At 72.1% G+C, this 114,726-nt stretch carries 105 protein-coding genes and 1 tRNA gene; 34 read left to right on the forward strand and 72 right to left on the reverse strand.

Going from position 1 to position 114,726, the window contains the following annotated elements; translation table 11 throughout:
* Positions 1-2: 2 nt before the first annotated feature.
* The gene (locus BIU96_RS06370) at positions 3-1,379 is read right to left on the reverse strand and encodes a replication-associated recombination protein A (RefSeq protein WP_083402713.1); all 1,377 of its coding nucleotides are present in this window, start codon (positions 1,377-1,379) and stop codon (positions 3-5) included.
* A gap of 128 nt (positions 1,380-1,507) precedes the next feature.
* Between BIU96_RS06370 and BIU96_RS06375 the strand changes: the two genes are divergently transcribed.
* Positions 1,508-2,320 carry a peptidylprolyl isomerase gene (locus BIU96_RS06375; RefSeq protein ID WP_071291761.1) on the forward strand — a complete coding sequence of 271 codons (813 nt, stop codon included), beginning with the start codon at positions 1,508-1,510 and terminating at the stop codon, positions 2,318-2,320.
* Positions 2,321-2,433: 113 nt separating this feature from the next.
* Positions 2,434-3,666 (forward strand): DUF349 domain-containing protein, encoded by a 1,233-nt coding sequence (locus BIU96_RS06380; protein WP_175477471.1) that lies wholly within the window; start codon positions 2,434-2,436, stop codon positions 3,664-3,666.
* Between the two features lie 122 nt (positions 3,667-3,788).
* Here the strand turns inward: BIU96_RS06380 and BIU96_RS06385 are convergent, their stop codons facing one another.
* Genes BIU96_RS06385 through BIU96_RS06405 form a run of 5 tightly spaced genes read right to left on the reverse strand, consistent with a single transcriptional unit; the run spans position 3,789 to position 7,040 of the window.
* Positions 3,789-4,751, reverse strand: a complete 963-nt coding sequence (locus BIU96_RS06385) for a bifunctional riboflavin kinase/FAD synthetase (RefSeq protein ID WP_071291762.1) — start codon at positions 4,749-4,751, stop codon at positions 3,789-3,791.
* Positions 4,752-4,760: 9 nt separating this feature from the next.
* Entirely contained in the window at positions 4,761-5,207 is a 447-nt protein-coding gene (locus BIU96_RS06390; protein WP_071291763.1) for a hypothetical protein, read from the reverse strand.
* 45 nt (positions 5,208-5,252) lie between these two features.
* A complete protein-coding gene (locus BIU96_RS06395; RefSeq protein ID WP_071291764.1) occupies positions 5,253-5,618 on the reverse strand; it encodes a hypothetical protein in 366 nt (121 codons plus the stop codon).
* The gene (truB, locus tag BIU96_RS06400) at positions 5,615-6,565 is read right to left on the reverse strand and encodes a tRNA pseudouridine(55) synthase TruB (protein WP_071291765.1); all 951 of its coding nucleotides are present in this window, start codon (positions 6,563-6,565) and stop codon (positions 5,615-5,617) included. Before truB ends, BIU96_RS06395 begins: the two co-directional genes overlap by 4 nt.
* 28 nt (positions 6,566-6,593) lie before the next feature.
* Positions 6,594-7,040 (reverse strand): hypothetical protein, encoded by a 447-nt coding sequence (locus BIU96_RS06405; protein WP_139199857.1) that lies wholly within the window; start codon positions 7,038-7,040, stop codon positions 6,594-6,596.
* A 115-nt stretch (positions 7,041-7,155) separates the two neighbouring features.
* Between BIU96_RS06405 and BIU96_RS06410 the strand changes: the two genes are divergently transcribed.
* Positions 7,156-8,010, forward strand: coding sequence for an A/G-specific adenine glycosylase (locus BIU96_RS06410; RefSeq protein ID WP_254786010.1), 855 nt, complete (start codon positions 7,156-7,158; stop codon positions 8,008-8,010).
* 3 nt (positions 8,011-8,013) lie between these two features.
* On the opposite strand, the gene rbfA is transcribed toward BIU96_RS06410, so the two are convergent.
* From rbfA to BIU96_RS06465, 12 genes are all read right to left on the reverse strand, one after another.
* Positions 8,014-8,472, reverse strand: coding sequence for a 30S ribosome-binding factor RbfA (gene rbfA / locus BIU96_RS06415; protein ID WP_071291767.1), 459 nt, complete (start codon positions 8,470-8,472; stop codon positions 8,014-8,016).
* A 93-nt stretch (positions 8,473-8,565) separates the two neighbouring features.
* The gene (gene infB, locus BIU96_RS06420) at positions 8,566-11,457 is read right to left on the reverse strand and encodes a translation initiation factor IF-2 (RefSeq protein WP_071291768.1); all 2,892 of its coding nucleotides are present in this window, start codon (positions 11,455-11,457) and stop codon (positions 8,566-8,568) included.
* 74 nt (positions 11,458-11,531) lie between these two features.
* Entirely contained in the window at positions 11,532-11,846 is a 315-nt protein-coding gene (locus BIU96_RS18960; protein ID WP_083402702.1) for a YlxR family protein, read from the reverse strand.
* A gap of 98 nt (positions 11,847-11,944) precedes the next feature.
* The gene (gene nusA, locus BIU96_RS06425) at positions 11,945-12,940 is read right to left on the reverse strand and encodes a transcription termination factor NusA (protein WP_071291769.1); all 996 of its coding nucleotides are present in this window, start codon (positions 12,938-12,940) and stop codon (positions 11,945-11,947) included.
* Positions 12,941-13,217: 277 nt separating this feature from the next.
* The gene (locus BIU96_RS06430; RefSeq protein ID WP_071291770.1) at positions 13,218-14,969 is read right to left on the reverse strand and encodes a proline--tRNA ligase; all 1,752 of its coding nucleotides are present in this window, start codon (positions 14,967-14,969) and stop codon (positions 13,218-13,220) included.
* A gap of 41 nt (positions 14,970-15,010) precedes the next feature.
* A complete protein-coding gene (ispG, locus tag BIU96_RS06435) occupies positions 15,011-16,165 on the reverse strand; it encodes a flavodoxin-dependent (E)-4-hydroxy-3-methylbut-2-enyl-diphosphate synthase (RefSeq protein ID WP_175477472.1) in 1,155 nt (384 codons plus the stop codon).
* Positions 16,166-16,175: 10 nt separating this feature from the next.
* Complete coding sequence (locus BIU96_RS06440; protein WP_083402703.1) at positions 16,176-16,769, reverse strand: cysteine hydrolase family protein; 594 nt, start codon at positions 16,767-16,769, stop codon at positions 16,176-16,178.
* Positions 16,766-18,220: a cytosine permease gene (locus BIU96_RS06445; protein ID WP_071291771.1), complete on the reverse strand. Its 1,455-nt coding sequence runs from the start codon at positions 18,218-18,220 to the stop codon at positions 16,766-16,768. The genes BIU96_RS06440 and BIU96_RS06445 overlap by 4 nt, the downstream gene beginning before the upstream one ends.
* Positions 18,221-18,244: 24 nt before the next feature.
* The gene (locus BIU96_RS06450; protein ID WP_175477473.1) at positions 18,245-19,579 is read right to left on the reverse strand and encodes an RIP metalloprotease; all 1,335 of its coding nucleotides are present in this window, start codon (positions 19,577-19,579) and stop codon (positions 18,245-18,247) included.
* A gap of 124 nt (positions 19,580-19,703) precedes the next feature.
* On the reverse strand, positions 19,704-20,786 hold the full coding sequence (locus BIU96_RS06455) for a 1-deoxy-D-xylulose-5-phosphate reductoisomerase (protein WP_071291773.1): 1,083 nt from the start codon (positions 20,784-20,786) through the stop codon (positions 19,704-19,706).
* Between the two features lie 2 nt (positions 20,787-20,788).
* Positions 20,789-21,760, reverse strand: a complete 972-nt coding sequence (locus tag BIU96_RS06460; protein WP_071291774.1) for an FKBP-type peptidyl-prolyl cis-trans isomerase — start codon at positions 21,758-21,760, stop codon at positions 20,789-20,791.
* Between the two features lie 6 nt (positions 21,761-21,766).
* Positions 21,767-22,243 carry an OsmC family protein gene (locus BIU96_RS06465; RefSeq protein ID WP_071291775.1) on the reverse strand — a complete coding sequence of 159 codons (477 nt, stop codon included), beginning with the start codon at positions 22,241-22,243 and terminating at the stop codon, positions 21,767-21,769.
* 80 nt (positions 22,244-22,323) lie between these two features.
* Between BIU96_RS06465 and BIU96_RS06470 the strand changes: the two genes are divergently transcribed.
* Positions 22,324-23,316, forward strand: a complete 993-nt coding sequence (locus BIU96_RS06470; RefSeq protein WP_071291776.1) for an asparaginase — start codon at positions 22,324-22,326, stop codon at positions 23,314-23,316.
* 66 nt (positions 23,317-23,382) lie between these two features.
* Here the strand turns inward: BIU96_RS06470 and BIU96_RS06475 are convergent, their stop codons facing one another.
* The 22 genes from BIU96_RS06475 to BIU96_RS06580 form a co-directional block, all read right to left on the reverse strand.
* Positions 23,383-24,210 (reverse strand): hypothetical protein, encoded by an 828-nt coding sequence (locus BIU96_RS06475; protein ID WP_139199859.1) that lies wholly within the window; start codon positions 24,208-24,210, stop codon positions 23,383-23,385.
* Between the two features lie 106 nt (positions 24,211-24,316).
* On the reverse strand, positions 24,317-26,083 hold the full coding sequence (locus BIU96_RS06480; RefSeq protein ID WP_139199861.1) for a zinc-ribbon domain-containing protein: 1,767 nt from the start codon (positions 26,081-26,083) through the stop codon (positions 24,317-24,319).
* The gene (locus tag BIU96_RS06485; protein WP_071291779.1) at positions 26,080-28,578 is read right to left on the reverse strand and encodes a transglutaminaseTgpA domain-containing protein; all 2,499 of its coding nucleotides are present in this window, start codon (positions 28,576-28,578) and stop codon (positions 26,080-26,082) included. The genes BIU96_RS06480 and BIU96_RS06485 overlap by 4 nt, the downstream gene beginning before the upstream one ends.
* Positions 28,575-29,888: a DUF58 domain-containing protein gene (locus BIU96_RS06490; protein WP_071291864.1), complete on the reverse strand. Its 1,314-nt coding sequence runs from the start codon at positions 29,886-29,888 to the stop codon at positions 28,575-28,577. The genes BIU96_RS06485 and BIU96_RS06490 overlap by 4 nt, the downstream gene beginning before the upstream one ends.
* A 98-nt stretch (positions 29,889-29,986) precedes the next feature.
* A complete protein-coding gene (locus tag BIU96_RS06495) occupies positions 29,987-30,958 on the reverse strand; it encodes a MoxR family ATPase (protein ID WP_071291780.1) in 972 nt (323 codons plus the stop codon).
* 69 nt (positions 30,959-31,027) lie between these two features.
* Positions 31,028-36,931: an Ig-like domain-containing protein gene (locus BIU96_RS06500; RefSeq protein WP_071291781.1), complete on the reverse strand. Its 5,904-nt coding sequence runs from the start codon at positions 36,929-36,931 to the stop codon at positions 31,028-31,030.
* Positions 36,904-38,316, reverse strand: a complete 1,413-nt coding sequence (locus BIU96_RS06505) for a serine/threonine-protein kinase (protein WP_071291782.1) — start codon at positions 38,314-38,316, stop codon at positions 36,904-36,906. The genes BIU96_RS06500 and BIU96_RS06505 overlap by 28 nt, the downstream gene beginning before the upstream one ends.
* Before the next feature lie 129 nt (positions 38,317-38,445).
* Complete coding sequence (locus BIU96_RS06510) at positions 38,446-39,267, reverse strand: PP2C family serine/threonine-protein phosphatase (RefSeq protein WP_071291783.1); 822 nt, start codon at positions 39,265-39,267, stop codon at positions 38,446-38,448.
* 3 nt (positions 39,268-39,270) lie between these two features.
* On the reverse strand, positions 39,271-39,999 hold the full coding sequence (locus BIU96_RS06515; protein ID WP_071291784.1) for a hypothetical protein: 729 nt from the start codon (positions 39,997-39,999) through the stop codon (positions 39,271-39,273).
* Between the two features lie 55 nt (positions 40,000-40,054).
* A complete protein-coding gene (locus BIU96_RS06520) occupies positions 40,055-40,612 on the reverse strand; it encodes a hypothetical protein (protein ID WP_071291785.1) in 558 nt (185 codons plus the stop codon).
* A gap of 127 nt (positions 40,613-40,739) precedes the next feature.
* Positions 40,740-41,513, reverse strand: coding sequence for a YaaA family protein (locus tag BIU96_RS06525; RefSeq protein ID WP_368072967.1), 774 nt, complete (start codon positions 41,511-41,513; stop codon positions 40,740-40,742).
* Positions 41,510-41,773: a F0F1 ATP synthase subunit epsilon gene (locus tag BIU96_RS06530; protein WP_027465776.1), complete on the reverse strand. Its 264-nt coding sequence runs from the start codon at positions 41,771-41,773 to the stop codon at positions 41,510-41,512. The genes BIU96_RS06525 and BIU96_RS06530 overlap by 4 nt, the downstream gene beginning before the upstream one ends.
* Position 41,774: 1 nt before the next feature.
* Positions 41,775-43,229 carry a F0F1 ATP synthase subunit beta gene (gene atpD / locus BIU96_RS06535; RefSeq protein WP_065959250.1) on the reverse strand — a complete coding sequence of 485 codons (1,455 nt, stop codon included), beginning with the start codon at positions 43,227-43,229 and terminating at the stop codon, positions 41,775-41,777.
* 47 nt (positions 43,230-43,276) lie between these two features.
* Positions 43,277-44,179 carry a F0F1 ATP synthase subunit gamma gene (locus BIU96_RS06540; RefSeq protein WP_071291787.1) on the reverse strand — a complete coding sequence of 301 codons (903 nt, stop codon included), beginning with the start codon at positions 44,177-44,179 and terminating at the stop codon, positions 43,277-43,279.
* Positions 44,180-45,808: a F0F1 ATP synthase subunit alpha gene (gene atpA, locus BIU96_RS06545; protein ID WP_071291788.1), complete on the reverse strand. Its 1,629-nt coding sequence runs from the start codon at positions 45,806-45,808 to the stop codon at positions 44,180-44,182.
* 107 nt (positions 45,809-45,915) lie between these two features.
* Positions 45,916-46,710, reverse strand: coding sequence for a F0F1 ATP synthase subunit delta (locus BIU96_RS06550; RefSeq protein WP_071291789.1), 795 nt, complete (start codon positions 46,708-46,710; stop codon positions 45,916-45,918).
* 2 nt (positions 46,711-46,712) lie between these two features.
* Positions 46,713-47,267, reverse strand: a complete 555-nt coding sequence (locus BIU96_RS06555) for a F0F1 ATP synthase subunit B (protein ID WP_071291790.1) — start codon at positions 47,265-47,267, stop codon at positions 46,713-46,715.
* A gap of 9 nt (positions 47,268-47,276) precedes the next feature.
* Positions 47,277-47,519, reverse strand: a complete 243-nt coding sequence (gene atpE, locus BIU96_RS06560) for an ATP synthase F0 subunit C (protein ID WP_017885749.1) — start codon at positions 47,517-47,519, stop codon at positions 47,277-47,279.
* Between the two features lie 67 nt (positions 47,520-47,586).
* Complete coding sequence (gene atpB, locus BIU96_RS06565) at positions 47,587-48,399, reverse strand: F0F1 ATP synthase subunit A (protein ID WP_071291865.1); 813 nt, start codon at positions 48,397-48,399, stop codon at positions 47,587-47,589.
* A 152-nt stretch (positions 48,400-48,551) separates the two neighbouring features.
* The gene (locus BIU96_RS06570; RefSeq protein WP_254786002.1) at positions 48,552-49,031 is read right to left on the reverse strand and encodes a hypothetical protein; all 480 of its coding nucleotides are present in this window, start codon (positions 49,029-49,031) and stop codon (positions 48,552-48,554) included.
* Positions 49,028-50,254 carry an MraY family glycosyltransferase gene (locus BIU96_RS06575; RefSeq protein ID WP_071291791.1) on the reverse strand — a complete coding sequence of 409 codons (1,227 nt, stop codon included), beginning with the start codon at positions 50,252-50,254 and terminating at the stop codon, positions 49,028-49,030. Before BIU96_RS06575 ends, BIU96_RS06570 begins: the two co-directional genes overlap by 4 nt.
* Positions 50,251-50,925: an L-threonylcarbamoyladenylate synthase gene (locus tag BIU96_RS06580; protein WP_071291792.1), complete on the reverse strand. Its 675-nt coding sequence runs from the start codon at positions 50,923-50,925 to the stop codon at positions 50,251-50,253. Before BIU96_RS06580 ends, BIU96_RS06575 begins: the two co-directional genes overlap by 4 nt.
* A gap of 37 nt (positions 50,926-50,962) precedes the next feature.
* On the opposite strand from BIU96_RS06580, the gene BIU96_RS06585 reads away from it, so the two are divergent.
* The gene (locus tag BIU96_RS06585; RefSeq protein WP_175477474.1) at positions 50,963-51,616 is read left to right on the forward strand and encodes an HAD family phosphatase; all 654 of its coding nucleotides are present in this window, start codon (positions 50,963-50,965) and stop codon (positions 51,614-51,616) included.
* Between the two features lie 36 nt (positions 51,617-51,652).
* Here the strand turns inward: BIU96_RS06585 and prmC are convergent, their stop codons facing one another.
* The 9 genes from prmC to argS form a co-directional block, all read right to left on the reverse strand.
* Positions 51,653-52,525 carry a peptide chain release factor N(5)-glutamine methyltransferase gene (gene prmC / locus BIU96_RS06590; protein ID WP_071291794.1) on the reverse strand — a complete coding sequence of 291 codons (873 nt, stop codon included), beginning with the start codon at positions 52,523-52,525 and terminating at the stop codon, positions 51,653-51,655.
* A 17-nt stretch (positions 52,526-52,542) separates the two neighbouring features.
* A complete protein-coding gene (gene prfA / locus BIU96_RS06595) occupies positions 52,543-53,625 on the reverse strand; it encodes a peptide chain release factor 1 (protein WP_071291795.1) in 1,083 nt (360 codons plus the stop codon).
* Positions 53,626-53,628: 3 nt separating this feature from the next.
* The gene (gene rho, locus BIU96_RS06600; protein WP_071291796.1) at positions 53,629-55,893 is read right to left on the reverse strand and encodes a transcription termination factor Rho; all 2,265 of its coding nucleotides are present in this window, start codon (positions 55,891-55,893) and stop codon (positions 53,629-53,631) included.
* A gap of 197 nt (positions 55,894-56,090) precedes the next feature.
* Positions 56,091-57,032: a homoserine kinase gene (thrB, locus tag BIU96_RS06605; protein WP_071291867.1), complete on the reverse strand. Its 942-nt coding sequence runs from the start codon at positions 57,030-57,032 to the stop codon at positions 56,091-56,093.
* Positions 57,033-57,133: 101 nt separating this feature from the next.
* A complete protein-coding gene (gene thrC, locus BIU96_RS06610; protein ID WP_071291797.1) occupies positions 57,134-58,213 on the reverse strand; it encodes a threonine synthase in 1,080 nt (359 codons plus the stop codon).
* Positions 58,214-58,265: 52 nt separating this feature from the next.
* Positions 58,266-59,573 carry a homoserine dehydrogenase gene (locus BIU96_RS06615; RefSeq protein ID WP_071291798.1) on the reverse strand — a complete coding sequence of 436 codons (1,308 nt, stop codon included), beginning with the start codon at positions 59,571-59,573 and terminating at the stop codon, positions 58,266-58,268.
* A 45-nt stretch (positions 59,574-59,618) separates the two neighbouring features.
* Positions 59,619-61,022, reverse strand: coding sequence for a diaminopimelate decarboxylase (gene lysA / locus BIU96_RS06620; protein WP_071291799.1), 1,404 nt, complete (start codon positions 61,020-61,022; stop codon positions 59,619-59,621).
* 58 nt (positions 61,023-61,080) lie between these two features.
* On the reverse strand, positions 61,081-61,836 hold the full coding sequence (locus BIU96_RS06625) for a DUF2993 domain-containing protein (RefSeq protein ID WP_071291800.1): 756 nt from the start codon (positions 61,834-61,836) through the stop codon (positions 61,081-61,083).
* 219 nt (positions 61,837-62,055) lie between these two features.
* Entirely contained in the window at positions 62,056-63,726 is a 1,671-nt protein-coding gene (argS, locus tag BIU96_RS06630) for an arginine--tRNA ligase (RefSeq protein ID WP_071291868.1), read from the reverse strand.
* A 60-nt stretch (positions 63,727-63,786) separates the two neighbouring features.
* Here argS and BIU96_RS06635 point away from each other — a divergent pair, with 60 nt between their 5' ends.
* Both BIU96_RS06635 and BIU96_RS06640 read left to right on the forward strand, forming a co-directional pair.
* Entirely contained in the window at positions 63,787-64,356 is a 570-nt protein-coding gene (locus tag BIU96_RS06635) for a hypothetical protein (RefSeq protein WP_071291801.1), read from the forward strand.
* 124 nt (positions 64,357-64,480) lie between these two features.
* Positions 64,481-64,552 (forward strand) — tRNA-Arg (locus BIU96_RS06640).
* A gap of 13 nt (positions 64,553-64,565) precedes the next feature.
* Here BIU96_RS06640 and BIU96_RS06645 read toward each other — a convergent pair.
* From BIU96_RS06645 to BIU96_RS20205, 5 genes are read right to left on the reverse strand one after another with little or no spacing between them, the layout of a single operon-like run.
* The gene (locus BIU96_RS06645) at positions 64,566-64,805 is read right to left on the reverse strand and encodes a hypothetical protein (protein WP_071291802.1); all 240 of its coding nucleotides are present in this window, start codon (positions 64,803-64,805) and stop codon (positions 64,566-64,568) included.
* Positions 64,806-64,857: 52 nt separating this feature from the next.
* Entirely contained in the window at positions 64,858-66,327 is a 1,470-nt protein-coding gene (locus tag BIU96_RS06650; RefSeq protein WP_071291803.1) for an MFS transporter, read from the reverse strand.
* A complete protein-coding gene (locus BIU96_RS19745; RefSeq protein ID WP_071291804.1) occupies positions 66,324-66,704 on the reverse strand; it encodes a VOC family protein in 381 nt (126 codons plus the stop codon). The genes BIU96_RS06650 and BIU96_RS19745 overlap by 4 nt, the downstream gene beginning before the upstream one ends.
* Positions 66,697-68,379 carry an MFS transporter gene (locus BIU96_RS06660; RefSeq protein ID WP_254786004.1) on the reverse strand — a complete coding sequence of 561 codons (1,683 nt, stop codon included), beginning with the start codon at positions 68,377-68,379 and terminating at the stop codon, positions 66,697-66,699. The genes BIU96_RS19745 and BIU96_RS06660 overlap by 8 nt, the downstream gene beginning before the upstream one ends.
* Complete coding sequence (locus tag BIU96_RS20205; protein WP_071291805.1) at positions 68,376-69,200, reverse strand: alpha/beta hydrolase; 825 nt, start codon at positions 69,198-69,200, stop codon at positions 68,376-68,378. The genes BIU96_RS06660 and BIU96_RS20205 overlap by 4 nt, the downstream gene beginning before the upstream one ends.
* 134 nt (positions 69,201-69,334) lie before the next feature.
* Here BIU96_RS20205 and BIU96_RS06670 point away from each other — a divergent pair, with 134 nt between their 5' ends.
* The 3 genes from BIU96_RS06670 to BIU96_RS06680 are packed head-to-tail and all read left to right on the forward strand — an operon-like array spanning position 69,335 to position 75,692.
* Positions 69,335-70,393: a Gfo/Idh/MocA family protein gene (locus tag BIU96_RS06670; protein WP_254786006.1), complete on the forward strand. Its 1,059-nt coding sequence runs from the start codon at positions 69,335-69,337 to the stop codon at positions 70,391-70,393.
* A gap of 41 nt (positions 70,394-70,434) precedes the next feature.
* Entirely contained in the window at positions 70,435-74,349 is a 3,915-nt protein-coding gene (locus BIU96_RS06675) for a Pls/PosA family non-ribosomal peptide synthetase (protein WP_071291806.1), read from the forward strand.
* An 8-nt stretch (positions 74,350-74,357) separates the two neighbouring features.
* Positions 74,358-75,692 carry a M1 family metallopeptidase gene (locus BIU96_RS06680; protein ID WP_071291870.1) on the forward strand — a complete coding sequence of 445 codons (1,335 nt, stop codon included), beginning with the start codon at positions 74,358-74,360 and terminating at the stop codon, positions 75,690-75,692.
* A 34-nt stretch (positions 75,693-75,726) separates the two neighbouring features.
* On the opposite strand, the gene BIU96_RS06685 is transcribed toward BIU96_RS06680, so the two are convergent.
* Positions 75,727-75,993 carry a helix-turn-helix domain-containing protein gene (locus tag BIU96_RS06685; RefSeq protein ID WP_071291807.1) on the reverse strand — a complete coding sequence of 89 codons (267 nt, stop codon included), beginning with the start codon at positions 75,991-75,993 and terminating at the stop codon, positions 75,727-75,729.
* A gap of 60 nt (positions 75,994-76,053) precedes the next feature.
* On the opposite strand from BIU96_RS06685, the gene map reads away from it, so the two are divergent.
* Positions 76,054-76,821, forward strand: a complete 768-nt coding sequence (gene map / locus BIU96_RS06690) for a type I methionyl aminopeptidase (RefSeq protein WP_071291808.1) — start codon at positions 76,054-76,056, stop codon at positions 76,819-76,821.
* Here map and BIU96_RS06695 read toward each other — a convergent pair.
* The gene (locus BIU96_RS06695; protein WP_071291809.1) at positions 76,805-77,428 is read right to left on the reverse strand and encodes a 4'-phosphopantetheinyl transferase superfamily protein; all 624 of its coding nucleotides are present in this window, start codon (positions 77,426-77,428) and stop codon (positions 76,805-76,807) included. The genes map and BIU96_RS06695 overlap by 17 nt on opposite strands.
* Before the next feature lie 37 nt (positions 77,429-77,465).
* On the reverse strand, positions 77,466-77,669 hold the full coding sequence (locus tag BIU96_RS06700; protein ID WP_071291810.1) for a hypothetical protein: 204 nt from the start codon (positions 77,667-77,669) through the stop codon (positions 77,466-77,468).
* Between the two features lie 284 nt (positions 77,670-77,953).
* On the opposite strand from BIU96_RS06700, the gene BIU96_RS20375 reads away from it, so the two are divergent.
* The 5 genes from BIU96_RS20375 to BIU96_RS06725 all read left to right on the forward strand — a co-directional run bounded on the left by BIU96_RS20375 (position 77,954) and on the right by BIU96_RS06725 (position 83,378).
* A complete protein-coding gene (locus BIU96_RS20375) occupies positions 77,954-79,897 on the forward strand; it encodes a YgcG family protein (protein ID WP_071291811.1) in 1,944 nt (647 codons plus the stop codon).
* Between the two features lie 62 nt (positions 79,898-79,959).
* The gene (locus BIU96_RS06710) at positions 79,960-80,685 is read left to right on the forward strand and encodes a PspA/IM30 family protein (protein WP_071291812.1); all 726 of its coding nucleotides are present in this window, start codon (positions 79,960-79,962) and stop codon (positions 80,683-80,685) included.
* A 44-nt stretch (positions 80,686-80,729) separates the two neighbouring features.
* Entirely contained in the window at positions 80,730-81,551 is an 822-nt protein-coding gene (locus tag BIU96_RS06715; RefSeq protein WP_071291813.1) for an arginase family protein, read from the forward strand.
* Positions 81,552-81,618: 67 nt separating this feature from the next.
* Positions 81,619-83,019 carry an NAD(P)/FAD-dependent oxidoreductase gene (locus tag BIU96_RS06720; RefSeq protein WP_071291814.1) on the forward strand — a complete coding sequence of 467 codons (1,401 nt, stop codon included), beginning with the start codon at positions 81,619-81,621 and terminating at the stop codon, positions 83,017-83,019.
* Between the two features lie 2 nt (positions 83,020-83,021).
* On the forward strand, positions 83,022-83,378 hold the full coding sequence (locus BIU96_RS06725) for a Fe-S oxidoreductase (RefSeq protein ID WP_175477475.1): 357 nt from the start codon (positions 83,022-83,024) through the stop codon (positions 83,376-83,378).
* Between the two features lie 176 nt (positions 83,379-83,554).
* Here the strand turns inward: BIU96_RS06725 and BIU96_RS06730 are convergent, their stop codons facing one another.
* Both BIU96_RS06730 and BIU96_RS06735 read right to left on the reverse strand, forming a co-directional pair.
* Positions 83,555-84,313, reverse strand: coding sequence for an ABC transporter ATP-binding protein (locus tag BIU96_RS06730; protein WP_254786012.1), 759 nt, complete (start codon positions 84,311-84,313; stop codon positions 83,555-83,557).
* 44 nt (positions 84,314-84,357) lie between these two features.
* A complete protein-coding gene (locus BIU96_RS06735; RefSeq protein WP_071291815.1) occupies positions 84,358-85,272 on the reverse strand; it encodes a siderophore-interacting protein in 915 nt (304 codons plus the stop codon).
* Positions 85,273-85,320: 48 nt separating this feature from the next.
* Here BIU96_RS06735 and BIU96_RS06740 point away from each other — a divergent pair, with 48 nt between their 5' ends.
* From BIU96_RS06740 to BIU96_RS06765, 6 genes are read left to right on the forward strand one after another with little or no spacing between them, the layout of a single operon-like run.
* On the forward strand, positions 85,321-86,283 hold the full coding sequence (locus tag BIU96_RS06740) for an alpha/beta fold hydrolase (protein ID WP_083402710.1): 963 nt from the start codon (positions 85,321-85,323) through the stop codon (positions 86,281-86,283).
* A 58-nt stretch (positions 86,284-86,341) separates the two neighbouring features.
* Positions 86,342-87,907 (forward strand): ABC transporter substrate-binding protein, encoded by a 1,566-nt coding sequence (locus BIU96_RS06745; RefSeq protein WP_083402711.1) that lies wholly within the window; start codon positions 86,342-86,344, stop codon positions 87,905-87,907.
* A gap of 46 nt (positions 87,908-87,953) precedes the next feature.
* Positions 87,954-88,907, forward strand: coding sequence for an ABC transporter permease (locus BIU96_RS06750; protein WP_071291816.1), 954 nt, complete (start codon positions 87,954-87,956; stop codon positions 88,905-88,907).
* On the forward strand, positions 88,904-89,794 hold the full coding sequence (locus tag BIU96_RS06755; protein WP_071291817.1) for an ABC transporter permease: 891 nt from the start codon (positions 88,904-88,906) through the stop codon (positions 89,792-89,794). The genes BIU96_RS06750 and BIU96_RS06755 overlap by 4 nt, the downstream gene beginning before the upstream one ends.
* Positions 89,791-90,651 (forward strand): ABC transporter ATP-binding protein, encoded by an 861-nt coding sequence (locus BIU96_RS06760; protein WP_254786007.1) that lies wholly within the window; start codon positions 89,791-89,793, stop codon positions 90,649-90,651. The genes BIU96_RS06755 and BIU96_RS06760 overlap by 4 nt, the downstream gene beginning before the upstream one ends.
* The gene (locus tag BIU96_RS06765; RefSeq protein WP_139199865.1) at positions 90,648-91,439 is read left to right on the forward strand and encodes an ABC transporter ATP-binding protein; all 792 of its coding nucleotides are present in this window, start codon (positions 90,648-90,650) and stop codon (positions 91,437-91,439) included. Before BIU96_RS06760 ends, BIU96_RS06765 begins: the two co-directional genes overlap by 4 nt.
* A gap of 388 nt (positions 91,440-91,827) precedes the next feature.
* Here BIU96_RS06765 and BIU96_RS06770 read toward each other — a convergent pair whose 3' ends face one another.
* Positions 91,828-93,267 (reverse strand): amidase, encoded by a 1,440-nt coding sequence (locus BIU96_RS06770; RefSeq protein WP_071291818.1) that lies wholly within the window; start codon positions 93,265-93,267, stop codon positions 91,828-91,830.
* A gap of 114 nt (positions 93,268-93,381) precedes the next feature.
* Here BIU96_RS06770 and BIU96_RS06775 point away from each other — a divergent pair, with 114 nt between their 5' ends.
* From BIU96_RS06775 to BIU96_RS06785, 3 genes are read left to right on the forward strand one after another with little or no spacing between them, the layout of a single operon-like run.
* Positions 93,382-94,326, forward strand: a complete 945-nt coding sequence (locus tag BIU96_RS06775; protein ID WP_071291819.1) for a CPBP family intramembrane glutamic endopeptidase — start codon at positions 93,382-93,384, stop codon at positions 94,324-94,326.
* A complete protein-coding gene (locus BIU96_RS06780; protein ID WP_175477476.1) occupies positions 94,313-95,731 on the forward strand; it encodes a sensor histidine kinase in 1,419 nt (472 codons plus the stop codon). The genes BIU96_RS06775 and BIU96_RS06780 overlap by 14 nt, the downstream gene beginning before the upstream one ends.
* Entirely contained in the window at positions 95,728-96,453 is a 726-nt protein-coding gene (locus BIU96_RS06785; RefSeq protein WP_071291820.1) for a response regulator transcription factor, read from the forward strand. Before BIU96_RS06780 ends, BIU96_RS06785 begins: the two co-directional genes overlap by 4 nt.
* 3 nt (positions 96,454-96,456) lie before the next feature.
* On the opposite strand, the gene BIU96_RS06790 is transcribed toward BIU96_RS06785, so the two are convergent.
* Together BIU96_RS06790 and BIU96_RS06795 are read right to left on the reverse strand one after the other, a co-directional pair.
* The gene (locus BIU96_RS06790; RefSeq protein WP_071291821.1) at positions 96,457-97,071 is read right to left on the reverse strand and encodes a dihydrofolate reductase family protein; all 615 of its coding nucleotides are present in this window, start codon (positions 97,069-97,071) and stop codon (positions 96,457-96,459) included.
* Positions 97,072-97,154: 83 nt separating this feature from the next.
* Entirely contained in the window at positions 97,155-98,057 is a 903-nt protein-coding gene (locus tag BIU96_RS06795; protein WP_071291822.1) for an NmrA family NAD(P)-binding protein, read from the reverse strand.
* 178 nt (positions 98,058-98,235) lie between these two features.
* Between BIU96_RS06795 and BIU96_RS06800 the strand changes: the two genes are divergently transcribed.
* Entirely contained in the window at positions 98,236-99,402 is a 1,167-nt protein-coding gene (locus BIU96_RS06800) for a hypothetical protein (RefSeq protein ID WP_071291823.1), read from the forward strand.
* Positions 99,403-99,529: 127 nt separating this feature from the next.
* Here the strand turns inward: BIU96_RS06800 and BIU96_RS06805 are convergent, their stop codons facing one another.
* Positions 99,530-99,835 (reverse strand): hypothetical protein, encoded by a 306-nt coding sequence (locus tag BIU96_RS06805; protein ID WP_071291824.1) that lies wholly within the window; start codon positions 99,833-99,835, stop codon positions 99,530-99,532.
* 16 nt (positions 99,836-99,851) lie between these two features.
* Positions 99,852-100,256, reverse strand: coding sequence for a hypothetical protein (locus BIU96_RS19750; RefSeq protein WP_175477477.1), 405 nt, complete (start codon positions 100,254-100,256; stop codon positions 99,852-99,854).
* Positions 100,257-100,549: 293 nt separating this feature from the next.
* On the opposite strand from BIU96_RS19750, the gene pxpA reads away from it, so the two are divergent.
* Genes pxpA through BIU96_RS06825 form a run of 3 tightly spaced genes read left to right on the forward strand, consistent with a single transcriptional unit; the run spans position 100,550 to position 102,839 of the window.
* Positions 100,550-101,332: a LamB/YcsF family protein gene (gene pxpA, locus BIU96_RS06815; protein ID WP_083402712.1), complete on the forward strand. Its 783-nt coding sequence runs from the start codon at positions 100,550-100,552 to the stop codon at positions 101,330-101,332.
* A 32-nt stretch (positions 101,333-101,364) separates the two neighbouring features.
* On the forward strand, positions 101,365-101,958 hold the full coding sequence (locus tag BIU96_RS06820) for an allophanate hydrolase subunit 1 (RefSeq protein WP_254786008.1): 594 nt from the start codon (positions 101,365-101,367) through the stop codon (positions 101,956-101,958).
* Positions 101,955-102,839 carry a biotin-dependent carboxyltransferase family protein gene (locus BIU96_RS06825; protein ID WP_071291827.1) on the forward strand — a complete coding sequence of 295 codons (885 nt, stop codon included), beginning with the start codon at positions 101,955-101,957 and terminating at the stop codon, positions 102,837-102,839. The genes BIU96_RS06820 and BIU96_RS06825 overlap by 4 nt, the downstream gene beginning before the upstream one ends.
* 12 nt (positions 102,840-102,851) lie before the next feature.
* On the opposite strand, the gene BIU96_RS06830 is transcribed toward BIU96_RS06825, so the two are convergent.
* A complete protein-coding gene (locus tag BIU96_RS06830) occupies positions 102,852-103,268 on the reverse strand; it encodes an HIT family protein (RefSeq protein ID WP_071291828.1) in 417 nt (138 codons plus the stop codon).
* 91 nt (positions 103,269-103,359) lie between these two features.
* On the opposite strand from BIU96_RS06830, the gene BIU96_RS06835 reads away from it, so the two are divergent.
* The gene (locus tag BIU96_RS06835) at positions 103,360-103,662 is read left to right on the forward strand and encodes a putative quinol monooxygenase (RefSeq protein ID WP_071291829.1); all 303 of its coding nucleotides are present in this window, start codon (positions 103,360-103,362) and stop codon (positions 103,660-103,662) included.
* A 67-nt stretch (positions 103,663-103,729) separates the two neighbouring features.
* The gene (locus BIU96_RS06840) at positions 103,730-105,394 is read left to right on the forward strand and encodes an ABC-F family ATP-binding cassette domain-containing protein (RefSeq protein ID WP_071291830.1); all 1,665 of its coding nucleotides are present in this window, start codon (positions 103,730-103,732) and stop codon (positions 105,392-105,394) included.
* Here the strand turns inward: BIU96_RS06840 and BIU96_RS06845 are convergent.
* Both BIU96_RS06845 and BIU96_RS06850 read right to left on the reverse strand, forming a co-directional pair.
* Entirely contained in the window at positions 105,381-105,914 is a 534-nt protein-coding gene (locus BIU96_RS06845) for a gluconokinase (protein WP_071291831.1), read from the reverse strand. The two genes, BIU96_RS06840 and BIU96_RS06845, sit on opposite strands and share 14 nt — an antisense overlap.
* A complete protein-coding gene (locus BIU96_RS06850) occupies positions 105,911-107,455 on the reverse strand; it encodes a GntP family permease (protein WP_071291832.1) in 1,545 nt (514 codons plus the stop codon). The genes BIU96_RS06845 and BIU96_RS06850 overlap by 4 nt, the downstream gene beginning before the upstream one ends.
* A gap of 206 nt (positions 107,456-107,661) precedes the next feature.
* On the opposite strand from BIU96_RS06850, the gene BIU96_RS06855 reads away from it, so the two are divergent.
* Positions 107,662-108,396: a FadR/GntR family transcriptional regulator gene (locus BIU96_RS06855; protein ID WP_071291833.1), complete on the forward strand. Its 735-nt coding sequence runs from the start codon at positions 107,662-107,664 to the stop codon at positions 108,394-108,396.
* Between the two features lie 113 nt (positions 108,397-108,509).
* Here the strand turns inward: BIU96_RS06855 and BIU96_RS06860 are convergent, their stop codons facing one another.
* The 5 genes from BIU96_RS06860 to BIU96_RS06880 form a co-directional block, all read right to left on the reverse strand.
* Positions 108,510-109,124 (reverse strand): GNAT family N-acetyltransferase, encoded by a 615-nt coding sequence (locus BIU96_RS06860; RefSeq protein ID WP_071291834.1) that lies wholly within the window; start codon positions 109,122-109,124, stop codon positions 108,510-108,512.
* A gap of 9 nt (positions 109,125-109,133) precedes the next feature.
* Positions 109,134-109,829, reverse strand: a complete 696-nt coding sequence (locus tag BIU96_RS06865) for a uracil-DNA glycosylase (RefSeq protein ID WP_071291835.1) — start codon at positions 109,827-109,829, stop codon at positions 109,134-109,136.
* A 12-nt stretch (positions 109,830-109,841) separates the two neighbouring features.
* Positions 109,842-110,561 (reverse strand): Type 1 glutamine amidotransferase-like domain-containing protein, encoded by a 720-nt coding sequence (locus tag BIU96_RS06870; RefSeq protein WP_071291836.1) that lies wholly within the window; start codon positions 110,559-110,561, stop codon positions 109,842-109,844.
* On the reverse strand, positions 110,558-111,091 hold the full coding sequence (locus BIU96_RS06875; RefSeq protein WP_175477478.1) for a phosphoribosyltransferase: 534 nt from the start codon (positions 111,089-111,091) through the stop codon (positions 110,558-110,560). The genes BIU96_RS06870 and BIU96_RS06875 overlap by 4 nt, the downstream gene beginning before the upstream one ends.
* An 85-nt stretch (positions 111,092-111,176) precedes the next feature.
* Entirely contained in the window at positions 111,177-111,953 is a 777-nt protein-coding gene (locus tag BIU96_RS06880) for an SDR family oxidoreductase (RefSeq protein ID WP_071291837.1), read from the reverse strand.
* Positions 111,954-112,035: 82 nt separating this feature from the next.
* Here BIU96_RS06880 and BIU96_RS06885 point away from each other — a divergent pair, with 82 nt between their 5' ends.
* Both BIU96_RS06885 and BIU96_RS06890 read left to right on the forward strand, forming a co-directional pair.
* The gene (locus tag BIU96_RS06885; RefSeq protein ID WP_071291838.1) at positions 112,036-113,127 is read left to right on the forward strand and encodes an acyltransferase family protein; all 1,092 of its coding nucleotides are present in this window, start codon (positions 112,036-112,038) and stop codon (positions 113,125-113,127) included.
* 204 nt (positions 113,128-113,331) lie between these two features.
* Positions 113,332-114,663 carry a bifunctional o-acetylhomoserine/o-acetylserine sulfhydrylase gene (locus tag BIU96_RS06890; protein WP_071291839.1) on the forward strand — a complete coding sequence of 444 codons (1,332 nt, stop codon included), beginning with the start codon at positions 113,332-113,334 and terminating at the stop codon, positions 114,661-114,663.
* The last annotated feature ends 63 nt before the right edge of the window (positions 114,664-114,726 follow it).

Below are 114,726 nucleotides of genomic sequence, written 5' to 3' on the forward strand. Positions count from 1 at the left end.
CGCTACTCGCCGCGGGTGATCTTCCGGAGCCGTTCGAGGCGCGGGCCCACCTCGCGCTCGTAGCCGTTGGCGGTCGGCGTGTAGTACTCGGTGCCCTCGAGTGCGTCCGGCAGGTACTGCTGTTCGGCGACCCCGTGCTCGGCGTCGTGCGAGTACACGTACCCCTTGCCGTGGCCGAGCCGCTTCGCACCGGGGTAGTGGGCGTCGCGGAGGTGCATCGGAACGACCCCGAGTCGGCCGGCCTTCACGTCGGCGACCGCGGCGTTCACCCCGTTGTACGCGGCGTTCGACTTCGGCGCGGTCGCCAGGTAGACCACCGCCTCGGCCAGCGGGATCCGACCCTCGGGCATGCCGATGAGCTGCACCGCCTGCGCCGCGGCGACCGCGATCGGCAGCGCCTGCGGATCGGCCATGCCGATGTCCTCTGACGCGGAGATGATGATGCGGCGTGCGATGAACCGGGGGTCCTCGCCCGCCTCGATCATGCGTGCCAGGTAGTGGAGCGCCGCGTCGACGTCGCTCCCCCGCACGGACTTGATGAACGCACTGATGACGTCGTAGTGCTCGTCGCCCTGCCGGTCGTAGCGGAGCAGCGCACGGTCGACGGCCGCGGCGACGGTGTCGGCGTCGATCACCGGGACCGTCTCGACGCCGTCGAGCGCGTCGCCCTCGTCGTCGGGGTCCTGCGCGGCGACCGCGGAGGACGCAGCCGCCTCGAGCGCGGTGAGGGCGCGGCGGGCGTCGCCGGAGGACAGCCGGACGATGGCGCTGCGGGCTTCGTCCCCGAGGACGACCGACCCGCCGAGTCCACGAGGGTCCTCCACCGCGCGGTCGACGAGCATGCCGAGGTCCTCGTCGGTGAGGGGCTTCAGCGTGAGGAGCAGGGAGCGGGACAGCAGGGGGGAGATGACCGAGAACGAGGGGTTCTCGGTGGTGGCCGCGATGAGGATGACCCACCCGTTCTCGACCCCGGGCAGCAGCGCGTCCTGCTGCGCCTTGCTGAACCGGTGGATCTCGTCGAGGAACAGCACGGTCGTGGCGCCGTAGAGGTCGCGGTGCGTCAGTGCCTTCTCCATCACCTCGCGCACGTCCTTGACGCCGGCCGTGACCGCCGAGAGCTCGACGAACTCGCGCCCGGACTGGCGGGCGATCGCCTGCGCGAGCGTGGTCTTGCCGGTGCCGGGCGGACCCCAGAGGATCACGGAGACGCCACCGGGGTTCTCGCGCGTGCCGGTCGCGAGCTGCACGAGCGGACTGCCGCGGCCCAGTAGGTGCTGCTGCCCGGCGACCTCGTCGAGGCTGGTGGGGCGCATCCGGACCGCGAGCGGGACGGAACCCTGCGCGAGTCCGGCGTGACCGCCCGTCGTGGGCGCACGCATGCCCGAACGGTCCGCTGCCATGCACCCAATCGTAGGCGGCCCCACCGACAGGGGCGCGCCTCCAGGCAGGTGGAAGGGTCGGTTCCGCTACGCTCGTCGCACACTCGACGAGAGGTCAGAAGAGCACCGTGGCACCGAAGAACCAGGCGCGTGACAGCAAGGAGGCGCGTGAGCGCCTCCGCCTCTACGAGGCGCGACAGGGCCTCCACGACCGGCAGCGGCGCCGGCGCCTGCGGGACAACCTCGTCGCACCGGCGGTCCTCGTGCTCGTCGCCGCCCTGGCGACCGGATCCCAGATCGCGTTCGCCGGCTCGCAGGACGGCGGGAAGGCCGACGCCAGCGCGACCGCCACGCCCACGCCGACCCCGTCGGCCAGTGCCACCGCCGCGAACACCGGGGACGTCCCGAGCAAGTCGATCGCGAAGGACTCCACCTGGACCGGGTCGCTGACCCTGAACAAGGACGTTCGGCTCGGCATCGAGCTCGACGGGAAGAAGGCCCCGCAGGCCACGAGCGTCGAGGTCAAGCTCATCCAGGACCAGTTCTACAACGGCACCACGTGCCACCGGCTCGCCGACAGCAAGGGCTTCGCGTTCCTGCAGTGCGGTTCGGCGAACGGCGACGGCACCGGGGACGCCGGCTTCGAGTACGGCCCGCTCGAGAACGTCCCGAGCGACGGGGTCTACGAGAAGGGCACCCTCGCGATCGCCCGCGGCGCCACGGCCTACTCGCAGAGCACGCAGTTCTTCATCGTCTTCGGCGACACGACGCTCGACGGGTCGACCGGCGGCTACACCGTGGTGGGCAAGGTCACGAGCGGCCTCGACGACCTCGTCTCGGAGATCACGTCCAAGGGCGTCTCGTCGGCCGGCGACGACGGCAGCGGGACGCCGAAGGTCGCGACGAAGATCACCGGCGCGACGATCGAACGCGAGAAGTAGTCCACAGGCGCGCCGTCCCGGCCAGTCGCAGACGCCGTCCGTGCAATAGGCTGACGATCTGACCGTGCCGACGGCGACGTCGGTGATGCACGACCACGATCGAGGCGAGACCTGTGGGACCTGACGAAGCAACGACCTGGGGCCGGGTCGACGAGAACGGGACGGTGTACGTCCGGTACGAGGACACCGAGAAAGCCGTCGGTGAGTACCCGGACGCGACGCCCGAAGAAGCGCTCGCCTACTTCTCGCGGAAGTACGCCGACCTCGAGGGGCAGGTGAAGATCGCCGAGCAGCGCGTCCAGCGCGGTGCCTCGGCGAACGACGTCGCCCGGACGGTCGAGCACTTGCAGGCCCTGGTGGCCGAAGCCCGCGTCGTCGGCGACCTCAAGGCGCTCGAGACCCGCGTCGGCGCGCTGACGGAGCAGCTCGGCTCGCTCACCAAGGAACAGGCGGAGCAGGCCCAGCAGGCCCTCGCCGACGCCCTCGCGCACCGCACCGCCCTGGTCGAGGAAGCCGAGGCGCTGGCCGCCGTCGACCCCGCTCGGGCGCAGTGGAAGCAGATCACCGCGCAGCTCGACGACGTCTTCGCGCGGTGGCAGCAGCACCAGCACGACGGCCCGCGCATCCCCAAGAACGAGGCCAACGAGCTCTGGAAGCGCTTCCGCGCCGCCCGCTCGACGGTCGACCAGCACCGTCGCGCGTTCTACTCCGAGCTCGACGCCCAGCACCGCGACGCCCGGAACCGCAAGCAGGAGCTCGTGCAGCAGGCCGAGGCCCTCGCGCCGCGCGGTGCGGACGCGATCGGTGCGTACCGCGACCTGCTGGACGACTGGAAGGCTGCGGGTCGTGCCGGCAAGCGGCACGACGACGCGCTATGGGCCCGCTTCAAGGCGGCCGGTGACGTGCTGTTCGAGCAGCGACACGCCGAGGTCGCCGCCGAGAACGAGGAGTACTCCGAGAACCTCGTCGCGAAGCAGGCGCTCCTGACCGAGGCCGAGCCGCTCCTGAAGGCGACCGACCGGGTGGCGGCACGCCGGACCCTCACGGGCATCCAGCGCCGCTGGGACGAGATCGGCAAGGTCCCCCGCGCGGACGTCCGTCGCGTCGAGGACCGGCTCCGTGCCGTCGAGGACCACGTGCGCAGCCTCGAGGACCAGCACTGGAAGGCGTCCGACCCGGAGCGCAAGGCCCGCCAGAACGGTCTCGCGAGCCAGCTGGAGGACGCCATCGGCAAGCTCGAGGCCGAGCTCGCCCAGGCCCAGGCCTCGGGCGACGCCCGCAAGATCAAGGACGCCCAGGAAGCGCTGGACGCACGCAAGATCTGGCTCGACGCGCTCGGCGGCTGACACACTCGGCACACCACGACGGAGCCCCCGCGACCTTCTGGTCACGGGGGCTCCGTCGTGTGCGGCGTCGCCGCGCAGCGCGAACGCGCGGCGTCAGACCGGCGCCGCGCGCGAGCGCGGCATCAGACCGGCGCCGGCAGCCCCAGCAGCAGCCGGATGTCGAGGTCGTCCTGCCGCATCTGCTCGGCGAGTTCGTCCATCGACGAGAACTTCACCATGCCGCGGACGTACGAGACGAAGAGCACGGAGATCGTCTCCCCGTAGAGGTCGATGTCGACGTCGAGCAGGTGCGCTTCGATCTGCTTCGCGGGCACGCCCTCGAACGTCGGGTTGTTGCCGACCGACACCGCCGCCGGGTACACCGTGCCGTCGTGCAGGACCCGCGCCGCGTACACCCCGTCGGCGGGCACGAAGCCCTCGCACGCCGGGTCGAGGTTCGCGGTCGGGTACCCCATCGCACGGCCGCGCTGGTTGCCGTGCACCACGACGCTCCGGACCGCGTGCTCACGGCCGAGCAGTCGTGCTGCCTCGGCCACACGGCCGTCGCCGAGGAGCTCGCGGATCCACGTCGAGGAGACTCGGCGTTCGCCCGCGGGCCGGACGTCGTCCACCAGGTCGACGTCGTCGATGAGCTCGACCGTGAAGCCCAGCTGCTCGCCGAGCTCGCGGAGGAGCGCGACGTCGCCTGCGCCCTTCGCGCCGAAGCGGAAGTCACTGCCGACGAAGACGAGCCGGGCGTGCAGGGTGTCCACCAGGATCTCGGACACGAAGGCCTCTGGTGCCTTCGACTGCAGGTCCTGGTCGAACCGGAGCAGCAGCGTCGCGTCGACCCCGACCTCGTCGAGGAGCTCCCGTCGCTGCGCGGCGCTGGTCAGCGCCGGGGGGACCTTGACGGGGTCGATGACGTTCAGCGGGTGCCGGTCGAAGGTGACGACGGTGGAGACCAGTCCGTTCTCCTGCGCCGCACGCTCGAGGTGGGCGATGACCGCACGGTGCCCGACGTGGACCCCGTCGAACTTGCCGATCGTGACCGCGCTCGGCCCGAAGCCCTGGGCCACGTCCTCGATGTCGTCGTAGTACTGCACGTCGCTCCCCTACTCGCCGGCCGGCACGGCGGTCGCGGGCGAGGACTCGGTGTCGTCAGCGGCGCGGTGGTGCTTGCGGAGCCACCAGAGCCCGGCGGCCGGCAGCACGAGCGGCGCGAACGCGTAGCCCAGCCCGTAGTACGACCAGATGGTGTCGTCGGGGAACAGCGCACGGTCGAAGAGCGAGAGCGTCCCGATGACGAGCACGCCGGTCATCTCGAAGACGATGGTGACGCAGGCGACCCGGTACCAGAAGCGACCCGGCACGATGAGCGCGATCATGGCGACGATGTAGACGACCGCGGCGACGGCGCTCAGCGTGTAGGCGAAGGGCGCGAAGTCGAACTTCTCGATGATCTGGACGACGCTCCGACCGGTCGCCGCCAGTGCCAGGACGCCGTACACGGCGATGAGGACTCGGCCGATGCCGGTCGCGAGTGAGGATCTGGTCGCCATTGCACCGATTCTACCGACGCCGCGGGTGCACGAGGACGCAGCGCGTCAGTTCAGCGCGAACCAGATCTGGTACATCCGGTAGACCATCACGGCGACGGTGAACGCACCGGCGCCGAGGACCACCGTGCTCCACTTCGTCCGGTCGATGAGCGCCCAGACGATGGTCGCCGGCGGCACGAGCAGCACCGACACCGCGTACACGCCGAACTCGAGCGCGTTCCCCTTCGGCGGGCTGCCGACGGCGGGGAGCACGAGCGAGATGACGCCCTGCGCGAGGAGCAGCAGTTCGACCAGCACGAGTGATCCGACGGTGTAGTCGTTCGGCTTCCATCCGACGAACCCGACGACCACGGCGAAGAGGCCCGCGACCACCGCGATCACGAGCTGCACCCACATGAACCACTCGATCACGCGTTCGCTCCTGGTCCGGTCGACGTCGTCGGGAAGTTGGTGATGACGCGGAGCAGTCCGCGCCGGACGGAGACGAGACCGACGAGCCGGTCGCCGTCCGTGGCGACGGCGGCCACGGGTCCGTCGGTGTCGGGGTGTTCGGCGGCGACGCGCTTGCCGTCGGAGAGGTCCTTCGCGGCCGCGGCGTCGAGCGGGACCGCCGGGAACAGCCGCCGGGCGACGTCGGCCGGCCGCTGGAGCGCGGCGCGGACGTCGACGTCGTCGTCCTCGAGGTCGACGGCGTCCTCGACCGCGAACGGCCCGACGTGGGTCCGCCGGAGCGCGGTGAGGTGGGCGCCGGTGCCGAGCGCGGCGCCGACGTCACGGGCGAGGGCACGGACGTAGGTGCCCGACGAGCAGGTGACCACCACGTCGAGGTCGACCACGGTGACGTCCGCGCCGTCCACGGTGACGACCCGGTCGCCCCGGCCGGTCACGTCGAACTGCGACACCGTGACGGTGCGCGACTTGAGGACGACGTCCTCGCCCTTCCGCGCGAGGTCGTACGCCCGTCGGCCGTCCACCTTGATCGCGCTCACGGTCGACGGAACCTGGGCGATCTCACCGCGCTGTGCGGCGACCGCTGCCTCGACCGCGGCGTCCGAGACGTCGGCCGAGTCCGTCCCGAGGGCTGCCGTCGGCGAGCCGTCGGCGTCGTCGGAGTCGGTGGCGACGCCCAGGCGGATCGTCGCCGTGTAGGTCTTGCCGAGGCCCACGAGGTGCGTCAGGAGCCGGGTCGACGGGCCGATACCGAGGAGCAGCAGACCGGTCGCCATCGGGTCGAGCGTGCCGGCGTGACCGACCTTCTTCAGGCCCAGGCGACGACGGGCGATCGAGACCACCCGATGGCTGGAGATCCCCTGCGGTTTGTCGACGAGGAGGATGCCGTCGGGAGCGGTTTCGAGCACCGTAGGAGATTACCAGCGGCGCCGGACCTCAGCAGGCGTCGTTCCACTCGCGCCGGGGGTGCTCCGGGTCGGTGACGTCGAGCACCGCGGACGCCGCGATCTTGACGTCGGCACGGCGTTCGAGCCGCCCCGCCTCCTGCTCGACCCACAGGGACCAGCGCCAGAGCGCTCGGGCCCCGTGCCCGAGGACCCCGTGCCCGTGGACGACGAGGACGCCGTCGCCGGCGCCGGTCGACCGGAAGGGTGCGACGAGGTCGGCGCGGAGTGCGTCGACGTCGCTCGACGGAGCCGCGGCGGCCATCGCCGACACGCCGTGCTGTTCGAAGCCGGCGACGAGCCCGGCGGCGACCCGCTCGAGGTCGGTGCCGTCCTGTCCGTCGACGCCGATGACGGTGCGGTTCGTGCCGACCTGTGCGATCACCTCGGCCGCGATCGCGGCCATCGTGTCGGTCTCCTGGGGTGCCCAACGTGCCATGCACCCACCGTAGGCTGTCGTGGTGAACGCGCGCCGGGCCTCCAGGAAGAACGTGGACGACCCGCCCACGCGACCCGCTGTGGAGGAGCCGCCCCGTCCGGACATCGCGACCCCGCTGATCGCCTGGTTCCGCGCCGAGGCGCGCGACCTGCCCTGGCGACGCCCCGGCTTCCCCGCCTGGGGAACGCTGGTCAGCGAGATCATGCTGCAGCAGACACAGGTGGCCCGCGTCATCCCCCGACTGGAGGCGTGGCTCACCCGGTGGCCGACCGCTGCGGACCTCGCCGCATCACCCCCGGCGGACGCTGTGCGGGCCTGGGACCGGCTCGGCTACCCGAGACGCGCGCTCGCGCTGCACGCGGCGGCCACCGTGGTCGCGACCGAGCACGGCAACGTCGTCCCGCGGGACGTGGATGCGCTGCTCGCGCTGCCGGGGATTGGCGACTACACCGCGCGGGCCGTGGCGGTCTTCGCGTACGGCGACCGGCACCCGGTCGTGGACGTGAACGTGCGTCGGGTCCTCGCCCGTGCGCTGCTCGGACAGGGCGAACCCGGGCCGGCCAAGGCGAAGCAGGACCTCCCGCTGATGGAGTCCGTGCTGCCGGCCGACCGCGACGACGCCGCGGCGACCAACGCGGCCGTGATGGAGCTCGGCGCGCTCGTCTGCGTGGCCCGCTCCCCCGCGTGCGACGCCTGCCCGATCGCGGACCGCTGCGCGTGGCGTGCCGCCGGCTACCCGGCGCACGACGGCCCGCGCGCACCGCGTCAGGCGAAGTTCGCCGGCAGCGACCGGCAGGTGCGCGGCCTGATCATGGCCGAGCTGCGCGCGAGCGACGTCCCGGTGACCCGCGACGAGATCGAGCCGGTCTGGCCCGACGCCGAACAGCGGGACCGGGCGCTCGCGTCGCTCCTGCGCGACGGACTCGCCGTCGGGGACGACGCGAGCGGCTACCGGCTGCCGGAGGGCTAGGCCCTACGCCCGCTGTTCGGTGTCGGCGTCCTGGTCGTCGTCGTCCTCGTCGCGCTTGTACGGGTCGGCGTCGCCGGCGTACGTCGCGCCGACGGCGGCCGCGCGGACCTGCTCGTCGCGGACCTGGGCCTGCACGAGCAGGTCCTCCATGTGCGCCGAGGTCTCCGGCAGTGCGTCGGCGATGAACTCGATCGACGGGGTGAGCCGCGCGGTGATGTTCTTGCCGACCTCGGTCCGGAGCATGCCGGTCGCGGCCTTGAGCGCCGCCGCGGAGTCGGCGCGCTCCTCGTCGGTGCCGTACACCGTGTAGAAGATCGACGCGTGCTGCAGGTCACCGGTCACACGGACGTCGGTGATGGTGACGAACCCGAGTCGCGGGTCCCGCAGGCCCTTGTCGAGTCGTCGTGCGACGACTTCCTTGATGCGGTCCGCCATCTTGCGTGCGCGCTGCGGATCGGCCATGGGGTGCCTCCTGGGGGCAGAGAGAAAGCAGTGGAACGGGGACGGGCCCCGGCCTCCCACACGGGGAGACCGGGGCCCAGGGTACTCACGTGACTAGTCGCGCGGCTTCTCGACGAGTTCGGTCGTCTCGACCTCGTCGCCGATCTGGATGTCGTTGAACTTGCCCAGACCGATACCGGCTTCGAAGTCCGTGCGGACCTCGGTGACGTCGTCCTTGAAGCGACGCAGCGACTCGATGGCGAGACCATCGGCGACCACCACGCCTTCGCGGATGACGCGCGCCTTGGCGTTGCGCGTGATCGTGCCGGACCGGACGATGACACCGGCGATGTTGCCGAACTTCGAGGAACGGAACACCTCGCGGATCTCGGCGACGCCCGACTGGACCTCTTCGTACTCGGGCTTGAGCATGCCCTTGAGGGACTGCTCGATGTCGTCGAGTGCGTTGTAGATGACCGAGTAGAAGCGCACGTCGATGCCTTCGCGCGCCGCACGCTCACGGGCCTTGACGTCCGGACGGACGTTGAAGCCGATGACGATGGCGTTGTCGATCGTGGCGAGGTCGATGTCCGACTCCGTGATCGCACCGACACCGCGGTGGAGGATGCGGAGCTGGACGCTGTCGTCGACCTCGATGTCCAGGAGCGACTGCTCGAGTGCCTCGACGGCACCGGAGACGTCACCCTTGATGATGAGGTTGAGCGACTCGACCTTGCCCTCTTCGAGTGCACGGGTGAAGTCCTCGAGCGAGATGCGCTTGCGCGACTTCGCCAGCAGGGCGTTGCGCTCGGCCGCTTCACGCTTCTCAGCGATCTGACGAGCCGTGCGGTCTTCTTCCGTGACGAGGAAGGTGTCACCGGCGCGGGGCACCGAGGACAGACCCTGCACCTGGACCGGGCGACTCGGCGTCGCGGCCTTGACCGCGACCCCGTTCTCGTCCGTCATCGCACGGACACGGCCGTACGCCGTCCCCGCCACGATCGCGTCACCGACGTGGAGCGTGCCGGACTGGATGAGGACCGTGGCGACTGCACCGCGACCCTTGTCGAGTCGGGCTTCGATCGCCACACCACGGGCGTCCTTGTCGGGGTTCGCACGCAGGTCGAGACCGGCGTCCGCGGTGAGCAGCACGGCGTCCAGGAGCTCCTGGATGCCGATGTTCTGCCGCGCCGACACGTCGACGAACATGACGTCGCCGCCGTACTCCTCGGCCACCAGGTTGTACTCGGTGAGCTGCTGGCGGACCTTGGCCGGGTTCGCGCCTTCCTTGTCGATCTTGTTGACCGCGACGACGATCGGCACACCGGCCGACTGCGCGTGGTTCAGCGCCTCGATGGTCTGCGGCATGATGCCGTCGTCCGCCGCGACCACGAGGATCGCGATGTCCGTCACCTGGGCACCACGAGCACGCATCGCCGTGAAGGCCTCGTGACCCGGGGTGTCGATGAAGGTGATCGGGCGGTCGATGCCCTCGTGCTGCGCGACGATCTGGTAGGCACCGATGTGCTGGGTGATGCCACCGGCCTCGCCCTCGACGACCTTCGAGTTGCGGATCGCGTCGAGGAGGCGGGTCTTGCCGTGGTCGACGTGACCCATGACGGTGACCACCGGCGGCCGCTGCTGCAGCACGTCGTCGTCCTCGTCCTCGAGTTCTGCTTCGAGGTCGATGTCGAAGCCCTCGAGGAGCTCCTTGTCCTCGTCCTCGGGCGAGACGATCTGGATCTTGTAGCCCAGTTCCTCGCCGAGGACTTCGAACGTCGCTTCGTCCAGCGACTCGGTCGCGGTCGCCATCTCACCGAGGTGGAACAGCACCGTCACGAGGTTGCCGGGCATGGCGTCGATCTTGTCCGCGAAGTCCGAGATGCTCGCACCACGACGGAGTCGGACGATCGTGTTGCCGTCACCGCGAGGGACCTGCACACCACCGAGCGACGGCGCCTGCCGCATCTCGTACTCGGCGCGCTTCGTCCGCTTCGACTTGCGGGCACGGCTCTTGCCGCCACCGCGACCGAACGCACCAGCGGTACCGCCACCGGGGCCACGACCGCGGCCACCGCCACCGGCGGGACGCGGGCCGCTGAAGGCCGGACGCGGGAAGCCGCCACCGGCACCACCGGCACCGCCCGGACGACCACCGGGGCCGCCACGACCGCCGCCACCCTGGCCCGGGCGCTGCCCGAAGCCGTTCGGACGGTTGCCCTGACCGGGACCACCGGGACGCGGAGCACCCGGACGGGGAACACCCGGACGCGGCGGGGCGGGACGCGGGATGCCGTTGCCGCCACCGGCGCCGCCGGCGGGGCGCTGGCCCATGCCCTGGTTCGAGGAGTACGGGTTGTTGCCCGGGCGCGGCGGGCGCGAGCCCATGCCCTGGCTCGACGCGTACGGGTTGTTGCCGGGACGAGCGCCCGGCTTCGGGCCACCCGGCTTGGGGCCGGCTGCAGCGCCCGGCTTCGGGGCACCGCCGGGCTTGACGGCGTCGCCCTTCGGCTCGGTCGGCTTGCCGTCACCCTTGTCGGTCGCGGCCTGCTCGGCTGCGGCCTTCTCGGCTGCGGCGGCCTTCTGTGCGGCCTCGGCCTCGGCCTGTCGCTGCGCGACGGACTTCGGTGCGGGCTGCACGGGTGCCTCGGCGGAGGTGTCCTCGGCCGGAGCTGCCTCGGGCGCCGCCGGAGCGGGCGCGGGGCGAGCCGGGCCGGGCTTCACACCGCCGGGCTTCGGGCCCGACTTGGCCGGAGCGGCGCTGCTGGGAGCGGCACCGCCGGGCTTCGGCGATGCCGAGCCGGCTGCGGGGGCGGGTGCTGCGGCGGGCTTCGACGCCGGGGCGCCGTCGGCCTGCAGCGCAGCGCGGAGCTTGCGTGCGACGGGGGGTTCGACGCTCGAGCTCGGGCCCTTGACGAATTCGCCGAGTTCCTTGAGCTTCTCCATTGCGGTCTTGCTGTCGACACCGAGTTCGGATGCGATCTCGTGTACGCGTGGTTTAGCCACTGTTCTCCTTCACGGGTCCCACCCCGTGGAGGGGCAGGACTCAATGGATGACGGGTCTCATTTCGAGCCGCTCATCAGTTGTCCATAAGCCGTTCAGCCTGTTCTGTCGTGTCCTGGTGACGTGCCTGCTCTGCAGCGCACAGCGCTTCGAGGTAGTCACGCACCGCGGACGTGTCCGGTTCATGATCCAGTCGGAGTGCCCGGCGGTAGGCCCGGCGCTTGACGGCCTGATCATGTGCTTCGACGGTCGGTGTGAGCCATGCCCCCCGACCCGGCATGACTGCCTTCGGGTCCGCCACGACGCGACCGTCGCTCTGGGCGACGACACGGAGGAGGGAGGACCGGGGTGCACGACGGCGACTGCCGATGCATGTTCTGACGGGAACCACCTTACTCCTCCCCTCCGACGACCGCGATCCGGCACGCCCGGACCGGACATGCCACCAGCGAAACCGGCGGTGCCGGCACGCTCGGTGTCACCGGGTACTCAGTCCTCGCCGTCCAGGATCGAGTCCGGCTGGATGTCGATCCGGGCGCCCGTGAGCTTCGCGGCGAGACGGGCGTTCTGCCCTTCCTTGCCGATCGCGAGGGACAGCTGGTAGTCCGGCACGAGGGCGCGGACGGCCTTCGTCGAGGCGTCGAGCACGAACGCGCTCGTGACCTTCGCCGGCGAGAGCGCGCTCGCGACGAACGAGGCCAGGTCGGACGAGTAGTCGACGATGTCGATCTTCTCGGCGCCGAGCTCCGTCGTCACCGCGCGCACGCGGGCACCGAGCTCGCCGATGCACGCGCCCTTGGCGTTCACGCCGGGCTCGTTCGCCTTGACCGCGATCTTCGTGCGGTGCCCGGCCTCGCGGGCGAGGGAGGTGATCTCCACGACGCCGGACGCGATCTCGGGGACCTCGAGCGCGAAGAGCTTCCGGACCAGGCCCGGGTGCGTGCGCGAGACCGTGATCTGCGGACCCTTGGCACCGCGGCCGACGCTCGTCACGTAGACGCGCAGGCGGGAACCGTGCTTGTAGTCCTCGCCGGGTACCTGCTCCTCCGGCGGCAGGATCGCCTCGACCGTGCCGAGGTCGACGTGCACCATCTTCGGGTTCGGGCCCTGCTGCACGATGCCGGCGACGATGTCGCCTTCCTTGCCGCGGAACTCGCCGAGGATCTTGTCGTCGCCGATGTCGCGCAGGCGCTGGTTGATGACCTGCTTGGCGGCGAACGCGGCGATGCGGCCGAAGTCGCTCGGCTGGTCGACGGCTTCGCCGATGACGGTGCCCTCGTCGTCGCGCTCCGGCACGTAGACGGAGACCTCGCCCGACTTGCGGTCGAGCTCGACGCGGACGTCCGCGTCGACGGGCTCCTCGTTCTCGGTGCGGTGCTTCTGGTACGCCGTCAGGATGGCCTGTTCGATGATCTGGACGAGTTCGTCGAACGGGATCTCCCGCTCACGCTCCATGAGTCGCAGGACTGCGAGATCGATCTTCACCGAGGGCCTCCGTATTCAGATGAGTCGCTCCCGCGGATGGAACCGCGCGGAAGTCGGCGACCAGACTACCGCACTGCGGCTCGCGGAACCGGCCGGACGACGGACGGGAGGCGCGGTGCCAGCCCGCGCCGCGCCTCCCGGCCGCAGCGCCACCCGACCGGCCGCAGCGCCACCCGCCCAGCCGCAGCGCCACCCGCAAGACGCAACGAAGGCGGTTGCTCGCAGCGGTACAGCGCTGCGAGCAACCGCCGGGGTTGCGTTTTGCGGAAGCCGGGGACTAGATCGCGCGGACGGCCTCGAGCAGCTCGGCGACCGGGACGTCGCGTCGCTCGCCACTCGCACGGTCCCAGAGCTCGACGACACCGTCGGCGGCGCCGCGACCCGCGACGACGACGATCGGCATGCCGAGCAGTTCGGCGTCGCGGAGCTTCACACCAGGCGACACCTTCGGACGGTCGTCGTAGAGCACGTCGAACCGATCGCCCTCGAGCTCGGTGACGATCGACGTCGCCAGGTCGTAGGCGACCTGGTCACGGCCGGTGGCGACGATGTGCACGTCGAACGGCGCGACGTTCTTCGGCCAGACCAGGCCCTTCTCGTCGTTGTGCGCCTCGGCGAGGATCGCCAGGATGCGCGTCACGCCGATGCCGTACGAGCCCATAGTGACGGTGACGAGCTTGCCGTTCTCGTCCTGCACCTTGAGCCCCAGGGCCTCGGCGTACTTGCGGCCGAGCTGGAACACGTGGCCGATCTCCATGCCACGGGCGGTCTCGAGCGGGCCGGAGCCGTCGGGTGCCGGGTCGCCGGCGCGGACGTCGGAGACCTCGGCGACGCCGTCCGCCACGAAGTCACGACCGGCGACGAGGCCGGACACGTGCACGCCGCGCTCGTTCGCCCCGGTGATCCAGCTCGTGCCGTCGACCACGCGGGGGTCGACGAAGTAGCGGATGCCCGTGGCGCTGTCGGCGCCGAGGACCTGCGGGCCGATGTAGCCCTTCACCAGGCCCTTGTGCTTGCGGAAGTCGTCGTCGCCGGCGGCCTCGACCTCGGCCGGCCCGAAGGCCACCTCGGCGCGCTTCAGGTCGACGTCACGGTCGCCGGGGAGCCCGACGACGACGACCTCGCGCGTGCCGTCCAGGTGGGTCAGCGCGAGCACGACGTTCTTCAGCGTGTCGGCCGCGGTCCACGGCGCGCCGTCGCGCGGTGCCACCTGGTTCGCGTGGGCGACGAGGGTGTCGATCGTGGGGGTGTCCGACGCCGGCAGGAGCACGGCTTCGGGCTGGCCCTCGATCGGCAGCGATTCGGGGACCGGCGTGACGTACGCCTCGACGTTGGCCGCGTAGCCGCCGGCGCTCCGGACGAAGGTGTCCTCGCCGACGCCGATCGGGTGCAGGAACTCCTCGGACTTCGAGCCGCCCATCGCTCCGGCGTCGGCCTTGACGATGACGTACTCGAGGCCGAGGCGCGCGAAGACCTTCTCGTAGGCGTCGCGCATGACCTGGTAGCTGCGGTCGAGGCCCTCGTCGGTGAGGTCGAACGAGTACGCGTCCTTCATGGTGAACTCGCGGCCGCGCAGCAGCCCGGCGCGGGGCCGTGCCTCGTCGCGGTACTTGTCCTGGATCTGGAACAGCGTGACCGGCAGGTCCTTGTACGACGAGTACAGGTCCTTCACCAGCAGCGCGAACATCTCCTCGTGCGTGGGCGCGAGCAGGTAGTCGGCGCCCTTGCGGTCCTGCAGGCGGAACATGCCCTCGCCGTACTCGGTCCAGCGGTTGGTCGCCTCGTACGGCTCGCGCGGCAGCAGCGCCGGCAGCAGGACCTCCTGCGCACCGGCGGCGACCATCTCGTCGCGGATGATCCCCTCGATGCGGGCGCGGACGCGCAGGCCGAGCGGCAGCCAGGCGAAGATGCCCGGGGCCTGGCGACGGACGTACCCGGCGCGGACGAGCAGCTTCGCGCTCGTCACCTCGGCGTCGGAGGGGTCGTCGCGGAGCGTACGGAGGAACAGATGCGAAAGCCGTGTGACCACGGGGTCAGCCTAGCGGCGGTGCCGGGCCGACCGCGTCGCCGCTAGACGGTGGTGACGACCTCGGGCTTGCCGGTCGCCGCCGCCGGGCCCATCTCGTCGGCGATGCGGTTCGCCTCGGCGATGAGCGTCTGGACGATCTCTGCCTCGGGCACGGTCTTCACGACGGTGCCCTTCACGAAGATCTGGCCCTTGCCGTTGCCGGAAGCCACACCGAGGTCGGCTTCGCGTGCTTCGCCCGGACCGTTCACGACGCAGCCCATCACGGCGACGCGGAGCGGGACGGTCATGCCGTCGAGCCCCTTCGTGACGTCGTTGGCCAGCTGGTAGACGTCGACCTGGGCGCGGCCGCAGCTCGGGCAGGACACGATCTCGAGCTTGCGCTCGCGAAGGTTGAGGGACTGCAGGATCTGCAGGCCGACCTTCACCTCTTGCGCGGGCGGGGCGGAGAGCGAGACGCGGATGGTGTCGCCGATGCCCTCGGCGAGCAGGACGCCGAACGCGGTGGCGCTCTTGATCGTGCCCTGGAACTCCGGGCCGGCCTCGGTCACGCCGAGGTGCAGCGGCCAGTCACCGGCCGCGGCGAGCTGGCGGTACGCCTTCACCATGACGATCGGGTCGTTGTGCTTGACGGAGATCTTGAAGTCGTGGAAGTCGTGCTCCTCGAAGAGGCTCGCTTCCCAGACGGCGGACTCGACCAGGGCCTCCGGCGTGGCCTTGCCGTACTTCTGCAGCAGGCTGGGCTCGAGCGACCCCGCGTTCACGCCGATCCGGAGCGAGACGCCGGCGTCCTTCGCGGCCTTGGCGATGGCGCCGACCTGGTCGTCGAACTTGCGGATGTTGCCCGGGTTCACGCGGACCGCGGCACACCCGGCGTCGATCGCCTGGAAGACGTACTTCGGCTGGAAGTGGATGTCGGCGATCACGGGGATCTGCGACTTCTTCGCGATGATCGCCAGCGCGTCGGCGTCGTCCTGCGTCGGCACGGCCACACGCACGATGTCGCAGCCCGAGGCGGTGAGCTCGGCGATCTGCTGCAGCGTGGCGTTGATGTTCGTCGTCTGCGTCGTGGTCATCGACTGGACGGACACCGGCGCATCGCCGCCCACGAGCACCTTGCCGACCCGGATCTGCCGGGACTTGCGGCGCGGGGCGAGGGTTTCGGGGACTTTCGGCAGACCGAGGTTCACTGCTGGCACGTGGTGCACTCTACGCGCTCGGGATGTCCGTCTCGGTGCGCGCTGACAGGTCCGCCGCCGTGTCGACGACGGTGATGAGCGGGGCGTACAGGCGCATCGCCGCCAGGGCGCGCTCGTGGTCGTCGTCACTCGCACCGGCGCAGGCCTCGGCGACCACCGTCACGGTGGCACCGGCATCCGCCGCCGCCAGCGCCGTCGACAGGACGCAGCAGTCCGTCGAGACCCCGGTGAGGACCAGGTGCGGGTGGTCGCCGACGACTGCCTGGAGGCCCGTCCCCCACTTGCCGAAGGTCGCTTCGGTGACGACGGGGTCGCGTCGGTCCGCCGCGGCCGACGCGAAGGGCTCGGTCAGGTCCCAGAGGGGGTCGCCCTCGGGCCGGAGGGCGAAGGGCCAGTCGCGGTAGTACGGCACCCACGCGCCCTGCGGCCGCTCGGGTGCGACGAAGCGCGTGAAGACCGTGCGGCCGGTGAAGCGCGGCAGCAGCCGTTCGATGCCGGCGGTGGCGTGGTCGTACCGCGGCGCGGCCCACGGGCTGTCCCCCGTGAAGACCTGCTGCATGTCGATGACCACGAGCCAGGCGTCGTCCGGAGCTGCCCCGGTCACCGGCGTGCCTCTTGCCGGCGGACTGCGCCGCGGGCGGTCAGGAGCGTGCCGACGAACCCGACGACGAGCGCCACGAGGACCCCGAGGTTCGCGTACGCCCACGCGCCGTCACGGCCACCGAGGCCGAGCGGTCCGAGCAGGTAGCCCTGCCAGGACAGCCAGGCGGGGGACGCCAGGGTGACCAGTCCCCAGCCGAGGGCGGTCCCGATCGCCACGAGTGCGATGGCGCCCCAGCGGACGTCACCGTAGCGGCCACGACGATCGTCGAGCTCGCCCTCGGCGTACGCCGAGCGTCGGAGCACCACGTCGGCGACGAAGACGCCGGCCCAGGCGGCGATCGGCACGCCGAGGGTGATGAGGAACGCCTGGAACGGCCCGATGAAGTCCTTCGCGAAGAAGGCGATGTAGACCGCGCCGGCGACCATGAACACCCCGTCGACCCCGGCGGCGACCGGGCGCGGGATCTTCACGCCGACGCTGAGGAGGGCCAGCCCCGACGAGTAGATGTCGAGTACCGCACCGCCGACCAGGCCGAGGATCGCGACGAGGGCGAACGGGATGAGGAACCAGACCGGCAGGATGGTCGTCAGGGCACCGATCGGGTCCGCGCCGATCGCGGCGCTGAGCTTCGGTGAGGAGCCGGCGAGCAGGACGCCGAAGACCACCAGCACCGCCGGTGCCAGCGCTCCGCCGAACGTGGTCCACCAGACCACGCCGCCGGTCGAGGCCGACCGCGGCAGGTACCGCGAGTAGTCGGCGGCGGCGTTGACCCAGCCCAGCCCGAAACCGGTCATCACGAGCACGAGCGCCCCGATGACCTGCTGGCCGCTGCCGGAGGGCATCGCGGCGATCGCACCGAAGTCGATGGACGGCGCGGCGAGCACCACGTAGACGACCGTCAGCACGCCCGTGATCACCGTGATCCAGGTCTGCAGGCGCATGATCACGTCGAAGCCCGCGACGCCCGCACCGACCACGAGGGCGGCGACGACCACGAGTGCGACGACCTTGGTCAGCACGCCGCCGTCCCAGCCGAGCTCCTCGAACACCGTCGACGTCGCCAGGACCGCCAGCGCGGCGAGGGCCGTCTCCCACCCGACGGTGAGGATCCAGCTCAGGAACGAGGGCACCCGGTTCCCCCGTACGCCGAACGCCGCGCGGCTCAGCACCATCGTCGGGGCCGACCCACGCTTGCCCGCGATCGCGACGACGCCGCAGAGCAGGAACGAGAACGCGACGCCGATCACCGAGACGACCGTGGCCTGCCAGAACGAGATGCCGAAGCCGACCACGAACGACCCGTACGCGATGCCGAGGACGGAGATGTTCGCCGCGAACCACGGCCAGAACAAGCCCCGGGGCGTGCCCTTCCGGTCGGACTCGGCGATGACGTCGAGGCCCTGACGCTCGACGGTGCGAACCTCGGAGGGGTTCGTGGGCGCTGTGCTCATCCGCTGAGCGTAGCGCCGGGGCGACTACCCGAACAGGTTGACCGGGCGCACGATGTCGGCGTAGATGAGCAGCGCGCTCATGCCGGCGAGCAGGACGACCACGACCATCGTCAGCGGCATGGTCTTCGCCAGGTCGATCGGCCCCGGGTCGGCCTTGCCGACGAGCCGGAACGCACGGCGCTTCACGGCCTCCCACAGGGCGCCGGCGATGTGCCCGCCGTCGAGCGGCAGCAGCGGCACCATGTTGAGGACGAACAGGCCGATGTTGAGCGACGCCAGCAGTCCGAGGATCGTGTACGCCTTGTCGACCACGGGCACGCCGCTCATCGACGAGACCTCGCCGATCGCCCGCCCGACGCCGACGACCGAGACCGGGCTGTCCTGCGACCGCTCCTGGGCGCCGAAGGCCGCGTTCCAGACCGCGACGAGTCGTTGCGGCAGGTCGATGATGAGGTGCGCCGACGCCGAGATCTGCGCTCCGGTCGCGGGCAGGACGGCGGCGGGCGACTGCCGGACGAGCGACTGGCCGATGCTCACGCCGACGACGCCGACCTGCTGGGTCTTCGTCGCGCCGTCGTCGTCCTTCGCGACCGTACCGTCCGCCGTGTAGACGTCGCGGGTGGCCGTGGTCGGGGTGATGTGCAGCGTCTTCTCGGCGCCGTCGCGCTCGACGACGACCGTGACGTCCTGGCCGGCGGACCGCTGGAAGACCTCGGACACCTCGGCGATCGTCGGGTCCTGCTTGCCCGCGACCGACAGCACGACGTCGCCGGAGCGGATGCCGGCCTGCTTCGCCGGGGACACGGCGTCGCCCGAGGTGCACGTCGTCGCCTGGCTGGTCGGCAGGACGCAGTCGACGCTCGAGGTGAAGGTGGTGGTGGGCGCGCCGAAGCCGACGAGGAGCACCCCGAACAGGAAGACGCCGATCACGAGGTTCATGGCGGGTCCGGCGACCATCACGATGATCCGCTTCCACGGCGTCAGCCGGTAGAACGCCCGCGAGTCGTCGCCGCCGGAGTCGGCGATCTGCTCCGCGCTGGCCTGACGGGCGTCCTGCACGAACGCGCCGTACATGCCGGTGTTCGTGATCGCGTTCGCCCGACCGGACGCACGCGGCTTCAGCATGCCGACCATCGAGATGTAGCCGCCGAGCAGGATCGGGCGGATGCCGTACTCGGTCTCACCCCGGCGGAACGACCACATGGCCTTGCCGAACCCCAGCGAGTACTGCGTCACCTTGACGTTGAACAGCTTCGCGAAGGACAGGTGCCCCAGCTCGTGGAGTCCGATCGAGACCAGCAGGCCGATGATGAAGACGACCACGCCGAGGACGAAGAGCAGGACGGATTCGACGGTCACCGGGAAAGGGTACGGGACGGTTGCCATGACGGAGCCGAGCGCCGTCTGGGAGGTGATCCGCGCCTCCAGGCAGTCGCCTTCTCGGGTCCGCAGCGTCCGTACCGGACTGGAGGCGCGACGCGCGTCAGCGGGAGAGCGTGCGGTCCGCCGCGGCGCGCGCCCAGCGCTCCGCTGCCAGCACGCCCTCGAGGGAGGGCTCCCCCGCGGTGTGCTCGTCGACGACGCGCTCCACCGTCTCGACGATGTCCAGGAAGCCGATCGCCCCCGCGTGGAACGCGGCGACGGCCTGCTCGTTCGCGGCGTTGAACACGGCCGGGAACGTCCCGCCGAGCTGCCCGACCCGCTTCGCCAGGGCCACCGCGCCGAACGCGGCGTCGTCGAGGGGCTCGAAGGTCCACGTGCTCGCGGTCGTCCAGTCCAGCGGCACCCCGACACCCGGCACACGGTCCGGCCACGCCAGGCCGAGCGCGATCGGCAGCCGCATGTCGGGCGGCGACGCCTGCGCGATCGTCGACCCGTCGGTGAACTCGACCATCGAGTGCACGATCGACTGCGCGTGCACCGTGACGTCGATGCGGTCGTAGGGGACGTCGAAGAGCAGGTGGGCCTCGATGACCTCGAGGCCCTTGTTGACCAGCGTCGCGGAGTTCGTCGTCACCACGAGGCCCATGTCCCACGTCGGGTGTGCGAGTGCCTCGGCCGGCGTCACGTCGCGGAGTTCGGCGCGGGAGCGGCCGCGGAACGGGCCGCCGCTGGCGGTGAGGACCAGCCGACGGACCTCGTCGGCGGTGCCGGAGCGCAACGCCTGCGCGATCGCCGAGTGCTCGCTGTCGACGGGCACGATCTGCCCCGGGGCCGCGGCGGCCTGCACCAGCGGGCCGCCGACGATGAGGCTCTCCTTGTTCGCCAGGGCCAGCGTCGCGCCGGACTCGAGGACCGCCAGGGTCGGGCCGAGGCCGACCGATCCGGTGATGCCGTTGAGGACCACGTCGGCCTCGACGCTCCGGACGAGGCGCTCGGAGTCCTCGGCGCCGAACGCTGTGTCACGGACGCCGAACCGCGCAGCCTGCTCGGCGACGAGCTCGCGGTTCCGGCCGGCGGTGAGGCCGACCACCTCGAAGCGGTCCGGGTTGCGGTCGACGACGTCGAGCGCCTGCGTGCCGATCGAGCCGGTGCTGCCGAGGATGACGACGCGGCGCTTGGCCACGGTCAGCCCTTGGCGAGGATGTCGACGACGAAGACCAGGGTGGCGTTCTTCGGGATGCCCGAGCCTTCGCGCGGCGTGGCCCCGTAGGCGTCTTCCGGAGTGGCGACGATGAGGACCTGCGAGCCGACCTTCTGCCCGACGAGACCCGTCACGAAGCCCTTGATGAGCGAGCCCTCAGAGATGGTGAACGTCGTCGGGGCGCCCTTCGACCACGAGGAGTCGAACTCCTTGCCCGTGTCGTAGACGACGCCCTTGTACTGCACGAGCGCGGTGTCGCCGTCGGCGATCGTGTCGCCCGTGCCCTGCTTGATGACCTCGGCCGTGGTCTTCGTCGGGGCGGCGACGCCCTTCGGCACGGTGATCTCGGGCTCGCCGTCGGCCTTCTCCTTGACCGTGGGGAGCTTCGGGTCCTGCGTCTGCGGCTTGCCGGTCGCCTTCGTCGGGGTCTGGGCCACGACGTCGGCGACGACGACGATCTCGCCGCCGGTGTTGAACCCGAGCGCCGAGGACTGGCCGATGGCGGCGACGCGGTCCCCCACGTTCGAGCAGGCCAGGAGCGCACCGAACCCGGTGCCACCGACCGACAGGACCTGCGGGTTGCCCTGGTCGAAGCCGACCGTGCCGAGCTTCTTCGCGTCCGACGCCTGGTAGACGCTGTACGAGACCTGCGCGTACTCGCCGTCCTTGAGCGCAGCGCCCTTGCCCTGCGTGACGGTGCTGGCCTGGGGCTTCTTCGCCGAGAGGCCACCGTCGAACTCCACCGTCGGCGCGGTCTTCCCGCCGAACGCGCCACTGACCGTGATCGCCTTCGACGAGGCGCCCGGCTTCGGGCAGGACGTGATCGCCGAGGCGGTAGCGCTCGCGGACGGCGTCGGGCTGGCGGAGCCGCCACCCGATCCGGAGCCGGAGCATGCGGCGAGGCCCAGCACGACGGCGGGGACGAGGGCGATCGGGAGGAGACGCAGACGCTTCACGAGGACCTAGTGTGCCGCACGGACCTTGGTGTGCGGGGCGTGGTGCACAGGAAAGGCCACCGAGCGGGCGATGAAGCAGAGACTCGACGCCGTGGCGTGCGCTGCCTCGGCGTCGGCCACCCGGTCGGCCTCGAGGATCGTGACGACGGGGTGCAGCGTCGCCTCGGTGAGCTCGCCCGAGCCGTCGCGGTTGAGGTTGAGGCTCGCGGTCGCCCGGTCCTCGTAGTCCACGACGGTGAAGCCCTGCGTCACGGCGACGTGCAGGTAGCTCAGCATGTGGCACTGCGCGAGCGACGCCAGGACCATCTCCTCGGGGTTCCAGCGCTCGCGGTCGCCACGGAAGGTCGGGTCGGCGGACCCCGCGATGTCGTGCTTGCCGGTGGCCGTGACGTCGTGCTCGCGACCGTAGTCGCGGTAGCCGCTCGTGCCGGAGCCGCGGTCGCCCGTCCAGCGGACGGAGACCTCGTAGGAGTGGTCGGTCACGAGCGGGTCCTTCGTTCGGAGTGGCGGTGCGGTCGTCCGGCGTGTGCGGGTGCGGGCGGCCGCGTCGGTAGGGTGGCGGCATGACGGTGAGCCCCGATGTCCGCACTGATCGCCATCCTCTCACCGCCGACGGGTCGGTCGAGTTGGCTGTCCTCGATCGCAACGGCTTCGACGAGAGCCGGCACGTCGGCGCCGGTGTGCTCGTCGCCCCGGACGGCACCGTCGTGGACGCCGTCGGTGACGTGCAGGCGAGCATCTACCCCCGCTCGACGATGAAGCCGTTCCAGGCGTTGGCGATCCGCCGGGCCGGAGCGGTGTTCTCCGACGAGGAACTCGTGCTCACCACCGCGAGCCACGCCGGCACCGCCGCCCACCAGGCCATCGCCCTGCACATGCTCGAGTCCTTCGACCACGTCGAGGCCGACCTCGGGTGCCCTCCCGACCTGCCGTTCGACCGAGCCACCGCCCGCACGATGGACGGCCCCCGTCGCCTCGCGATGAACTGCTCGGGCAAGCACGCCGGCATGCTCGCTGCCTGCCGGGTGAACGGTTGGGACGAGGCCACCTACCTCGACATCACGCACCCACTGCAGCAGCGCGTCCGGTCCACCGTCGAGGAGTTCGCCCACGAGACCGTCGACGTCGTCGGCACCGACGGGTGCGGTGCCCCGGTGTTCCCGCTGACCCTGACCGGCCTCGCGCGCGGCTTCGCGGGCGTCGTCGCCCGGGCGGAGTCCGACACCGCGGCCCTGACGGACGCGGTGCTCGACCACCCGTGGGCGCTCGACGGCATCGGTCGGGCGAACACGGTGACGATCGAACGGCTCCGCGTGCTCGCGAAGCTCGGCGCCGAGGGCGTCATGGTGATGGGCCTGCCGGGTGGTGCGGCCGTCGCCGTGAAGACGCTCGACGGCTCGCAGCGCGCGGGGACCCTCGCGGCGCTGACGCTGCTCGAGCGGAACGGCCTGGTCGACGCGGCCGGTGTGGCGGACGTCATGGCGGCGACGGGCGAGCAGGTGCTCGGTGGAGGGGTCCCGGTCGGCGCGGTCCGGGTCGGCGCCGGACTGCGCTGAGCGGCCCCGGCCGGCCCTGTCCCGGCGCCGGCCCGGTTCGGTTCGGTTCGGGGTCTTCAGGTCGGATCAGGTCAGGTCGATCTGCGGGAGGGCCGGAGCGATCGGCACGCCGCGGCGGTCATCGCGGGAGTCGTCGCGGCGGCGGACGGTGCAGCCGTACCGGGTGACCTCGACCACGACGTCGAACCGACGCGGGAGCAGGCTGAGGCCGGGGACCAGCACCAGGGTCGTCGGGGTGGAGGCGTGCGGGTCCGCCGCGAGGACGGCCGTGCCCGGTGGGAGGCGTGGGCTGCTCGGGGCCGTCGGGGGTTCCGGGGCCCAGACACTCGTCGGCCGTGCCGAAGCCGGAGCCGGTGCGCGTGCTCCTTCTCGGCTCGACGTGTTCCTTGGCGGGTCGGCCCGGATGACGAAGCCGTCGAGGTCTTCGAGGTCCGGGGCTGCGGCCGACCGCACGACGGCCGCGTCCTGCTCGACGATCGCGAGCACCTGCACCGCCAGTGCCCGGTACACCGCATGGGCGAGGGCACCGGTGCCGACGACCACCACGTGGGCGCGCACGGAACCAACCGGCAACTCGACCGCATGACCGTCGGGACCGGTCCCGAATGTCACCGTGTGCGGGGCCGGTTCCGGGGCGGCCCGGTTCACGATCCCGCTGGGCTCGTCGTCCGGGTGCGGTGACGCCGGGGTCGGCGGCGGCCCGAGGACGACCGCCGCCGACGACCCGTCACCGGCGCGAGCCGAACGGACGAGCAGGACGTCGAGCACGGCGCAGCACGCGGCCGCCACCAACAGGATCGTCCGCGCGAGCCCGGTCAGCGGCGCGACGACCCCGACGGCGACGAGCACGAGCGACGTCCCGATGAGGAGACATCGGGCGACGAGCGGCTGCATGCCGGACAGCACACCACCCGGCGTCCGGTCCCTCGGGTCACGCCCAGCGATCTGTGGACGAACGACGATGCGCCGGCTCCTGTGGAGGAACCGGCGCACGTGGTGCTCACTGCACGAGGAAGAACTGCTCCCCGATGTCGACGCGGGCACCGCGCTCGACCCGGTAACGACGACCCGGCTCGCAGCGACGGATCGACCCGTCGATGTGCCGGACGACCGTGCCGTTGCCGGAGAAGCGATCCGAGACCCAGAGGTCGTCTCCGTCACGACCGAGCTCGAGGTGCGTCTTCGACACGGACTTGCCCGGGTCGTGCACGGTGAGCAAGTCGTCGAAGCGTTCGCCGGGCTGTGGGCGCGGCAGGCGCCCGACGAGCCCGGTGCCGTGCACGCCGAACCGTTCACCCGTGCTGAAGTGCAGCACGAACGGCGCGTGGGTCGGGGTCTTCGAGACGATGCGCGTCTCTTCGACGTCGTCCTCGAGGTCGCCGTCGGCACTGGTCGGCGAACCGTCCGTCGGCGGGAGGGGCAGCACAGGACCGGTGACGCCGGGCAACGGCGGGAGCGGTGCGGCCGTCGGGACCCGGACCGCGGCCGTGTCCTCGGCGACCGGGGCCGACGACGGCAGGGTCGCGGACGCCGGGGCGGCGGGTGGACTCAGCTGCTCCGCGGAAGGCGACTCGTCGGTCACCGGTGCGGCGTGGACGCCACGAGGACGCAGCGGCGCGGACGGGGTGTCGTCGCTCGCGGCGGAGTCGTCGTCCACCACAGAGTCGTCGGTGTCGGCGGTTGCACGCTCGGGCACCTCGTCCGCGGCGTCGCCTTCGGCCTCCGCCTCGGCGTCGACGACCTCGTCGACCACGGCCTGCACCGAGTCGTCGGCCGCCCAGTCGGGCCGGTCCATCGGCAGGGGCACGATCTGCCCCGTGAAGGCGGCGGTCACCGCGGGTCGCACCGCACCGCACTCGCCGCAGAAGATGTCGTCCGGCTCGAGGAGGTGGCCGCACACGTGGCACGTCGTTGCCTGCGACCCCGGCGTCACGAGCGGCGCTGGGCGTGGCGGACGACGGTCGACGAGCGGCTCGACGACGGCGGTGTCACCCGGCTGCGGCGGCGAGACCACTGCGGAAGCGCCTCCGGCGACGGCGGTGGGTTCGTCGCGGTCCGGTGCGTCGTCGTCCTCGGGCCCCGCCGCGTCGGTGACCGTCGTGTCGGGAGTCGCGGCGTTCGAACGCCCGACCCACCAGGACGGTCCGGCGGGGGGCGCGACCGGAGCCTGGTCCTGTGGCGGACTCCACACCGGCGCGACGGGCTCGGCGGCGAAGGGCTCGGCCGCGCCACGCTGGATCGTGTCGTGCTGGGAGTCGTCGGTACCGGCCGCACGGTCGGCGAGCCAGGTGACCTCGGGGTCCTCGGCCTCGGACGGGTACGCGTTCGGGTCGAGCGGCGGCTCGGTCGGCGCCTCGTCGACGCCGGTGTCCAGCCGCGGGTCGGCGGGCTCGGTGGCCTGCTGGCCGGTCCAGTCACCCAGACCGGAACCGGCACCGTGCACGTGCGTCGGCGCGGATCGGGGAGCGTGGTCGTCGGGACGTTGCACGGGCACGGGTGCCGGGGGCTGCTCGTCGCGACGGTCCGCGCCGGTCAGCCAGGCGCGGGTCGCGGGGTCGAGGGTCGCCTCGGGCAACCAGGCGTCGGCGGCGGGGTCGATCCGGCGGCCGTGCAGGTCGGGCTGCTGCAGGGGCGGCGGGGGTGCTTGTTCGACGGGCGTCGGCGCGACCGGTCGACGGTTCGCCGCAGCGGTCACCGCACGCCCGCACTCACCGCAGAAGATCGCTCCGTCCGGGAGCATCGATCCGCAGTGTTCGCATCTGATCACGGGTGTCCTCTGTCCTCACTCGGCCGTCCACGACGCTCGCCGGCCTGCAGGCCATCGTAGTCACGCGCTCCGGCCGCACCCTGGCCGCGCGAGGGACGACCTCCACGCCCACCGACGACCGCGGCGACCGCGGTGCCGGCAGACCGCGGCCCGTCGGCGATCCGCAGCGACCGGAGCGAGACCGCGGCCCGGATGCGCTCCTTGCGGGTGCGCCCCGTGCGGAGGCTCGAGATCGCGTCGTCCGCCGCGGACCACATCCGGTCGGCGGTGGTGACGTCGGCGTCGTTCGGGCCGAAGACGGACCGGTCCGCCAGCGCGGCGAGGCCATTGCCCCCGTCGCCCGGCGCACCGACGACGGCTTCCCGCCGGGTCGCCGAGCGGTCCACGTCGTGCCCGCGGTCGACGAGCGCGTCGCGGTACTCGTCCCAGGCACCCACGATGCGGCCACGGGGGGTCGGCGCCCGGCGTCGGCGGCGACGACGGATGCGCTTGAGGAGCACGATGACGCCGAACGGCAGGAGCACGAGGGCGACGAAACCGAGCGTGGCGAGCACCCACGGCAGCGCGGCCAGCAGGATCTGCAGCCACAGGGGCTGCACGGGCGGTGTGTTGCGGTCGCTCTGCGGCGGTGCCTGCTGGGACTGGTCCTGCTGCTCGGCCGGGGGCGGCGGCACGACGGTCTCCGGGCGGGTGACCGGCTGCGGGGTCTGCTGCTGCTCGTCGGGGATGTCGCGCACGGTCGGGTTCGGGTCGATCATCACCCAGCCCCACTGCGCCGTGTCGACCTCGACGCGGGCGGTGACGTCCGAGCCGCGGAACGTCGTGGTGCCGCCCGTGGTCGAACCCGCACGGGCGTCTCCCCCGGCGTCGCCGCCGGCCGTGAAGCCCATCACCACGCGTGCCGGGTACCCGAGCTGGTTCGCCATCAGCGCTGCCGCCGCCGCGTACTGCTCCTGGTCGCCGATCATGATCGGGGACGTCAGGAGTTCCTGGATGCGGTCGGCACCGTGCCCGGAGCGGCTCGCCCGGTCGTCGCCCACGCCGTGGCTGACGTAGCCGTTCCGCTTGAGTTCCTGGATCATCGCGACGAGCTTGGCGCCGTCGGTGTCGGCGTTCCCGGTGTACGCGTCGACGGTGTCCCGCACGGCGTCGGGGACCGACCGCGGCGTCGGGATCGAGGCGTCACCGGGTCGCGCGGTGGCCAGCTCGTCGTCGGTCGGCTGTTCCGGGAGCACGGCCGTCAGGTCGTAGCGGGTGCCGTCCGCGATCCCGCCCACGACGGCGCCGGTTCCGGTCGACCCGTTGTAGAAGAACGCACCGCGTTCCTGCGCCGCGTCCGTGCCGGTGAACTCGACGCGCTCGAGGTCGCCGACGGTCGGCAGCCAGACACCGCTGTACCCCTCGACGCGCACGCCGACGCGCACCGTGGTGCCGCGGACACCCCGCACGTCGACGGACGTCGGGACCCGCTCGAAGGTGCCGGACGCCGTCGCGCCGTCCGCCCCGCCCACGCGGTAGACGACGCCGTCGTACGTGTCGAGGGTCGCGATCCGCACGAAGCCGTTCGCCGGCAGGCCGGTGACGCGCAGTTGCGTGGTGTCGGCCTCGGTCTGCTCCTCGTAGGCGCGGAAGCCGCTCAGCGGGCTGACGTAGTCGCGCGGGTCGAACGGCTTCACGACGTCGGTCCGTGCCACGGTGCGCCCCACCGACGGCGGAGCGACGAGACCGAGTCCGGTCGCGACGACGGCGGCCGCCACGATCGTCGCGCTCCCCACGAGCGCCGGACGCAGCACGGACCGGACGATCGGGACGCGGGCGCCGATGGTGGTCGCCACCGCGACGGCGCGGCGCGCATGGCGCACCGTGAGCGCCCAGACGAGCGCGATCCCGGTGAGCGCGACCGCGGTCGCGATCGACGTGTCCAGCCGGCTCGGCCCGATCACGACACCGGCCGCGAAGAGCACGAGCGCCGGGATGCTCGCGAGTTCCTGCCTGGAGGCGCGGGTCGCCACGCTCACGGCCGTCACGGTCGCGATCAGGAGCGTCACGAAGTACGGGACGAGCAACGACTCGTAGGATCCGACGGGCAGGCTGATGGTCACCAGCCGCTTCCAGCCGAGGGCGACGCCGGCGAACAGGTCGATGAGCCCCTGCCCCGTCGGCAGCAGGCCGTTCGCCTGACCCGGCACCGCCGCGGGCACGCCGGTCAGCGCGAACGCGGCCACCGTGGCGATCGCGACGACCGCGGTGGGCAGGCGGAAGACCGTCCCGATCAGGGCGACGAGCGTGCCGAAGACCACGGCGGTCACGGCCGCGACGATCATCGCGTCGTCGCGGTACACCGGCCACCACGCCGTGCTCGCGACGGCCAGCAGGAGCCAGACCGCGAGCGTGCCACCGACGAGCCGCGTCGGGGTCAGTCGGCGTGCCTCGCGACGGGCGTCCTTCCGGACGGTCTTCCGCGCCCGGGTGCCCGGGTCCGCTGCGGCGCTCACGCCGCCGTCGCCGATCGGTGCAGGGCGTGCCGGAGGTCGTCGAGGTAGCCGATCGTCATCACCGTGAGGCCGGCGACGCGGAGGAAGCGCGGCTGCGCCTCGGGCTCGCAGATGACCGCCACGACCTCGACCCCGACGGGGAAGCGCGTCGCCGCGAGCCGGAGTGCGGGCAGCTCGACGGTGGACCCGACCACGAGGAAGGCGACCGAGATGCCGGCGGTGTCGTTGCCGACGATGCGGGAGACCTCGGCGATCGGCAGGCAGGCGTCCGCCAGGCCGACCGACGCGAAGTCGTCGAGCAGCCGCGTCGGGGTGACGGTCGGCAGGGGGTGCACGGCGTAGACGGCGCGCTTGGCGAACTCCGGGGTCCGCTCGGACACCACGACCGTGACCTCTCGGCCGTCGCGGATCGCCCGGGTCCCGAGGGAGGCAGCGGCGCTGACGGCCAGCTCGAACTCCTCGTCGTCGGCGAACTCGGCGCGGGAGATCCCGAGCGCGATCACGAGGTGCGACCGACGGGTGTCCTCGAACTGCCGGACCATCAGCGCGCCGGACTTCGCCGTCGACTTCCAGTGGATCGTTCGGGGGTCATCGCCCGGCATGTACTCACGGATGGCGTGGAACGCGATGTCCGACGGCGACAGGTCGGTCGTGGCCTGCCCCTCGAGGTCACGCACGAGCCCGGTGCTCGTCGACGGGATCGCGATCGTCCGGGGGTGCACGATGACCTGCTCGCGGGCGGTCCAGACGACCTCGCGCCGGACCAGACCGACCGGGTCGGCGCGGACGCCCGTCACCGGCCCCACGTCGAGCACACCGCGTCGCACCGTGGGCACCGGGACCTCGCGCTCGAACGTGCCGCGTGGGCCGATCGACGGGATCGCGACGTCGACCAGGCCGGACCCGACCGGGACCTCCACGGTCGTCGGCACCGACGGCAGCCGCGCAGGGTTCTCCGCGGTGACCACCACGCCGGCATCGTCACCGACGGCGACGCGGTGCTGCGGCAGCCGCATCCGGATGAGCAGTCGCGAGCGGCCGATGAGGGCGATCGCGGCGACGACCACGAGGACCACCCCCGCGAAGCCGACGACGACGACCTCCCGCAGCCCGAAGCGGTACCCGAGCACGAACGCGACGAGCGTGAGCGCGGCGACCGTCCATCCCAGGCCGGTGACCACGGACGAGACCTCTGCCCACCCGCGCTTGACGAGTCTCCAGGCCGTCGCCCAGGCCCGGGCGAGACCGACGACGGCCTCTGCTGCCACGCCCTCACGGTCACCGACCAGGCGTGTCCGGACGTTGGTCAAGCCGGCGACCGTCCCCGTGCGCTCGTACGCCGTCGTCCCGCGACGCGACCGCGTCGAGGACGGGCGGCGCGACCGCGTGGAGACGGGCCGGCGGTCCGTCACGACGCGGACCGGTCCGCGGGCGGCGGGGTCTCGACGAGCAGCTGGGCGATCACGCTCGGGGCGCTGACGCCGTCGAACTCGGCCTCGGCGTCGAGCACCAGGCGGTGGGAGAGGACCGGGACCGCGAGGGCCTTCACGTCGTCGGGCGTGACGTAGTGACGGTGGTTCAGGGCGGCGAACACCCGCGAGGCGCGCATGAGGCCCATGGCCCCGCGGACACTGACGCCGAGACGGACCTCGCTCGCCGAACGCGTGCCGTCGACCAGCCGCGCGACGTAGTCGGCGATCACGGGGTCGACGTGCACCGTCCGCGCGATGGCGGCCATCTCGGTGATCGTCGCGGCGGGGACGACGCTCGCCAGCGGCACCGAGCTCGACGGCGCCGACGCGGTCTCGAGGATCTTGACCGTGGCGGCGTGGTCCGGGTAGCCAATCGAGGCCTTCATGAGGAAGCGGTCGAGCTGCGCCTCCGGCAGACGGTAGGTGCCGGCCTGCTCGATCGGGTTCTGCGTGGCGATGACCATGAACGGCTGGGCGAGCTTGTGGTTCACGCCGTCGACCGTGACGGCGGACTCCTCCATCGCCTCGAGCAGGGCCGACTGGGTCTTCGGGCTCGCGCGGTTGATCTCGTCGGCGAGGACGATGTTCGAGAAGACCGGGCCGCGGTGGAAGTCGAACTCCTGCGTCTTCTGGTCGTAGACGCTGATGCCGGTGATGTCGCCCGGGAGCAGGTCGGGGGTGAACTGGATTCGGTTCGTCGAGCCCTGCACGCTCTGCGCCATCGCCCTGGCCAGGCTCGTCTTGCCGGTGCCGGGGACGTCCTCGAGCAGGAGGTGTCCCTCGCTGAGCATCGCCGTGACCGCCAGGCGGATCACGAACGTCTTCCCGAGGAGCACCTGCTCGACGTTGGTCACGATGCGGCCTGCGACGTCGGCGAACCAGGTGGCCTGCTCCGGGGTCATGCTCATGCGGTGTCGTTCCTCGTTCTCGGGGATGGCGGTAGGGGCAGCGTACGGTCAGCGGGCGACGGAGCCGCGCTACTCGCTCGGCGAGGGGTCGGACGGCTGGGAGGGCTCGGGGTCCGGCTCCGGGTCGGCGCCCTTGACTGACTGGACGACGGGGTTGCTGTCGGTTTTCCCACCGACCGTCGCCACGACGGTGATGGTCTGCGCATCGACCGGGATGGCGGACCCTTCCGCGAACGACCCATTCAAATCGCCCGTCGGGCAGCCAAGGAACTCGAGAGCGGAGCCGCTGCAGATGTAGATCGTGTAGCGGACAGAAGGACTCTTGGTGTTCTGAGGGGGGTTCAGCGCGATGGCGCCCCCAGCTTGCGGACTCTCTGCGGTGGCACGTGTCGCCAGCGGAGTAGCCGAACCCACGTTGACCGCATCAGCGCAGTACTGACCGTTGTTGTCAGGGAGGCGACACGCTTCGATCGTGACACCGAGGGTGTCACCGTAGGCACTCGGGTACAAAGTGACGTCTCCGCCTGACGTCGTCGTGCTCGACCCTCCTTCCAAGCTGACTTTGTAGAAGGTCGCAGTACCCCCCGTAGCCCGAATGCCGGATACCACGATCGGGTAGTTACCGTCGCGATCAGACGACGTCGGCAACGAAACCCGCGCGGTTGCCCCTGCAGGCGATTCATAGGACCGCACCGGCCCTGTCACGCTCGCACTGCAGAATCCCTGCCCGTTGACCGCGACTACCGCGTAGTAGAGGGCCTGTTCGCCACCAGGCGAGTCGGCGAAGGAAGTCGCACCGCCCCCGGCCACCTTCGTCGCGTCATCCGCCGTCACAGCTGTGCAGTCGAATGAACCGCTCGCCAGGCGGAAGAGCCAGTACGCCTGGATCCCACTTCCGTTCCCGCTGGCCTGCGAGAAGTTGATCGAGACCGCGGTGGTGTCGCCGCTCTGCTGGCCCGTCGCTGTCAAACTACCTGGGGCCGAGGGCCTGCCGACGGCCACGCCCGTAGCGGACGCCGAGTTCCACTGCACCACCGTGCCGTTGCGGTCCGCGGCGTTCCGCGGCGAGACGGTGACCTTGTACTGCGCCGCACTCTGCGCACCGGTGAACGACGTGCTCGTCGCCGTACCCGTGCTGCGCGTCGACGAGAGGCCGGGGCCCTCGATCGTCACGACGTAGTCGTCGACCGGGGTGCCGTTGTTCGGGGCGTCGACCTTGTTCCACGAGACGTCGAGCTGGTTCGGCGTGCTCGTGCTCGGGCTGACCGTGATGCCCTTCGGCGGCGCCGGCACGAAGTCGGCGCTGACAGGAGAGGACTCCCCCGACGGCTTCGAGTCGCCGACGGCGTTGGTCGCGATGACGCTGAACCGGTACGACGACCTCGGGTCGAGCCCGGTGATCGTGCAGACGGTCGCGGTGCCGCAGTCCTTCGAGACACCGTTCGTGCCCTGGATGCGGTAGCCGGTGATCGGCGAGTTGTTCGCCTGCGGGGTCGCCCACGTCAGCGTTGCCTGACCGCCCTGGTAGGCGCCGGTCCGGCTCGGCGCACCGGGGGCGTCCGGGACGTCCTGCACGGAGATCGTGACGTCGCCCCACACGTACCGGTCCGGATCGTCGGTGGCGTCGGCGACCTGGTACTGCAGGTGGGTGTCGACGGGCTTCGCACTGTCGGAGACGCTCACCTGCAGCCGGGAGCGGTCCGCGCTCGGCGTCACCGTGACGCCGCCCGGCAGCCCGCCGGAGAGCCCGCGGATGTTCACGACCCGGAGTCGCTGCTCGGGGAACGGGTTCGTCGGCTGGTCGTTCTGCAGCACGTCGATCGTCGTCGTGGCACCCCGCTTCGTGACCGAGCGGTCGGCGCCGGGCTGCACGAGCGGCCGCGTGGAGCCGACGACGTCCACCGTGATCGACCCGGAGCGTCCGGCGTTCGCGTCGTCGGCGACACCGATGCCGATGGTGGCGGTGGTGTTCTTCTTCGCCGTGTCGGCGACCGTGACCGTCAGCTTCTGTCCGGAGATCGTCGCCGTTGTGCCGGCGGTCGGCTTGCTGACGACCGAGTAGCGCAGCTCCGGCAGGTCCTTCGGGTAGGGGTAGTCGGTCAGCTTCGTGAGGTCGATGGTGCGCGACTCCCCCGGCTGCAGGTCGACCGCCGACCCGGTGAACGCCGGGGGCTGGTTCGAGCGCGGGGTGACCTTGATCGGCAGCACGAGCGTGGCGACCCGCCCCTTGCCGCCGTTCGCGTTCGATCCGTCGGTCACCTCGAACGAGATCGATGCGTTGCCGTAGTAGAGCTTCGACGAGGTGAACTGCAGCGTGGACGGGTCGACCACCAGGTCCTGCCCGCTCGCGTGCGTCGCCTTCACGGTGCCGTCGTCCGTGATCTTCGCGGTCTGGCCGTTCGCCGTCACGACGTACTTGGACAGCGGGATGCGGACGGTGGCCTCGCTCTTCACGCTGATCGCGCCGGCGGTCCGGTTCACCTGCGGCAGGGCGTCGTCGAAGCCGGGGACGTGGATGAAGCCGTACGACACGATGTCCGGGTGGTCGACGCGGGCGACCGAGAACGGGATCACCTGCGACTCGTCGGTCAGCCGGACGGCGATGCGCTGGTCCTCGGTCGCGCGGGCGGTGTCGCCGTAGCCGTCCACCACGCCGACGCGCAGGTCGGCCGCGGTGCCCTCGGCGAAGAATACGTTGTCGAGCACGTCGACGGTGACGCTCTGCCGGTGCATGATGTCCTGCAGGTCGAGCGTGGTGTCGTCGACCTCGGGTCGGAGGGGTCGGGCGTCCTCGTCGACCGTGACGGTGAGGAACGCGGTGCTCACGCCGCCGTTCTCGTTCGCCACCGTGTAGAGCACGGCGTAGTCGCCGCTCGTCGCCGTCTTCGGCGGGGTCACCCGGATCTGCTGCTTCTGCAGGACCTTGGCGGTGACGTCCTGCGCCGTCGGCTCCGCCTTCGTGACGGTGAGCTGGCCGCCCTCGGGGTCGGAGTCGTTCTGCAGCACGCGCACCGTCACCGAGCCGCCGGGGCGGATCGTCACGTGGTCGGCCTCGGCCACCGGGTTCGATGCCTGCTCCGCCCGCGGGGCGATGCCGACGCGCACGGTGCCGGTCGCGCGGGCGCCGAGTGCGTCGACGACCGTGTAGGTGAACTCGTCGGTGCCGGCCGAGTAGTCACCGGCCTCGTACGTCAGCGAGTCGGACGCGACGTCGTTCACCGAGCCCTTGTCCGGGTTCGACGCGACGCCGACGAGCTGGACCGAGTCGCCGTCCGGGTCGATGCCGTTCAGCGGGATCGCGACGCGGACCGACTGCCCGGCGACGACCCGGGCGGTGACGGTCTGCGGGACGGGCGGGTTGTTCGTGGCGGCGTCCTGCTCGCGCACCGAGATCGACACCGTGGCGTCGGCGTACTGGCCGTCCGGCCCGGCGACGCGGTAGACGGCCGTGTAGTTGCCCGGCGTGGTGGGCGCGAGGTACCGGAGGTGGTCGCCGGAGACGAACAGCAGCCCGCCGTCGCCCGGGACGTTCTGGACCAGGTCCGGCAGCAGCGTGAGGGGCTCGCCCTCGGGCTGGGTGTCGTTGTCGAGGACGTCGATGTTCGCGACGTCGCCGACCCGGACGGTGGCGGTGTCCGGCTGCGCGACCGGCGGTTGGATCCGGTCGGGTCGCGGGATCTCGACGACGGTCACGGTCCCGGTGGCCGACGCCAGGCCGTTCGTCTCGGTGTACCGGAACGAGACCGGCCCGTCGAGCGGTGCGGTCAGCGTGACCCGCACGGTGTGCTGGTCGAGGATGCTCGCCTGCACGCCGGACCCGCGATCCGGTCCGTCGAGCGCGGTGACGAGCAGCACACCGCCCGCGGGGTCGATGTCGGTCGCCGTGACGTCCGTGTCCTTCGTCGACAGCGTGTTCACGAACACCGTCTTCGGCGTGGTGATCGGCGCACTGGAGGCGTCCGGTGGCGCGAGGACCGTGATGCGGACGATCCCGCTCGACGTCTTCGTGCCGTCCGTGACGGTGTACTCGAGCTGGTGGTCCCCCGCCCGCGCTCCCTGCACGCGGAAGGTGCCCGAGTCGTAGCTCGGGGTGACGGTCAGCCCCGCCGCAGAGGAAACGCTGGTCAGCGTCACGGTGCCGTTCCCGCCACGCACGTGCTCGAGCGGGTCGACCGTGAAGGCCTTGCCCGCGTACCCCTGCACGGGGAACGGATCCGCGTACAGCGGGACGCTGCCCTGTTTCGCGACGTGCACGGTGACGGAGCCGCGTCCGTCGGCACGGCCGTCGCTGACGACGAGCTGCACCGGGCGGTCGCCGGTCTTGCCGCTCGCGTTCCGGAAGTCGAGCAGCCCGTCCGGCGTCGTCGACTCGCGGTCGCCGTCGGCTGCGCTGGCGGACTTCAGGTAGACCGGGTCGCCGTCCGGGTCCACCCAGTCGCCGAGCACGTTGGTGACGACGTGCCCGTTCTGCACGACGTCGGCCGAGGTGTCCCGCACCTGCCGGGGCGGGTCGTTCGCCGAGTCCGGCCGGACGCTCACCCTGACGGTCGCGGTGTCCGATCCGCCGTTGCCGTCGGTGATCGTGTACGGGAACGAGACCGTCCCCGCGGCCCGTGCGGCGAGCGTGATCTGCAGACGCTGGCCGTCGCCGACGATCGCGACGTCGCCGACGGCGTCGTCGACCTGCCCGACCTCGCTGATGACGATCGGGTCGCCGTTGGGGTCGTAGTCGTTGAGCAGGACCGGGAGGCTCGTGGTGCGTCCCGGACGAGCGCCCAGGTCGTCGTCGACCGCGACCGGCGGCTTCTGGTCCTTGTCGACCTCCGGGTCGTCGTCGGACACCTGTTCCTGCTGCTGGTCGTCGTCCTTCTTGATCAGGTCGGCCCAGTTGTCGATGACCTGGCCGCTGCGGTCGATCGCCCAGGAGCGTCCGCTCCGGGGGTCGTTCGCGACCACGGTCTGCCCGTTGTGCAGGATCTGCAGCTCACCCGCGCCCGCGGTGTCGGCGAGGCGTTGCAGTCCGCTGCCCTGGCAGCTGTCCATCGCCTGCCCGCCGGCCCAGGCCGCGTAGGTGCAGGAGCCGACGACGGTGGGTCGGGCGGCACGGCCGGAGACCCGCAGCGCGGTGGTGTCCACGTCGCCGGAGGCCGAGACCCGGACGAGGCCGGCGGTCCCGGCGACGGTCACCCGCGAGGCGTCGTCGGCCGACCGCTGGAGGGACGGCGAGGTGCCCACGCGGTCACCGAGGTCGACGGTGTCGCCGTCGACCGAGAGCTCGCCGGAGGTCCGGTCGAGCACGGCCAGGTGGTCGCCGAACGAGGCGACCTGGAAGTCGTCGGCGCGGTCCATCTTGACGGTCCAGCGCTGCTCGACGGAGAGCGTGGTGCCGACCTCGACGAGGGACGCCGTGCCGGTCCGCGGCGAGTACACCGCCACGTGGTCGTCCGAGGCGTCGAACACGGCGTCGGCGCCGAGGGTCAGGTCCGCCTTCGTCGACGCGTCGAACTCGCCGAGGTCCTTCGCGGGCGTCGCCCACAGCTCACCGGTGTCGGCGTTGCCGATGACCGCCGTCGACCCGGCGAAGAAGACCTGGGGCGAGCCGGCGGGCAGGGTCACGGGGTCCGCGACGGTGGCGTCCGCGACGTCGACCTTCGCGACCGTGCCCTTCGTCTCGTCGACGCTGTAGACCATCGACCCGCGCTGGAGCACGGACAGGTCGTCGCTCGCGGTCTCGACGGCGGTGTTGAGCTGCAGGACACCCGTGTTCGCCCGGCCGACCGCTCCGTACTCGGCCGACGGCACCCAGACCGTGCCGTCCCCGAGGTCGACGCGCTGCGTGTGGTACCCGGTCGACGCGACCGCGGCGGTGGCCACGACGGCGCCGACGAGCACCGAGGCGCCCACGGTGACGGCGGCCGAACGGTGCTTCGCGAGGAACGCCCGGATCACCCGCTGCTCCCGATCGTCGCGCACTTCTGCGCGCTGGCGACCCCGGTCTTGCCGTCGCGGTTCACAGCGACGGCGATGCACTCCTCGTCGCCCTTCTTGCCCGAGACGACGAAGCTGGACCCCGTCTGCTGGCTGGCGGCGCCGTTCGACGAGATGACGTAGGTGTCGCCGTTCCGGAGGCCCGGGTCGGCCCAGGTGAAGGTCACCGACGCCGGCGTGGTCTCGGCGCGGACGTCCGAGACGACCGGGATCGCGCCGGCGCCGAGGCGTCCGACGACGATGACCGTCGCGATCGCGAGCGCAGCGACGACCACGACCGTCAACGAGGTGGCCCACACGAGCGTGGAGCGCGAGCGCCGTCGGGCACGGGTCACCGACCCGGTGCGGTGGACGGTCCCGACGCTCTGCGACGCGGCGGCGGAGGAACCACCGACGACGGCCTTGCGCGTGCGCCGACGGGCACCGACGCGGGACGGCGGCTGGAGCTCACGGATCATGGTGCGGTCGCCGTGCGGCGTCGGCGTCGCGACGGCCCAGGCCTCGACCGCGACGTCGGCCGCGGTCTGCGGGATGCCGAGCTCGGCCTCGACCTGCTGGAACCCGCGGACGAGTTCCATCACGGTGGACGGCCGGCCGGCGACCTTGCGGGACATCGCGGCGGCCAGCAGGCGCTCGAGGGACGGCGGGACGTCGGTCCGGCCGGTCGGCTTCACCCCGCCCTTGTCGATGCGTCCCATCAGGTCGGCGGCGCCGTTCTTGCCCCCGCGGATCTCGAACGGGCTGCGGCCCGCGAGCAACGAGAAGACGGTGGCCGCGAGGGAGTAGACCTCGGACTGGATGGTGCCGCGCGACTCGTCGATGAGGACCTCGGGTGCGGACCACGGGATCGACATGCCCACTGGTTCGTCCGGGTCGGACTCGCCGATGGTCGCCGCGATGCCGAAGTCGGAGAGCACCGGGTTGCCGTAGGCCGTGAGCAGGATGTTCGACGGCTTGATGTCGCGGTGGAGGACGCCTTCACGGTGCGCCGTCTCGAGCGCGGACCCGATCCGGATGCCGATCGACAGCACCTCGGACACGGGGATGGGCTCGCGGCGGTACCGCTCGCTCAGGGACGACGAGCAGAGCTCCATCACGAGGTACGGGCGGCCGTCGGAGGCCACGCTCGCCTGGAAGACCGTGAGGATCGACGGGTGCGTGCTGAGGCGGGCCATCAGGTTGGCCTCGGCCTGGAACATCTGCCGGACCCGGTCGTCCACGACCTCGTCGAGGAGCACCTTGACGGCGACCTGCCGACGCGGCATGTCCTGCTCGTAGAGGAAGACGTCGGCGAACCCGCCGGACCCGAGGACGTGCACGGGGCTGAAGCCGCCGATCACGGGCGGGCTGGACGGCAGACGTCGCGCCATCGTGCCCTCCTCCCCGGCCGAGCGGCCAGCTCTCTCGTCACGGCCATGCCATTGTACGAACCGCGGGTGACCGACATTCCGCACACCGCTCACAGCGGAACGTCGGTCGGACCCCAGTTCGGGGGTCACTCAGTGACGCGGGAGCGTGTCCTCGACGTCGCCGTCGTCGGGTGCGCCGTCGACCTGCAGGACGACCACCGTCACGTTGTCGCGGCCGCCCGCGACGACCGCGTCGCCGACCAGCCGCTCGGCGAGGTCCTGCGCGCCCGGCACCCGCGCCGCGATGCGGGCGATGCCGGCGTCGCCGAGCTCCTTCGTCAAGCCGTCCGAGCAGACGATGTAGCGGTCGCCGGCACGGAGCGGCAGGGTCCACCAGTCGGGCTCCGGCGGCTCGCCGAACCCGACGGCACGGGTGATCACGTTGCTGTCCGGGTGGCGCTCGGCGTCCTCTGCACGGAGCAGCCCGGCGTCGACCATCTCCTGCACGACGGAGTGGTCGACCGTCACGCGACGGAGGACCCCGCCGTCGATCCGGTAGGTGCGCGAGTCACCGACGTTGAAGACCAGCGCCGCCGGCTGCCCCTGCGACGCGACGAGCGCGATGCCGGTCACCGTGGTGCCGGCACCGATGGCGTTGCCACCGGCGGCCCGCTCGATGTCCGCGGTCGCGAGCAGCAGCGCCCGCTGGATCGACTGCCGGGTCGTGAAGGCGCTCTCGGTCGCCTGCTCGAGACGACGCACGACCGCGTCGCTCGCCCGGTCACCCGCGAGGTGCCCGCCCATGCCGTCGGCGACCACGAAGAACGGTGCCGCGACGATGTAGCTGTCCTCGTTGTGGTCACGGCGCCGACCGACGTCGGTCGCTGCTCCCCACGAGAGCGTCAGGGTGGCGCCGTCGGCACCGGGGACGTCGATGGCGTGCGCAGTCGCTGCTCGGCCGAGTTCGGTCACGTTTCAGGATCGCTCTCTGGGGGTTCGGGGCGGGCCGGCTGGTGGATCGGTGGGCCACGGGGGAAGTGGCGGGAGGTCCCTCGTCGACGATGCGACACGCAGGTGCGGCGAGAGGACCTCGATGACGTTGCCGTCTCCGATCTCGACAACCGTACCCGTCAGGACGACGTTCGACGCACCCGCCGGCATCCGGAACGGTGCTGCGCCCGCCGGACGCACCACGGTGCCGTTGGTCGATCGGAGGTCGTCCACGACGGCGGCTTCGCCCTCGGCGTGCACGAGGACGTGCGAGGACGACACCTGGCCGGTGGCCGACGGGACCGTCACGAGTTCGGGGGCCGGGCCGCGCGTGATCCGCGGCAGCGCGGGACGCCGCCCGACGATGACGGGACGGTCGAGCGGGAGGACACGGTCGCCGATCCGGATGGACGGCACCCGCCGCACCGGCGCAGGTGCCGGAGGCTCGATCGGTGCGGGCGGCCCGGTCGGTGCGGCCGGGAGGCGCGGTGTGGCCCCGTCCTGCGTCTCGCCACCGGCGCCGGGTCGCGCTGGCACCCGGACGATGGTGTCCTCGGTCGCTGATGCGTCCGGACGCCCGCCGCGCACCGGTCTGATGACCGTGTCGCCGAGGGCGTCGTCCACGCCGTCGCCCCCCACGTCGCCCCCCGCATCGTCGGAGCGCGGGACGGCGGGTCGACGGATGACGGTGTCATCGATGTCGTCGTCGCGCACTCGAGGCCTCCTGGGGGTGGTCCACACCACCGTAGACGATCCGGTCCGCCTGACCTCATCGACGCTCCCACGCCGGACCGCTGCGGGCACGGACCGATCGCAGCACGAGGGCCGCGAGCGGGTCGTCCGGCCGGGTCTCGAGCGCGTACTGCGCCCGGGTCTGTGCCCGCGCGACCGAACCCAGCGCCCATGCGCACCACGACGCCATCGCCAGCGCACCGGCCGCTCCGGTCACCGTGTCCGCGGAGAGGTCGTCCGCCCGCCACCGCTGCCACGCCTCCGCGCACCGGTCCCCCGCGATCCGCACCCGGTCACGGTCCGGCTCCGGTCCGCACCCGCGCAGCGCCGGCGGAGTCGGGTCGTGGAACGGGTCGAACGCCGTCACCGTCCGGGGGTCCGGAGCGTCGCGTGCCGCGACGAACGCGAGCAGCGCGAAGCGCGGCGCGAGGGCACCGCAGGCCGTGATGACGGCGATGGCGGCCGGCCGTGGCAGCGCGCTCGAGCCGGGTCGGACGAGGGCGGCGCACGCCGCACGGAGGGTGACCGCAGCCGCGATCTCGCGCGGGTACCGGACTGCGGCTTCGGGGTGGACTCGTGTCGTCGTGGGGATCATGCACGTCATCGAAACGCACCACGCGCCTCCAGGCCGGCGGTCACCAGCCATCTGTGGAACGCACGGACCCCACCCGCCCCTGTGGAGGACGAGTGGGGTCAGCGGTGTGCGGAACGCGAGCCGCGGATCAGACGGTGACGGGCTCGAGACTCTCGGCGACCAGGTCCCAGCCGCCGTCGCGTTCCTCGAGCACCACGCCGTGCGTCGACGCCCACCGGACGAGGTCCGGCATCGACGACGCCTGCGCGCCGGTCCGGGCGAGCAGCGCCACCAGGCGGCCCTTCGCCGTCTTGTTCCAGTGGTTGAGCGCCTTCCGACGACCGGAGCCGTCGACACTCACGACCCGGGGCGCGACCGCCCCGTGCACCGGACCGAGCTGGCGGTACCCCTCGGAGCGGAGGTCGAGCACGAGACCACCGGCCGTCCGGAGGTCGAGCACGCGCGACGACGGCGCAGGCCAGTGCGCGGCCAGTCGCAGCGTCCCCAGCCGGGAGTCGTGCGACAGGCGGTAGGCGGGGACGGGGTCGCCGCCACCGATCGGTCCGAACATCGCCGACTGCACGATCACGTGCTCGAACCACCACGCACGAGTCGCGGGATCGGCGTCGAGAGCACCGAGCGGGTCGTAGAGCACCCCGGTGTACCGATCGATCGCTGGCATGGTCCCGGAGGTCTCGAGCACGAGGTTGCGGAACCGCTCCTCGATCGACTTCGGGCCGAGCTTCAGGGCCGTCCGGGCCGAGGACTCCTCGGAACTGACGGAGCGGGCCGCGGTGATCACCGCGGCCCGCTCTGCAGCCAGTTCCGGGAACGACAGCGCACGCAGATCGAGCGCGTGCTCCGTGTCCCCGCCCTCCCGCTTCGTCTCCGAAGGCGGGAGGAGGACGGTCAGTCCGGTCAGGACGCCAGCGCGGCCTGCCGCGCGACGATCGTCACCGTGTCGTGCTCCACCGACAGGAAGCCGTCCTCGGCGTCGACCGCGACGGTCGAGCCGTCGGCCCGCGTGATGCGGACCTGACCCTGCGCCAGGATCGCGAGCATCGGCTCGTGCCCGGCGAGGATGCCGATCTGGCCCTCCGTCGTGCGTGCGACGACCATGGTGGTGTCGCCCGACCAGACCTCACGGTCGGCCGAGACGACGCTCACGCTGAGACCCGCCATGTCAGCGGTTCTCCTTCTGGATCTGCGCCCACTTCTCTTCCACGTCGTTGATGCCACCGACGTTGAAGAACGCCTGCGTCGCAACGTGGTCGAACTCGCCGTCGGCGATGGCGCGGAAGGACTCGATGGTGTCCTTGAGCGGCACCGTGGAGCCCTCGACACCCGTGAACTTCTTCGCCATGTAGGTGTTCTGCGAGAGGAACTGCTGGATACGACGAGCGCGCTCGACCGTGATCTTGTCCTCTTCGGAGAGCTCGTCGACACCGAGGATGGCGATGATCTCCTGCAGTTCCTTGTTCTTCTGGAGGATCTGCTTGACGCGCGTGGCCGTCTCGTAGTGGTCGGCGCCCAGGTACCGGGGGTCCATGATGCGCGACGTCGAGGTCAGCGGGTCGATCGCCGGGTAGAGACCCTGCGACGCGATCTCGCGGGAGAGCTCCGTGGTGGCGTCGAGGTGCGCGAACGTGGTCGCCGGCGCCGGGTCGGTGTAGTCGTCAGCCGGCACGTAGATCGCCTGCAGCGAGGTGATCGAGTGACCACGCGTCGAGGTGATGCGCTCCTGGAGCACACCCATCTCGTCGGCGAGGTTCGGCTGGTAGCCCACCGCGGACGGCATGCGACCGAGCAGCGTCGAGACCTCGGAACCGGCCTGCGTGAAGCGGAAGATGTTGTCGATGAAGAGGAGCACGTCCTGCTTCTGGACATCGCGGAAGTACTCCGCCATCGTCAGCGCCGACAGGGCCACGCGGAGGCGCGTTCCCGGCGGCTCGTCCATCTGGCCGAACACGAGGGCGGTCTTGTCGAAGACCCCCGCCTCTTCCATCTCGCCGATGAGGTCGTTGCCCTCACGGGTGCGCTCGCCGACACCGGCGAACACCGACACACCGCCGTGGTCCTGCGCGACGCGCTGGATCATCTCCTGGATGAGGACGGTCTTGCCGACGCCCGCACCACCGAAGAGACCGATCTTGCCACCCTGCACGTACGGGGTGAGGAGGTCGATCGACTTGATGCCGGTCTCGAACATCGAGGTCTTGGACTCGAGCTGGTCGAAGGCCGGGGCCTTGCGGTGGATCGGCCAGCGCTCGGTGATCTCGAGCTTCTCGTCGGTGTTGAGCACGTTGCCCAGCACGTCGAAGACCTTGCCCTTGGTGACGTCGCCGACGGGGACCGAGATCGGAGCGCCCGAGTCACGGACCTCCTGGCCACGGACCAGGCCGTCGGTCGGCTTCAGGGAGATGGCACGGACGAGGTCGTCGCCGAGGTGCTGCGCGACCTCGAGGCCGATCTCCTGCGACGAGTCACCGATGGTGATGGTCGTGAACAGGAGGTTGTACATCTCCGGGATTGCGTCGTGGGGGAACTCGATGTCGACGACGGGACCCGTGACACGGGCGATCCGGCCGACACCGGGCGCCGACGACGTCTCGACCGCGGTGGTTGCGGTGTCGGTCATGGCTGGTGCCTTCCTGAGGGTGGGTAACTGTCCGCGAACGACGCGGACTACTTCTTCTTCGACGAGAGGGCGTCGGCGCCGCCGACGATCTCGGAGATCTGCTGCGTGATCTCGGCCTGACGCGCGTTGTTCGCGAGTCGGGTGAAGTCACGGATCAGCGAGTCCGCGTTGTCGCTGGCCGCCTTCATCGCCTTCTGCCGGGCGGCGTGCTCGGAGGCAGCCGACTGGAGCATGGCGTTGAAGATGCGGCTCTCGATGTAGACCGGGAGCAGCGAGTCGAGCACCGCATCGGCGTCCGGCTCGAACTCGTAGAGCGGGAGCGGCTCGTTGTCCGACGGCTCCTCGACACCCTCGACGACCTCGAGCGGGAGCAGGCGCACGACCTGCGGCTCCTGGGTCGCCAGGCTGAGGAAGCGGTTGAAGACGATGTGGATCTCGTCCACGCCGCCCTCTGCGGTGTCCTGGAGGAACTTCGCCACGACGGCGTCGCCGATCTCCTTGGCCGTCGAGAACTCCGGCTGGTCGGTGTTGCCGACCCACTGCTGCTCCGACGCACGCTCACGGAACGCGAAGTACCCGACGGACTTGCGCCCGACCAGGTAGAACACGACGTCCTTGCCCTCGCTGCGGAGCAGGGAGGCGAGCTCCTCGCCCTGCTTGAGGACGTTGGTGCTGAACGCGCCGTTCAGGCCCCGGTCCGACGTGAACAGCACGACGGCTGCCCGCGTCGACGACTCCGGCTCGGTGGTCAGCACGTGGTCGACGTTCGAGAACGTCGCCACGGCGGACACCGCACGCGTCACGGCTCGCGAGTACGGGCCGGACGCAGCCATGCGGGCCTGCGCCTTCTGGATCCGCGACGCCGAGATCAGTTCCATCGCGCGAGTGACCTTCTTCGTGGTCTTCGCGGACTTGATTCGCTGTCGGTAGACCCGGACCTGCGCTGCCATCTAGCGACGACCCTTGACGATCTGCTCCTGGTCGACGTCCTCGGCGTCGGCAGCGTCGAACTGCTCGGAGCCGAGGGTCTTGCCGTCGCTCGTCTGGAAGCTCTTCGTGAACTCGTCGATCTGCTTCGACAGCTCCGAGACCGTGTCGTCGCTGAGCTGGTTGGTCTCGCGCAGCGTCGTGAGGACGTCGGAGTTGCGACGCAGGTGGTCGAGCAGCTCGGACTCGAAGCGGAGCACGTCCGGCACCGGGACGGTGTCGAGCTTGCCGTTCGTGCCGGCCCAGATGGAGACGACCTGCTCCTCGACCGGGTACGGCGAGTACTGCGGCTGCTTGAGGAGCTCGGTCAGGCGGGCACCACGGTCCAGCTGGCGACGCGACGCCTGGTCGAGGTCGGACGCGAACATCGCGAACGCCTCGAGCGAGCGGTACTGCGCCAGCTCGAGCTTCAGCGTGCCGGAGACCTTCTTGATCGACTTCACCTGCGCGTCACCACCGACGCGGGACACCGAGATGCCCACGTCGACGGCCGGACGCTGGTTCGCGTTGAAGAGGTCCGACTGCAGGAAGATCTGGCCGTCGGTGATGGAGATGACGTTCGTCGGGATGTACGCCGAGACGTCGTTCGCCTTGGTCTCGATGATCGGGAGACCCGTCATCGAGCCGGCGCCGAGCTCGTCGGACAGCTTCGCGCAACGCTCCAGCAGACGGGAGTGCAGGTAGAAGACGTCACCCGGGTAGGCCTCGCGGCCCGGCGGACGACGGAGGAGGAGCGACACGGCGCGGTAGGCCTCGGCCTGCTTCGACAGGTCATCGAAGATGATCAGGACGTGCTTGCCCTGGTACATCCAGTGCTGGCCGATGGCCGAACCGGTGTACGGGGCGAGGTACTTGAAGCCGGCCGGGTCGGAGGCCGGGGCGGCGACGATGGTGGTGTACTCCATCGCGCCGGCGTCCTCGAGCGCACCCTTGACGGAGGCGATCGTGGAGCCCTTCTGACCGATGGCGACGTAGATACAGCGAACCTGCTTGTCCTCGTCGCCCGACTCCCAGTTGGCCTTCTGGTTGATGATCGTGTCGATCGCGATGGCCGTCTTGCCGGTCTGGCGGTCGCCGATGATCAGCTGACGCTGACCGCGGCCGACGGGGATCATCGCGTCGATGGCCTTGATGCCGGTCTGCAGCGGCTCGTGGACCGACTTGCGCGACATGACGCCGGGGGCCTGGAGCTCGAGGGCACGACGACCCTCGGCCGGGATCTCGCCGAGACCGTCGATCGGGGCGCCGAGCGGGTCGACGACGCGACCGAGGAAGCCGTCGCCGACGGGGGCCGAGAGGACCTCGCCGGTACGCGTGACTTCCTGGCCCTCTTCGACACCGGCGAACTCGCCGAGCACGATGGCGCCGATCGAGTCCTCGTCGAGGTTCTGCGCGAGGCCGAGCGTGCCGTCCTCGAAGCGGATGAGCTCGTTCGCCATGACGCCGGGGAGGCCCTCGACGTGCGCGATGCCGTCGCCGGCGTCGATGACGTGCCCGACCTCGGCCGTGGAGGCCTTCGTCGGCTCGTAGTTCGAGACGAAGTCCTTCAGGGCATCACGGATCTCATCGGGGCTGATGGTGATGTCTGCCATGGGATTTTCCTTGTTGGTTTCCGGGGCCGTCAGGCTCCGAGAGGGTGATGCTGCCTGACTCGGCAGTTCCCGTTGTGGACTTGGGAGGGGCGGCTTCGACCGTACGCTCAGCCGGCGAGCTGGAGCCGGAGCTCCGAGAGACGCGTGGCGACGGTGCCGTCGATGACGTCGCCGCCGATCTGCACCCGGACCCCGCCGACGACCGAGGGGTCGACCACGTGGTTGATGCTGATGTCCTTGCCGTACTTCTCGCCGAGGCCGCGGGCGACACGAGCCGCCTGGCCTGCGGAGAGGGGGGTGGCGGTGATGACCGTCGCGACGAGCTTGTCCGCCTGCTCGGCCACGATGCGCGAGGCATCGCGGACGAGTTCACCGATGCGGCGACCACGGGGCTGCTGCACGAGGTGCGACAGGATCGTGATCGTCTGCGCCGAGGCCTTGCCGCCGAGCAGACGCTCGACGAGCGCGCTCTTCTCAGCCGGGCTGCCGAGCTTGGTGCCCAGCGCCAGCTCGAGGTCGGCGTCCGAACGGACGGCGGACTCGAAGGAGAACAGCTCGGACTCGAGGGAGACGTCCGACGGGGCGGTGGCGGCGACGGCGCGGATGCCCGCGTCCTCGATACCGACGAGCACGTCCTGGTGCGAGGACCAGCGCGAGCCGGCCACCGCGGTCAGGACCGCACGCGTCGCGACCGACTGACCGGCGAAGACGCGGTCGACGACCACCTTCTTGCCGGCCGGGTCGGCCGTCGGGTCGGACAGCAGACCGAGCAGCTGCGGCGCACCGGCGATCGCACGCCCTGCGGCGAGGATCTCGGCACCGGCGGCAAGGTCGGCCGACCCGCCGAGGTCGACGAGCACCGCCCTCGTGGACGCCAGTGCTTCCCTGGTGGCGCTGCGCATGCTCAGTGCTCCCCCGTCTTCGTGGCCTGCGAGGCCTCGAGGTCGGCGAGGAACCGGTCCACGACCGCGGTCGACTTGGCGTCGTCCTTGAGGGACTCCCCGATCACACCGGAGGCGAGGTCGAGGGCGAGGGTGCCCACCTCGCTCCGCAGCGACTGGACAGCGCTCTGACGCTCGGCCTCGATCTGCGCCTGGGCGTTGGCGGTGATGCGTGCTGCATCGGCCTGTGCCTGCTCGCGCAGCTCGTTGCCGATCGCGTTCGCGTCGGCGCGGGCCTGCTCACGGATCCGCGACGCCTCGGCACGTGCCTCGGCGAGCTGCTTGTTGTACTCGTCGAGCGCAGCCGCGGCCTGCTCCTGAGCAGCCTCGGCCTTCTTGATGCCACCTTCGATGGCCTCGGTGCGCTCGTCGAGCATCTTCGTGATCCGCGGGATGATGACCCGCCAGAAGACCAGCAGGATGACGATGAACGCGACCAGCGACCAGACGATGTCGTACAGCGGCGGGACGAGGGGACTGTGCGTCTCCTCCGCCGCGATGATGAGTGCGTTCTGCATCGAGTGGCCTTAGTTGGTGCCGGTGAAGATGAAGTACGTGGCGATGCCGATGAAGGCGAGGGCCTCGGTGAAGGCGATACCGATGTACATGAGGGTCGTCAGGCGGCCCTGGAGCTCCGGCTGGCGAGCGACGGACTCGATCGTCTTGCCGACGACGATGCCCACGCCGATGGCCGGACCGATCGCTGCGAGGCCGTAGCCCACGGTCGCGATGTTGCCGTTGATCTCCGCGAGAACGGTCGTTGCGTCCACGTGTTTTCCTTTCGAGATGCGGCCCGGCGGATGCCGTGCCGTATTGGGGGTCAGTACAGGTCGTTGATCAGTGCTCGTCAGCCAGCGCGAGCTGGATGTACACAGCGGTCAGCAGCATGAAGACGTAGGCCTGCAGCAGCGCGACCAGGATCTCGAAGAAGCTGAACGCGATGCCGAACGCGAGCGTCCCGACGCCGAAGAGCTTGAACAGGCCTTCGCTGTCGAAGAAGAAGAACTGCGTCGCAGCGAAGAACAGGACGAGCAGCAGGTGGCCGACGACCATGTTCATCAGGAGTCGCAGCGTCAGCGTCACCGGACGGAGCACGAAGGTCGAGACGAGCTCGATCGGCGTCACGATGATGTAGAGCGGCCACGGCACGCCGGGCGGGAAGAGGGCGTTCCGGAGGAACGCGCCGGGGTGCTTCCGCAGGCCCGCGTAGATGAACGCGATGTACGCGACGGCCGCGAGGATCATCGGGTACGCGATACGGCTGGTGCCCTGCAAGTTGAACCCGGGGATCAGACCCGTGAGGTTCAGGAACAGCACGGAGAAGAAGATCGTGGCGAGGATCGGCAGGAACCGCTTGCCGTCCTTCTCCCCCAGGTTGTCGAAGGTGTTCCGGCGGACGACGTCGAACGCGTACTCGATGAGCGCCTGGCCGCGGCCGGGCACGAGCTTGAGCGAACGGGTCCCGATGACGCCGATCAGCAGCAGGACCGCGACGGCGACGAAGCGGATGATGACGAGCCGATCGATCTCGAAGGGCGTCCCCGCGAAGAAGATCGCATCCGGGAAGAACTCGTTGATCGACGGACCATGGAACTCGGCGGCCTTGCTGCTCCCCGCCGCAACGGTGTTAGCCGCAGCGGTGAGGGACAGGGGAAGAGCGTGGGATAGCAGCGCTGTCTCCTGTGTCGGCGCGCGCACGCATGGCACGCGATGGTGGACGTTGTGGAGGCTCGTCCGCTCCGAGCATTGCTCCGGACGCGGACTCCGAGAAGCCTATCAGGTGCGAGAGCCTTCCCGGTCTCTCAGTTGCGGGGTGCGTCCTTCTCAGGAGAAGCGGAGTCTCCGGGCAGGGACACCCCGATCGGGATGCGGGCCTTGGCCACGGCGACGACGTCGATCACGAGCGAGCCGACGACCCCGGCGATGATCACGATCGCGAGCACCGGGAAGTCCACCCAGTCGCGGTCCCGCAGCAGGACGAGCACCACGATGAAGACGATGAACTTCAGAAGCCAGGTGCCCATCACGATGCCGAAGAACGCACCGGAGATCATCTGCCCCTTCGAGACCCGCAGGGCGACGAGGACGCTCACCGCCGTCAGGCCGAGGAACACCACGCTGAGGACGGCCCCGAGCAGGCCGCCGACGAGTCCGGGACCGCCGGCCACGAGCAGGCCGATCACTCCCCCGACGACGGCGAGTCCGACCGCGAGGACGGCCCCCCAGGTGATGATGCGGCGGAACACCGGCCGGACGTGGTCGAGCGCGTTCGGTGCGGTCACGTGATGTCTCCTGGGATCGAGCGGTCGTTGGCGGCCCGGTCGAGCGGGTCGAGGCTGGCGTCCACCACGGTGGTGGAGCGGGTGGCGACCTGCGCGGCGAACTCGGCGCGCTTCCGGCCGAGCGGCGCGAAGGTGGCGACGGCGCACACGGTGAACCCGACGGCGACGAAGACGACCACCCAGTACCAGTCCACGAAGAGGAACAGCAGGCAGCCGACGGCGACCGTCGCCGTCCACGCGTAGAAGATGAGCACCGCGTGGAAGTGCGAGTGCCCCATGTCGAGCAGGCGGTGGTGCAGGTGCTTCCGGTCGGCCGAGAACGGCGACTTGCCCGCGCTGAGCCGCCGGGTGACGGCGAGCCCGAAGTCGAGGATCGGCACGATCAGGATCGCGAACGGCAGCAGGATCGGGATGAAGGCCGGCAGGAGCGCCTGGCGTGTCTGCACCGCGGCGGGGTCGATGTTGCCCGTCACGGAGACCGCGCTCGTCGCCATCAGGAACCCGACCAGCAGCGCCCCGGCGTCACCCATGAACAGCTTCGCGGGGTGCCAGTTCAGGATGAGGAAGCCGAAGCAGGCGCCGACGAGCACCGCCGTGAGCAGGGACGGCAGGTTGAAGAAGAACTCCGTCTGCACGACCACGCGGTTGATGAAGAACGTGTAGAGGAAGAACACCCCGCCGGCGATGATCGCGACCCCCGCGACCAGGCCGTCCAGGCCGTCGATGAAGTTCACCGCGTTCATCACGAGCACCACCGCCAGCACGGTGAAGATCAGGCTCATGTAGGACGAGCCGACGCCGAGCGTGTTGCCGATCGGCAGGGAGACGATCGCCACGCCCTGCCACGCCAGGATTCCCGCGGCGATGATCTGCCCCGCGAGCTTCGTCATCCAGTCGAGATCCCAGATGTCGTCGGCGACACCGAGCACCACGATGATCGTCGCCCCGCCGAGCACGGCCAGGACGCGGTTCGGCTCGGCGAACACGAGCCGGAAGTAGTCGGTCCCCGCGATGGAGGGGAAGAGGAACCAGGCGGCGAGCAGGGACACGATCACGCCGAGGTACATCGCGATGCCGCCGAGCCGTGGCGTCGGCGTGCGGTGCACGTCGCGCTCGCGGACCTTCGGGTACCACTTGTACTTCAACCCCAGCTTCCACACGATCCAGCTGACGCAGAAGCTCACGACGGCGGCGATGGCCCCCGCGAGCAGGTAGTACTTCATCCGACGAGGTCGGCCCCGACGACCCGGGTGATGTCGTCGTCGGAGACCACGCCGTGCCGGACGATGCGGAGCTTGCCGCCGTCGGACAGTCCGGTCGCGTCGACGATCGTGGACCCCGTCGATGCCGCGAAGCCCTCGTGCACGTCGAGCGGGCCGCCGTCGAGGTAGACCGCGACGCTGTCGCCGAGCATCGCCTCGGCCTGGTCGACGTCCATCGCCGCGGGGTCGCCGGTGGAGTTCGCGGAGGAGACCGCGAGCGGCCCCACCTCCTGCAGGAGCTCGAGCGCGATCCGGGAGTCCGGCATCCGCAGGGCCACCGTGCCCCGGGTCTCGCCGAGGTCCCAGTCGAGCGACGGCTGGGCGCGGAGGATCACGGTGAGGCCGCCGGGCCAGAACTCGTCGACCAGGTCGCGCACCGGCTGCGGGATGTCGCTCGCGAGCGCCTCGAGGGTGGGCGGACCGGGGATGAGGACCGGCGGCGGCGACTGGCGCGTGCGGCCCTTCGCGTCGAGGAGACGCTGGACAGCAGCCGCGCTGAAGGCGTCGGCGGCCACGCCGTAGACGGTGTCGGTGGGGACGACGACGAGTTCTCCGCGCCCGAGCGCGGCACGTGCGAGCCGCATCCCGGTCAGGAGCCCGTCGGAGTCGGTGCAGTCGTATCGGGATGCCATGACTCGACGATGATAGTGCGACACAATGGAGGACATCGTGAACGAGACCTCCGCGCCCCCGCTCCTGTTCCTCTTCGACATGGACGACGTCCTGGTCCGGTACGACTGGAAGGTGCGGATGGCCGCGCTCTCCGAGTTCACCGGACACGAGTTCCAGGAGCTCCGGCGACGCTGGTGGGACTGCGGCAACGAGCAGCGCGCCGAGGCCGGTGGGTTCGCGGACGGCGACGAGTACCTCGCCGCGTTCGAGCGGGCGATGGGCTGCGACGTGCCCGAGGCCGAGTGGGCGCGGATCCGTGGCTCGGCAATGACCGAGCTGCCCGAGCGGATCGAGGCGGTCCGGATCGCGAGCGAGCACGGCCGCGTCGGGCTCCTCACGAACAACGGTCCGCTCGCCGGCCGCTGGATCCACCGCTGGGCACCGTCGCTCCCGCCCCTGTTCGGCGAGCACCTCGACACGTCGAGCAACTTCGGCGCCCGGAAGCCCGAGCCCGAGGTCTTCCGTCGCGCCCTCGCGCACCACGGCGTCCCCGCCGAGCGCACGTTCTTCGCCGACGACATGCCCGAGAACATCGCGGGCGCGCGGAGCGTCGGCATCCACGCCGTGCTCGTCGAGCGCGACACCGACCTCCGCGACGAGGTGCGCGCGTTCGTCGCGGCGCAGGAACGCGCTGCGGCCCCCGTCGCGTAGACGACCCGACGGCCTGGAGGCGCGGCTCGGCTCCGCCTAGCGCGTCGCGGTGGTCGTGCGGTCGCGTCCGGTCAGGTCGACGTGCGTCTCCGGGGTGCGGAACCCCCGGCGCGCGAGCACGGCACGGACGCCGGCGCCCTGCTGCTCGGCGTGCTCGATGACGAGGACTCCCCCGGGCACGAGCAACCGCCACGCGGTCTCGGCCAGGGCACGGACGGCGTCGAGACCGTCCGGCCCGCCGTAGAGCGCCATCGCCGGGTCGTGGTCACGGACCTCGGGATCGATCGGCACCGCGTCGTCGGGCACGTACGGCGGGTTCGAGACCACGACGGACACGCTGCCGTCGAGCTCGGGCAGCGCGTCGCCCAGGTCGCCCTCGACGAGGCGGACCGTCCCACCGTGGGCGTCGACGTTCCGACGGGTCCAGGGCAGGGCCTCGGGCGACCGCTCCACGGCGTACACGACGGCGTTCGGCACCTCGGTGTCCATGGCGATCGCGATGGCACCGCTGCCGGACCCCAGGTCGACGGCGACCGGTTCGGCCACCGCGACCGAGCGGAGCGCGTCGATGCCGAACTGCACGACGCCCTCGGTCTCGGGCCGCGGGACGAACACCCCGGGCCCGACCGCGAGGGTCAGCATCCGGAAGTGGGCCTCGCCGGTGATGTGCTGCAGCGGCTCACGCGTGGCACGTCGGGCGACGGCGTGCCGGAAGCGCTCGACGTGCTCGGCGGCGATCGCGCCGCCGGTGAGCGCCCGGGCCTGCACGGCGCCGCGCGACGTGTCCGTCGCCCAGGCGAGCAGGAGCTCGGCGTCCACCTGTGGCGTCGGCACGCCGGATGCACCGAGCGCCGCGGTCGCCTCCCTGAGGAGGCGATCCGCGGCGAACGTGGGATCACTGTCGGACAGGAGCCGTGCCTCCAGGCCTAGGCGTCCTGGTCGCCGATGGCGGCCAGACGTGCCTCTTCGTCCGCCTGGATGGCGGACTGGACGACGGGCTCGAGCGCACCGTTCATGACGCGGTCGAGGTCGTACGCCTTGTACCCGGTGCGGTGGTCCGCGATGCGGTTCTCCGGGAAGTTGTACGTGCGGATGCGCTCCGAACGGTCCATCCCGCGGATCTGCGACTTGCGCGCGTCCGAGGCGATCGCGTCGAGCTCCTCCTGCTGGCGCGCGAGGATGCGCGCACGTAGGACGCGCATGCCGGCCTCGCGGTTCTGCAGCTGGGACTTCTCGTTCTGCATCGCGACCGTGATGCCCGTGGGCAGGTGCGTGATGCGGACCGCGGAGTCCGTCGTGTTGACGGACTGCCCGCCGGGGCCGGAGGACCGGTAGACGTCGATCTTCAGGTCGTTCTGGTTGATCTGGACCTCTTCGGGCTCGTCCACCTCGGGGAACACCAGCACGCCGGTGGTCGAGGTGTGGATGCGCCCCTGCGACTCGGTCTGCGGCACACGCTGGACACGGTGCACACCGCCCTCGTACTTCAGGTGCGCCCAGACGCCCTGGGACGGGTCGGTCGTGTTCGACTTGATCGCGACCTGCACGTCCTTGTAGCCACCGAGGTCGGACTCGGTGCGCTCGAGCATCTCGATCTTCCAGCCCTTGGACTCGGCGTAGTGCGAGTACATGCGCAGGAGGTCGGCCGCGAAGAGCGCCGACTCCTCGCCGCCCTCACCGCCCTTGATCTCCATGATCACGTCGCGCCCGTCGTCGGGGTCGCGCGGGATGAGCAGCCGGCGGAGACGCTCCTGGCGCTCCGACAGCTGCTCCTCGAGCGCCGGGACCTCGTCCGCGAACGCCTCGTCCTCACGGGCGAGCTCCTGGGCGGCGGCGAGGTCGTCCCCCGCCGCCTTCCAGGACTCGTACGCGGACTTGATCTGGTTGAGCTCGGCGTACCGCCGGTTCACCTTCTTCGCCCGGGCCGCATCGGCGTGGAGCGCGGGGTCCGACAGCTGCTGCGTCAGGTCCTCGTGTTCCGCCAGCAGCCCTGCCACCGACTCGAACACGCGTTACTCCTGGTGGCCGTTGTGGTGGCCGCCGGTCGTCGGGACCGACTTCTGCACCTGCACCAGGAACTCGACGTTCGACTGCGTCTCCTTGAGGTTCCGCAGGACGATCTCGAGGGCCTGCTGCGGGTCGAGCCCGGCGAGGGCTCGGCGCAGACGCCAGGTGATCTTGACCTCGTCGGCGGAGAGCAGCTGCTCCTCGCGACGGGTGCCGGAGGCGTTGACGTCGACGGCCGGGAAGATCCGCTTGTCGGCCAGGTGACGGTTGAGGCGGAGCTCCATGTTGCCGGTGCCCTTGAACTCCTCGAAGATCACCTCGTCCATCTTCGACCCGGTCTCGACGAGCGCCGTCGCGAGGATGGTCAGCGAGCCGCCGTCCTCGATGTTGCGCGCGGCGCCGAAGAAGCGCTTCGGCGGGTACAGGGCCGCAGAGTCGACACCACCGGACAGCACGCGACCGGAGGCCGGCGTCGCCAGGTTGTAGGCGCGACCCAGGCGGGTGATCGAGTCGAGGAGCAGGACGACGTCGTGCCCGAGCTCGACCAGGCGCTTCGCACGCTCGATGGCGAGCTCGGCGACGGTCGTGTGGTCCTCTGCCGGCCGGTCGAAGGTCGAAGCGATGACCTCGCCCTTCACCGAGCGCTGCATGTCGGTGACCTCTTCGGGGCGCTCGTCCACGAGGACGACCATGAGGTGCGCCTCGGGGTTGTTCTTGGCGACCGCGTTCGCGATGGCCTGGAGCACGACGGTCTTGCCGGCCTTCGGCGGGGACACGATCAGGCCGCGCTGGCCCTTGCCGATCGGCGACACGAGGTCGATGATCCGGGTGCTGAGCTTGCCCGGCTCGGTCTCGAGGCGGAGACGCTCGTTCGGGTACAGCGGCGTGAGGTCCTGGAAGTCGACGCGCGCGGCGGCTTCTTCTGCGGTCTGCCCGTTCACCGAGTCGACCTTGACGAGCGCGTTGTACTTCTGACGGCTCTGCTGCTCGTTGTCCCGCGGCTGCTTGATCGAACCGACGACGGCGTCGCCCTTGCGGAGGTGGTACTTCTTCACCTGGCCGAGGGAGACGTAGACGTCGTTCGGCCCCGGCAGGTAGCCGGTCGTGCGGACGAAGGCGTAGTTGTCGAGGACGTCGAGGATGCCCGCGATCGGGATGAGGACGTCGTCCTCGGTGATCTCCGGCTCGAACTCGTCGTTCTGCCCGCCACGGCCGCGCTTGCGGTCGCGCTGGCGACGGCTGCGCCCGCTCTCGGCCTCTTCGGCAGCCTGCTGCTGCTTCTGCTGCTGGGTCTGCTTCTGCTGACCGTTCTGCTGCTTCGGCTCGGACTTGTCGTCCTGCTGGCCGTTCGCCTGCTGGCCCTGCTGCTGGCCCTGCTTCTGCTCGGCCTGCTGCGCCTTGCCGTTCTGCTGGCCGGCGTTCTGCTGACCGCCGCTCTGCTGCGCGTTCTGCTGGCCGCCGTTCTGCTGACCGTTCTGGTCGCCGCCCTGCTCGCCGTTCTCGGCGTTCTGGCCACGCCCACGGCCACGACCGCGGCTGCGACGGCCGCGACGCGAACCACCCTCGCCGTTCTGGTCGTTCTGGTCGTTTTGGTCGTTCTGGTCGTTGTCGTCCGACGCGTCGGTGCCCTGCTCGGCGGACTCGCCCTGAGCCTGCTGGTCACGGCGGTCGCGGCGGTCCTGCTGCGGAGCGGCCTGCTCCTGCTGCTCAGGCTGCTCCTGCTGCTCGGCGCCCTGGGCACCGCGCTGGCCGCGGCCACGACGCTGGCCACCCGTCTGGGCTGCTTCCTGGGCGTCCTTCTCGGCGCGGACCTGGTCGAGGCCGGCGAGGAGGTCTTCGGTGCCGGTCTGCGCGTGGTTCGTGTGCTCGGCGGCCGACGTCGGCGCGGCGCTCACGGTGCCGCCGGACGAGGCACGGCGGGAGCGGCGGGCACGCGACGTCGCGGGCTGCTCCGGCTCGGCCGCGGTCACGGCGTCGTCGGCAGCGGTTGCAGCCGGCGCCTCGGCGGGCTCGGGGAGCGTCGGCTGCTCGGTGGGCGCCGCAGCGGTCGGGGCCGCGGCGGTCGGCGCTGCAGCAGTCGCTGCGGCGTCGGCGGGCGCCCCGTCGTCCGTCGCCGGACGCTTGTCCTCGATGGAGGCGATCAGGTCGCCCTTGCGGAGCTTGGAGAGCCCGGTGATGCCGAGCGAGGAGGCGATGCGCTGGAGTTCCGGGAGACGGAGGGCGCGCAGGTCGCTGGGGATCTCCACCTGGGTGGAGTCGTTGTTGGTCAAGATCGGTGTTTCCTTTCGAACCGCAGAACGCGGAGAGTTTCCACCGTCCCGGATGCACGGGTATGCATCGACCGTCGTTCAGACGACGGACCGGGATTCGGTGATCAGAAAGAGATGTGCCCCCGCGCACCGGACCCGACGTGGCGAGAACTGGTCCTCGTGGCGAGGAGGGATCCTGTTGCCGACGTGGGTTCTGCCTACGCGAGTTCGGCTTCGAGCGCCGAGTGCGGCACCACTGTAGCACCACCCAGATCGACGGCCAGCATGAGCGGCCGCCAGTCGGAGACCCCGTGCCGCGCGACCAGCTCCGCCGCGGTCAGGCGCTGCGCGGGGTCGCTCCCGAGGACCAGCAGGCTCGGTCCGGCGCCGGACACCACGGCGGCGAGCCCCTCCTGCCGGAGCAACCCGATGAGCGCGTCCGTCTCCGGCATCGCGCTCGCCCGGTACGCCTGGTGCAGGCGGTCCTCGGTCGCGGCGAGCAGGAGCTCCGGGCTCTGGATGAGCGCCGCGACGAGCAGGGCCGAGCGCGACACGTTGAACGCGGCGTCGGCGTGCGGGACGCTCGCCGGCTGCAGGGACCGCGCGAGCTTCGTGGAGAGTGTCGACGTCGGCACGAACACGACCGGCGAGACACCGCGGTGCACCAGGAGCCGCTTGTACGCGGGCCCCTCGGCGGTCATCCACGCGATGGTCAGTCCGCCGAACAGCGCGGGCGCCACGTTGTCCGGGTGCCCCTCCATCTCGGTCGCGAGGGTCAGGAGGGTCGAGGCGTCGAGGTCGACGACGCCCTCGAGCAGCCCACGGGCGGCCATCAAGCCGGCGACGATCGCGGCGGCGGACGACCCCATCCCGCGGCCGTGCGGGATGGCGTTCACGGCGTGCAGCTCCAGACCGGGCTGCGCGACACCGGCGTGCTCGAGTCCGCGGCGGACCGCGCGGACGACCAGGTTGGTGTCGTCGGTCGCGACCTCACCCGCACCGACGCCGTCGACCGTGACGGTCGCGCCGGGCTCCGGGCGGACGCGGACGACGACCTCGTCGTAGAGCGAGAGGGCGAGGCCGAGCGAGTCGAAGCCCGGCCCGAGGTTCGCGGAGGTGGCCGGCACACGCACGCGCACCGCCCGACCGGCCGGCAGCACGCGCACCGCGCGCCCGGCCGGCACCGCGCGGACCGCCCGTCCGGCCGGTACAGCGTCGTGGGCGGTCAGGCCCGCCCCCGGTCCGGACGAACGGTCGTGGCTCACCGGGCTGCGACCAGTCCGAGGACGTCCGCGATCGACGCCGTGTCGACCGGCACGCTCGTCGGGGTGACCTCGCCGCCGTCCTGCGTGCGGAGCGCCCACTGCGGGTCCTTCAGGCCGTGGCCGGTGACCGTGATGACGACCCTCGCACCCTTCGGCACGACCCCGGCGTCGGCACGCTCGAGGAGTCCGGCCACGCCGATGGCGGAGGCGGGCTCGACGAAGACGCCGACCTCGGCGGAGAGGATGTGGTGCGCGGCGAGGATCGCCTCGTCCGAGATGGCGCCGAAGTAGCCGTCGGTCTCGTCACGGGCCTCGAGCGCGAACTGCCACGACGCGGGGTTGCCGATACGGATCGCCGAGGCGATCGTGTCGGGGTGCTTGACGACCTCGCCACGGACGATCGGGGCCGAACCGGCGGCCTGGAAGCCGAACATGCGCGGGAGTTTCGTGGTGCGGCCTGCGGCGACGTCCTCGCGGTAGCCGCGGGAGTACGCCGTGTAGTTGCCGGCGTTGCCGACGGGCAGGAAGTGGAAGTCCGGTGCGTCGCCGAGCACGTCGACGACCTCGAACGCGGCGGTCTTCTGCCCCTCGATGCGGTCGTTGTTGACGGAGTTGACCAGGTGCACCGGGTAGTTCGCGGCGAGGTCGCGCGCGATGTCGAGGCAGTCGTCGAAGTTGCCCTGCACCTGCAGCAGCTGGGCGTCGTGGGCGACGGCCTGGCTGAGCTTGCCCATCGCGATCTTGCCCTCGGGCACGAGCACCGCGGCGGTGATGCCGGCGTGGGTCGCGTAGGCGGCGGCCGACGCACTGGTGTTGCCCGTCGACGCGCAGATGACGGCCTTCGCGCCGTGTTCGACGGCCTTCGAGATCGCCATCGTCATGCCGCGGTCCTTGAAGGAGCCCGTCGGGTTCATGCCCTCGAACTTGACGTAGACCTCGGCGCCGGTGCGCTCGGACAGCCGCCGCGCGGGGATGAGCGGGGTCCCGCCCTCACCGAGCGTGACGACGGGCGTCGCCTCGGTCACGTCGAGTCGGTCGGCGTACTCGCGCAGGACTCCCTGCCACTGGTGGGCCATGAGGCTCTCCTTGTTCGGTGTTGCAGTCGGGGGTGGGTCGGGGACCGGACGGTCAGGCGCCGACGACGCGGAGCACGCTCGTGATCTCCACGACGACGTCCTCGTTGCGGAGCGCCACCACGGTGTTCGCCAGGTCGGACTCGCGGGCGAGGTGCGTGCCGATCACGAGCGTCGCCGTGGCGTCCGCTCCGGAGGCGACGGTCTGCTCGACGGTCTCGACGCTGACGCCGTGCTTCGCGAGCACGCCGGCGACGGTGGAGAGCACCCCGGGGGCGTCCGCGACGTGCAGCGTGATCTGGTACCGGGTGCGGACCGTGCCGATCGGGAAGACGGGCAGCGCGCCCTGCGTCGACTCGGCGACACCGGGGCCGCCGATGACGTGGCGACGGGCGGCCGACACCAGGTCGCCGAGGACGGCCGAGGCGGTCTCGACACCGCCGGCACCGGCGCCGTAGAACATCAGGTCGCCCGCGGCCTCGGCCTCGACGAACACGGCGTTCTTCGCGCCGTGGACGCTGGCCAGGGGGTGCGACTCGGGCACGAGGGCCGGGTACACGCGGGCGCTGACACCCTCGGTGCCGTCCTCGTCGGTGAGCCGCTCGGCGGTCGCCAGGATCTTCACGACGTACCCGGCCTTGCGTGCGGCCCGGACCTGCTCGATCGTCACCGAGGTGATGCCCTCGCGGTGGACGGCGGCGAGCGGCACGGAGGTGTGGAACGCGAGCGAGGCCAGGATCGCGGCCTTCTGCGCGGCGTCGTATCCCTCGACGTCGGCGGTCGGGTCGGCTTCGGCGTACCCGAGCTCCGTCGCGGTCGCGAGGGCGTCCTCGAAGGTCGCGCCCTCCCGGTCCATCAGGTCGAGGATGAAGTTCGTGGTGCCGTTGACGATGCCCATGATGCGCACGATGCGGTCGCCCGCGAGCGAGTCGTGCAGCGGGCGGATGATCGGGATCGCCCCGGCGACGGCCGCCTCGTAGTAGAGCTGGGCGCCGACCTGCTCCGCCGCGGCGAAGAGCTCCGGTCCGTGCGTCGCGAGGAGCGCCTTGTTGCCGGTCACGACGTCCGCGCCGGACTGCAGCGCCTGCAGCACGAGCGTGCGTGCGGGCTCGATGCCGCCGATCAGCTCGACGACGATGTCCGCGCCGAGGATCAGGGATTCCGCGTCCGTCGTGAAGAGCTCCGCCGGCAGGTCGACGTCGCGCTTGGCGTCGAGGTCGCGGACGGCGATCCCCACGAGCTCGAGGCCGGCACCGGCGCGCGAGGCCAGCTCGTCACCGTGCTCGAGGAGCAGCCGCGCGACCTGGGAACCGACCGAGCCGGCTCCGAGCAGCGCGACGCGGACGTTGCGGTATTCGATCATCTGGTGCGGGTCCTGTTCGTGGGGATCGGGTCGTGGCCGCGGGCGTCAGGCCCCGGGCACGACCCCGGTGTCGCGGGCGAGGAGGTCGTCGATCGACTCGCCCCGGACGAGGATACGGGCTGCACCGTCGGCGACGGCGACGACGGGCGGGCGGCCCACGTGGTTGTAGTTGCTCGCGAGGCTCCAGCAGTAGGCGCCCGTCGCGGCCACGGCGAGCAGGTCGCCGCGGTGCACGTCGCCGGGCAGGTACTCGTCGTTCACCACGATGTCGCCGCTCTCGCAGTGCTTCCCGACGACGCGGGTGAGCACGGCCGGGGCGTCCGAGGTGCGGGCGAGCCGTGCGGTGTAGTCGGCGCCGTACAGGGCCGGGCGGACGTTGTCGCTCATCCCGCCGTCGACCGAGACGTACGTGCGGGTGGCGGACTCGTGCTCCGGGGACTCCAGCGTCACGGGCTTGATCGTGCCGACCCGGTAGAGCGTGATCCCGGGGGGACCGACGATGTACCGCCCCGGCTCCACCGCGACCTCGGGGACCGGGATGCCCCGCTCGGCGCAGGCATCGGCCACGATGGTCGCGAGCGCCTCGGCGACGTCCTCCGGCGCGAAGGCGGAGTCGGCCTCGGTGTAGTCGATGCCCCAGCCGCCGCCGAGGTTGAGCTCCGGCACCGGCCCGGACGCCACGAGGGTCGCGTGCACGTCCATCAGGCGTCGTGCTGCTTCACGGAAGCCGGACTCGTCGAAGATCTGCGAGCCGATGTGGGAGTGCAGCCCGACGAACGCCAGGGACGGCTGGGCCCGGACCTCGGCCGCGGCGTCGACCGCCTCGGACAGCGGGATGCCGAACTTCTGGTCCTCACGCGCGGTGGCGAGGTAGTCGTGCGTCGAGGCGTGGACCCCGCTGTTGATCCGGATCCGCACGCGCTGCACGACCCTGGCGGCGGCCGCGGCACGCGCGACGCGCTGGATCTCCTCGTGGCTGTCCAGGACGATCGTGCCGAGGCCGACCTCGACCGCGCGGGCGATCTCGGCGTCGGACTTGTCGTTGCCGTGGAAGCCCAGCATCGCCGGGTCCGCTCCCCCGGCCAGCGCCACCTCGAGTTCACCGGCGGTGCAGACGTCGAGTCGGAGGTCGGCGTCGGTCATCCACCGGGCGACGTGCGTCGTCAGGAAGGCCTTGGCGGCGTAGTAGACGTGCGCTCGGGTGCCGATGCGCTCGAACGCCTCGGTGAAGGCGTTGCGGACACGGACCGCCCGCGACTGCACGTCACGTTCGTCCACCACGTAGAGGGGCGACCCGTACTGCGCCACCAGGTCGGACGCGGTCAGCCCGCCGACGGCGAGCTCGCCGTCGTCGGTGCGCGTCGCGGACGCGGGCCAGATGCGCGCCTCGAGCGCGGACGGGTCCGTCGGGAACCGCAGTCGCTGCGGGGCAAGGGGGTTCTCGCTCACGGGACCCGATCCTACCGAGCCGAGCCGTGCCTCCAGGCCGCGTTACGCGCCTCGTCGGCTACGAGCACTTGCCGACCGTCTGCAGCCCCTGCTCGTTGAGCGGCAGCGAGTCGGCCGTGACCCGGACGGACGCCTCGGACGACGAGATGTCGAGCGAGCGCACCCGCAGCTGCGACGGCAGGAACCGGGCGGTGCAGACCTCGACCGGCACGTTCGTGACGCCCGGGATCGAGTCGACCTTGAGGCCGAGCGACGAGTTGGTGATCCGCACCGTCTTCGGCGTGATGGTGATGCCCTTGCCGTCGTCCTGCGCGACGACGGCGCCCTTCGCCGCGTAGGTGATGTCGTAGCCGAGCACCGCGGTCTTGCCGGACAGCTCGACGCCGCCGTCGGCCAGGCTGAGCCGGTCGAACAGCGGGCTGTACTTCGCCAGGTCCTTGACGCTCGACGAGGCGAGCGTGACGTGTCCGTCGACGTCGCGGACGTCGCCCTTGCCGTCGATGGGGACGTCGTGCGCGGTGACGTCGGCGGCGAGCGGGACGCCGTCGATCGTCAGCTTCTCGGACGAGATCTCGACGTCGTCGAGGGACCCGGCGACGAGCTGCGGGATGACGACGCCGTTCGCGTGCGCCTCGACCTGGCCGGTCGCACCGTCGGGCAGCGACTGCTCGACCTGCTGGGCGATCATGCGGTCGACGACGCCGCGCAGGACGAACTCGGCGACGACCACGAGCACGGCCAGCACGACCACGACGACGATGAGGACGACGGGCCAGCGGCGGCGCTTCCGGGTGGGCTCGGTGGCGGCGGACATGCGTCCCACCTTGCCAGGGTCCCCCGGCAGCGGGCCTGGAGGCGCGGGTCGGCCCCGGCGCGCGCGTCGCGCCGGGCGCGGGGCGCCCGCGGGGCGGGGGGCGCCGCTTCGAACCAAGAACACGACATCGAACCAGGCGGACTACCTGGTTCGATGTCGTGGACGTGGTTCGATCCCGAACGAGCGACCGGCGGCGCGGCGCGGAGCGCCCGCCGCGCGCTACATGCGCTCGGGCGCCGTCACCCCGAGCAGGCCCAGGCCGTTGCGGACGACCTGCCCGGTGGCGTCGTTCAGCCAGAGGCGCGTGCGGTGCAGGTCCGTGACGGCCTCGTCACCGAGCGGCGTCACGCGGCAGGAGTCGTACCAGCGGTGGTACAGCCCCGCCAGCTGCTCGATGTAGCGGGCGATGCGGTGCGGCTCGCGGAGTTCCGCGGCCTGCCGCACCACGCGCGGGTACTCGGCCAGGGCGCCGAGCAGGGCACCCTCGGTCTCGTGCGTCAGGAGTGACGCGTCGAAGACCGACCGGTCGACGCCGGCGGTCGCGGCGTTGCGGGCGACCGACTGCGTGCGCGCGTGGGCGTACTGCACGTAGAAGACGGGGTTGTCGTTCGTGCGCTTCACGAGCAGGTCGAGGTCGATGTCGATCGCCGTGTCGCTGGCGAACCGGACGAGCGAGTACCGGCCGGCGTCCACGCCCACGGCGTCGACGAGGTCCTCCATCGTGACGATCGTGCCCGCGCGCTTCGACATGCGCATCGGCTCGCCGTCCTTGAGCAGGTTGACCATCTGCCCGATGAGGATCTCGAGGTTCTTGCCCGGCTCGTCACCGAAGGCCGCGCACATCGCCATCATGCGGCCGACGTAGCCGTGGTGGTCGGCGCCGAGCATGATGAGGTTCCGGTCGAACCCGCGCTCGCGCTTGTCGAGGTAGTACGCCAGGTCGCCGGCGATGTACGCCGGCTCGCCGTCGGACTTGATAACGACGCGGTCGCGGTCGTCGCCGAAGTCGGTGGTGCGGAGCCACTCGGCACCCTCGGCCTCGTACATCACACCGGCGGAACGGAGCCGCTCGATGGCACGTTCGACGGCCTTCGACTCGTGCAGCTCGTTCTCGTGGAAGTACACGTCGAAGTCGACGCCGAAGTCGTGCAGCGACGACTTGATGTCGGCGAACATGAACTCGACGCCCTCGCGGCGGAAGAGTTCCTGCGCCTCGTCGCGGGGCAGGTCGCGCACGTCGATGCCGGGCTCGAGGGTCTCGAGCACCCGCGCGGCGATCTCGGCGATGTACGCGCCGCCGTAGCCGTCCTCCGGCGTGGGCTCCCCGAGCGCCGAGGCGACGAGCGAGCGGGCGAAGCGGTCGATCTGCGCGCCGTGGTCGTTGAAGTAGTACTCGCGGGTGACCATGGCGCCCTGCGCCTGGAACACCCGGGCGAGGCTGTCGCCCACCGCGGCCCAGCGCACGCCGCCCATGTGGATCGGCCCGGTGGGGTTCGCGGACACGAACTCGAGGTTGATCCGGACACCGTCGTACAGGTCGCCGTCGCCGAAGGACGACCCCGACTCGACGATCGTGCGGGCGATCTCCCCCGCAGCCGCGGCCTCGAGCGTGATGTTGATGAACCCCGGACCGGCGACGTCGACCGTGTCCACTCCGTCGAGCTCGGTGAGCTCGCCGGCGATCTCGGTCGCGAGCTCGCGCGGGTTCGTGCCGAGGCGCTTCGCGAGCTGCATCGCCGCGTTCGACGCCCAGTCGCCGTGCGCCCGGTTCTTCGGACGCTCGAGGGCCACGTGGGACTCGTCGATCGTCACGGTGTCGGAGGCGCCTCGTCGCTCGACGATCCCGGTCAGGATCGACAGGTACGCGGCGGAGAGTTCGGCAGGAGTCACGAGGGTCGAGTCTACCGGGACGCCCACGGTCCTCTCCGGCCGATGCACCATCATGTCCGGATGACCTCCCGCAGCCGTGTCCGGGCGATCGGCGTCGCCCTGCTCACCGTGTCCGCGTCGGTGTCCCTCGTGGCGTGCTCCGGCGGTGGCGACGCGAGCCCGAGCGCGTCCGCGGCACCGGTCGGCAAGCGGGTCACGCAGACCTGCGGCGACCTGCTCCCGTCGGGGTCGCTCGACGTGTACGGCGCGACCTTCACCATCGACCGCGACTACCGGCCGACGAAGGGCTCGCCCGCCGCACGGATCGCCGAGCAGCGCGGCCGGGTCTGCCGGTGGACCGCGACCGACGACGCCTCGACGACCATCACGCTGGCCGTCGCGGACCTGCCTGAGAAGTCGCTCACGAACCTGAAGGACGCACTGTACGAACGGGGCGGCTCGGTGCCGACCTACCGCGTCGAGGGGTACTTCTCCCTCGCCGACGGCGTCGGCCGCGCCGACGCCTTCGCGGACCCGTACTGGATCACCGCGTCCTCGCCCCTCTTCACCGAGCCCGGCGGCGCGCAGCCGGTCGTCGACGCGGTCCGGGGCGTCGTGCAGCCGGGCGCGTCCGCGACACCGGTCGGCTGACGCGACGACCTGCTGCCTGGAGGCGCGTGGCGGTGCCGTCACGCGCCTCCAGGCACGACACGCGAGGCGGACGCACGGTGTCCTGGTGGCCGTCGTCGACCTGCTACGGTTGATTCCACCCAGGGCCCCCATAGCTCAGGGGATAGAGCACTGCCCTCCGGAGGCAGGGGCGGAGGTTCGAATCCTCCTGGGGGCACCGTAAAGCCAGGTCAGGGACGCGAGCCGCTGTCGATCCACGTGCGGAGCACGGCGAGGTCCGCTGCAGACCACGCGCCGTCGCAGGGCATGGTGCCGTCGGCCAGTCGAGCGTAGATCGCGTCCTGGTGACGGCGGACGTCGTCGAACTCCCACAGGTCGAACGCCTTCAGCATGCTGTCGCGGTCCTGCTGCCGGAACAGGGGCCGCACGTCGGCAGCGTATCCGGGCGGGGCGGGCGTCGGTTCGGTCATGTCGGTGCTCCTGTCGATCGGTGATGGTGCGGACGGACACGGGCCGTGTCCGTCACGGGGCGTCGCCGCCGTGCGTGGCGACGCTCGGGGTGCCGGTCGTGCCCGGGGTGCCGGTCGCGGCGGGGGTGGCGCTCCGGAACGAGATGGCGACCACGACCAACGCGAGCGCCATGGCGCACGCCGAGACGAGGAACGCGGTCGCGTAGCCCGTGGCGGTCGACGCGCCCGTCGCGGTCCGGGTGGCTGCGATGGTGGCGAGCGTCGCGACGCCGAGGGCCGCGCCGATCTGCTGCGCGGTCGTCAACAGGCTCGCTCCTTCGCCCTGCACCGCGGCTGGGATGTCCGCGGTCGCGGCGATGGACAGCGCCGGCAGCAGGACGCCGATCCCGAGCGCCGTGAGGACCAGGCCGGGCAGCACGTTGGCGAGGTACGTCGCCTCGGGGGACAGCAACGAGAACACCGTCTGACCCGTGACGATCAGCGCCACCCCCGTCAGCGCGGTCGGCCGGAGTCCCACCCGGGCGATGACCCGACGGGCGACCAGCGACGACAGCAGCACGATCAGGACGGTCGACGGCAGCAGCGCGAGCCCGGTCCCCAGCGGGTCGAAGCGGAGCACCGTCTGGAGGAACAGCGAGACGAAGTAGACGTAGCCGGCGAGCACCGCACCGGTGATCACCATGGTCACGAGCGCTCCGCGACGCATCCGTGACGCCAGGACGGTCCACGGGACCAGCGGGTTCCGTGATCGTGCCTGGAGCACGACGAAGGTCGCCCCGAGGGCGAGTCCGACGGCGACCGGAACGACCGTGGACGGGCTCGTCGGTCCGGCGGTCTCGAGGGCACTGAGCCCCAGGATCACGGAGGCGATCGCCGCGGTCACGAGCAGGGACGGCCCGACGCGGAGCGATCCCCGGTCGGTGCTGGCCCGATCGACCACGACCCGGGGGACGAGCACGAGCAGGGCGACGATCACGGGGACGTTGATCACGAAGATGCTGCGCCACCCGACCAGCTGGACGAGGAGTCCGCCGAGGACGATCCCGGCGGTCCCGCCAGCAGCCGTGGCGGCCTGCCAGAGCCCGAGTGCGCGAACCCGCGCCGGACCGTCCGCGAACCGGAGCGTGAGGGTCGAGAGGGCGGCGGGGGCGATGAGGGCCCCCGCGGCGCCCTGCACGAAGCGTGCGGCGACCAACCACCCGGGTGCGGGAGCGAGTCCGCACCCGAGCGACGCCACGCCGAACAGCGCGAGCCCGACGAGCAGCACCCGCCGCTGACCGAACACGTCCCCCGCCCGGCCGCCCAACAGGAGCAGCGAGCCGAAGGTCAGCGCGTAGCCCGTCACGATCCACTGGAGGCCGGACGCCGAGAAGCCGAGTCCCGAGCGGATGGTCGGGAGCGCGACGTTCACGACGCTGAAGTCGAGCTGCAGGACGAACTGCGCGGCGCAGAGCACGAGCAGGGTCGCGGTCGCCCGGGGGACGGGAGTGGACGCGGGTGCGGGTGCGGACGGGGTGGTCACCGTGGCTCGGCTCGCACGGCGAACAGGTTCCCGAACGGATCGAGCAGCTGGCAGAGCCGCTCCCCCGTGAAGACCGTCTTCGGCCCCCGGTGGGCGGAGGCCCCGGCGGCGACCCAGTCCTCGACCACGGCGTCCACGTCGGGCACGGTCCAGTACGGCACCGTGCCGGAGGGCCCCGGCGTGTTCAGTTCGTCGGTCCGGTGCAGCGTGAGGCGGACGCCGTCGATGTCGAACGCGACGAGCGCACCACCGCGGACGACTGGTTCGCGGCGGAGCCTCGCCGAGTACCAGGCGACCGCGGCGTCGAGGTCGTCCACGAACAGGAACACGTTGCCGACCGGGCCGATCACCAGCGGTGCTGCGGAGTCGTCAGACATGCGGGTCCTCCTTCGTCGTGGTCTGCTGCGGGGTCGCGGTCGCGGTCGCGGCCGTCGGGTCGACGGTCTCACCGGCGAAGTAGTGGTGCCAGCGGGGCGTCCCCTCGCACGCGGCGAGGGCTCGCGCTTCGATCTCGCGGTCCCGCCCGGTGGAGCGCTGGGTCTGCTGACGCTGGTACTCGCTCCAGGACGGCAGCAGGAAGGTCTCGAACCACACGTCCTCCTCCTCGCCGCTGCGGTAGAGCCGCCACCGGAACGCTCCGGTGCGACGACGGGAGGCGCCGAGCGCCGTCATGGCCTGCTGGAACTCCTGCCGTGACGCCGCGCGGACGGTATAGGACACCGTGATCAGCACCGGCCCGTCCGTGGGCGCCGGTTCGAACAGGAGGGTCGGTGAGGCCCACGCGAGGCGGGCGGACCGGTCGATGACGCCGGTGCCGGGCAGGAGCGGCAGCCGGAGGACGCTGACCGCCACGAGCGCCAGCATGACCGCCGACGCCGTGAGCGCGAGCGGGGTGCCGATGGCCGAGGCGAGTGCACCCCATCCCACCGAGCCCAGCGCCATCGTCCCCATGAAGACGAGGATGTACATCGCCGCACCGCGCGAGCGCACCCACTGCGGCAGCGTCAACTGCAACGCGGTGTTGAGCACGGTGAGCGTGCCGATCCACGCGATGCCCGCCAGGACGAGCAGCAGCAGCGTGGGGAGCAGCGGCAGGAACGCCGCGGCCGCCGCTCCTGCGGCGTAGAGCAGCGCGCTGACCGCGATCGTCCAGTTGTCCGAGAACCGTCGACGCGCGGCGGGCAGCAGCACGATGCCGAGCACGGCACCGACGCCCGGCCCGGTCAGCAGGAGCCCGTAGCCGCTCGACCCGAGGTGCAACCGGGTCGCGGTCAGCGGGAGCAGGGCCCAGAGCGCGCTCGCCGGCAACGCGAACAGTGCCGAGCGGAGCAGGATCCGTCGCACGAGGTGTGCCGACGCCACGTAGCGCAGCCCTGCGGCGAGCGCCGGTCCGAAGTGCTCCCGGTCCTCGAGGCCGGCCTGCGGGGGCCGCTTCCACCACAGCAGTGCCGCGACCGCGCCGAGGAACGAGAGCGCGTTGATGCCGAAGACGACCGGGGCGCCGAACGCCGACAGCACCACGCCCGCCAGCGCCGGACCGATCGCGCGGGCGCCGTTGACGGTGAGGCCGCCGAGTGCTGCCGAGGCGCCGATCTGCTCACGCGGGACGAGCTCGGGCTGGATCGCCTGCCACGCCGGCGAGGTGAGCGTCGCCGAGACGCCGAGCAGGAACGTGAAGCCGAGCAGCAGCACCGCGGTCAGCGTGCCGGTGGCGGAGACCGCGGCGAGCGCTGCGGCGAGCACGGCACTGGCGACGGACCCCACGATGAGGAGCCGGCGCCGGTCGTACGAGTCGGCGAGCACCCCTGCCACGAGGGAGAGGAGCACCGCGGGTGCGAGGCTCGCCGTCTGCACGAGGGCGATCACGACCGGGCTGGCGGACGCCTCCACGAGGAACCACTGTGCGCCCACCGTCTGCATCCAGCCGCCGATGTTGCTGCCCAGCTGCGCGAACCACAGCACCCGGAACGCCGTGCTCGCCATCGGTGCCCACGCGGAGGCCGACGGGTGCGGAGCGGTCGCGGCGGGGGCGGTGCTCGGGGCGCCGCTCACCGGGGCTCGACCTCGAGTGTCTGCGCGAGGAACGCGAGCGATCCGGGAAGGGCGTGGTCGGTGTAGCCCTCGGCGTGCCGGAGGCCCGGGATCAGCTGCAGGGTGTTCGGCACGCCGGCCGCGGCGAGCGCTGCCTGCAGGGCGATCGGGTCCGTCCGCGGGACCCATTCCTCGAGCGAGTTGGCGAGGTAGACGGGGCCGGTCGCCGCCGTGACGTGCTCGATCGTGGACGCCGCGTCGAGCGCCGACCGGTCGCCGCCGACCTCCTGCAGGATCACCCAGCGGAGGAACGGGTCGTCGCGTCCGGTCTGGTCGATGTCGGCGCTGCGCATCGCGTCGAGGTCCTGCGTCGTCGGCGCCGCGTCGACGGTGCCGTCGGTCGCTCGGATGATCTCGGCGAGGCCGAAGATCCCCGACCAGCTGACGGAGGGGCGGCCGGTCGCGATGCCGCCCTCGACGGCGAGGTTGCCGCCGGCGGACCCGCCGAAGAACGCGACCTTGCTCCGGTCGAACGGGACGTCGGACTGCAGCGCCCACTCGTACGCGGTGAGCACGTCGTCCCTGCTCGCGGGGAACACGTCCGTCGGCGCCAGGCGGTAGTTCGGCACGAAGACCGTGTACCCGGCGTCCACGAGCCGCGCGGACAGTCCGTCCTCCTTGGCCTTGTCCCCACGGAACCAGCCGCCCCCGTGCACGAGGACGACGGCGCCGACGCTCGCGGGCGCTCCGGGGCCGGGGCGGTGGACGTCGAGGACCAGTGCGTCGTGCTGGTCCGAGTACCGCACGTCGCGGTCGATGCGTGGCGGCTGCCGTGCGGGCATGCGATGACGACCTTCCTCGAGCTCCCGACGCCCGACCGGGCAGGGGTACGGAACCCGATTGTGATCGACTGCGGCACGGGACGGTTGGGTCAGATGACTCGATACGGGTCGGGTCCGCCCGGTAGCGTTCCGGCATGACGATGACGTTCCCGGAGCCCGGTGTCCACCCACTGCGGGGAGGACCGACGCTCGGGTGGGGTGTGATCGGCCCCGGGGAGATCGCGAACGACTTCACCGCGACGCTGCACGCGAACTCCGACCAGCGCGTCGTCGCCGTGGGCTCCCGCTCCCCCGAGCGCGCCGCCGCCTTCGCCGCCCGCCACGGCGTCCCCGGGGTGCACGGCTCGTACGAGGCCCTCGTCGCGGACCCCGCCGTCGACGTGGTCTACGTCGCCTCACCGCACCCGCAGCACCTCGGGCACGCGCTGCTCGCGATCGCCGCCGGCAAGCACGTCCTCGTCGAGAAGCCGATGACGACCTCGGCGGCGGACACCCGCACCCTCGCCGACACCGCACGTACCGCGGGCGTGCTCGCGATGGAGGCGATGTGGACCAGGTACCTGCCGGGCACGACCGTCGTCGCCCGGCTGCTCGCGGACGGTGCCCTCGGCGACGTCCGGCTCGCGACGGTGGACGTCGGCTGGCCGCACGACCCGGACCCGGCCGACCGCATGTTCGACCCCGCCGCAGGTGGGGGCGCCCTCCTCGATGCCGGTGTGTACGGGCACTGGTTCGCACGGTTCGCCACCGGCGCCCCGGTGACCAGCAGCACGACGGGGGCGGTCTCGGATCGCGGGGTCGACCTCCAGTCCGTCACCGTGTCGACGGCGGGCGGTGGCGCGCAGGCGGTGGTGGCCACGTCGATGACGGCGTGGACGCCGGGGCTGGCGGTCGTCGCCGGCAGCCGGGCCACGGTGCGCTGGACCGACCACTTCGTGTTCCCGGCGTCGTTCGCGGTGCACCACCCGGGTGGGGAGGACCACTGGGCCGAACCGACCGGGCTGCAGGGGCGGCAGGGGCTCGTGTGGCAGGCCGCGGCGCTCGCGCAGTACGTGGCGGACGGCCGCACGGAGTCGCCGCTGCACTCGCTCGACGACTCGATCGGCATCGCCGAGGCGCTGGACGCGGCACGTGCGGCACTCGGTTCGGGGGCCGTGACGTCTGTTTCCGAACGCGACACCTCGACCCCCTAGGATCACGGGCCGGTCGACCACCCGGCCGGGAAGAGGACTCGATGACCAGCGCCACCACCAGCGCCACCGGGAACCCGCAGGCGGAACTCGCCGGCGGCGACCGTGCACCGGCGCCCCGGACCCTGCTCGACGTCCTCACCGCCACGGCGGCCGAGCACCCGGACGCCCTCGCGCTCGAGGACCCGGCCGGCGCCCTCGACTACGCGACCCTGCTGGAGCGGGTGCACGAGCAGGCGGACGACCTTGCACGGCGCGGGGTCCGACGCGGCGACCGGGTCGGGGTGCGGATCCCCTCCGGCGGACGCGACCTGTACGTGTCGATCCTGGCGGTGCTCGCCGCGGGTGCGGCCTACGTGCCGGTGGACGCCGACGACCCCGAGGAACGCGCGACCCTGGTGTTCGGTGAGGCCGCCGTCGTCGGCGTGATCGGTGCCGGCGGGGTGCTGCGACGATCCGGTGCGCCGGATGCCGAGCCGTCGCCGGTCGTCGACCCCGCGGCGAGCGCCGACTCCCCCACGCTCGAGGACGACGCGTGGATCATCTTCACCTCCGGCTCGACCGGGGTGCCGAAGGGCGTCGCGGTGACGCACCGGTCGGCGGCGGCGTTCGTCGACGCCGAGGCGCGGATGTTCCTGCAGGCCGCGCCGATCGGCCCCGGCGACCGGGTGCTGGCCGGGTTGAGCGTCGCGTTCGACGCGTCGTGCGAGGAGATGTGGCTGGCGTGGGGACACGGCGCGTGCCTGGTGCCGGCGCCGCGATCGCTGGTGCGGACCGGGGTGGACCTCGGGCCCTGGCTCATCGCGCACACCATCACGGTCGTGTCGACGGTGCCGACGCTCGCGGCGCTGTGGCCGGACGACGCGCTCGAGCAGGTGCGGCTCGTGATCTTCGGCGGTGAGGCGTGCCCGCCGGAGCTCGCCGCGCGGATCGCGAGTCGCGGGCGTGAGGTGTGGAACACGTACGGCCCGACCGAGGCGACGGTGGTGGCGTGCGGTGCGCTGCTCGACGGGAGCACGCCGATCCGGATCGGTCTGCCGCTCGACGGGTGGGACCTGGCGGTGGTCGACGCCGCGGGGCAGCGGGTCGAGCCGGGTGGTGTCGGGGAGCTCGTGATCGGCGGGGTGGGGCTCGGCCGGTACCTCGACCCGGCGAAGGACGCGGAGAAGTACGCGCCGTTCCCGGAACTCGGGTGGGCGCGGGCGTACCGGAGCGGTGACCTGGTGCGGTACGACCCCGAGGGGCTGGTGTTCCAGGGGCGGGCGGACGACCAGGTGAAGCTCGGCGGCCGGCGGATCGAGCTCGGCGAGATCGACGCGGCGCTGCAGGCGCTCGACGACGTGGCGGGCGGTGCCGCGGTGGTGCAGCGAACCCCGGCCGGCAACCAGGTGCTCGTCGGCTACGTCGCCCCCGTGGCGGGTGCCTCCGTCGACGTGGCTACGGCGAACGCGCGGCTGCGCGAGGAGCTGCCCGCCGCGCTCGTGCCGCTGCTGGCGGTCGTGGACTCCCTGCCGACACGGACGTCGGGGAAGGTCGACCGTGCGGCGCTGCCGTGGCCTCTGCCCGGGGCGGCGGCCGGATCGGCCGGGGCGGTGCTGCCGGACACCGTGGCGTGGATCGCGGAGCGGTGGGCGGCGATCCTCGGCGTCCCGGTGACGAGCACCGACGACGACTTCTTCGCGCACGGCGGTGGTTCGCTCACGGCGGCGCAGCTCGTGTCCGCGATCCGGGAGCGGTTCCCGACCACGACGGTGGCGGACGTCTACGACCACCCGCGGATCGGTGCCTTGGCCGACGCGCTCGACGACTCCGGGCCGACGGTCTCGGTCCCCCGCGACGTGCGTCCGGTGCCGCCGACGACCGGGTTCGTGATGACGCTGCTCGGGCTGCCGGTCCAGGTGCTCCGCGGGCTGCGGGTCCTCAGCTGGACCGCGCTCGTCGCCGCCGTCCTGCACGCGACGACCCTGCCGACGTTGCCGGTCTTGCCGTGGCCCGTCCTGGTCCTCGCGCTGCTGCTGTTCGTCACACCCCTGGGGAAGATGGCGCTCACCGTCGTGCTGGCGCGGCTCCTGCTGGCGGGCGTCCGACCGGGCGACCACCCCCGCGGCGGGTCCGTGCACCTGCGGGTGTGGCTGGCCGAGCGGATCGCCGAGGCGGTGGACGGCCCGTCGACGGCGGGCGCCCCGTGGATCAGCTACTACGCACGGGCGCTCGGCGCCCGGATCGGCGCGGACGTCGACCTGCACACGCTGCCGCCGGTGACGGGGATGCTCACGATCGGCAAGCGCGCGTCGATCGAACCCGAGGTCGACCTCGCCGGGCACTGGGTGGACGGCGACGTCTTCCGGCTCGGCCACGTGCGGGTCGACGCGGACGCCGTCGTGCACAGCCGGACGACGCTGCTGCCCGGCGCGCACGTCGGCGCGGGTGCCGAGGTGGAGGCCGGGTCGGCCGTGACCGGCCGGGTCCCCGACGGCGAACGCTGGGCGGGTTCGCCGGCGGAACGCATCGGGTCGGCGCGACACGACCGGGAGGCGCGCCCCGCCCCACGACGTCGGTGGCTGCTGGCGTACGGGGCCGGGTCCGTGGCCGTGGCCGGCTTGCCGGTGATCGGCGTCGCCGCCGGGGTGGCGGTCGCGTGGCTGCTCGTCGGACCGGCGGGCTCGCTCGGCGAGGCGCTGCTGCGCGCGCTGCTCTGGGTGCCGCTCGCGACGGTCGTGGCGGGCGCCGTGTACGCGCTGCTCGTGGTGGTGTCGGTGCGGCTGCTCGGCATCGGCCTGGTCGAGGGCCGCCATCCGGTGCGGTCCCGGATCGGGTGGCAGGCGTGGTCGACCGAACGGGTGCTCGACGCGGCGCGCACGCTGCTGTTCCCGCTGTACGCCTCGCTCGTCACCCCCGTCTGGCTCCGACTGCTCGGCGCGAGGGTCGGGCGGAACACCGAGATCTCGACGGTGCTGCTCATCCCCTCGCTGACGCAGATCGCCTCGGGGGCGTTCCTCGCCGACGACACGATGGTGGCCACCTACGAGCTCGGCGGCGGGCGCATCCGGATCGGTCGGTCGAAGATCGGACGGCGGGCGTTCCTCGGCAACAGCGGCATGTCCGGCGCCGGCCGGTCGGTTCCGCGCGAGGCCCTGGTCGCCGTGCTGTCCGCCGTGCCGAAGAAGGCCAAGCGCGGCTCGTCGTGGCTCGGCTCGCCGCCAGTCCGGCTCCGGCGCGCGACCGCGCAGTTCGACGAGGAGCGCACCTTCCGGCCGCCGCGGTCGCTCAAGGTCGCGCGCGGGTGCTGGGAGCTGCTCCGCCTCGTCGCGCCGATGGTGTCGGCGGCCATCGCCCTCGGCGTCGTCGGCAGCCTGCTCGCGGTCTGGACCGCGGTCGGCATCGGCTGGACCGTCCTCCTCGCCGGGCCGGTGCTCATCGCCGGCGGCGCCGTGGCCGCCCTCGTCTCCACCGTCGCGAAATGGGCGTTCGTCGGCCGGATCGCCGCGCGGGAGCACCCGCTCTGGTCGTCGTTCGTCTGGCGCAACGAGGTGCAGGACACCTTCGTCGAGACCGTCGCACGGCCGTGGTTCGCCGAGCAGGCCACCGGGACGCCGGCGCTCGCCGCGTGGCTCCGAAGCCTCGGCGCGACGATCGGGCGCGGCACCTGGCTCGAGACGTACTGGCTGCCCGAGGCCGACCTGGTCACGATCGGCGCCGGCGCATCCGTCGCACGGGGCACCGTCGTGCAGACCCACCTGTTCCACGACCGGGTCATGCAGCTCGACACGGTCACGCTCGACGCCGGCGCGACGCTCGGCCCACACAGCGTCGTCCTGCCCGCGGCGGGCATCGGCACCGGGGCGACGGTCGGTCCGGCGTCGCTGGTGATGCGCGGCGAACAGGTGCCGGGCGGGACCCACTGGGCGGGGAACCCGATCGCTCCGTGGACATCCGGGGCACCCGCCGTGGCAGACTGACCGGCACCGTGACCCCGCCGAACACCTTGCCGACGACCGCCGACACCGACCCGTACACCCCGCACAGCGGCGACCGGCGGTGGGACGCCCTGCACTACGACCTGCGGCTCGAGTACCGGGTCGCGACGAACCGGCTCGACGCCACCGCCACCGTCACCGCGCGCGCCGTCGCGGACCTCGACCGCGTCGTGCTCGACCTGCACGGGCTGACCGTGGAGCGGGTCGACGTCGACGGCAAGCGTGCGAAGAAGAGCTCGACGGCGACGCACAAGCTCACCGTGACGCCGGCCGCGCCGATCGCCGCGGGGACCGAGTTCACCCTGCACGTGAAGTACCGCGGCACCCCGCACCCACTCCGCAGCCCCTGGGGCCAGATCGGGTGGGAGGAACTGACCGACGGCGTCATCGTCGCGGCGCAGCCCACCGGGGCACCCTCGTGGTTCCCCTGCAACGACCGCCCGGACGACAAGGCCACCTACCGCTTCGAGGTCACCGCCGAGGCCGCGTACGACGTCGTCGCGAACGGCGACCTGCTCGGCAAGGAGCGCGCCCGCGGCGGTACGACGTGGACCTACGCCACGACCCAGCCGATGGCCACCTACCTGGCGACGGTGCAGATCGGCCGGTACCGGACGACGAAGCTCCGCGGCTCGGACGTCCCCGTCACGCTGCACCACCCCGCCGACCTCGCCGGTGCCGCGAAGACCGACTTCGGCCGGGTGCCGGACATGCTCGCGCTCTACGCCGACCGGTTCGGCCCCTACCCGTTCCCGGCGTACGGCGTCGTGGTGACCGACGACGAGCTCGAGATCCCGCTCGAGGCGCACGGCCTCGCCGTCTTCGGGCGGAACCACGTCGACGGGGAGCACGGCACCGACCGGCTCATCGCGCACGAGCTCGCGCACCAGTGGTTCGGCAACTCCGTCACCGTCGCGCGCTGGCGGGACATCTGGCTGCACGAGGGCTTCGCCTGCTACGCGGAGTGGCTCTGGTCGGAGCACCGCGGTGGGGACACGGCGGACGTCCTCGCCGAGCGGTACCGGCGGGGCGTGCTCGAGCAGCCCCAGGACCTCGTCGTCGGCGATCCGGGCGCGGCGGACATGTTCGACGACCGGGTCTACAAGCGCGGGGCCCTGGCCCTGCACGCCGTCCGCCTGGCCTTCGGGGACGACGCGTTCTTCGACGGGCTCCGGAGGATCACCGAGCAGCACCGGTACGGGTCGGTCCGACCGGAGGACGTGCTCGAGGCGTTCGCCTGGGCCGCTGGGACGACCGTCGATGCGGTGCGGGCACTGACGGCGCCGTGGATCGAGGAGACCGCGGTCCCGACGCTCGAGCGCTAGCCGGCGGTCTCGGCGCTGGCCGGCGGTCTCGGCGCTAGCCGGCGGTCTCGGCCAGGTCCGGTTCGCTGACCTCGGCCCACACGGCGTCGAGGGACAGCCCGACGACCCCGGCGACCGCAGCGATCGTCGAGAACGCCGGCGTCGCGATCCGGCCGGTCTCGATCTTCCGGAGGGTCTCGGGCGAGATGCCGGCCGCCAGCGCCGTGTCGAGCATCGAGCGCGGGCCGCGGGCACGGCGGAGCAGGGCGCCGAGGCGACGGCCACGGGCGAGCTCGTCGGGGCTGAGCGGGAGTCGGACCATGACCCCGACACTAATACCGGGCGAACAGTACCGGGCAGACAATACCGGTATGGTCATCCCATGATCGAGATCCTCACCCCGACCGAGGTCGACCGCGCCCGGGCGACCGGTGCCCTCGTCGGCACGATCCTGCAGACCCTGCGCGAACGGACGCGAGTCGGCACGAACCTGCTCGAGATCGACCGCTGGGCGAAGGCGATGATCGAGGACGCCGGCGCCGAATCCTGCTACGTCGACTACGCGCCGTCGTTCGGACGCGGCCCGTTCGGCCACCACGTCTGCACGGCTGTCAACGACGCCGTCCTGCACGGTCTCCCCCACGACCGGGTGCTCGCCGACGGGGACCTCCTCACCCTCGACCTCGCCGTGTCCCTCGACGGCATCGCGGCCGACGCGGCGATCAGCTTCGTCGTCGGCACGCCCGACCCCGCGGACACGGCGCTCATCTCCGCGACGGAGCGCGCCCTCGCCGCGGGCATCGCCGCCGCCCGGCCGGGGGCCCGGATCGGCGACCTCTCGCACGCCATCGGCACGGTCCTGCAGGGTGCCGGGTACCCCGTCAACGTCGAGTTCGGCGGACACGGCATCGGATCGACCATGCACCAGGACCCCCACGTGTCGAACACCGGGCGCCCCGGCCGCGGCTACACGCTGCGGCCCGGCCTGCTGCTCGCCCTGGAACCGTGGGTGATGGCGGACACCGACGTGCTCGTCACCGACCCGGACGGGTGGACGCTCCGCAGCGCCACCGGGGCGCGGACGGCGCACACCGAGCACACGATCGCGATCACCGAGACCGGCGCCGAGGTGCTCACGCTCCCGCGCTGAGTCCGTCGACAGCGCTGAGTCCGTCGACAGCGCAGAGTCCGTCGGGCGCCGCCTCGACGGGCAGGCCTCCGGCGGCGACCGCGACGACGAGGTCCGCGTCGGGGAAGCGCAGCGTCACCGGGTGTTCGACCCCCTCGAACACCGCGGTGCCCCGGCGGACGTCCACGTCGACGGCCGCCGGGTCGACACGGAGCCCACGGCCGTCGCGCTTCAGGACGGCCTCCTTCGCCGCCCAGCAGGCAGCGAGGGCCCGGACGTCACCGCCCGCGCGGTCCCGCTCGCCCTGGGTGAAGACGTCGAGCGGCGCGGCAGCGACCCGCGAGACCCGTTCCACGTCGACGCCGACCGGCTCGGGGCTGACGACGAGGGCGACGACGCCGGTGGTCCGCGCGAGGCCGACGCCGACGGCGCAGCCGTCGACCTCCACCCAGGGGCGGCCGTGGTCGGTCCCGCCGCAGTGCCCGCAGACGCGCCCCGCGCGCAGGCGCGAGCGGTCGACGCCGTGGGCCGACGCGACGGCAGTGAGCAGCGCCTCCCGGTCGTCGGCCCTGCTCGCGCCCGTGGGGACGAGCGCCAGGACGACGTGCGGGAGGCGCGGGAGACTCACGCGGTGAGCCTACGGTCGACCGTGCGTGCGGTGCGGTCTACGCGTGCGTGAGCGCGATGAGTGCGACGTTCATGGTGCTGTAGAGCCCCTCGGACCGGGTGGCCTGGCGGACTCGACCGCGGAGGACCTCGTACCGGCCGTTGTGCTCGCGCACGAAGCCGATGACGCCGCTCGCGGGCGTCGACACGCGGTGGTAGCCGTCCTCGAGTGGGACGACCTCGGTGCTGGTTGTTCGCTCCATTGCTGTTCCCCTGTCTCGTTCGTCGTCGAACGCGTGCCCGAGCATACCCCGATCCGGGGGACAACACCCCCACAGGATCAGCGTTCCACGAGGGTTCGCCCACAGTCTGTCCGACGGCTGCGTGGCGTGGATAGACTCCGGGCAACAGCGCTCCGGGGCGCGGTTCCGGGGGTTCTCGGGCCCGCAGACCGGCGACGGACGGAGGACGGATGCGAGCGGTCCAGGGTGGATCGGCCACGGGCAGGACGAGCACGAACAGGGGGACACCGCGACTGATCGGCCGGATGGCTGCGGCGCTCCTGGCGGTGCTCATCGTGCTGGCTCCGGCGGCGACGGCCCGGGCGACCGCTCCCGTCGACCTCGGCGGTGCGTACGTCCTCGACGAGGCGGACGTCCTGAGCTCCTCGCAGCAGTCCCGCATCGAGTCCGCCGTCAAGGACCTCTACGCCGACACCCAGACGCAGCTGTTCGTCGTGTTCGTGCCGACCTTCTCGGATCCGGCGGAGCACACCGCGTGGGGGTCCGCCACGATGTCGAAGAACCAGATCGACACCGACAGCATCCTGCTGTCCGTCGCGGTCGACGACCGCAACTACGACGTCCAGCAGACCAACGAGACGAGCATCTCCGAGTCCGACGTGCAGAACGCCGTCAACGACGACCTGCTGCCCGCGCTCAAGCAGAGCGACTGGTCGGGCGGGGCCCTCGCGTTCGCGAACGGGCTGGCGGACACGCAGGCACCGCCGAACCTGACCTGGCTGTGGATCCTGCTCCTCGTCGTCGTCGTCGCCGGCATCGTCGTCGTGCTCGTCATCCGCGGGCGCAACAAGCGCCGCACCGCGGCAGCGACGAAGGCGCAGGAAGCGTCCCTCGCCGAGCTCGAGCGCGCCGCCGGCGGAGCGCTCGTCACCATCGACGACGAACTCCGGACCGCTGAACAAGAGGTCGGCTTCGCCACCGCGCAGTTCGGGGCCGACGCCGCGAAGCCCTTCGCCGACGCCGTCGCCGCCGCGCAGCAGGCCGTCCGGAAGGCCTTCACGTTCCAGCAGCAGCTCGACGACGAGATCCCGGACACCCCGCAGCAGCGTGCCGACTGGGCGAACCAGATCATCGCGATCTGCGAGCAGGCGCACGCCGCGATCGAGGAGCAGACCGAGTCGTTCGACCAGCTCCGGTCCCTCGAGGACGGCGTCGACGAGGCCGCGGTCGCCCTCGCGCAGGCCGTCGCCGCTGCCCCGGCCTCCGTCAGCAGTGCCGCCGCGTCCCTCGACCGGGTCCGGCGGGCGTACACCGGCCGGACGCTCGCCACCGTGGCGGACAGCGTCGACCAGGCCCAGCAGGTGCTCGCCTACGCCACCGAGCGGTCCCAGGCGGCCACCGCGGCGATCGCCGCCGGCGACAAGGGCGAGGCCGTGGTCGCCGTGCGCGACGCACAGCACGCCCTGGCCCAGGTCCAGCAGCTCACGTCGAGCGCCGACGCCGCCGAACGGAGCTTCGCCGAGGCCACCGCACGCGCCGAGGCGATGCAGGCGGACATCGCGGGCGACGTCGCCGCGGCACGGTCGCTCACCGCGGGCGGCCCCGAGCTCTCCGCAGCGGTCATCCGCGCCGAGACCGTCCTGCGCCAGGGGCTCGACCCGAAGGACCCGATCGCTGCGGTCGACGCGCTGACCAAGGCCAACACCGAGATCGACCAGGCGATCGCCACGGCCCGCGGCGCCGAGGAACAGCAGCGACGCGCGGCACGGGCCCTCGACGACGCCCTCCGCGACGCACGCAATCGCATCAGCCAAGCGCGCGAGTTCATCTCGCTGCACCGCGGCGCTGTCGGACCGACCGCCCGCACCCGCCTGTCCGAGGCAGAACGGGCACTCGACGACGCCGTCCACCTCGCCACGAGCGACCCCGGCCAGGCGCTGCAGGCGGCACGCGCCGCCGAGCAGTACGCCGCAGCCGCCATGGACGCCGCGAACGACGACATGGGCGGTTGGGGCGGCGGAGGCGGCGGCTTCGGCGGCGGCGGCAACCGCAACGGCGCGCAGCTCGGCGGCCTCGTCACCGGCATCGTCCTCGGCGGGCTCCTCGGCGGGCGCGGCGGCAGCTACGGCGGCGGCTCCTTCGGGGGCGGCGGCTTCGGCGGCGGCGGGGGCTTCGGCGGCGGAGGCGGCTTCGGCGGAGGCGGAGGCGGCGGGGGCGGCGGCGGCTTCTCCGGCGGCGGCCGGTTCTGACACCACGACCACCAGCAGCAACGACACCAGCACCACACCGATCCCCAGGAAAGGGAACAGCAATGGCAAAGCAGACGATCTTCGGTCGCATCTCGACCCTCGTCCGGGCGAACATCAACCAGCTCATCGACGACGCCGAAGACCCGCAGAAGATGCTCGACCAGCTCGTGCGCGACTACACGAACAACATCGCCGACGCGAAGACCGCGATCGCGCAGACCATCGGCAACGTCCGCCTGCTCGAGCAGGACCACGAAGAGGACAAGCGCGCCGCCGTCGAGTGGGGGCAGAAGGCCGCGAACGCCTCGACCGCCGCCGACAAGTACCGCGCCGAGGGCAAGGGCGCCGAGGCGGACAAGTTCGACAACCTCGCCAAGATCGCCATCGGCAAGCAGATCGCCGCCGAGCAGGAGGTCAAGGACGCCGAGCCGAACCTCGCCTCGCAGAACGAGGCCGTCGAGAAGCTCAAGACCGGCCTCGCAGGCATGGAGCAGAAGCTCGAGGAGCTCCGTGCGAAGCGGGACAACCTCGTCGCCCGCTCGAAGACGGCCGAGGCGCAGTCGAAGGTCAACGACGCGCTCGGCAACATCGACGTGCTCGACCCGACGAGCGACCTCGGCCGCTTCGAGGAGAAGGTCCGCCGCGAAGAGGCGAAGGTCCTCGGCCAGCAGGAGCTCCAGTCGTCGAGCCTCGACGCGCAGTTCGAGAGCCTCGAGGACGTCGGCAAGGACGCCGAGGTCGAGGCGCGGCTCGCGGCGCTGAAGTCCGGCGGCTCGTCCAGCCTCTGACACTCCCCCTGACGACGCCGGACCCCAGCTGACAGACTGACACGATGCAGTTCCTCGTGGTCGGTCAGTGGCAGGGTTCGGCGTCGTCGCGCGCGATGCGCCTCGGAGACGGGGCATCGGCCATCGCGGCCGACCTCCCCCGCGCGTCGACCACCGTCATCGACGTGCCGGCCGGAGCGGGTGACCGGCTGGAGACCGCCATCGCGCGCTACACCTCGGTGCTCGCCGTCGCGGACCGCGTCGCCGAGGAGACCGCCGTCGCGAGTGAGCCCGTGCTCGTCGTCGGTGGTGACGGCGCGAGCGTCCTCGGCGCCACCGCCGGGCTCGGTCCGGACACCGCGTTCCTGCGCATCGCCGGGTCGAGCGGGTTCCGTGCGCTGAACCGGGCGCAACCCGTCGCCGCCGAGACCGCCGTGCTGCGGATCCTCGTCGACCGCCCCGACGACCTCTTCCCCGCGCTCCCGACCCTGCCCGCCTCGTCGATCGTGCTCGCCGGGGTCCGCGGCGTGGAGGAATCGGAGGCGAACGCCCTCGACCGCGCGGGCATCGTGCACCTCGACGTCGACGTCGCCACGCCCGACGCGATCGCCGCAGCCGTGGACGCCACCGGCGCCGGCGCCGTGTTCGTGCACGTCGACCTCGACGTCCTCGACCCGTCCGAGGTCGACGGGCTGCTCGAACCGGTGCCGTTCGGACTCGACGGCGCGGGACTCGTGGAACGCATCCAGGCCGCCACCCGCGGGCGACGTCTGGCCGGGGCCGCGCTGACCGGGTTCGCCCCGGTCGACCCGGACCGGGCCGTCGACGACCTCGGTGTCATCCTGCGGGCGGTCGGCGCCCTCACGAGCGCGTCGCGCGCGGCCTGAGGACGACCACCGGCGGCCGCGCGTCGCGTTCGGCGGGCGTGCTGCCGCGCCGCGTACGCTCAGCAGCATGACGGACTACGACCTCATCGTGATCGGCGCCGGCGCAGTCGGCGAGAACGTGGCGGACTACGCCAAGAAGCGCGGCCTCAGCGTCGCCATCGTGGAGGCCGAGCTCGTCGGCGGTGAGTGTTCCTACTGGGCGTGCATGCCGTCGAAGGCCCTCCTCCGCAGCGGCCACGCCCTCTCCGCGGCGAAGCGGCTCGACGGCGCGAAGCAGGCCGTCACCGGCGAACTCGACGCCGCACACGTCCTCGCCCGCCGGAACTCGTTCACGTCGGACTGGAAGGACGACTCGCAGGTGTCGTGGCTCGACTCCGCGGGCATCGACCTCATCCGCGGCCACGCCCGCATCACCGGCGAGAAGACCCTCGAGGTCGACGGGACGACGTACACCGCCGCCGCGATCGCCGTGGTCACCGGGTCGCTCCACATCCTTCCCGACGTCCCCGGGCTGGCCGACGCGAAGCCGTGGGGCACGCGCGAGGCCACCAGCGCGCAGCAGGTCCCGGAGAGCCTCCTCGTCATCGGCGGCGGCGTCTCCGGCTCCGAGCTCGCCACCGCGTGGGCGTCCCTCGGCGCGAAGGTCACCCTCGTCGCCCGCCACGGTCTGCTGGGCGGGATGGAGCCCTTCGCCGGCGAACTCGTCGCCGACGCCATGCGTGAGCTCGGCATCGACGTCCGCACCGGCGTGAACCCGACCCGCGTCGACCGCGACGAGCACGGCCTGGTCACCACGACCCTCGACGACGGCACCACGGTCGTCACGAGCGAGGTGCTCGCCGCCACCGGTCGAGCCGCCCACACGAAGGACCTCGGGCTCGACTCCGTGGGCCTGACCCCCGGCGACTGGCTGCAGGTCGACGACACCATGCTCGTGCACGGCACGGACTGGCTCTACGCCGTCGGCGACGTCAACCACCGCGTGCTCCTCACCCACCAGGGCAAGTACCAGGCGCGTGCCGCCGGTGAAGCCATCGCCGCCCGCATCCAGGGCACCCCGCTGCACACCGAGCCGTGGGGCGCGCACGTCGCCACCGCCGACCACGCCGCCGCACCGCAGGTCACCTTCACCGACCCAGAGGTCGCCAGCGTCGGTCTGACCGAGTCGAAGGCCCGCGAGCAGGGGCTGAACGTGCGTGCGGTCGAGTACGAGCTCGGCAACGTCGCGGGCGCCTCGCTGCAGGCCGACGGCTACTCCGGGCGCGCGAAGATGGTCGTCGACGAGGACCGCCGGGTCGTCGTCGGGGTCACCTTCGTCGGGCAGGACGTCGCCGAGATGCTGCACGCGGCCACCATCGCCGTCGTCGGCGAGGTGCCGATCGACCGGCTGTGGCACGCCGTCCCCGCGTACCCCACGATGAACGAGATCTGGCTGCGCCTGCTCGAGACGTACGGCCGCCCGGAGTAGCGGTGCGGAACGTCCTGCTCGACTCCCCCGTGTCCCGCGCCGGGTGGGCGTTCGCGACCGCGGTCGGCCTGGCGGTCGGCGTGCCGCTGTCCACCGGGCCGGTCCGGGTCGTCGACGGGTTGATCGTCTGCACGGGGCTGCCGCGGTGGGTGTTCCGCCGCGGCGGCACCTGCGTCGGCTCCGTGTACCTGACGCGGGACAACGACGGCGACCGGGTGCTCCGCCACGAGCGGGTCCACGTCGACCAGTGGCGCCGCTACGGCATGCTCATGCCGCTCGTGTACGCCCTGGCCGGTCGGGACCCGCTCCGCAACCGGTTCGAGATCGAGGCCGGCCTCGAGGACGGCAACTACCGCTGACCTCGGCGCTCCCCTGCCTGCGCGCCCACTTGCCCGCCCGCCGAGGTCGCGCAACACGCCGCGCGCGCTTCGCAGCGGTCGCACGATGTGTCGCGCGCGGACGACCGAAGCGGCAGAACTCGCGACCTCGCGAGCGAGCGAGCCCGCCCGCGAGCGAGCCCGCACCCGGCGGCGCGTCAGGCCGCGCGGCGCCGGGGCACCACGAGGGGCGTGCCCGTCTCGGGGTCGGGGACGACCACGCACGGCAGCCCGAAGACGTCCTCGACGAGGTCCGCCGTGACGACCGACGCCGGCGGCCCCTGCGCCACGATCGCCCCGTCGCGCATGGCGATCACGTGCGTGGCGTACCGCGCGGCCTGGTTGAGGTCGTGCAGCACCGCGACCACCGTGCGTCCGGCCGCGTGCAGCGCCGACGCGAGCTCGAGCACGTCGTACTGGTGCGCGATGTCGAGGAACGTGGTGGGCTCGTCGAGCAGGACGATGTCGGTCTCCTGCGCCAGCACCATCGCGATCCACACGCGCTGCCGCTGCCCGCCGGACAGCTCGGCGACGCTCCGGTCGGCCAGCTCGACGGTCGCCGTCTGCTCGAGCGCCGCCTGCACGGCGACCCGGTCGGACCCGGAGGTCGGGTGCAGCAGGTCCTGGTGCGGGAACCGCCCGCGGGAGACGAGGTCGCGCACGGTGATGCCGTCGGGGGCGATGGGCGTCTGCGGCAGCATGCCGATCCGCCGCGCCACGGCCTTGGGTCGCAGGGAGGAGATCGGCACCCCGTCGAGGTAGACCGTGCCCGCGGTGGGCTTGAGCGTCCGGGCGAAGGACTTCAGCAGGGTCGACTTGCCGCACGCGTTCGGGCCGACGATGACGGTGAGCTCCCCGTCCGGGATGTCGACGTCGAGCCCGTCCACCACGACCCGGTCGTCGTAGGCCAGCGTCAGTCCGCGCGCGCCGAGTGCGGTGGTCGGCGCCGCGACCGTCCCGCTCAGTTCTCGGCCTTGCCGTGCCGCCAGTACCCCATGAACGCGACCTGCTTGCGGTCGAGTCCGACGCCGCGCACGAGGTGACGACGCAGCTCCTTGACGCAGCCGGCCTCGCCGGCGATCCAGGCGTACACCGGACGCGACGGCTCGGCGGCGGGGACGTCCCAGAGCACCTGCTCGTCGACGTCGACGTCCACCAGCTCGGGAGCGCCACCACACTCGGGACCGGTGGCGACCGTCGACGCCCACGCGTGCACCTGGTCGGTCATCCGGACGCCGTGCGAGGCACCGTTCCGGGCGATCCACCGGACCTCGACCCCGGCGGGCGCGGTCACCGGCAGCCGGTCGGCGTCGGTCGGCACCTCGATGAAGACGTGGCCGACGGTGGCGACGTCGAGCGCCTCGAGGATCGCGCAGATGGCGGGGGCAGCGGTCTCGTCGCCGGCGAGCAGGATGCGGTTCGCGGCACCGGGATCGAACTCGGCCGCGCCGGTCGGCAGTTCGGCGGGTGACGAGGGCACGGCCGGTCCGACGATGCGGAGCTCCTCGCCGACCCGGCACGACGACACCCAGCGGGAGGCGGGGCCGGTGTCACCGTGCGCCACGAAGTCGATGTCGAGCTCGCGGGCGTCCGGGCGGAAGGACCGCACCGTGTAGGTCCGGAGCGGGTTCCGGACGGCGTCGGGCAGCGCGCGCCAGGCGGCGTACCAGTCCTCGCCGTCGGGCAGGTCGGTGAAGCCGTGCCCGGGGATCGGCAGCACGAGCTTAATGCGCTGGTCGAGCCCGACCGAGGAGAAGTCGGCGAGGGCGTCGCCCGTCAGGGTCACCCGCACGAAGGACGGGGTGAGCGACGTGACGGCGGCCACGCGGACGGAGAAGACACGGTACCGGGCTGCCACGATCACCAAGTATGGCATGCCTTACCTAAGCCATCCAGACCGGGAGTCGGTGCGAAGATCGACCCCGTGCCCACCGACCCCGTGCCCGATGCAGACGACGAATTCGCAGACCTGGCCGACCTCGCCCGCGCGAGCGGCGTGACGGAGCCGCTCCGCGCCTCCAGGCAGGTGGTCCGCACCACCGATGGACAGGAGATCGCCGCGATCCGGTGGGACACGGCGGACGGCCTGGAGGCACGGATCACCTACCTGCACGGGCTCGGTATCGACGCGCACAGTTTCGACCAGACGGCGATCGCCGTCGGTGCGCCGGCGGTCGCCGTCGACCTGCCGGGGCACGGCCGGTCCGGCTGGCGCGAGGACGCCGACTACGCGGCCGCCGCGACGGCGCCGAGCGTCCTCCACGCCCTCGACGCGCTCGCGGTACCGCCCGGGGTCGTGGTCGGGCACTCCCTCGGCGCGATCCTGGCGGCGCGGCTCGCCGCGACCGCGCCCGAGCGCGTGACCGGCCTCGTGCTCGTCGACATGTCGCCCGACTTCGCGCAGCGCGCCGTCGACCGCATCGCCCGGGCTCTCGAGGCCGAGGAGCCGTTCGCGTCCCTCGAGCAGGTCGTCGACCGCGCCGTCGAGGCCCGCGTCGGCGACGACCGCGACGTGCTCCTCCGCGAGGCCCGGCACACCACGCGCCTCGGCTCGGACGGACGGCTCGTGCGCCGGCACCACTTCCCGCACCTGCCCGCCGGCCGGACGTCGTCGGTGGGGCGGTTCGCCGACGCCTGGCCCGACCTCGAGGCCCTCGACGTGCCTATCCTGCTCGTCCGCGGGGACCGCGGCTACGTCTCACCGAAGCTGCACGCGCAGTTCGCCGAGCGGCTGCCGCACGCGGAGATCGTCACCGTCGAGGCCCGGCACGCGGTGCAGAACCAGGCGCCCCTCGAACTGGCGTCCGCGATCCGGGCATGGACGGGACGTCACGGTTTGTTGCACCCGATCGAAGAACCGTCGCCGGGAGCCCCCGAGCGCCGGTAACCTCGTGCGAGCGCGAGCACCGTCAGTCGCCTCGCGCCCGGAAGGAACCCACACCCCCATGAGTCCGCTCCTCCGTGCCGCCGCACGACTCCGCAGCACCGCCCGAGCCGGTCGTCGGGCACCGCACCGGTCGACGATCCGCCGCACCGCGCTGTCCGCCACCGCGGTCGCCGTCGCCGCGGCGCTCGTGCTGACCGGGTGCTCCGGGTCCTCGGACGACCGGGGCGGCAGCGACGCGACCGTCCGCGTCGGCCTGGTGCTCGAGCCGACCAGCCTGGACGTGCGGACCCAGTCCGGTGCCGCCGTCGACCAGGTGCTGATCGACAACGTCTACCAGGGGCTCGTCGGCCGGACGCCGGACGGCGACGTCCGCGACGTGCTGGCGTCGAAGCACGAGGTGTCCGCCGACGGCCGGACGTACACGTTCACGCTCCGCGACGGCATCGCGTTCCAGGACGGCAAGCCCGTCACCGCCGCCGACGTCGTCTGGTCCCTGCAGCAGGCGAAGAGCAACCCGACGTACGTCGACTCGGCGAAGCTCGCCACCGTCTCGACCATCTCGTCGCCCTCGGCCGGCGTCGTCCGGCTCGAGCTGGCGAAGCCCGACTCCGACCTGCTCTGGAACCTCACCGGACGCGCCGGGCTGGTGCTCGAGCGCGCGGCGAAGAACGACCTCGCCGACTCGGCCAACGGCACCGGTCCGTTCGAGGTCTCGTCGTGGAAGCAGGGCGACTCGCTCACCTTCACCCGGAACCCGGACTACTGGGGTCCGAAGCCGAAGGTCGCGAAGATCGTCTTCCGGTACATCACCGACCCGTCGACCGCGGTCAACGCGATGGCGAACGGCGACCTCGACGTGCTCAACCCCGTCGACGGCACCCTGAAGAGCCAGCTGCAGGGCAACCCGGACATCGCGCTGCACACCGGCAAGACGACCGACAAGTACACGCTCGCGTTCAACGACCAGCAGGCGCCCTTCACCGACGAGCGGGTGCGCCAGGCGATCCGGCGGGCGATCGACCCGAAGGCGCTCATCAAGGCGATCGGTGGCACCGGCGTCGAGCAGGGCGGCCCGATCCCCGAGCTCGACCCGGGCTACGAGGACCTGACCGACATCGACGCGTACGACCCGGACAGCGCGAAGCAGCTCCTCGCCGCCGCCGGCGAGAAGGACCTCGACCTGACCCTGACGTACGCGAACGTCTACCCGGCGAGCATCGGCGACGTGCTGAAGTCGCAGCTCGCCGAGGTCGGGATCACGCTGCGCGTCAAGCGGGTCGACTTCACGACGTGGCTCGACCAGGTGTTCAAGAACAAGGACTTCCAGCTGTCGATGGTCGACCACGTCGAGGCGCGTGACTTCGGCAACTGGGCGAACCCGGACTACTACTTCGGCTACGACAACCCCGAGGTGCAGCGGCTCTACGCCGAGTCGATCGCCACGACCTCGACGAGCGAGAAGGTGTCCGCCCTGCGGAAGGCCGCCCGCATCGTCAGCGAGGACGCGGCCGGCGAGTGGCTGTACACCGCGACCGAGATCACCGCGGTGCGGAAGGGCGTCACCGGGTTCCCGGTCGACGGCGGCAACTCCCGCCTCGACCTGGCGGGACTCGCGGTCAAGTGACCGCCGGCGCGCTGTCGGCCCCGGCCCCTCCCGTAGCATCGGTCCCGTGACCCGCTTCCTGATCGGCCGCGTGCTGCTGCTCGCGGTCGGCCTGCTCGTGGCGAGCGTCATCGTCTTCGCCACGCTCCGGGTGCTCCCCGGCGACGTCGCCCAGGTCGTCGCCGGCACCCAGTCGACCCCGGCGCAGGTCGCCGAGATCCGCCAGCAGCTCGGCCTCGACCGCCCCGTGGTCGTCCAGTACCTCGGGTGGATCGGCGGGCTCCTGCGCGGTGACCTCGGCGACTCGCTGGTTACGGGCGGCCCGGTCGCGCCGGAGATCGCGCAGAAACTCGCCGTCACGCTGCCGCTCGCCGGGATGTCACTCGTCGCCGCGCTCGTCATCGGGCTGCCGCTCGGCGTGCTGGCGGCCGTCCTCCGCACCCGGCCGGGCGGTGCCGTCATCGGCTTCGCGGCGCAGGCCGTGGCCGCCGTCCCCGTCGTCTGGGCGGGGATGCTCCTCATCGCGCTCTTCGCCGTGACGCTGCACTGGCTGCCGACCCAGGGGTTCCCGCTCGACGGGTGGGACGAGCCCGGGCGGGCGTTCGCGTCGCTCGTGCTGCCGGCGCTGACGATCGGCGCGGTCGAGGGCGCGGTCATCCTGCGCTTCACCCGGTCCGCGACGCTCGGCGTGCTCGACGCCGACCACGTCCGGACGGCCGCCGCGATCGGCCTCACCCGCACGCAGGCGCTCCTCAAGCACGGGCTGCCGTCGGTGGCCCTCACCGTGCTGGCCGTCCTCGGCGTGCAGATCGCCGGGCTCCTCGTCGGCGCCGTCGTCGTCGAGCAGCTGTTCTCGCTACCCGGCGTCGGGCGGATGCTCGTCACCGACGTCGGGCGCCGTGACATCACCAAGGTGCAGTCCGAGCTCCTCGTGCTCACCGGACTCGTGCTGCTCGTCGGCTTCGCGGTCGACGTCGTGCACCGCGCGCTCGACCCCCGGCAGCGGGAGGTGTCCGAGTGATCCGCCGTCTCCTCGCCCGACCGACCGGGGTGTTCGCCGTCGTGGTGCTCGGCCTGCTCGTCGTGCTCGCCGTCGTGTCGCTCTTCTGGACGCCGCAGAACCCGTTCCACACCGACCCGTTCCACCAGTGGGAGGCCCCGAGCGCCGCGCACTGGTTCGGCACCGACGCCTCCGGCCGCGACATCGCCAGCTACCTGCTCGCCGGCACGCGCACGACCGTCCTCGTCGCGGTCGGGTCCGGCGTGATCGCGAGTGTCGTCGGCATCGTCCTCACCGCCATCGGCTCGCTCACCGCCCGCTGGGTCCGCGAGGGCACGGCGGTCCTGCTCGACATCCTCGTCGCGTTCCCGACCCTCCTCACCGCGATGCTCCTCACCGCGATCGCCGGCGGGTCCCTCGGCGTCGTCATCGTCAGCGTGGGGCTGTCCTTCGGCGTCACCATCGCCCGGGTCGCCCGTGGCGAGATCCGCCGCATCGCCCGGAGCGACTACGTCACCGCGGCGCGGGCGTCGGGCGTGGGCGGTGCCGGCGTGCTCTTCCGGCACCTGGTGCCGAACGCGGCGCCGCTCTTCACCGTGCAGCTGTCACTCGCGATGGCGACCGCGGTCCTCGCCGAGGCCGGCCTGTCGTACCTCGGCTACGGCGCCGGGTCGGACACAGCGTCGTGGGGCAGCATGCTCGCCGACCTGCAGACCTACATCGGCGTGCACCCGTGGAGTGCCACCTGGCCGGGCGCCGCGATCGCCCTCGTCGTCGCGGCCCTCTCGCTCCTCGGCGACGCCGTCCGGGACGCGACCGATCCCCGGCTCACGACGGGCGACCGCGCCGCGGGCGCCAGACGGACGGCCACCGACCCGGCAGCGACCAGCACGGGGGTGACCGCATGACGGGCGCGAGCACGAACGCCGGGCCGCAGGCCGACGGCTCGCAGTCAGCCGGACCCGACGGAGCAGGACTGCAGGTGCGGGGTCTGACGGTCCGGATCGGCCGCCGGACGATCCTCGACGACGTGACGTTCACCGTGCCTCCAGGCAGTCGCGTGGGCGTGATCGGCGCGAGCGGATCCGGGAAGTCCATGACCTCGCTCGCCCTGATGGGGCTGGAGCCGACCGGCGCCGCCGTGACGGGCAGCATCCGGCTGGACGGCACCGAACTCGTCGGCCTGCCGGACCGCGAGCGTGCGCGCCACCGGGGCTCCGGCATCGCGATGGTGTTCCAGGAGCCCGGTACCGCCCTCGACCCGCTGCGTCGCGTCGGCGCGCAGATCGCCGAACCGCTGCGCCTGCACCGCGGGCTGGACCGCCGCGCGGCCAGCGCTGCCGCCGTCGAGCTCGCCGCATCGGTCGGGCTGCCCGACCCAGCATCGCTCCTGCGGCAGTACCCGCACCAGCTGTCCGGCGGGCAGCGGCAGCGCATCTGCATCGCGATGGCGATGGCCGGGCAGCCGTCGTACCTCGTCGCCGACGAACCCACGACCGCGCTCGACGTGACCACCGAGGCCCGCATCCTCGAGCTGTTCGAGGGGCTGTCGGCCGGGATGGTGTTCGTGACGCACGACCTCGCGGTCCTCGCCCGGATCGCCGACACCGCGGTCGTGCTCGACGCCGGCCGGATCGTCGAGCAGGGGTCGGTGGCGACGCTCCTGGCTGCGCCCCGGCACCCCGCGACGATCGCGCTCGTCGAGGCCGCCCGCGCCACCGCCCGTCGGCCCGGTGGGTCGCGGCGATCCGGAGGTACCGCGTGACCGACATCCTGTCCGCCACCGGGCTGCACCGCACCTACCGCCTCCCCCGCCGCGGCCCCTTCGAGCCCGGCCCGGTGCGCACCGCCGTCGACGGCGTCGACCTGACGGTCGCCCCCGGCGCGCGGCTCGGGATCGTCGGCGAATCCGGATCCGGCAAGTCCACCCTGGTGCGGCTGCTCGCCGGCCTGGAGGCACCTTCCGCCGGCACCGTGACGGCCTCCTGTCATCCGGTGGTCGCGTCCGGATCCGCGGCCGGGATGCGCTGGTTCCGTCGCGAGACCGGGGTGGTGTTCCAGGACCCGTACGCGTCCCTCAACCCGCGGATGCGTGTCGGCTCGATCGTCGCCGAACCCCTGCGGGCGCTGCGGGTCGGCGGCTCAGCGGAGGCTCGTGCCACGCTCGTCCGTGACGTGCTGGCGCGGGTCGACCTGCCCGCGGACGCCGTCGACCGGTACCCGCACGAGTTCTCCGGCGGGCAGCGGCAGCGCATCGCGATCGCCCGAGCCGTCGTGCACTCCCCCCGGATCCTGTTCGGGGACGAGCCGATGAGCGCCCTCGACGTGGTGGTCCGTGCGCGAGTGATCGACCTGTTCCGCTCGCTCGCCGACGACCTCGGGCTGACGCTCGTGCTCGTGTCGCACGACATCGGCGTGGTGCAGCGGCTGTGCGACACCGTGGCGGTGATGTCGGCGGGGCGGATCGTCGAGCACGGGCCGGTGTCGCTCCTCGACGCGCCGACGCACCCGGTGACGCGGGCCCTGGTGGAGGCGGCGCCGACGCTGCCGTAGTGGGGTGGGGTGCGGGCGCGGGGGCCGGGGCGGGGCGGGCGGGCGGTCCGTCGACTCGGAACGACACCGTCGTCGTCGTACGACATCGACGGCGTCGCAACCCCGCGGACGCAACCGTTGCGGACGCCCGGCTACGACACAGTCGTCGTCGTACGACATCGACACAGTCGTCGTCGTACGACATCGACGGCGTCACAACCTCGCGCGCGCATGATGCGACACGACACGAGTCGAACGACGCATGCATCGTCGCCACATGCACGCGCATCGGATGCGTGCGCATGATGCGACTTCACACCAGTCGAACGACGCGCGCGACGTCGGAACATGCACACGCAAGAGTGCGTGACAGGCGGCAGACAGGCGGCAGACGGTCAGGACCGGGGCGTCACCACATCGGCGGGTGCCGGCGCTGCCACCGCAGGCGCCGCTCGAGCTGCGCGCCGATCGCGAGCAGCACGCGCTCACCACCCGGCCGCCCGATGAGCTGCACGCCCATCGGCAGGCCGACGCCGTCGGGGTGGCCGTCCTCGGTGACGCCGACGGGCAGCGTGATCGCCGGCAGCCCCGACACGTTCGCCATCGACGTCCACGGCGAGTACGCGCACTGCCGCCGGAAGTCCTCCTCCGGGTCGTCGCCGTACCACCCGAGCGGCCGGGGCGTCATCGCGAGCGTCGGCGTGAGCACGGCGTCGAAGCGGTCGAACGCGCCGATGAGGGCCGCCGAGAAGGTGTCGAGCGCGGTCATCGCGTCGAGGACCTGCGTGCCGCTGAGGGCTCGTCCACGCGCGACGAGCCACGACACCAGCGGCGTGAGGGCGGACAGGTCGATGCCCGGCACGAGCGGCAGCCGCGCGGCCGAGCTCTCCCACGCCACCCGGAAGGCGTCGGCGTACGGCGCGCGGGGCATCGCGACGTCCTCGACGCCGTGCCCGACCTCGCCGAGCACCCGCACCGCGGTCTCGACGGCGGCGCGGGCAGCGGGGTCGACCGCGACGTCGACGGTGTCGTCCCACGGCGACCCGTCGAGGAGTCCGACGACGAAGCGCCCCTCGCCGCGCACGGCCGCGGCGGTGAAGGGACCATCGCCGACGTCCGGGGTGACGAGCGCGTACGGGTGGGGTTCCGGCAGCCCGGTCGGCGCGACGAGCGCGTCGAGCAGCATGCCGGCGTCGGCCACGTTCCGGGTGAGCGGCCCGGCCACCGACAGCCCGCCGACGCCGGACCGGCCGGGCATCGAGGGCACGCGGCCACGACTCGGCTTGAGCCCGACCAGGCCGTTCGCCGCCGCGGGGATCCGCACCGACCCGCCACCGTCCGAACCGACCGCGGCGGGCAGGAGCCCGGCGGCCACCGCGACCGCGGCGCCGCTCGACGACCCGCCGGGCGCGCGCGACGTGTCGTACGGGTTCCGGGTCACGCCGAAGCGGGTCTCCGACGACGAGGACATGCCGAACTCGGGCGAGGCCGTCTTGCCGAGGCTCACGGCTCCGGCGGCGTCCAGCGCGGCGACGAGCGGGTGGTCGGCTCCGGCGGGCACGTCGGGCAGCGCGGTCGTCCCGCGCCGCGTGGGCACGCCGGTGCGGTCGTACAGGTCCTTGTCGGCGGACGGGAGGCCCCACAGCGGTCGCGACGTCGGCACACGGTCGCCGAGGTGCTCGGCACGGTCGCGTGCGGCGTCCGCGGTGACGGTCACGAAGGCACCGAGCTCGGGGTCGAGGCGCTCGATGCGGCCCAGGTAGTGCTCGGTCACCTCGAGCGCGGTGGCCTCGCCACGGCGGACCCAGTCCCAGAGTTCCTGTGCGGCGAGGTGGTGGAGTTCGAACACGGATCGAGCCTATTCGGCGGCGCGGACACGGGGCTTGCATCCTTCGGAGGAAGCCCGGCAGGTGCGTCCGTTCGCCGGTCGTCCCGCGGGGCTGCCGTTCCTAGCGTCGTACCCATGACCACCACCACCGAAGTCCGGCGCAGTGCCGGCACCGACCCCGCCCGGCGGACGGGGGTCGGCGGAGTCGTCGCACGGCACCCGCTGACCTCGTTCGCCGTCCTCGCCCTCGGCCTCAGCTGGCTGGCGTGGATCCCCTACATCCTGTCCCCGCACGGCCTCGGCGTCTGGGACCTGCACTTCCCCGAGTTCCTCGGCTCGGCGCAGTTCACCGGCGTCCTGCCCGGCGCGCTCCTCGGCCCCCTCGGCGGCGCGTTCCTCGTCACCGCGATCGCCGACGGCCGTCCTGGTCTCCGTCGCTGGGTCGATCGGCTCTGGCGCTGGCGGGTGTCCTGGTACTGGTACGCCCTGGCGCTCGTCGGGGTCCCCGCGCTCATCGTCGCCACCGGGCTGCCCTTCGCCGGCGGCCAGGTGCAGGCGCCGTCGCTGCTCGCGCTGGTCGCCCTCGTCCCGGGGCTCGTCGTGCAGCTGTTCACCACGGGGCTCTCCGAGGAGCCCGGCTGGCGCGACTTCGCCCTGCCCCGGCTGCAGGAGCGCTTCGGTCCGCTCGGCGCCGCCGCCGTGCTCGGCCCGCTCTGGGCGCTCTGGCACATGCCGCTCTACTTCTCCGACTGGGGCGGGTGGCCGGACGCGCACTGGACCGAGCCGCTCGTGTTCGCCCTGTTCACGATCACGTTCAACGTCGTCATCACCTGGGTGTTCAACCGCACCGGGGAGAGCCTGCCGGTCGTGATGCTCCTGCACGTCGGCGTGAACAACACCATCTCGACGCTCTGGGCCGACATGTACCCGGGGATGACCGCCGGCACGATGATGCAGGGCCTGGCGGTCGTCTCGACCGTGGCCGCCGTCGTCCTGCTCGTCGTGACCCGGGGCCGCCTCGGGTACCCGCGCCGCACCGAGACCGCCCGACTCCTAGGATCGAACTATGGCACCCGCTGACCCGCGCGACGCGAGCGCGAGCGCGACCGCCCGCGACGCGAGCACGACCACGCCCGCGAGCACGACCGCCCGCGACCGCCGCGCCGACGTCCGGATCGGCGCCCTCACCGCCGTCGTGACGATCGGCCTGATGCTGGCCCTGCCCCCGCTCGACGCCGCGGACCCGGACAGCACCGGCACCGGCACCGGCACCGGCACCGCGTGGCCGGCCCTCGGCGGCACCGCCTGGAACCTCCTCGCCCTGGGCGTCCTCGCCCAGTCGGCGGTCCTCCTGGCAGCGCGCCGGGCACCACGCACGACGCTCGTCGTCGTCGCCGCGATCCCGGTCCTGGTGGCCGTCACCGCACCGTCCACCCTGTTCGGCCTCTCCGCGCTGCCGGTCGTCGTCGCGGTGGTGCTCGCCTCGCTGCGACTCCCCCTCGCCCGGCTCTGGGTGCCGCTCGGCGCCGCCGCGGTCCTCGTGGCACTCGGTTCCGCGATCGCGACGGCGACGACGTCCGGTGCGTTCCGCGCCGGTGCCGCCCAGGGCATCGCGGCGTCCGCCGGGCAGGGCGTGCTGCAGGCCGTCGGCGCGGTCGGTCTGCCGCTCGTGGTCGCACTCCTCGTCCGCTCCCGCCGCGAGGTCCGCTCCGCCCGCACCGCCGAGGCGTCCGCCGTCGACCGCGAGCAGGACGCCCGACACCGCGAACAGGACGCCCGCGACCGCGAGCAGGACGCCCGGGTCGAGGCGGCGGTCTCCCGCGAGCGCGCCGCGATGGCCCGCGAACTGCACGACATCGCCGCGCACCACCTGTCCGGGATCGCCCTGATGTCCGCCGTCATCGACCGCCAGATCGACGTCGACCCGGAACGCGCCCACGAGGGGGTCCGCCAGGTCCGGGAGCAGAGCACCGCCGTCCTCGAGGACCTCCGCCGCCTAGTCGGCCTGCTCCGCGACGACGCCCCCGCCGAGCGCGCGGTGGAGACCGTCGCCGGCATCGTGGACCTCGTCGAGCGGGCGCGGACCCGGACGACCGTGGACCTCGACGTCCGGCCCGGCGCACACCCGCTCGCCGACGGGATCGGCCCGCTCACCCAGCTCGCCGCGTACCGCACCGTCCAGGAGGCGCTCGCGAACGTCGCCCTGCACGCACCCGGCGCGCCGTGCACCGTCGTCCTCGACGACCGGGATGCGGATCGCCTCGCGATCCGCGTCGAGAACGGAGCGGCCACCGTGCCGTCCGTCGGGACGAGCCCCGCGGGTGGGAACGGGATCCGTGGCATGCGTGAGCGGGCGGACCTGGTCGGTGCGCGCCTCCAGGTCGGACCCACCGCGACCGGTGGCTGGGTGGTGACCCTGGTGGTCGACCGGGAGGCGCGCCCCGCCTCCGACGGACCGGCCGACGGTCCCGAGGTGGCCCGGTGATCCGGGTGCTGGTGGCGGACGACCAGCCGCTGGTCCGGGCCGGCGTCTCGGCGCTCCTCGGCGCGGAGCCGGACATCGAGGTCGTCGGGGTCGCCGCCGACGGCGGCGAGGCGCTCGCCCTGGCACGGAGTAGCCGGCCGGACGTCGCCTGCCTGGACATCCGGATGCCGGTGCGGAACGGGATCGAGGTGGCCCGGGAGCTCTGCGCGCCGGACGCCGACCCCGCGGTGCCGGTGCTCATGCTCACCACGTTCGACGTCGACGACCTGGTGTTCGGGGCGCTCGAGGCGGGGGCGTCCGGGTTCCTGTTGAAGGACGCCGAGCCGGATGTCATCGTCGACGCCGTCCGACAGGTCGCCGCCGGGAACGGGACGATCGACCAGTCGCTCACCCGGCGGGTCCTCCGCGAGTTCGTGTCGCGGCGAAGCCTGCAGCCGGTGACGGGCGACCGGGTCGACGGGGTGCTGACCGCGCGGGAGCGGGACGTCCTCATGCTGCTCGCGCAGGGGATGTCGAACGAGGAGATCGCGGCGGCGCTCGTCGTCGAGGTCTCCACGGTGAAGTCGCACCTGGCGCGGATGCTGCCGAAGCTCGGGGTGCGCTCCCGGCTGCAGGCGGTCGTGTGGGCGTACCAGAACCGGATCGTGGCGGTGCCGGAGCTGGACCAGCCGGGGCCGGACGAGCCGGGGCCCGGGCACGGGCCGGACGACCAGCGGCGCTGAGCGTCAGCTTCGGCGGCGGTACCGGATGTGCGTCGAGAGCGGCGAGTGCAGCACCTCGACCGGCTCGAAGTCGAACGGCGCAGCACCCGCGACGTCGGCGTCGAAGATCCGCTCCCCGGAGCCGAGCAGCACGGGTGCGATGTCGATCGTCAGCTCGTCCACCACCCCGGCGACGAGCGCCTGCCGCACGGTCGAGGCGCCACCCGCGATGTCGACGCCCCGGTCACCGGCCGCGGTGAGTGCCTGCGCGTAGGCCGCGTCGAACCCGTCGGTGACGAAGTGGAAGGTCGTGCCCTCGAGCGCGATCGGGTCGTGCGGGTGGTGGGTGAGCACGAAGACCGGGGCGTGGTACGGCGGTTCAGAGCCCCACCAGCCCTGCCAGTCCTGGTCCCACTCGCCGCGGACCGGGCCGAACATGTTGCGGCCCATCACGTACGCGCCGCGGGGTCGCATCAGCCAGCCCGCTGCCGTGCGGTCGGCGTCGGTGACCTCGGTGCCGGGCATGTGCCAGGTGTGCAGCTCGCCGCCGCGGACGCCGAGCGGGTGCTCGAGATCCTGGTCGGGACCGGCGACGAACCCGTCGAGGGAGATCGACATGTGGCAGGTGGTGTCCGTCATCGGGTCCCCGGTCTGGTCGTGCGGCAGGAGGGTCGGGCGGACCGGCTGAACGTGCCGGCGGGCGGGTCGGGCTGGCTGGCCGGTCAGGCGGCGAGGTGTGCCGCGAGCACGTCCTCCACGCTGGTCCACTCGTACGGGCCGTACCGGTCGTCGTCGACGTGGTGCAGCTCGGCCTCGCCACTGAACATGCTGACGAAGTACTGCATACCCTGCCACGCGGGGAACGGCTCGTCATCCCCTGCTCTCGACAGCCGCCGACCGACGCGCGCCATCGCCGACAGCGTCCCCGCGGTCCCCGCCCACTGCAGCCGGAACGGGGTGCCCGTCAGCCGTGACATGGTCTCGGCGATGCTGCGCGAGGTGACGCGGTCCCCCGCGACCTCGACGACCCGCGGCGCCGCCGGGTCGAGCGCGACCAGGGCCGTGGTCCGGGCGACGTCGTCCTTAGTGGTGAAGTCGAGCACCTGGTCGGGCGACGACCAGTAGAGCACCCGCTGCCGGTCGAACAGGATGAGCGGGGCCTGGCCGGTCAGCATGTCGGTGAACGCCCCGTTGAGGATCGAGGTCGCCCGGATCGGGGCGGCGTCGACGTCGGCGGCGAACTCGCGACGCAGTTCGAAGTTCCGGTTCGACCCGGGCGTGATCGAGCGGTAGTCGGCGGCGTAGTCGGACGGGATGAACCGGGCGACGCCGGCCTCGACCGCGGCCGCGAGGAGGGCCCGCTGCGCGTCGACGATCACCGGACGCGTCCCGCTCACCGCCGACACCACCACCTCGACCCCGGCGAGGGCCGACACCAGGCCCGCGTGGTCGCCGTAGTCCGCCCGCACCACCTCGACCCCGTCCTCGGCGCCGAGGCGTTCGGCGGCGGGGCTTCCGTCGGTGCGGGTGAGGACGCGGACGCTGGTGTCGTGCTGCCGGAGCGCACGGACGATACGTCCGCCGAGGTCGCCGGTGGCGCCGGCGACGAGGACGGTGGTGGTCATGGCCGCCACGCTACGGGTGCCCCGCGGACCGGGTTCAGCGAGCCGGCCGCGCGGTCGTGTTCCGGACCGTCCGTACGACATGTGCGGACGAAGCCTGAGGATTCCGGCAGAATGGTCAGCACTGACCACCGTTGGGGTGGCGCATCCAGGGGGAACCGTGCAGATCAAGACCATTGCCATGTCCGCGACCACCGCCGTCGTCCTCGGCCTGACGCTCACCGCCTGCAGCGGCGGCGGTGGCGGTGGCGGGGCATCCGAGGGGAAGTCCGGCGGCGACGCGAAGCCCGTCAGCGGCTCGGCCGTGAAGATCGACCTGACGAAGGACGTCGAGAAGAAGGTGGGGGTCACCCTCACCGACACGCAGGTCGGCGACCGCGTGGAGATCAAGAAGGTGTCGACGAAGCTCGACACCGACAACGTGAAGTCGCTCAAGTCCTCGCAGGGCGATGTCGTGCTCGTGCAGCTCAAGGTCACCGTGCCCGACGACGGCTACTCCGTCTCGACGACCGACATCGGGCTCAAGGACGACCAGGACACCACCTCGTCGAACCTCTACGCCGGTGGGCTCGAGGCCGCGATGGAGGCGCAGGGCTACGCCGCGCTGCCGAGCTACGTGTCGACCGGCTCGACGAAGACCGGGTGGGTCGCCCTCCAGGTCCTCGACACCGCGAAGTCGGCCGACCTGACGTGGAAGCGTGCGAAGCACACCGACTACGAGTCGGGCAAGAAGTACCCGGCCCGCACCATGACCGCGCCGCTGCTGAAGAACACCGGCGCCGACTCCGCGGTCACCGCCGCGAAGGAGGGCGCGACGCCCAAGAAGGCCTCTGCCAAGAGCACGGACGACGTGACGAAGAACACCGTGACGGTCGACCAGATCATCACGAACTTCCCGCTGCCCGCCGCGGTGGACTACGAGAGCGGCCACATCGTCGCCGTGCACATCAAGGTCGACGCCGGCAGCGTCTACACCTCGGGCTGGTCGCCGAGCGACCTGCAGCTCCTCACCGCCGACGGTGACAAGATCGACCGCTACTCCAACGCGGACGTCGCGACCGCGCTGGCCGAGAAGGGCTTCTCCGGCCTGACCGACGACGGCTACATCTCCTCCGGTGAGAGCACGACCGGGTGGGTGCCGTTCCTCGTCAAGCCGAGCACCGGCGACTCGGGCTTCACCATCAGCCAGCACCGTCGTGCGGCGAACATCATCGGCGGCGGCTCGGTGCCGGCGGCGGACTTCCCGGCGAAGATCACCGTCGAGGGCGTTTCCGACGACAGCGGCTCCTCGGAGAGCGACGACCAGTCGACCGAGGGCAGCGACGACGGGTCCGGCTCGAACGCGTAGCTGACCGAGCAGTCCCGACGGGCTGCGCAGTGCGGACGGGAGGCGCGGTGCCAGCTGGCACCGCGCCTCCCGTCCGTCCGCTGGTCCAGTCCGCGGCCGCTGGTCGCGCCGCGCGCGGTCGCTGCCGTCAGGCCTGCTCGACGTCCGAGAACAGTCCGGTGAAGGTCGCGCCGGTGGCGCCGAGCTGCCCGAAGAAGTCGCCCGCTTCGGCGCCCGCGATCGCTGCCGAGGCGTCGTCGTACGAGTCGAAGTACAGGTCGAGGGTGCGGTGGGCCGGCGTGGGCGTGCCGTCCTCCTTGGGCCAGACCTTGCCGGCCTCGAGTCGGCGGAGCTCGGGGAGCTTCGCGGCGGCGTCGCGGAGGGCCGGGTAGGCCGCTTCGAACGCCGTCGGATCGGACGGGTTGTCGATGATGAGGGTGATCTTGGTCGTCATGCGACCAGTGTCCGCCTCAGTCGGCGTCGGTGACCAGACGTCCGCCGCCGAAGGGCAGCCAGCCGGCGCGGTAGACGAAGCGGTCGGCGGCCACGGCGTCGGCGCGGGCCCAGGCGTCGGTTCCGGTTCCGGTTCCGGTTCCGGTTCTGGTCCCGGTTCCGGTTCCGGTTCCGGTTCTGGTTCCGGTTCCGGTTCCGACCGTTCGCGTCGCCGCTCCGAACCGCCAGGCGCGGTTGTACAGGTACACGCCGATGACGGTGCCCCCGTCGTCCGGCACCGCCCACGTGCCGATCCCCCACTGCGCCGGGTGTCCGACGCCGTCGATCGTCACGGTCGGCCGGGCGAACCACGTGAACGGCGGGCGGGTGATCCGGAGTTCCACGCGGCGCTTCGTCGTGCCGGAGGGCTGTGTCGCTTCCACTTCCGCAGGATACGGGGTCCGGCCGCCCGCCCCGACCGCTCGGACTCGGCCGGGCGCCGGGCGGGCGCCGGCCGGGCGCCGGGCGGGCGCTGGCCGGGCGCCGGGCGGGCGCTGGCCGGGCGCGATCGTGCAGCGACAACACACGAGTCGATCGACGCGTGTGACGTCGCACCATGCACCCGCATCGGATACGCCTGCAAGTTGCGGCAAAGCGCGAGTCGATCGACGCGTGTGAGGTCGCACCATGCACCCGCATCGGACGCCTGCTGACGGCGCCCCGGTAGGTTGGCGAGGTGACCACGATCGACTGCAACAGCGACCTCGGCGAGGGCTTCGGCGCCTGGAGCATGGGCGACGACCGCGCGATGCTCGACGTGGTCTCCTCGGCGAACGTCGCCTGCGGCTTCCACGCCGGCGACCCCACGATCATGCTCGACACCTGCCGAGCCGCGGCCGAGCGGGGCGTGGCCGTCGGCGCCCACGTGGCCTACCGCGACCTCATCGGCTTCGGCCGCCGGCCGGTGCACGTCACCCCCGAGGAGCTGTACGCCGACGTCGTGCACCAGCTCGGCGCGCTCGTCGCGACCGCCCGGGTCGCCGGCACCGCGGTGACGTACGTGAAGCCGCACGGGGCGCTGTACAACACCGCCTGCGTCGACCCGGTGCAGGCAGAGGCGGTCGTCCGCGCCGTCGCGGACGTCGACCCGACCCTGGCGGTCCTCGCACTGCCCGACTCCGAGCTGCTGCGGGCCGCGGAGCGCCACGGACTCCGAGCCGTCCGCGAGGTCTTCGCCGACCGCGCCTACGAACCCGACGGGTCGCTCGTGTCGCGCAGCACCCCGGGTTCGGTGCTGCACGACCCCGAGGCCGTCGCCGCGCGGGTGCTGCGCATGGTCACCGACGGCCTCGTGACCGCGGTCGACGGCTCGGACGTGCGGGTGCAGGTCGACTCGGTCTGCGTGCACGGGGACTCCCCCGACGCGGTCGCGATGGCGCAGGCGATCCGGACGCTGCTGACCACGCACGGGGTGACGATCGCGCCGTTCGCGCCCGCTGTCGCGCCCGCGTCGCCGTGACGCTCGACGTCTGTCCCGCCGGGCGGTCCGCGGTGCTGGCGACCTTCGACTCGCTCGACGACGTCGTCGCCTTCCACGCCGGACTGACCGCCGCAGAGGTCCCGGGGCTCACCGAGGTCGTCTCCGGCGCTCGGACGCTGCTGCTCCGGTTCGACCCGGACCGCACCGACGCCGGTCGTCTCCGCTCCGGCCTCGCCGGCGTCGTCCCCGTCACCGCCGACCGTTCCGTGGACGACCGCGCACCGCTCGTCATCCCCGTCACGTACGACGGCGAGGACCTCGACGCCGTCGCGCGCACGACCGGGATGACGCGCGACGAGCTCGTCGCCTGGCACACCGGCCAGGTCTGGACGAGCGCCTTCTGCGGTTTCGCCCCCGGCTTCAGCTACCTCACCGGCACCGCGCCCTCGCTCGACCTGCCACGCCGCAGCACGTCCCGCACCGCGGTACCGAGCGGCGCGGTGGCCCTCGCCGGCGAGTTCAGCGCCGTCTACCCGCGGTCGTCGCCGGGTGGCTGGCAGCTCATCGGCCGGACCGAGGTCGCGATGTGGTCGCTCGACCGCGACCCGCCCGCGCTCGCCCCCGCCGGCACCCGGCTCCGGTTCGTCGAGGCGCCCCCGGCATGAGCGCGCTCACCGTCCTGCAGGTCGGGCCCGGCACGTCGGTGCAGGACCTCGGCCGTCCCGGGTTCAGCGACGCCGGCCTCGGCGCCGCCGGTGCCGCCGACCGCGGAGCAGCAGCCCTCGCCGGACGGATGGTCGGCAACCGCCGCGACGCGGCCGTCCTGGAGGCACTGCTCGGCTCCGTCACACTCCGCTCCGACGCCCACCTGGTCACCGCCACCACCGGTGCGGCCTGCCCGGTCGAGGTCACCTCGGCGGACGGCCGGGTCCGCGGCGCGGCCTCGTACGAGGTGCTGACGCTCGCCCCCGGAGACGTGCTGCGCATCGGACAGCCGGACGCGGGCCTCCGCGTGTACCTCGCGGTGCGGGGCGGGTTCGCGGTCGAACCGGTGCTCGGCAGCCGGTCGTGGGACTCGCTGGCGCGGCTCGGCCCGCCGCCGCTGTCCGTCGGGGACGTCCTGCCCGTCGGGGACGCCGCGGACGGATGGCCGGTCGTCGACGCCGTCGCCCCGCCGCTCGACACTCCGCCCGGCGAACCCGTCGTGCTCGACGTGACGCCCGGCCCGCGCGACGACTGGTTCACGCCGTCGTGGCGCGCGACCCTGACCGGCCAGGTCCACCACGTCACGCCGGACAGCGACCGCGTGGGGGTGCGGACGACCGCGGCGGCGCCGCTCGTCCGGGCGGCGACCCGTGAGCTCCCGAGCGAGGGCGTCGAGACCGGCTCGCTGCAGGTCCCTCCGGACGGGCACCCCGTCCTGTTCCTCGCCGACCACCCGGTGACCGGCGGCTACCCCGTCGTCGCGGTGCTCACCCCGGCGGCGGTGGACCGTGCCGCGCAGCTGCGACCGGGGGACGCGGTGCGCTTCCGGATCACCGGCTGAGGGTCGCTGCGGTCAGTCGAACATCGCGGCGAGGGCGGCGTACGGGTCGCCCTCGACCACGTGTGCCGACCGCCGCTCTGGCCAGTGCACCGTGCCGTCGTCGGGCCAGCACGGCACGACGTGGACGTGCAGGTGCCGGACGCTCTGCCCGGCGTCCGCCCCGGACGCCTGCAGCAGCACGGTGCCGGTCGCGCCGAGCGCGCCCCGCATCGCCCGTGCCACACGCTGCGCCAGGGCGAACGTCGCAGACAGGGCCACCGGCCCGGCGCGCCACAGGTCGTCGGTGTGCTCCACCGGGGCCACGAGGGTGTGCCCGGGAGCGAGCAGGGACTCGGGCAGGGGTGCGAACGCCACCGCGTGCTCCTCGCGCTCGACCCACGCGGCCGGCGCCTCCCCGGCGATGATGCGGCAGAAGGGGCACGGGTCCATCGGACCAGTCTGCCGGATGCGCTCCGGCCGACTCCGGAACACCGGGGCCGCATCTGCGGTTGGCTCGGAGACCGATGACGAAAGGTGCACCATGTCGATGACCGTCCTGCTCGAGGCCCAGCTCCGGAGCGACCTCCCCACCGAGACCGTCGAGACGGCGATCCGCGAGACGCTCGCACAGACCGGCGCGTTCCCGGGGAGCGAGTCCCTCGAGGTGATCGTCGACGACGCCGACCCCACCCGCATCGTGGTCGTCGAACGCTGGACGACCTCGGCGGACCACGACGCGTACGTCGCCTGGCGTGCGACGCCGGAGGGTGCGTCCGCCCTCCGCGACGTGGTGGCGTCGCCGCCGGTCAAGCGGACCTTCGACCGGACCATCCCGCTGACCTGATCGGGGCCGCCGGCGTGCTGTCGGCGCCCTGCTCCGGGGCACGCGCGGGACATGGGACGATTGCGGGATGACCGCCACGCTCGTCGCCAAGGGCCTCGCCGGCGGGTACGCCGCTCGCACACTGTTCGACTCCCTCGACCTGACCGTCGCCCCGGGTGACGTCATCGGCGTCGTCGGGGTGAACGGAGCCGGCAAGTCCACGCTGCTCCGGCTGCTCGCGGGCGTCGACGAACCGCTCGCCGGCACGGTGTCGCTCGCCCCGACGGACGCGTTCGTCGGCTGGCTGCCCCAGGAGCACGAGCGCGTCGCCGGCGAGACGGTCGGGGTCTACATCGGCCGACGGACCGGCTGCGCCGAGGCCACCACGACGATGGACGCCGCGGCCGCCGCGCTCGGCGAACCGGGTGCCGGCGACGCGGCGGCGGACGCGTACTCGGCAGCGCTCGACCGCTGGCTCGCGTCGGGAGCGGCCGACCTCGACGAGCGGATCCCGGTCGTGCTCGCCGACCTCGGCCTGGTCGTGGGGACGGACGACGACGGCGTCGGTCCGGACTCCCTGATGACCGCGCTGTCCGGCGGCCAGGCCGCCCGCGTCGGACTCGCCGCCCTGCTGCTGTCGCGGTTCGACATCGTTCTGCTCGACGAGCCGACGAACGACCTCGACCTCGACGGGCTCGACCGGCTCGAGGGCTTCGTGCGGGGCCTCCGCGGCGGTGTCGTGCTCGTCAGCCACGACCGCGAGTTCCTCGCACGCTCCGTCACGGCCGTGCTCGAGCTCGACCTCGCGCAGTCATCCAACCGGCTGTTCGGCGGCGGCTACGACGCGTACCTCGAGGAACGCGAGATCGCCCGCCAGCACAAGCGCGACGCCTACGACGACTACGCCTCGACGAAGGCCGACCTCGTCTCGCGCGCCCGCACCCAGCGGGAGTGGTCGAGCCAGGGCGTCCGGAACGCCATGAAGAAGGCACCGGACAACGACAAGATCCGGCGCAAGGCCGCGAGCGAGTCGAGCGAGAAGCAGGCGCAGAAGGTCCGGCAGATGGAGTCGCGCATCGCCCGGCTCGACGAGGTCGAGGAACCCCGCAAGGAGTGGCAGCTCGAGTTCACGATCGGCAGTGCGCCCCGCTCGTCCGCCGTCGTCGCGACGCTGGCGGACGCGACCTTCACCCAGGGCGACTTCACGCTGGGCCCCGTCTCGCTGCAGGTCGACGGCGGCGACCGGATCGGCATCACCGGACCGAACGGCGCCGGCAAGTCCACCCTGCTGCGGGCGCTGCTCGGCAAGCAGGAGCCCACCACCGGGAGCGCCTCGCTGGGGTCGAGCGTCGCCGTCGGTGAGATCGACCAGGCACGTGCGGCGTTCACGGGCGACCAGCCTCTGGCCGACGCGTTCGAGGCCATCGTGCCCGAGTACACGACCGCCGACGTCCGCACGCTGCTCGCGAAGTTCGGGTTGAAGGCCGACCACGTGGGTCGTCCGGCAGGAGCCCTCTCCCCCGGCGAACGCACCCGGGCCGGACTCGCGCTGCTGCAGGCCCGCGGCGTCAACGTGCTCGTGCTCGACGAGCCGACGAACCACCTCGACCTGGCGGCGATCGAGCAGCTCGAGCAGGCACTCGACTCCTACGACGGCACGCTCCTGCTCGTCACCCACGACCGCCGCATGCTCGAGACCGTCCGGCTCGACCGGCAGTGGCACGTCGAGGCCGGGCGGGTCACCGAGGCGTAGTCGGCTCCAACCCGAGCCGCTGGACGACCTCGGCGCTCTCCTCGTCCGGGGTGCGGTCGGCGGCGATCGTGACGTGCGCCTCGTCCGGCTGCGGCGGCTCGAGCGTGGCGAGCTGGGACGCCAGCAGTGAGGTCGGCATGAAGTGTCCGGAGCGCTGGGACATGCGGTCCTGGATGAGCGAGCCCTCGCCGGCCACGTGGACGAAGACCACGCCGGGGGCGCGGAGGACGTCACGGTACGAGCGCTTGAGCGCCGAACAGGTCACGACGCCCGGCGCGCCGCGGTCGAGGTGGTCGCGGATCCACGCGGCGACGACGTCGAGCCAGGGCCAGCGGTCGTCGTCCGTCAGCGGGGTGCCCGCGTGCATCTTGTCGACGTTCGCCGGCGGGTGCATCGAGTCGCCCTCGGCGAAGTCCCACCCGAGATGCTCGGCCACCATCGCCGCGACGGTCGACTTCCCCGAACCGGAGACACCCATCACGACGAGGACGCGGGCGTCGAGCTGGTCCGCCCCGCTCATCGGATGAAGATCCCGGCGAGGAGGACCCCGGCCAGACCGAAGACCGAGATGAGGCACTCGAGCATCGTCCACGTCTTGAACGTCTGCCCGACGGTGGTGTTGAGGTACCCCTTCACCAGCCAGAAGCCGGCGTCGTTCACGTGCGACAGGAACACCGAACCCGCACCGATCGCGAGCACGAGGAGCGAGGTCATCGGCGAGGACAGGTCGTGGGCGATCGGCGCCATGATGCCCGCCGCGGTGACGGTGGCCACCGTCGCCGAACCCGTCGCGACCCGGACGAGCGCGGAGACGACCCAGGCGACGAGCAGCACCGAGATGCCGGAGTCCTTCACGGCGTCGGCGATCACCCCGCCGATGCCGGTGTCGATGAGGACCTGCTTGAAGCCACCACCTGCACCCACGATGAGCAGGACGCCGGCGACCGGCGGCAGCGCGCTCTCGAGCGACTTGGAGACCGCCGAGCGGTCCATCCCGCCGCCGATGGCGAAGAAGACCATCGCGTACACGGCGGCGATCCCGATCGCGATCATCGGCGACCCGAGGAAGTCGAGCAGGCTGACCCACGCGCCGGAGGCGTCGGGCACCGTCGCCTCGCGGATCGCCTGGGCGAGCATGAGCACGACGGGCAGCAGGATGCCGACGAGCGCGACGGTGAACGACGGGCTCCGCGGTTCGCTGATGACGCGGGTGAAGTCGCTCTTGCCGTGGGGCAGGGAGGCGGTGTCCTGCGTGGCGGGGCCGCGCCGTGCCTCCCGGCCGTCGTGCGCGGGGTCCTGCTGACCGGAGCCGCTGCCGCCACGCGACCCGAAGATGTCCGGGGCGGGGATGTCGACCCAGCGCGCCGCGAAGCGGGCGAAGACCGGTCCGGCCAGCACGATGACGGGGATCGCGAGCACGATGCCGAAGGCGAGGGTGGTACCGAGGTTCGCGCCGACCGTCGAGATCGCCACGAGCGGGCCGGGGTGCGGCGGCACGAACGCGTGCATCGTGGACAGGCCGACCAGGGCCGGCACGGCGATCTTCATGATCGGGACGTCACTGCGCTTCGCCACCAGGACGATGATCGGGATGAGGAGCACGAGGCCGACCTCGAAGAACATCGGCAGACCGATGAGCGCGCCGATCAGGGCCATCGTCCACGGCAGAGCCGCCTTCGACGACTTGCGGACGAGGGTGTCGACGACGCGGTCGGCCGCCCCCGAGTCGACGAGCATCTTGCCGAACATCGAGCCGAGTCCGACCAGGATGCCGACGCTCGTCATGGTCGCGCCGAAACCGTTGCCGAAGCTCGTGACCGAGGCGTCGGGTGCGAGGCCGGCGCCGATGCCGACGCCGAGGGCACCGATGGTCAGCGCGATGAACGGGTGGACCTTGAGCCACGTGATCAGGACGATGATCACGACGATGCCGATGAGCGCCGCGATGATCAGCTGGGCCACGGGGCCGGACGGGTCGACCGTCGGCGTGCCGCCACCGCTTGCTGCGAGCAACGTCGCCGGGTGTGCTGCGGACGCGTGGTCCTGGAGCGCGTGAGGCATCGGTGCCCCTTCCTGGAGCCGCTGCCGCGCGGCTCCGTCGCCTTGGTGTCGAGTCCGGTCTGGCGCCCTGCACGCCGACCGTCAATAATCTGATTAATCAGACTATACGACGATCCGCCGCGCGGCATCCGCCCTCTCGGGCAGTCTGCCGATTCGATGGACTCGACGTCACGCTCACCGCGTGCGGCGTACTGCATGGAGGAACGATGTCGACCGGACCACGCACGAACGGCTCCCACGGTCGCGGCCTGCACGGCCACGTGCTCGACGTGCTCGGGCAGCGGATCGTCGACCGCGGCATCGCGCCCGGGTCGGTCCTCCGCCCCGAGCTGGTGGCGGACGAGTTCGGGGTGTCGCGGTCGGTCGTCCGCGAGGCACTGCGGGTGCTGCAGTCGCTCGGGCTCGTCGAACCGCGGCAGCGCGTCGGCACGCAGGTGCTCGGCATCGGCTCGTGGGAGCTCCTCGCGCCGACGGTCATCCGGTGGCGCGGAGCCTCCCCGTCGTACTTCGTGCAGCAGCGGGAACTGCTCGAGCTGCGGCTCGGGGTCGAGCCCGTCGCCGCGGCGCTGGCGGCACGTCGACGGGACTGCGCGGTCGTGGGCGCCGAGGTGCTCCGGGCCGCCGAGGACATGCTCGACGCCTGCGCGGCCGAGGACAGTCGCGCCTACCTCGAGGCGGACGTCCGGTTCCACCGGGCGCTGCTGACCGCCTCGGGCAACGCGGTGTTCGCGCACTTCGCCGGCACGGTCGAGGCGCTGCTCCGCACCCGGACCTCGGAGTCGCGGGACACCATCACGCGGTGGACGCACGACGCCGCGGCGCGGCACCTCGCCGCCGCGCAGGCGATGGTCGCGGGTGACGGGGCCGAGGCGTCCCTGGCGACGACCGAGCTCGTGCGGGTCACGCGCGACGAGTTCATCGCGGAGGCGCCCGCCGGCTGACGCGTGGGCGTTCCTGCCCATCGCACCCGACGTGGGATGCCGTTCCGCTCGTCGGAGGTCGAAAAGACTTGCCTCCTACGCGCGAAACGTCCTCCTCCGCGCGAAACCGCCCCCTACGCGCGCTCCGGCCGACCGCGGAACAGCCGGGGCCCCCGCAGCCGCAGCCGCATCGTGACCGTGCCGAGCCAGCGGTCGTACTTGTAGCCGACCTTGCCCATGCGCCCGACCTCCTCGAAGCCGAGCCGCTCGTGCAGGCGGATCGACGCCTCGGCCTGCCGGTCGGCGATGACGGCGACGATCTCGCGGACGCCGGCCGAACGGCACTCGTCGATCAGGGCCTCCATGAGCGCACGCCCGAGACCCTTCCCGCCGGACGCCGCCCCGAGGTAGATCGAGTCCTCGACCACGCGGTTCGACCGGTCCCGCGGGTTCCACGCGTCGACGAGGGCGTACCCGAGCACCTGGCCGGACGGGTTCACGGCGACGAGGAACGGCAGCTTCCGCTTCCGGATGTCGTCGTACCGCCGCTTCCACGCGGCGAACGTGAACGCCGAGGGGTCGAAGGTCACCGACGAGTTCCGGACGTAGTGCGTGTGGATCTCGCGGATGTCGGGCAGGTCCGACGCCTCCGCAGCGCGGATCGTGTACGTGAACGCGGCCTCGGCGGGCACCGGGGCACGCAGGTGTCGCGGCAGGACCCGTCGCCGCTGGTATTCCTCCTCGAGCACGGACCGAGCCTATGCCGCGGGGACGTCCGTGGGCAGGGCCCAGTCCACGGGGTCCGCACCCTGCGCGGCGAGCAACTCGTTCACCTGCGAGAACGGACGGCTGCCGAAGAACCCGCGCGAGGCGCTGAGCGGACTCGGGTGCGCGGACGCCACCACCGGGGTGTCGCCGAGGAGCAGCCGGACGGACCCCGCCTGCGCACCCCACAGCACGGCGACGAGCGGCGTCCCACGCTCGACGAGCGCACGGACGGCCTGGTCGGTGACGGCTTCCCAGCCCTTGCCGCGGTGGCTGCCGGCCTCGCCCGCCTGCACGGTGAGGACCCGGTTGAGCAGCAGGACACCCTGCGCCGACCACGGCCGCAGGTCACCGTGCTGCGGCGGTGTCACGCCGAGGTCCGCTTCGAGTTCCTTGTAGACGTTCGCCAGGCTGCGCGGGATCGGCCGCACGTGCGGGTCGACGGCGAAGGACAGGCCGATGGGGTGGCCCGGCGTCGGGTACGGGTCCTGTCCGACCACCAGGACCTTGACCGCGTCGAACGGATCGGCGAAGGCGCGGAGCACGTGGTCGCCCGCGGGCAGGTAGTGCCGACCGGCCGCGACCTCGTCGCGGAGCCAGGACCCCATCCGGTGGACGTCGTCCTCGACCGGTGCGAGCGCTCGGGCCCAGCCCGGGTCGACCAGGTCGGCGAGCGGGCGCGGCTGCACGGTCGTCGGTGCCTACGCGCCCATGGTGGCGACGGAGACCGACTCGTCCCCGGCGACGACGCGCCAGACGCTGCCGGTGCCGCGGACCTCGAGCGCGCCCTCGCCGACGACGAGCGTGGTGTCCTCGTCGATCGCGAGACCGGCGGTGACGAACTCGGCCTCGGCGCTGGCGATCAGCCGCGCGAGCGTGCCGGCCTGCACCGCGTGCACGTCGATGGTCAGGTCGACGAGTCCGAGTCCTTCGCGGAGCTCGACCTCGTCGAGTCCCTCGGCCGCTTCTTCCGGGCAGATCTCCACGCCGCCGATGCGCCAGCCGCCGACCAGGGCACGGTCGGCCGCGATCATCGCCCCGGCGGAGTAGCCGAGGTAGGGCAGGCCGTCGGACACGAGCAGGCGGATCTGGTCGACGAGCGGGGCGACGGCGTCGAGGTAGTGCGGGGTGACCCCACCCCCGACGACGAGTGCGTCGACATCGCTGAGGACGGTGGTGCTGAAGACCTCGCCCGGGGCGATCTCGGACACGAGGACCTCGGCCTGACGGGCGCCGCCGAGGACCTCGGCGATGTCCTCGGTCGAGCTGGGGCTCGCGCCCACCGAGCTGGCGACGGACAGCAGGCCGATCCGCGGGACGGTCCGGCCGACGGCTGCGGAGCGCGCCGTGGCCTCGGCGAGGAAGGACGCTGCGGCGTCCGAGGCGGCGAAGGGTCCGCCGCCGACGAGGTGGATGCTCACGACTCGGCCGTCACCGGGGCGAGGGCGCTCCACGGGAAGGTGATCCACCCGTCGACGCGGCGCCAGACGTGGTCGGGCTCGAGCACGGTGCCGGGCTTCGAGTAGAGGCAGGCGCTGCGGACGTCGGCACCGGCGTTCCGCACGATGTCGACGACCAGGCGCAGGGTGCGGCCGGAGTCGGACACGTCGTCCACGATCAGGACGCGCTTGCCGGCGAGGCTCGGGGCGTCGAGCGCGGGCGACAGGATGACCGGCTCGTCGAGGCGCTGCTCGACGTCGGTGTAGAACTCGACGTTGATCGAGCCGCACTCCTTGGTGCCGAGCGCGTAGGCGACGGCGCCGGCGATGATGAGTCCACCGCGGGCCACGGCGACGACGACCTCGGGCTCGAACCCGGAGGACAGGACGTCCTTGGCGAGCAGGCGCGCAGCGTCACCGAACTCCAGCCATCCGAGCACCTCGGGCCCGCTCGTCACGGTCACGGTCGAGGGAGCCTGGGCGGGTGACCCGGAGTCGCTGCTGATCGGCATCCGACCACGGTACCGGCACGGAGCCCGCGCCCGCGACCCGCAGGTGCACCCGGGCGCGTACTCCCGTCGTCCCGGCCCGGTCGGATCAGACCCGCGGGGCGAGCGTCCCGCGCGCGAGCTTGTGCTGCGCGGACTGCGCCACCGGGCGGATCGTCACGAGGTCGAGGTTCACGTGCGCGGGCAGCTCGACCGCGTGCACGATCGCCTCGGCGACGTCCTCGGCGACGAGCGGCTCCGGCACGTCGTCGTACACGGCAGCGGCCTTCTCGGCGTCGCCGCGGAAGCGGGTCAGTGCGAACTCGTCGGTCTTCACCAGACCCGGCGCGACCTCGACGACCCGGAGCGGTTCGCCGTTCAGCTCGAGCCGGAGCGCGGCCACCAGGGCGTGCTCGGCGAACTTCGCGGCGTTGTACCCGCCGCCGTTCTCGTACGCCACGTGCCCGGCCGTGCTCGTGACCGTGACGATGTCGGCGTTCCCCGCGGTGGCCGCACGCCGCCGCAGGTGCGGGAGCAGCGCAGCGACCACGCGCTTCGTGCCGATGACGTTCACCTCGAACATCGCGCGCCAGTCGTCGACGTCGGACGCCTCGACGCTCGCGGAGCCGAAGGCCCCACCGGCGTTGTTCACCAGGACGTCCGCTCCCCCGAGCTCCTCGACCCGTGCGGCCAGCGCCTCGACGTCGGCGGCGTCCGTGATGTCCGCGACGAGCACGTCGGCCCCGGTGGCCTCGGCGAGCGCCTGCAGCTTCGCCTCGCGCCGGGCGACGGCGAGGACGTCCCACCCGCGGGAGCGGAACAGCCGGACGGTCGCCGCCCCGATGCCCGAGCTCGCTCCGGTGACGACTGCGCGACGTGGTGCCATGTGCTTCCTCCAGGGGTCGGGCGGGGGTGCCCCTGCAACCGTACCGATCCCCGGACATCACGATCCGGTAACGTGACCCGGGATGACGACGGATGCCGCCCCTCCAGCGCCCTCGGCGCCCGCCACCGGTCTCGAGCCCGGCCGTGCGAAGCGTCGTATCCCGATGTGGGACACGGCGCGGTTCCTCGCGGTCACGCTCGTGGTCATCGGGCACGCGATCCAGCGGCAGACGACGGCGAGCGAGCACGCCCTCGCGCTGTACACCTTCATCTACGCGTTCCACATGCCCGCGTTCGGCGTGATCAGCGGCTACTTCTCGTCCGCCGACACCCCGACGGCGAAGCGGATGCGCCGCACGATCACCGACATCGTCGTGCCGTACATCATCATGCAGACGATCTGGACCGTGGTGCAGGGTCTGGCCGAGGGCGGGAAGAAGTTCAACCCGACGCAGCCGACCTGGACGCTGTGGTTCCTGCTCGCCCTGGGGATCTTCAAGCTGATCCTGCCGTACCTCGCCCAGCTGCGGTGGCCGCTGTTCTGGGCGGTCGTGTTCAGCATCGGCGTCGGGTACTTCGACAACGTGGACTCGACGCTCTCCCTGTCCCGCGCGATCAGCCTGCTGCCGTTCTTCCTGCTCGGCTGGCAGGTGAAGCAGTGGGGCGTCTTCGACCGCTGGTACGACGCGCCCCGGCGGATCGTCGTGCGGGTCCGGATCGCCGCCGCCGCGGTGTTCGCGGCGTGGGCGGTGTCGTGTGCGATCTGGATCCCGCAGTTCAAGGAGTTCGACCTCCACCACTGGTTCTTCTACGACGACTCGTACTCGGGGCTCGGCGAGGACGCCTGGTGGGCAGGTGCCGTGCGCTTCGGCCTGATGCTGCTCGCGGCGCTGCTGACGGCGTCGTTCCTGCTGCTCGTCCCCCGTCGGAACGTGTGGATCACCCAGTTCGGCGCGGCGACGATGTACGTCTACCTGCTCCACACCTTCCTGCTCTACCCGGTCCGCGAGTCCGGCATCCTCGCCGGTGCGCACTCCGCATGGCCCTACGTCCTGCTGATGGTCGGGTTCGCCTGCGCCGTCAGCCTGTTCCTCGCGCAGCCGTTCGTCCGCCGCGGGATGCGCTGGCTGCTCGAGCCCAAGGTCGACTGGCTCTTCCGCCGCGACCCGGCCTAGTCGCCCCCGCCCTTCGCACGGTGTGTGGCCAGCGCCGGCCTGGAGGCGCGGGTCGTCTCCGCCCCGCGCGTTACGTCCCGAGGCGGGTGCGCTGGTACCCGACCGGCCACGTGCGTAGCGTGAGCCAGGACGCACAGCCGCGCCGCGCCTCCAGGCCGGGCGCAGGGCGACCCGACGACCAGCCGCACCGGACAGGAGCACGAGATGACCACGAACGACGCCGCCGCCTGGCGGTTCGAGACCACGCAGATCCACGCCGGCGCGCAGCCGGACCCGACCACGGGTGCCCGCGCGACCCCGATCTACAAGACGACCTCGTACGTGTTCGAGAACTCCGACCACGCCCGCGACCTGTTCGCCCTCGCGCAGCCGGGCAACATCTACTCGCGCATCATGAACCCCACGAACGACGTCGTCGAGCAGCGCATCGCCGCGCTCGAGGGCGGCTCCGGGGCCCTGCTCGTCTCGAGCGGCCAGGCGGCCGAGACCTACGCGGTCCTGAACATCGCCGGGGCGGGTGACCACATCGTGTCCTCGTCGTCGATCTACGGCGGCACGTACAACCTGTTCAAGTACACGCTCGCGAAGCTCGGCATCGAGACGACCTTCGTGGAGGACCAGGACGACCCCGAGGAGTGGCGCCGCGCGGTCCGCCCGAACACGAAGCTGTTCTTCGCCGAGACGATCGGCAACCCGCGGATCAACGTCCTCGATCTCGCCACGGTGTCCGACATCGCGCACAGCGCCGGCGTGCCGCTCATCGTCGACAACACGATCGCGACGCCGTACCTCATCCGTCCGTTCGAGCACGGCGCCGACATCGTCGTGCACTCGGCGACGAAGTTCCTCGGTGGGCACGGGACGGTCATCGGCGGCGTCATCGTCGACGGCGGGACGTTCGCCTGGTCGGACCACGCCGAGCGCTTCTCCGAGTTCAACACGCCCGACCCCTCGTACCACGGCGCCGTGTTCGCCCAGGCCGTCGGCAACGCCCTGGCGTACATCGTCAAGGCGCGCGTGCAGCTGCTCCGCGACCTCGGCGCATCGAACTCCCCCGACACGGCCTTCGCGCTGCTGCAGGGAATCGAGACGCTGTCGCTCCGCATCGAGCGGCACGTGTCGAACGCGCAGGAGATCGCCGAGTGGCTCGACCGGCACCCGGACGTCGCGTCGGTGTCCTACGCGGGCCTGCCGACCTCGCCCTGGTACGGGGCGGCCAACAAGTACGCGCCGAAGGGCGTCGGGGCGGTGCTGTCGTTCGAGCTCAAGGGCGGCGTGCCGGCAGGCAAGGCCTTCGTCGACAACCTGCAGCTGTTCTCGCACCTGGCCAACATCGGCGACGTGCGCTCCCTGGTCATCCACCCGGCGTCGACCACGCACTCGCAGCTCACGCCGGAGCAGCAGCTGACCACCGGGGTCACGCCGGGGCTCGTGCGGCTGTCGGTCGGCATCGAGAACATCGAGGACCTGAAGGCCGACCTCGAGGCCGGGCTCGCCGCAGCCCGCGCGGTCTCGCAGGAGGGCCTGCGGGCGTAGGGCCCCGGCACCGAGGCACGGCGCGCTCGATGCCTGTGCATGTTGCGACGTCCCACGAGTCGA

Origin of the sequence: Curtobacterium sp. MCBA15_008 (genome assembly GCF_001865065.1) — a bacterium.
Lineage (GTDB): Bacteria > Actinomycetota > Actinomycetes > Actinomycetales > Microbacteriaceae > Curtobacterium.

Excerpts from the sequence above, each read along its gene's own strand:
- BIU96_RS06370 (WP_083402713.1), bottom strand. The coding sequence starts at position 1,379 with ATGCGTGCGCCCACGACGGGCGGTCACGCCGGACTCGCGCAGGGTTCC.
- BIU96_RS06390 (WP_071291763.1), bottom strand. The coding sequence starts at position 5,207 with ATGGCGACCAGATCCTCACTCGCGACCGGCATCGGCCGAGTCCTCATC.
- BIU96_RS06405 (WP_139199857.1), bottom strand. The coding sequence starts at position 7,040 with ATGGCACGTTGGGCACCCCAGGAGACCGACACGATGGCCGCGATCGCG.
- rbfA (WP_071291767.1), bottom strand. The coding sequence starts at position 8,472 with ATGGCCGATCCGCAGCGCGCACGCAAGATGGCGGACCGCATCAAGGAA.
- BIU96_RS06445 (WP_071291771.1), bottom strand. The coding sequence starts at position 18,220 with ATGAGCACAGCGCCCACGAACCCCTCCGAGGTTCGCACCGTCGAGCGT.
- BIU96_RS06470 (WP_071291776.1), top strand. The coding sequence starts at position 22,324 with ATGACGGTGAGCCCCGATGTCCGCACTGATCGCCATCCTCTCACCGCC.
- BIU96_RS06475 (WP_139199859.1), bottom strand. The coding sequence starts at position 24,210 with ATGCAGCCGCTCGTCGCCCGATGTCTCCTCATCGGGACGTCGCTCGTG.
- BIU96_RS06495 (WP_071291780.1), bottom strand. The coding sequence starts at position 30,958 with ATGAGCATGACCCCGGAGCAGGCCACCTGGTTCGCCGACGTCGCAGGC.
- BIU96_RS06505 (WP_071291782.1), bottom strand. The coding sequence starts at position 38,316 with ATGGCGCGACGTCTGCCGTCCAGCCCGCCCGTGATCGGCGGCTTCAGC.
- BIU96_RS06520 (WP_071291785.1), bottom strand. The coding sequence starts at position 40,612 with ATGATCCCCACGACGACACGAGTCCACCCCGAAGCCGCAGTCCGGTAC.
- BIU96_RS06530 (WP_027465776.1), bottom strand. The coding sequence starts at position 41,773 with ATGGCGGGTCTCAGCGTGAGCGTCGTCTCGGCCGACCGTGAGGTCTGG.
- atpD (WP_065959250.1), bottom strand. The coding sequence starts at position 43,229 with ATGACCGACACCGCAACCACCGCGGTCGAGACGTCGTCGGCGCCCGGT.
- BIU96_RS06540 (WP_071291787.1), bottom strand. The coding sequence starts at position 44,179 with ATGGCAGCGCAGGTCCGGGTCTACCGACAGCGAATCAAGTCCGCGAAG.
- atpA (WP_071291788.1), bottom strand. The coding sequence starts at position 45,808 with ATGGCAGACATCACCATCAGCCCCGATGAGATCCGTGATGCCCTGAAG.
- BIU96_RS06550 (WP_071291789.1), bottom strand. The coding sequence starts at position 46,710 with ATGCGCAGCGCCACCAGGGAAGCACTGGCGTCCACGAGGGCGGTGCTC.
- BIU96_RS06555 (WP_071291790.1), bottom strand. The coding sequence starts at position 47,267 with ATGCAGAACGCACTCATCATCGCGGCGGAGGAGACGCACAGTCCCCTC.
- BIU96_RS06575 (WP_071291791.1), bottom strand. The coding sequence starts at position 50,254 with ATGAAGTACTACCTGCTCGCGGGGGCCATCGCCGCCGTCGTGAGCTTC.
- BIU96_RS06580 (WP_071291792.1), bottom strand. The coding sequence starts at position 50,925 with ATGGCATCCCGATACGACTGCACCGACTCCGACGGGCTCCTGACCGGG.
- thrC (WP_071291797.1), bottom strand. The coding sequence starts at position 58,213 with ATGGCCCACCAGTGGCAGGGAGTCCTGCGCGAGTACGCCGACCGACTC.
- BIU96_RS06615 (WP_071291798.1), bottom strand. The coding sequence starts at position 59,573 with ATGATCGAATACCGCAACGTCCGCGTCGCGCTGCTCGGAGCCGGCTCG.
- BIU96_RS06625 (WP_071291800.1), bottom strand. The coding sequence starts at position 61,836 with ATGTCCGCCGCCACCGAGCCCACCCGGAAGCGCCGCCGCTGGCCCGTC.
- BIU96_RS06635 (WP_071291801.1), top strand. The coding sequence starts at position 63,787 with ATGACCTCCCGCAGCCGTGTCCGGGCGATCGGCGTCGCCCTGCTCACC.
- BIU96_RS06645 (WP_071291802.1), bottom strand. The coding sequence starts at position 64,805 with ATGACCGAACCGACGCCCGCCCCGCCCGGATACGCTGCCGACGTGCGG.
- BIU96_RS19745 (WP_071291804.1), bottom strand. The coding sequence starts at position 66,704 with ATGTCTGACGACTCCGCAGCACCGCTGGTGATCGGCCCGGTCGGCAAC.
- BIU96_RS20205 (WP_071291805.1), bottom strand. The coding sequence starts at position 69,200 with ATGCCCGCACGGCAGCCGCCACGCATCGACCGCGACGTGCGGTACTCG.
- BIU96_RS06670 (WP_254786006.1), top strand. The coding sequence starts at position 69,335 with ATGACGATGACGTTCCCGGAGCCCGGTGTCCACCCACTGCGGGGAGGA.
- BIU96_RS06675 (WP_071291806.1), top strand. The coding sequence starts at position 70,435 with ATGACCAGCGCCACCACCAGCGCCACCGGGAACCCGCAGGCGGAACTC.
- BIU96_RS06685 (WP_071291807.1), bottom strand. The coding sequence starts at position 75,993 with ATGGTCCGACTCCCGCTCAGCCCCGACGAGCTCGCCCGTGGCCGTCGC.
- map (WP_071291808.1), top strand. The coding sequence starts at position 76,054 with ATGATCGAGATCCTCACCCCGACCGAGGTCGACCGCGCCCGGGCGACC.
- BIU96_RS06700 (WP_071291810.1), bottom strand. The coding sequence starts at position 77,669 with ATGGAGCGAACAACCAGCACCGAGGTCGTCCCACTCGAGGACGGCTAC.
- BIU96_RS20375 (WP_071291811.1), top strand. The coding sequence starts at position 77,954 with ATGGCTGCGGCGCTCCTGGCGGTGCTCATCGTGCTGGCTCCGGCGGCG.
- BIU96_RS06710 (WP_071291812.1), top strand. The coding sequence starts at position 79,960 with ATGGCAAAGCAGACGATCTTCGGTCGCATCTCGACCCTCGTCCGGGCG.
- BIU96_RS06715 (WP_071291813.1), top strand. The coding sequence starts at position 80,730 with ATGCAGTTCCTCGTGGTCGGTCAGTGGCAGGGTTCGGCGTCGTCGCGC.
- BIU96_RS06720 (WP_071291814.1), top strand. The coding sequence starts at position 81,619 with ATGACGGACTACGACCTCATCGTGATCGGCGCCGGCGCAGTCGGCGAG.
- BIU96_RS06735 (WP_071291815.1), bottom strand. The coding sequence starts at position 85,272 with ATGCCATACTTGGTGATCGTGGCAGCCCGGTACCGTGTCTTCTCCGTC.
- BIU96_RS06745 (WP_083402711.1), top strand. The coding sequence starts at position 86,342 with ATGAGTCCGCTCCTCCGTGCCGCCGCACGACTCCGCAGCACCGCCCGA.
- BIU96_RS06760 (WP_254786007.1), top strand. The coding sequence starts at position 89,791 with ATGACGGGCGCGAGCACGAACGCCGGGCCGCAGGCCGACGGCTCGCAG.
- BIU96_RS06775 (WP_071291819.1), top strand. The coding sequence starts at position 93,382 with ATGACCACCACCACCGAAGTCCGGCGCAGTGCCGGCACCGACCCCGCC.
- BIU96_RS06780 (WP_175477476.1), top strand. The coding sequence starts at position 94,313 with ATGGCACCCGCTGACCCGCGCGACGCGAGCGCGAGCGCGACCGCCCGC.
- BIU96_RS06790 (WP_071291821.1), bottom strand. The coding sequence starts at position 97,071 with ATGACGGACACCACCTGCCACATGTCGATCTCCCTCGACGGGTTCGTC.
- BIU96_RS06795 (WP_071291822.1), bottom strand. The coding sequence starts at position 98,057 with ATGACCACCACCGTCCTCGTCGCCGGCGCCACCGGCGACCTCGGCGGA.
- BIU96_RS06800 (WP_071291823.1), top strand. The coding sequence starts at position 98,236 with ATGTCCGCGACCACCGCCGTCGTCCTCGGCCTGACGCTCACCGCCTGC.
- BIU96_RS06805 (WP_071291824.1), bottom strand. The coding sequence starts at position 99,835 with ATGACGACCAAGATCACCCTCATCATCGACAACCCGTCCGATCCGACG.
- BIU96_RS06825 (WP_071291827.1), top strand. The coding sequence starts at position 101,955 with ATGAGCGCGCTCACCGTCCTGCAGGTCGGGCCCGGCACGTCGGTGCAG.
- BIU96_RS06830 (WP_071291828.1), bottom strand. The coding sequence starts at position 103,268 with ATGGACCCGTGCCCCTTCTGCCGCATCATCGCCGGGGAGGCGCCGGCC.
- BIU96_RS06835 (WP_071291829.1), top strand. The coding sequence starts at position 103,360 with ATGTCGATGACCGTCCTGCTCGAGGCCCAGCTCCGGAGCGACCTCCCC.
- BIU96_RS06840 (WP_071291830.1), top strand. The coding sequence starts at position 103,730 with ATGACCGCCACGCTCGTCGCCAAGGGCCTCGCCGGCGGGTACGCCGCT.
- BIU96_RS06845 (WP_071291831.1), bottom strand. The coding sequence starts at position 105,914 with ATGAGCGGGGCGGACCAGCTCGACGCCCGCGTCCTCGTCGTGATGGGT.
- BIU96_RS06850 (WP_071291832.1), bottom strand. The coding sequence starts at position 107,455 with ATGCCTCACGCGCTCCAGGACCACGCGTCCGCAGCACACCCGGCGACG.
- BIU96_RS06855 (WP_071291833.1), top strand. The coding sequence starts at position 107,662 with ATGTCGACCGGACCACGCACGAACGGCTCCCACGGTCGCGGCCTGCAC.
- BIU96_RS06875 (WP_175477478.1), bottom strand. The coding sequence starts at position 111,091 with ATGCCGATCAGCAGCGACTCCGGGTCACCCGCCCAGGCTCCCTCGACC.
- BIU96_RS06880 (WP_071291837.1), bottom strand. The coding sequence starts at position 111,953 with ATGGCACCACGTCGCGCAGTCGTCACCGGAGCGAGCTCGGGCATCGGG.
- BIU96_RS06885 (WP_071291838.1), top strand. The coding sequence starts at position 112,036 with ATGACGACGGATGCCGCCCCTCCAGCGCCCTCGGCGCCCGCCACCGGT.
- BIU96_RS06890 (WP_071291839.1), top strand. The coding sequence starts at position 113,332 with ATGACCACGAACGACGCCGCCGCCTGGCGGTTCGAGACCACGCAGATC.